General features: G+C 63.1%; 100 protein-coding genes and 1 other RNA gene (2 of these 101 cut by a window edge). 40 read left to right on the top strand and 61 right to left on the bottom strand.

Annotated features, from left to right (window positions below):
• The 9 genes from I6L36_RS06240 to I6L36_RS06190 form a co-directional block, all read left to right on the top strand.
• A protein-coding gene (locus tag I6L36_RS06240; RefSeq protein ID WP_216987054.1) for a DUF1983 domain-containing protein crosses the window boundary here: on the top strand, positions 1–3113 show its 3' portion. Its footprint begins 2272 nt before the window's first position; the window shows 3113 of its 5385 coding nt (coding positions 2273–5385); the start codon falls outside the window, past its left edge; it ends in the stop codon at positions 3111–3113.
• Positions 3114–3193: 80 nt separating this feature from the next.
• Positions 3194–3469 carry a hypothetical protein gene (locus I6L36_RS06235; protein ID WP_235680066.1) on the top strand — a complete coding sequence of 92 codons (276 nt, stop codon included), beginning with the start codon at positions 3194–3196 and terminating at the stop codon, positions 3467–3469.
• 10 nt (positions 3470–3479) lie between these two features.
• Positions 3480–4112 (top strand): hypothetical protein, encoded by a 633-nt coding sequence (locus tag I6L36_RS06230; RefSeq protein WP_216987053.1) that lies wholly within the window; start codon positions 3480–3482, stop codon positions 4110–4112.
• A 9-nt stretch (positions 4113–4121) separates the two neighbouring features.
• Complete coding sequence (locus I6L36_RS06225; RefSeq protein ID WP_180911615.1) at positions 4122–4502, top strand: hypothetical protein; 381 nt, start codon at positions 4122–4124, stop codon at positions 4500–4502.
• Positions 4502–4759 carry a bacteriocin gene (locus I6L36_RS06220; protein WP_203762482.1) on the top strand — a complete coding sequence of 86 codons (258 nt, stop codon included), beginning with the start codon at positions 4502–4504 and terminating at the stop codon, positions 4757–4759. Before I6L36_RS06225 ends, I6L36_RS06220 begins: the two co-directional genes overlap by 1 nt.
• 9 nt (positions 4760–4768) lie before the next feature.
• Positions 4769–6169, top strand: a complete 1401-nt coding sequence (locus I6L36_RS06215; protein ID WP_216987052.1) for a hypothetical protein — start codon at positions 4769–4771, stop codon at positions 6167–6169.
• A gap of 130 nt (positions 6170–6299) precedes the next feature.
• Entirely contained in the window at positions 6300–17930 is an 11631-nt protein-coding gene (locus I6L36_RS21925; protein ID WP_254203468.1) for an LPD38 domain-containing protein, read from the top strand.
• Positions 17931–17992: 62 nt separating this feature from the next.
• On the top strand, positions 17993–18196 hold the full coding sequence (locus tag I6L36_RS06195; protein ID WP_113736157.1) for a hypothetical protein: 204 nt from the start codon (positions 17993–17995) through the stop codon (positions 18194–18196).
• A 529-nt stretch (positions 18197–18725) separates the two neighbouring features.
• Positions 18726–19001: a hypothetical protein gene (locus tag I6L36_RS06190; protein WP_216987051.1), complete on the top strand. Its 276-nt coding sequence runs from the start codon at positions 18726–18728 to the stop codon at positions 18999–19001.
• A 26-nt stretch (positions 19002–19027) separates the two neighbouring features.
• Here I6L36_RS06190 and I6L36_RS06185 read toward each other — a convergent pair whose 3' ends face one another.
• Entirely contained in the window at positions 19028–19357 is a 330-nt protein-coding gene (locus tag I6L36_RS06185; protein WP_235656256.1) for a helix-turn-helix transcriptional regulator, read from the bottom strand.
• 105 nt (positions 19358–19462) lie between these two features.
• Here I6L36_RS06185 and I6L36_RS22150 point away from each other — a divergent pair, with 105 nt between their 5' ends.
• A complete protein-coding gene (locus tag I6L36_RS22150) occupies positions 19463–19585 on the top strand; it encodes a hypothetical protein (protein WP_265182620.1) in 123 nt (40 codons plus the stop codon).
• A gap of 208 nt (positions 19586–19793) precedes the next feature.
• Here the strand turns inward: I6L36_RS22150 and ssrA are convergent.
• Both ssrA and smpB read right to left on the bottom strand, forming a co-directional pair.
• Positions 19794–20153: a transfer-messenger RNA gene (gene ssrA, locus I6L36_RS06180) on the bottom strand.
• Positions 20154–20275: 122 nt separating this feature from the next.
• The gene (gene smpB, locus I6L36_RS06175) at positions 20276–20764 is read right to left on the bottom strand and encodes an SsrA-binding protein SmpB (RefSeq protein WP_010673973.1); all 489 of its coding nucleotides are present in this window, start codon (positions 20762–20764) and stop codon (positions 20276–20278) included.
• A 248-nt stretch (positions 20765–21012) separates the two neighbouring features.
• Between smpB and I6L36_RS06170 the strand changes: the two genes are divergently transcribed.
• Positions 21013–21447, top strand: coding sequence for an SRPBCC family protein (locus I6L36_RS06170; RefSeq protein WP_010673974.1), 435 nt, complete (start codon positions 21013–21015; stop codon positions 21445–21447).
• Entirely contained in the window at positions 21440–21796 is a 357-nt protein-coding gene (locus I6L36_RS06165; RefSeq protein WP_109112424.1) for an RnfH family protein, read from the top strand. Before I6L36_RS06170 ends, I6L36_RS06165 begins: the two co-directional genes overlap by 8 nt.
• 67 nt (positions 21797–21863) lie before the next feature.
• On the opposite strand, the gene I6L36_RS06160 is transcribed toward I6L36_RS06165, so the two are convergent.
• The 3 genes from I6L36_RS06160 to yiaY all read right to left on the bottom strand — a co-directional run bounded on the left by I6L36_RS06160 (position 21864) and on the right by yiaY (position 24222).
• Positions 21864–22499, bottom strand: coding sequence for an NAD-dependent epimerase/dehydratase family protein (locus I6L36_RS06160; RefSeq protein WP_109112423.1), 636 nt, complete (start codon positions 22497–22499; stop codon positions 21864–21866).
• Positions 22500–22599: 100 nt separating this feature from the next.
• Positions 22600–22938 (bottom strand): outer membrane protein assembly factor BamE, encoded by a 339-nt coding sequence (locus I6L36_RS06155; protein WP_029314185.1) that lies wholly within the window; start codon positions 22936–22938, stop codon positions 22600–22602.
• A gap of 132 nt (positions 22939–23070) precedes the next feature.
• Complete coding sequence (gene yiaY / locus I6L36_RS06150) at positions 23071–24222, bottom strand: L-threonine dehydrogenase (protein ID WP_109112422.1); 1152 nt, start codon at positions 24220–24222, stop codon at positions 23071–23073.
• A 392-nt stretch (positions 24223–24614) separates the two neighbouring features.
• Between yiaY and udp the strand changes: the two genes are divergently transcribed.
• Entirely contained in the window at positions 24615–25370 is a 756-nt protein-coding gene (udp, locus tag I6L36_RS06145) for a uridine phosphorylase (RefSeq protein WP_010674037.1), read from the top strand.
• A gap of 107 nt (positions 25371–25477) precedes the next feature.
• On the opposite strand, the gene I6L36_RS06140 is transcribed toward udp, so the two are convergent.
• Positions 25478–26242: an RluA family pseudouridine synthase gene (locus I6L36_RS06140; protein WP_162540570.1), complete on the bottom strand. Its 765-nt coding sequence runs from the start codon at positions 26240–26242 to the stop codon at positions 25478–25480.
• Positions 26243–26403: 161 nt separating this feature from the next.
• Here I6L36_RS06140 and rihA point away from each other — a divergent pair, with 161 nt between their 5' ends.
• Both rihA and I6L36_RS06130 read left to right on the top strand, forming a co-directional pair.
• Positions 26404–27339: a pyrimidine-specific ribonucleoside hydrolase RihA gene (rihA, locus tag I6L36_RS06135; protein ID WP_109112420.1), complete on the top strand. Its 936-nt coding sequence runs from the start codon at positions 26404–26406 to the stop codon at positions 27337–27339.
• Between the two features lie 29 nt (positions 27340–27368).
• Positions 27369–27845: a hypothetical protein gene (locus I6L36_RS06130; protein ID WP_045525252.1), complete on the top strand. Its 477-nt coding sequence runs from the start codon at positions 27369–27371 to the stop codon at positions 27843–27845.
• Positions 27846–27941: 96 nt separating this feature from the next.
• Here I6L36_RS06130 and I6L36_RS06125 read toward each other — a convergent pair whose 3' ends face one another.
• From I6L36_RS06125 to I6L36_RS06115, 3 genes are all read right to left on the bottom strand, one after another.
• Positions 27942–28238: a helix-turn-helix domain-containing protein gene (locus I6L36_RS06125; protein WP_039039881.1), complete on the bottom strand. Its 297-nt coding sequence runs from the start codon at positions 28236–28238 to the stop codon at positions 27942–27944.
• Positions 28235–28765 (bottom strand): DUF1523 family protein, encoded by a 531-nt coding sequence (locus I6L36_RS06120; RefSeq protein ID WP_010674042.1) that lies wholly within the window; start codon positions 28763–28765, stop codon positions 28235–28237. Before I6L36_RS06120 ends, I6L36_RS06125 begins: the two co-directional genes overlap by 4 nt.
• A 178-nt stretch (positions 28766–28943) precedes the next feature.
• Positions 28944–30566: a methyl-accepting chemotaxis protein gene (locus I6L36_RS06115; protein ID WP_109112419.1), complete on the bottom strand. Its 1623-nt coding sequence runs from the start codon at positions 30564–30566 to the stop codon at positions 28944–28946.
• A 164-nt stretch (positions 30567–30730) separates the two neighbouring features.
• On the opposite strand from I6L36_RS06115, the gene I6L36_RS06110 reads away from it, so the two are divergent.
• Positions 30731–31363, top strand: a complete 633-nt coding sequence (locus tag I6L36_RS06110) for a LysE family translocator (protein WP_029314220.1) — start codon at positions 30731–30733, stop codon at positions 31361–31363.
• Positions 31364–31505: 142 nt separating this feature from the next.
• Here the strand turns inward: I6L36_RS06110 and I6L36_RS06105 are convergent, their stop codons facing one another.
• From I6L36_RS06105 to I6L36_RS06075, 7 genes are all read right to left on the bottom strand, one after another.
• Positions 31506–32609 (bottom strand): beta-N-acetylglucosaminidase domain-containing protein, encoded by a 1104-nt coding sequence (locus I6L36_RS06105; RefSeq protein ID WP_109112418.1) that lies wholly within the window; start codon positions 32607–32609, stop codon positions 31506–31508.
• Positions 32610–32654: 45 nt separating this feature from the next.
• Positions 32655–34382, bottom strand: a complete 1728-nt coding sequence (locus tag I6L36_RS06100) for a potassium/proton antiporter (RefSeq protein ID WP_010674047.1) — start codon at positions 34380–34382, stop codon at positions 32655–32657.
• 268 nt (positions 34383–34650) lie between these two features.
• A complete protein-coding gene (locus I6L36_RS06095) occupies positions 34651–34797 on the bottom strand; it encodes a hypothetical protein (protein WP_010674048.1) in 147 nt (48 codons plus the stop codon).
• The gene (locus I6L36_RS06090) at positions 34797–35483 is read right to left on the bottom strand and encodes a M15 family metallopeptidase (protein WP_029314223.1); all 687 of its coding nucleotides are present in this window, start codon (positions 35481–35483) and stop codon (positions 34797–34799) included. The genes I6L36_RS06095 and I6L36_RS06090 overlap by 1 nt, the downstream gene beginning before the upstream one ends.
• A gap of 29 nt (positions 35484–35512) precedes the next feature.
• The gene (gene dapE, locus I6L36_RS06085) at positions 35513–36640 is read right to left on the bottom strand and encodes a succinyl-diaminopimelate desuccinylase (RefSeq protein ID WP_010674050.1); all 1128 of its coding nucleotides are present in this window, start codon (positions 36638–36640) and stop codon (positions 35513–35515) included.
• 22 nt (positions 36641–36662) lie between these two features.
• Entirely contained in the window at positions 36663–37013 is a 351-nt protein-coding gene (locus I6L36_RS06080; protein WP_069652812.1) for an ArsC family reductase, read from the bottom strand.
• Positions 37014–37387: 374 nt separating this feature from the next.
• Positions 37388–37702, bottom strand: coding sequence for a hypothetical protein (locus I6L36_RS06075; RefSeq protein ID WP_010674057.1), 315 nt, complete (start codon positions 37700–37702; stop codon positions 37388–37390).
• 285 nt (positions 37703–37987) lie between these two features.
• Here I6L36_RS06075 and dcuC point away from each other — a divergent pair, with 285 nt between their 5' ends.
• Together dcuC and I6L36_RS06065 are read left to right on the top strand one after the other, a co-directional pair.
• A complete protein-coding gene (dcuC, locus tag I6L36_RS06070; protein WP_042882488.1) occupies positions 37988–39364 on the top strand; it encodes a C4-dicarboxylate transporter DcuC in 1377 nt (458 codons plus the stop codon).
• 137 nt (positions 39365–39501) lie between these two features.
• Positions 39502–40641: a M20 family metallopeptidase gene (locus I6L36_RS06065; protein ID WP_109112941.1), complete on the top strand. Its 1140-nt coding sequence runs from the start codon at positions 39502–39504 to the stop codon at positions 40639–40641.
• A 70-nt stretch (positions 40642–40711) separates the two neighbouring features.
• On the opposite strand, the gene I6L36_RS06060 is transcribed toward I6L36_RS06065, so the two are convergent.
• The 3 genes from I6L36_RS06060 to asnS all read right to left on the bottom strand — a co-directional run bounded on the left by I6L36_RS06060 (position 40712) and on the right by asnS (position 44591).
• Complete coding sequence (locus tag I6L36_RS06060) at positions 40712–41368, bottom strand: hypothetical protein (RefSeq protein WP_109112942.1); 657 nt, start codon at positions 41366–41368, stop codon at positions 40712–40714.
• A 126-nt stretch (positions 41369–41494) separates the two neighbouring features.
• Positions 41495–42838, bottom strand: a complete 1344-nt coding sequence (locus tag I6L36_RS06055; RefSeq protein ID WP_039039870.1) for an anaerobic C4-dicarboxylate transporter — start codon at positions 42836–42838, stop codon at positions 41495–41497.
• 352 nt (positions 42839–43190) lie between these two features.
• A complete protein-coding gene (asnS, locus tag I6L36_RS06050; RefSeq protein WP_039039869.1) occupies positions 43191–44591 on the bottom strand; it encodes an asparagine--tRNA ligase in 1401 nt (466 codons plus the stop codon).
• 228 nt (positions 44592–44819) lie between these two features.
• Between asnS and I6L36_RS06045 the strand changes: the two genes are divergently transcribed.
• Together I6L36_RS06045 and I6L36_RS06040 are read left to right on the top strand one after the other, a co-directional pair.
• Positions 44820–46157, top strand: a complete 1338-nt coding sequence (locus tag I6L36_RS06045; RefSeq protein ID WP_041205620.1) for an IS4-like element ISAeme15 family transposase — start codon at positions 44820–44822, stop codon at positions 46155–46157.
• Positions 46158–46200: 43 nt separating this feature from the next.
• Positions 46201–46575: a hypothetical protein gene (locus tag I6L36_RS06040; protein ID WP_223302528.1), complete on the top strand. Its 375-nt coding sequence runs from the start codon at positions 46201–46203 to the stop codon at positions 46573–46575.
• On the opposite strand, the gene I6L36_RS06035 is transcribed toward I6L36_RS06040, so the two are convergent.
• On the bottom strand, positions 46563–47384 hold the full coding sequence (locus I6L36_RS06035; RefSeq protein ID WP_039039868.1) for a HAMP domain-containing protein: 822 nt from the start codon (positions 47382–47384) through the stop codon (positions 46563–46565). The genes I6L36_RS06040 and I6L36_RS06035 overlap by 13 nt on opposite strands.
• 135 nt (positions 47385–47519) lie before the next feature.
• The gene (gene bioA / locus I6L36_RS06030; protein WP_109113068.1) at positions 47520–48794 is read right to left on the bottom strand and encodes an adenosylmethionine--8-amino-7-oxononanoate transaminase; all 1275 of its coding nucleotides are present in this window, start codon (positions 48792–48794) and stop codon (positions 47520–47522) included.
• Positions 48795–48987: 193 nt separating this feature from the next.
• On the opposite strand from bioA, the gene bioB reads away from it, so the two are divergent.
• The 5 genes from bioB to htpX all read left to right on the top strand — a co-directional run bounded on the left by bioB (position 48988) and on the right by htpX (position 53837).
• On the top strand, positions 48988–50076 hold the full coding sequence (bioB, locus tag I6L36_RS06025; RefSeq protein ID WP_109113067.1) for a biotin synthase BioB: 1089 nt from the start codon (positions 48988–48990) through the stop codon (positions 50074–50076).
• The gene (bioF, locus tag I6L36_RS06020) at positions 50073–51269 is read left to right on the top strand and encodes an 8-amino-7-oxononanoate synthase (protein WP_201920378.1); all 1197 of its coding nucleotides are present in this window, start codon (positions 50073–50075) and stop codon (positions 51267–51269) included. Before bioB ends, bioF begins: the two co-directional genes overlap by 4 nt.
• On the top strand, positions 51259–52062 hold the full coding sequence (gene bioC / locus I6L36_RS06015) for a malonyl-ACP O-methyltransferase BioC (protein WP_109112477.1): 804 nt from the start codon (positions 51259–51261) through the stop codon (positions 52060–52062). Before bioF ends, bioC begins: the two co-directional genes overlap by 11 nt.
• Positions 52063–52170: 108 nt before the next feature.
• Positions 52171–52851, top strand: a complete 681-nt coding sequence (gene bioD, locus I6L36_RS06010) for a dethiobiotin synthase (protein ID WP_039039863.1) — start codon at positions 52171–52173, stop codon at positions 52849–52851.
• A gap of 113 nt (positions 52852–52964) precedes the next feature.
• On the top strand, positions 52965–53837 hold the full coding sequence (gene htpX, locus I6L36_RS06005; protein WP_109112478.1) for a protease HtpX: 873 nt from the start codon (positions 52965–52967) through the stop codon (positions 53835–53837).
• Positions 53838–53917: 80 nt separating this feature from the next.
• Here htpX and I6L36_RS06000 read toward each other — a convergent pair whose 3' ends face one another.
• Positions 53918–55720, bottom strand: a complete 1803-nt coding sequence (locus tag I6L36_RS06000) for an MOSC N-terminal beta barrel domain-containing protein (protein ID WP_109112479.1) — start codon at positions 55718–55720, stop codon at positions 53918–53920.
• A 350-nt stretch (positions 55721–56070) separates the two neighbouring features.
• Here I6L36_RS06000 and I6L36_RS05995 point away from each other — a divergent pair, with 350 nt between their 5' ends.
• The gene (locus tag I6L36_RS05995; RefSeq protein ID WP_109112480.1) at positions 56071–57717 is read left to right on the top strand and encodes an NAD(P)-binding protein; all 1647 of its coding nucleotides are present in this window, start codon (positions 56071–56073) and stop codon (positions 57715–57717) included.
• Positions 57714–61289, top strand: coding sequence for a pyruvate:ferredoxin (flavodoxin) oxidoreductase (gene nifJ / locus I6L36_RS05990; RefSeq protein ID WP_216987050.1), 3576 nt, complete (start codon positions 57714–57716; stop codon positions 61287–61289). The genes I6L36_RS05995 and nifJ overlap by 4 nt, the downstream gene beginning before the upstream one ends.
• Before the next feature lie 161 nt (positions 61290–61450).
• On the opposite strand, the gene I6L36_RS05985 is transcribed toward nifJ, so the two are convergent.
• The 6 genes from I6L36_RS05985 to I6L36_RS05960 form a co-directional block, all read right to left on the bottom strand.
• A complete protein-coding gene (locus I6L36_RS05985) occupies positions 61451–61666 on the bottom strand; it encodes a YdcH family protein (RefSeq protein ID WP_109112482.1) in 216 nt (71 codons plus the stop codon).
• 276 nt (positions 61667–61942) lie between these two features.
• Entirely contained in the window at positions 61943–62533 is a 591-nt protein-coding gene (locus tag I6L36_RS05980) for a hypothetical protein (RefSeq protein ID WP_039039859.1), read from the bottom strand.
• A gap of 11 nt (positions 62534–62544) precedes the next feature.
• Positions 62545–63891 (bottom strand): MATE family efflux transporter, encoded by a 1347-nt coding sequence (locus tag I6L36_RS05975; RefSeq protein ID WP_010674075.1) that lies wholly within the window; start codon positions 63889–63891, stop codon positions 62545–62547.
• A 122-nt stretch (positions 63892–64013) separates the two neighbouring features.
• The gene (locus I6L36_RS05970; protein WP_109112483.1) at positions 64014–65837 is read right to left on the bottom strand and encodes a SulP family inorganic anion transporter; all 1824 of its coding nucleotides are present in this window, start codon (positions 65835–65837) and stop codon (positions 64014–64016) included.
• 70 nt (positions 65838–65907) lie between these two features.
• Entirely contained in the window at positions 65908–66492 is a 585-nt protein-coding gene (locus I6L36_RS05965; RefSeq protein ID WP_109112484.1) for a nucleotidyltransferase family protein, read from the bottom strand.
• Positions 66482–66739: a GNAT family N-acetyltransferase gene (locus tag I6L36_RS05960; RefSeq protein ID WP_041212700.1), complete on the bottom strand. Its 258-nt coding sequence runs from the start codon at positions 66737–66739 to the stop codon at positions 66482–66484. The genes I6L36_RS05965 and I6L36_RS05960 overlap by 11 nt, the downstream gene beginning before the upstream one ends.
• A gap of 154 nt (positions 66740–66893) precedes the next feature.
• Between I6L36_RS05960 and cysM the strand changes: the two genes are divergently transcribed.
• Complete coding sequence (cysM, locus tag I6L36_RS05955; protein WP_042017359.1) at positions 66894–67784, top strand: cysteine synthase CysM; 891 nt, start codon at positions 66894–66896, stop codon at positions 67782–67784.
• A gap of 15 nt (positions 67785–67799) precedes the next feature.
• On the opposite strand, the gene I6L36_RS05950 is transcribed toward cysM, so the two are convergent.
• The 4 genes from I6L36_RS05950 to I6L36_RS05935 are packed head-to-tail and all read right to left on the bottom strand — an operon-like array spanning position 67800 to position 71547.
• On the bottom strand, positions 67800–68984 hold the full coding sequence (locus tag I6L36_RS05950) for an iron-containing alcohol dehydrogenase (RefSeq protein WP_109112485.1): 1185 nt from the start codon (positions 68982–68984) through the stop codon (positions 67800–67802).
• Between the two features lie 16 nt (positions 68985–69000).
• Positions 69001–69528, bottom strand: coding sequence for a hypothetical protein (locus I6L36_RS05945; protein ID WP_109112486.1), 528 nt, complete (start codon positions 69526–69528; stop codon positions 69001–69003).
• Positions 69518–70108: a TetR/AcrR family transcriptional regulator gene (locus I6L36_RS05940; RefSeq protein ID WP_109112487.1), complete on the bottom strand. Its 591-nt coding sequence runs from the start codon at positions 70106–70108 to the stop codon at positions 69518–69520. The genes I6L36_RS05945 and I6L36_RS05940 overlap by 11 nt, the downstream gene beginning before the upstream one ends.
• A gap of 8 nt (positions 70109–70116) precedes the next feature.
• Entirely contained in the window at positions 70117–71547 is a 1431-nt protein-coding gene (locus tag I6L36_RS05935) for a coniferyl aldehyde dehydrogenase (RefSeq protein WP_180911549.1), read from the bottom strand.
• Between the two features lie 212 nt (positions 71548–71759).
• Here I6L36_RS05935 and I6L36_RS05930 point away from each other — a divergent pair, with 212 nt between their 5' ends.
• The gene (locus I6L36_RS05930) at positions 71760–72053 is read left to right on the top strand and encodes a hypothetical protein (RefSeq protein WP_010674084.1); all 294 of its coding nucleotides are present in this window, start codon (positions 71760–71762) and stop codon (positions 72051–72053) included.
• 54 nt (positions 72054–72107) lie between these two features.
• Here the strand turns inward: I6L36_RS05930 and I6L36_RS05925 are convergent, their stop codons facing one another.
• The 8 genes from I6L36_RS05925 to I6L36_RS05890 all read right to left on the bottom strand — a co-directional run bounded on the left by I6L36_RS05925 (position 72108) and on the right by I6L36_RS05890 (position 80127).
• Positions 72108–72557 carry a C40 family peptidase gene (locus tag I6L36_RS05925; protein ID WP_029314241.1) on the bottom strand — a complete coding sequence of 150 codons (450 nt, stop codon included), beginning with the start codon at positions 72555–72557 and terminating at the stop codon, positions 72108–72110.
• A 105-nt stretch (positions 72558–72662) separates the two neighbouring features.
• Positions 72663–73577, bottom strand: a complete 915-nt coding sequence (locus I6L36_RS05920; RefSeq protein WP_010674086.1) for a hydrogen peroxide-inducible genes activator — start codon at positions 73575–73577, stop codon at positions 72663–72665.
• Between the two features lie 297 nt (positions 73578–73874).
• A complete protein-coding gene (locus tag I6L36_RS05915) occupies positions 73875–74840 on the bottom strand; it encodes an alpha-L-glutamate ligase-like protein (protein ID WP_039039849.1) in 966 nt (321 codons plus the stop codon).
• Positions 74841–74843: 3 nt separating this feature from the next.
• Positions 74844–76382, bottom strand: a complete 1539-nt coding sequence (locus I6L36_RS05910; protein WP_041215543.1) for an inactive transglutaminase family protein — start codon at positions 76380–76382, stop codon at positions 74844–74846.
• Between the two features lie 3 nt (positions 76383–76385).
• Positions 76386–77144, bottom strand: a complete 759-nt coding sequence (locus tag I6L36_RS05905) for an ATP-dependent zinc protease (protein ID WP_010674089.1) — start codon at positions 77142–77144, stop codon at positions 76386–76388.
• Between the two features lie 82 nt (positions 77145–77226).
• On the bottom strand, positions 77227–78204 hold the full coding sequence (gene cmoB / locus I6L36_RS05900; protein ID WP_109112020.1) for a tRNA 5-methoxyuridine(34)/uridine 5-oxyacetic acid(34) synthase CmoB: 978 nt from the start codon (positions 78202–78204) through the stop codon (positions 77227–77229).
• A 3-nt stretch (positions 78205–78207) separates the two neighbouring features.
• The gene (cmoA, locus tag I6L36_RS05895; RefSeq protein WP_039039846.1) at positions 78208–78945 is read right to left on the bottom strand and encodes a carboxy-S-adenosyl-L-methionine synthase CmoA; all 738 of its coding nucleotides are present in this window, start codon (positions 78943–78945) and stop codon (positions 78208–78210) included.
• 333 nt (positions 78946–79278) lie between these two features.
• Positions 79279–80127 carry a DUF72 domain-containing protein gene (locus tag I6L36_RS05890; RefSeq protein ID WP_109112019.1) on the bottom strand — a complete coding sequence of 283 codons (849 nt, stop codon included), beginning with the start codon at positions 80125–80127 and terminating at the stop codon, positions 79279–79281.
• A 428-nt stretch (positions 80128–80555) separates the two neighbouring features.
• On the opposite strand from I6L36_RS05890, the gene aspS reads away from it, so the two are divergent.
• The 3 genes from aspS to I6L36_RS05875 all read left to right on the top strand — a co-directional run bounded on the left by aspS (position 80556) and on the right by I6L36_RS05875 (position 85246).
• Positions 80556–82322, top strand: a complete 1767-nt coding sequence (gene aspS, locus I6L36_RS05885) for an aspartate--tRNA ligase (RefSeq protein WP_045525291.1) — start codon at positions 80556–80558, stop codon at positions 82320–82322.
• Between the two features lie 100 nt (positions 82323–82422).
• Positions 82423–83163 (top strand): YebC/PmpR family DNA-binding transcriptional regulator, encoded by a 741-nt coding sequence (locus I6L36_RS05880; RefSeq protein WP_104455637.1) that lies wholly within the window; start codon positions 82423–82425, stop codon positions 83161–83163.
• Positions 83164–83620: 457 nt separating this feature from the next.
• On the top strand, positions 83621–85246 hold the full coding sequence (locus tag I6L36_RS05875) for a phosphoethanolamine transferase (protein WP_041212708.1): 1626 nt from the start codon (positions 83621–83623) through the stop codon (positions 85244–85246).
• 69 nt (positions 85247–85315) lie between these two features.
• Here the strand turns inward: I6L36_RS05875 and I6L36_RS05870 are convergent, their stop codons facing one another.
• The 3 genes from I6L36_RS05870 to nagB are packed head-to-tail and all read right to left on the bottom strand — an operon-like array spanning position 85316 to position 88490.
• Positions 85316–86530: an ROK family protein gene (locus tag I6L36_RS05870; protein ID WP_010674096.1), complete on the bottom strand. Its 1215-nt coding sequence runs from the start codon at positions 86528–86530 to the stop codon at positions 85316–85318.
• Positions 86531–86534: 4 nt separating this feature from the next.
• Positions 86535–87680, bottom strand: a complete 1146-nt coding sequence (nagA, locus tag I6L36_RS05865; protein WP_039039842.1) for an N-acetylglucosamine-6-phosphate deacetylase — start codon at positions 87678–87680, stop codon at positions 86535–86537.
• Between the two features lie 9 nt (positions 87681–87689).
• The gene (nagB, locus tag I6L36_RS05860; protein WP_010674098.1) at positions 87690–88490 is read right to left on the bottom strand and encodes a glucosamine-6-phosphate deaminase; all 801 of its coding nucleotides are present in this window, start codon (positions 88488–88490) and stop codon (positions 87690–87692) included.
• Between the two features lie 272 nt (positions 88491–88762).
• Between nagB and nagE the strand changes: the two genes are divergently transcribed.
• Together nagE and I6L36_RS05850 are read left to right on the top strand one after the other, a co-directional pair.
• Positions 88763–90217 (top strand): N-acetylglucosamine-specific PTS transporter subunit IIBC, encoded by a 1455-nt coding sequence (nagE, locus tag I6L36_RS05855; RefSeq protein WP_104455638.1) that lies wholly within the window; start codon positions 88763–88765, stop codon positions 90215–90217.
• Between the two features lie 122 nt (positions 90218–90339).
• Entirely contained in the window at positions 90340–93003 is a 2664-nt protein-coding gene (locus I6L36_RS05850) for a beta-N-acetylhexosaminidase (protein ID WP_109112018.1), read from the top strand.
• Between the two features lie 3 nt (positions 93004–93006).
• On the opposite strand, the gene I6L36_RS05845 is transcribed toward I6L36_RS05850, so the two are convergent.
• Entirely contained in the window at positions 93007–93429 is a 423-nt protein-coding gene (locus I6L36_RS05845; protein WP_216987158.1) for a hypothetical protein, read from the bottom strand.
• On the opposite strand from I6L36_RS05845, the gene glnS reads away from it, so the two are divergent.
• The gene (gene glnS / locus I6L36_RS05840; RefSeq protein WP_109112017.1) at positions 93346–95007 is read left to right on the top strand and encodes a glutamine--tRNA ligase; all 1662 of its coding nucleotides are present in this window, start codon (positions 93346–93348) and stop codon (positions 95005–95007) included. The two genes, I6L36_RS05845 and glnS, sit on opposite strands and share 84 nt — an antisense overlap.
• A gap of 99 nt (positions 95008–95106) precedes the next feature.
• On the opposite strand, the gene fur is transcribed toward glnS, so the two are convergent.
• Complete coding sequence (fur, locus tag I6L36_RS05835) at positions 95107–95535, bottom strand: ferric iron uptake transcriptional regulator (RefSeq protein WP_010674102.1); 429 nt, start codon at positions 95533–95535, stop codon at positions 95107–95109.
• A gap of 231 nt (positions 95536–95766) precedes the next feature.
• Here fur and I6L36_RS05830 point away from each other — a divergent pair, with 231 nt between their 5' ends.
• Complete coding sequence (locus I6L36_RS05830; RefSeq protein ID WP_010674103.1) at positions 95767–96240, top strand: DUF4442 domain-containing protein; 474 nt, start codon at positions 95767–95769, stop codon at positions 96238–96240.
• A gap of 68 nt (positions 96241–96308) precedes the next feature.
• On the opposite strand, the gene fldA is transcribed toward I6L36_RS05830, so the two are convergent.
• Genes fldA through I6L36_RS05810 form a run of 4 tightly spaced genes read right to left on the bottom strand, consistent with a single transcriptional unit; the run spans position 96309 to position 98232 of the window.
• Positions 96309–96833 (bottom strand): flavodoxin FldA, encoded by a 525-nt coding sequence (gene fldA, locus I6L36_RS05825; protein WP_010674104.1) that lies wholly within the window; start codon positions 96831–96833, stop codon positions 96309–96311.
• Positions 96834–96873: 40 nt separating this feature from the next.
• On the bottom strand, positions 96874–97170 hold the full coding sequence (gene ybfE / locus I6L36_RS05820) for a LexA regulated protein (RefSeq protein WP_005325670.1): 297 nt from the start codon (positions 97168–97170) through the stop codon (positions 96874–96876).
• Between the two features lie 20 nt (positions 97171–97190).
• Complete coding sequence (locus I6L36_RS05815) at positions 97191–97412, bottom strand: DUF2788 domain-containing protein (protein WP_010674106.1); 222 nt, start codon at positions 97410–97412, stop codon at positions 97191–97193.
• Between the two features lie 55 nt (positions 97413–97467).
• Positions 97468–98232, bottom strand: a complete 765-nt coding sequence (locus tag I6L36_RS05810; protein WP_109112016.1) for an alpha/beta fold hydrolase — start codon at positions 98230–98232, stop codon at positions 97468–97470.
• 290 nt (positions 98233–98522) lie between these two features.
• Between I6L36_RS05810 and seqA the strand changes: the two genes are divergently transcribed.
• Together seqA and pgm are read left to right on the top strand one after the other, a co-directional pair.
• Complete coding sequence (gene seqA / locus I6L36_RS05805; protein WP_010674108.1) at positions 98523–99032, top strand: replication initiation negative regulator SeqA; 510 nt, start codon at positions 98523–98525, stop codon at positions 99030–99032.
• A 53-nt stretch (positions 99033–99085) separates the two neighbouring features.
• Positions 99086–100735, top strand: a complete 1650-nt coding sequence (pgm, locus tag I6L36_RS05800) for a phosphoglucomutase (alpha-D-glucose-1,6-bisphosphate-dependent) (protein ID WP_109112015.1) — start codon at positions 99086–99088, stop codon at positions 100733–100735.
• Positions 100736–100808: 73 nt separating this feature from the next.
• On the opposite strand, the gene I6L36_RS05795 is transcribed toward pgm, so the two are convergent.
• Positions 100809–101690 (bottom strand): DMT family transporter, encoded by an 882-nt coding sequence (locus I6L36_RS05795; protein ID WP_109112014.1) that lies wholly within the window; start codon positions 101688–101690, stop codon positions 100809–100811.
• A 94-nt stretch (positions 101691–101784) separates the two neighbouring features.
• Here I6L36_RS05795 and I6L36_RS05790 point away from each other — a divergent pair, with 94 nt between their 5' ends.
• Positions 101785–102267, top strand: a complete 483-nt coding sequence (locus I6L36_RS05790) for a MarR family winged helix-turn-helix transcriptional regulator (protein ID WP_010674111.1) — start codon at positions 101785–101787, stop codon at positions 102265–102267.
• Positions 102268–102312: 45 nt separating this feature from the next.
• Here the strand turns inward: I6L36_RS05790 and mltB are convergent, their stop codons facing one another.
• The 10 genes from mltB to I6L36_RS05740 form a co-directional block, all read right to left on the bottom strand.
• Complete coding sequence (gene mltB / locus I6L36_RS05785; RefSeq protein WP_216987049.1) at positions 102313–103410, bottom strand: lytic murein transglycosylase B; 1098 nt, start codon at positions 103408–103410, stop codon at positions 102313–102315.
• Positions 103411–103504: 94 nt separating this feature from the next.
• Positions 103505–104107 (bottom strand): CDP-alcohol phosphatidyltransferase family protein, encoded by a 603-nt coding sequence (locus I6L36_RS05780; RefSeq protein WP_109112012.1) that lies wholly within the window; start codon positions 104105–104107, stop codon positions 103505–103507.
• Entirely contained in the window at positions 104100–104762 is a 663-nt protein-coding gene (locus I6L36_RS05775; protein WP_201920357.1) for an ATP-binding cassette domain-containing protein, read from the bottom strand. Before I6L36_RS05775 ends, I6L36_RS05780 begins: the two co-directional genes overlap by 8 nt.
• 4 nt (positions 104763–104766) lie before the next feature.
• Positions 104767–106419, bottom strand: a complete 1653-nt coding sequence (locus I6L36_RS05770) for an ABC transporter permease (RefSeq protein ID WP_234916991.1) — start codon at positions 106417–106419, stop codon at positions 104767–104769.
• A gap of 6 nt (positions 106420–106425) precedes the next feature.
• The gene (locus I6L36_RS05765; RefSeq protein ID WP_109112844.1) at positions 106426–107595 is read right to left on the bottom strand and encodes an ABC transporter substrate-binding protein; all 1170 of its coding nucleotides are present in this window, start codon (positions 107593–107595) and stop codon (positions 106426–106428) included.
• A gap of 19 nt (positions 107596–107614) precedes the next feature.
• Complete coding sequence (locus I6L36_RS05760) at positions 107615–109771, bottom strand: FAD-dependent oxidoreductase (protein WP_109112841.1); 2157 nt, start codon at positions 109769–109771, stop codon at positions 107615–107617.
• A complete protein-coding gene (locus I6L36_RS05755; protein ID WP_039039829.1) occupies positions 109768–110343 on the bottom strand; it encodes a carboxymuconolactone decarboxylase family protein in 576 nt (191 codons plus the stop codon). The genes I6L36_RS05760 and I6L36_RS05755 overlap by 4 nt, the downstream gene beginning before the upstream one ends.
• Complete coding sequence (locus I6L36_RS05750) at positions 110333–111043, bottom strand: DUF1499 domain-containing protein (protein WP_201920352.1); 711 nt, start codon at positions 111041–111043, stop codon at positions 110333–110335. Before I6L36_RS05750 ends, I6L36_RS05755 begins: the two co-directional genes overlap by 11 nt.
• 127 nt (positions 111044–111170) lie before the next feature.
• Positions 111171–111449, bottom strand: coding sequence for a peptidylprolyl isomerase (locus tag I6L36_RS05745; RefSeq protein WP_039039827.1), 279 nt, complete (start codon positions 111447–111449; stop codon positions 111171–111173).
• A 59-nt stretch (positions 111450–111508) separates the two neighbouring features.
• On the bottom strand, positions 111509–111904 hold the full coding sequence (locus tag I6L36_RS05740; RefSeq protein WP_010674121.1) for a hypothetical protein: 396 nt from the start codon (positions 111902–111904) through the stop codon (positions 111509–111511).
• 536 nt (positions 111905–112440) lie between these two features.
• Here I6L36_RS05740 and I6L36_RS05735 point away from each other — a divergent pair.
• Positions 112441–114128: the 5' portion of an autotransporter assembly complex family protein gene (locus I6L36_RS05735; protein ID WP_042017328.1), read on the top strand. Its footprint extends 88 nt past the window's final position; the window shows 1688 of its 1776 coding nt (coding positions 1–1688); its start codon is at positions 112441–112443; its stop codon lies off the right edge, out of view.

Genomic DNA, 114128 nt, shown 5'->3' with positions numbered 1-114128 from the left:
CGCTCGCCCAGCAGATCAGCACTGTAGATGCTGCTTTCAAGGCTGCGGATACAGAGCTGTCTGCCTCCCTCGCTGAGTCGAGCAAGGCCCTGGCAGATGCCGACCGAGCACTGGGGGAGCGTATCAGCACCATCGATGTGACGGTCGAGGAGAACGCGGCCAGCATCACCGAGCTGCAGCGAGTCGTGGTGAGCAATGAGGAGTCGCTGAGCCAACGCCAGGACAAACTGGAGTCAGAGGTAGATATCGGCGCCGCCAGCCTGGTCGAAGGCGCCCTAGCCGGAGATGAGCGTGACCGGGAGAACCGGAAAGCTCGCGGCACCATCCTCCAGCAGCAGAGCACGCTGGCGAATCAGCAGGAGGCGCAGGCCAGGACCATCGAGCAGCTGACGGCAGAGGTTGATGCCGAAACGGCAGATCTGAAGGCGCAGATTACCAATGAGCAGTTGACCAGGGCGACGGCTGATGAGGCGTTGTCACAGCGGATCAGTGTTGTGGATGCCGAGTTCAAGGCGGCCAATGCGGATACCAATGCCGTTATCAGCGCTCTTGAACAATCGAACGCATCGGCAAACGAAGCGCTGTCTCTTCGCCAGAATCAACTGGCTGCCGCACTTTCAGATGCTACTGCCGAGCTTGTCGCAAACATCACCAGCGAGGAGTCGGCCCGGGTCACCGCTGATGAGGCCATTTCGAGGCGAGTTGCCGAAGTGGAGGCGCAGTTCAGTAGCGACCTCGCGGATACGAATGCGAGGGTTGCGGCCGAGGAGCTGGCTCGGGCAACAAAAGATGAGGCGCTTGCCCAGCAGATCAGCACTGTAGATGCTGCGTTCAAGGCCGCCGATACGGCGCTGTCTGCCTCCCTCTCCGAGTCGAGCAAAGCCCTGGCAGATGCCAAGCAGGCACTGGGGGAGCGTATCAGCACCATCGATGTGACGGTCGGAGAGAACTCAGCCAGCATCACAGAACTCCAGCAGGCCGTGGTGAGCAATGAGGCCTCGCTCAGCCAACGCCAGGACAAGATGGAGTCGGAGATCGTTGTCGGTGCCGTCAGCCAGGTTGAAGGTGCCTTGGCCGGGGATGAACGTGACCGAGAGAACCGAAAGGCTCGCGGCGTCATTCTCCAACAGCAGAGCACGCTGGCGAATCAACAGGAGGCGCAAGCCAGGACTGTTGAGCAACTGACCGCTGAGTTTGATGCTGAGAATGGGGAGATCAGGGCGCAGATCACCAATGAGCAGTTGACCAGGGCGACGGCTGATGAGGCGCTGTCACAGCGGATCAGTGTTGTTGATAGCGAGTTTAAAGCGGCGGACGCCGCGACGAATGCTGCTGTTGCGGCTGAAGTACGGGCGCGGAGCGATGCTGATAGCGCGCTGGCTGAACAGTTGTCCACCTTGGATGCAGAGTTCAAGGGGGCGGAGCAGGCCCTGGCGGCCAGCATCGATGAAGTGTCCCGTGTTAGTGCTGAAGCAAACCAGTCCCTTTCTGAGCAATTGAGTCAGGTGAAGGCCACAGCAGAATCGGCGGGCACCGCTGCGGCAGGAGCCCAGATTAGTGCAAACCAGGCAAAAGAGGATGCAGCGGCTGCTGCGGGGATAGCCAATGGAAAGGGCAAGGTGCTCATTCAGTCAGCAGCTCCAGCAGTAGCAGATCGGCTTGCTCAGAATCTCTGGATTGATACGACCAGCGGCACCAACACTCCGAAGCGGTGGAGTGGGTCAGCCTGGGTTGCAGTAACAGACAAGGTCGCGATCGATGCAGCTCAAGCCGCCGCCGCGGCTCAGGCAAGCGCTGATCAAGTCGCACAGGGTGTTGCGAGAAATACTGCTGCCATCAATGACGAAGTGAAGGCGCGGGCTGATGCAGATTCGGCCATGGCACAGCAGATCCTGCAGGTAACGGCAAACTATCAGCAGGGAGATCAGCAACTCCAAGGCCAGATCACGGCAGAGTCAGCCGCCCGTGCAGATGCCGTGCAGTCGCTTGGTAGCCAGATCAACACGGTTTCGGCGGTCGCTGGCAGCAAGAATAAAACGTTCTTCCAAGCCACTGCCCCAGGGTCAGCGATGGGCACCGGTGATCTGTGGTTTGACACAGCCAACAACAACAGGCCGTATCGTTACAGTGGTACTGCTTGGGTTGCCACTGACGACCCGAGGATTGCAGCCAATGCCGCCGCCGTTCAACTCCAGAGCCAAGCTATTGCCGACTTGCAAAATGGTGCCCAGGCCATGTGGACAGCGAAAGCCAGCGCGGGCCAGATCACTGCCGGGATAGGGTTGATTGCAAACTCTGACGGCACGAGTCAGGTGGCTATCTCTGCCTCTCAGGTGTTCGTATTCAACCCGAATAGCTCAACGCCCATGGCGCCGCTGTTTGCCATCGACAACGGGCAGGCCGTGATTGCCGAGGCCATCATCCGAAAGGCCACCATCCAGATCATCCAGTCAGAGAAGATCACCGCCGACTACATCAAGGCCGGGGCGAGCATCACAACCCCGTTGATTAACGGTGGCCAGATCGATATGGGCAACGCCTTTATGGCTCACGGTGCAGCTGGATTCGGTAAGGGTGGCCCTTATGGCGGCTGGGGATTCGGCTGGTACACGATGATCTATGCGGACGGCAGCATCTATACCAATCGACTTCGTGCAGAAGGCGGTTATGTGAAGAACATGACCATGAACAACTGCACGATTGCTGCCGATTGCGTGGTCCTGGGGACGTTGGAAGCGGATCGGATTGTGGGTGATATCACAAGGATGATCAGGGCGTCAGGTAACTTCTCTTTGGCAGGTTACAAGCGAGCCAGAAACATGGTCTGCATCAAACCACTCACAGGTCTAGCAGAGGTTTCCGGAGCCGGCACGATAGGGCTCATATTGTTGTGCAAGCTCAACGGCACTGAAGTAGCAAGGGCTACGTCCACAGCCTCGTTCCCCTTGGGTACGAATAGAGCGCCAATGAGTGTGACCTTCCAAGATGCTTTCGTGATCCCCGCTGGGACTGAGACCGTCAACATCACCTTCGAAGTGGTGGCCTATCCTGGGTCATCTATCCAGAACCAGCGCCTTATCGGGGAGAGCCTATGGCTGATGGGTCTATGGTGAGGGCTGCTTTGAACCGCATAGTCAGGGATACCGGGAATCCTAATCTCCCTCTCAAACTGCAAGACGCCATCCGAAACCGGATGGCGTTTTTATTTGTGCGTGGCGATGACGGGTTTGTGCTCAAGCCACAGGCAGAAGATGGCGTGATCGGTGTCCTGGTCTGGGTGGGGTGGGGGGATGGTGGGGCACCTGAGCGGCACCTGCCGGAAGTGAAGCGCCTGGCACGCCTGATTGGGGCACGCTGGCTGCGCTTCCACTCGGCGCGTAAGGGGTGGCTCAAGGTTGCGCCAAGAATGGGATGGGTCCGTCAGCCGGATGATGCTGATGGGCTCTATGTGTTTCAGATCAACCTATGAGGTGTAGGTGATGGGTAAGGGTGGCTCGAACGAAATTCAGGAGACGGAAGCCCAGAAAGCTGCGGCCAGTGTGGCCATGGAGCAGTGGGATCTCTACAAGAACGACCTGCAGAAATACGAGGACATCTTCATCGAGAAGGTGGATGACCTCAACAGCGAGGGGGAGTTCGACAAACTGGCGGGCACGGCAGCGCTTGGCACTGCTCAATCCTTTGGTGAGGCGCGCGCCGGGCTGGCTGACTCCATGGCGGCCAGTGGAGTAGATCCAACCAGCGGCAGGTACCAGGAGGCTATGGAAGGTCTTGCAACCGACCAGGCATTGAGCCAGACCGATACCGCCAACCGAGCGCAGTCCAGCCAGCAGGACAAGCATGTGGCTGGGCTCAAGGATGTTGTGAGTATTGGCGCGGGGCAGAAGGCTGAATCTATGGCTGGTATGGGGGATGTGGCCACAACCAGCTTGCGCAAGGCAACCAGTGATGCACAGAGCTCTTACCAAAGCCAGCAGGCGACGGCTGGTTTGGTGGGGACCCTGGCAGGGGCTGCCACCTCGTATGGGCTGGCCAGCCTGAAAGCGCCGGCTGCAACGGAGATCAAGAAAATCAGCCCGACAGCATCCGTGCTGCAGGGCAAGGGTTACTAAGGGGGTTCCATGGGTTACGCCGCAGACACTTACGCCAAAATCACCCGAGAGCAGTACCAGGACTGGAAGACGCGCTTCTACCCCAAGCAGCAGGAACTGATGGAACTGGCCACCAACGGCCAGTTGCTGCGGGAGCAACTGGGGCGGGTGGATGAGAACAACGCCAACGCGCTCCGCTCAGCTCAGCAGGCTACGGCCAACCGCAATGCGCGAATGGGGCTGAGCACCAGTAGCAATGCCAACGATAACAGCCAGGGGCTGCGCATGGCGCTGATGACGGCAGGCACCGAGAACGGCCTGCGTGAACAGGAGCAGACCCGGCAAATGGGGATCCTGACCGGCGCGGATGCGGGGCTGCGTGAGGCAATTAAAACCGGAGGGGGTGTGTGATGGGGTACGGCATTTTGGATATCGGCGGTCAGACTCGCCAGCAAGGTCTGGCGGGCTTGCGCGATGCTGCCAACCGAGAGTCGGAGATGGAGGCTGCCAACAAGAGTCTCAAGACCGCTCGCAAGGGGCAAACCCTGAGCACAATCGGTACCGGCGCATCGATGGGCGCCGTGTTGGGCATGGCAGGTTCACTCGGTGGCCCTCTGGGCGCACTGGCAGGTGCTGGGGTTGGGTTTCTGGCAGACAGCTTGTTTTAAGGGGGCATGATGAGCGTATCGGGATTGGCGGAAGGTTTTCTGGCTGGCTTCAACACCATGGACCGCTACCAGCGGGGCCAGAAAGAAGATGAGCGGATGGAGAGGTCCATGGGCCTGCGAGATGCCATGTGGCAGAACGAACAGGACCGGCAGAAAGTGGCAGATGAGCGCTACCAGAGCGAGCTGGCGTACCGCGAGGGGCGCGATAAGCTGGCGGATGCCAAGTATGACAAGCAGTTCGCCCTCACCGAGCGGCAGATGAAGGCGTCAGAGGCGCGAGCCGGTGCTGCTGAGCGGCGAGCGGCGGCACAGGAAGCTCGGCAGCAGCAGGAGTATGAGTGGCAAAAGACACTGCGGGACAAGCAGCTTTTCCAGCAGGAGAACCTGCCGATTATCCAGTCTGGCTGGCAGGCTGTGACCGAAGGCAAAGACCCGGGCCAGCAATTCTGGAGCGTGGTGCGCGACCCGCGCGCAGGCTCATTCAATCCGGAGCGCTATCTGCAGCAGGACTACGCCGAGGCTGGCAAGACTTTTGTCACCCATGCGGGCAACCTGGTGCGCCAGGCGCAGGAAGGAAAACTGGATCCAACTACGCCCGAGGGGCACGCTGCCGTCAATAACCCTGACTTCATCAAGGCGGCCGGCACCCTCTATCAGGATGAGGTCAGCAAAGGCGTGGGCGACATCGATCCGGAAAGCGGCAAGACCATCACCGGCAAGCAGTTGAACAACATCATGATCACCCCGGACGGGCGTGGCGTGGTATTGGGAGTGGAAGTCACCTATGACGACGGCAGCAAGGCCGTGCGTCCGGTCACCAACAACCGCACTTCTTCGCCCGATGATCACCCCAAGGTTATCCCCATCAACGACTTCTTGAAGCCAGCCTACCAGCGGGCGGCACTGGCCAAGCACATGATTGGCAATGCCGAGCAACTGCGGGTTTCCCTGGGGTTGTCGGCTGGGCCGGATGACGCTGGATTCAAGAAGGCGGTCACCGAGCTGGAGAAGCAGCACGGCCAGAACAAGGCGCGCATATCTGCCAGCAATGCAGAGGATAAGGACCTACAACAGGAGGCTCTGGACGCCCAGTTTGAGCGAAGCAAGGCCTCACTGGCGGACACCTACGGCAAGACCCGCATTGCCGAAGCGCCCAGGCAGGAGGCCCCCATCAAGGAGTGGACTGGCGGCGATCCCGAGCGACTGCAGTTCGTGAAGGAGGCCAACCAACATGGCAAACTGAGCAGTCTGCTGGATTCCCCGGCCAAGATGAACACGGCCTTTGAGCTTTGGCGCCAGCAGGCGGCCAAACAGCGGCAGACTGAGCAGGCTACCGTCACGGCCAATCGACTCCGTGACACGGAGACCAACGCCTATCAGGCAATGAGCCTGGCCCAGGCTCGCCGATAGTTGCCTTTCACCTACCCCAGCGTTAGCATCTCTCCATCGTCGATCAGTCTGCATGCTGATCGCCCCATCTCAAAAGCCCCGAACGGTTCGCCGCTCGGGGCTTTTCTTTTGCTCGAAATCCGAGGACACCATGGACAAACCTGGACTGCGTGACGCCCTGCCACAACCGCGACAATCTGACACTCGTAATGACCCCTTCTGGAGCTCGCTCGATAGCAGCCTGTCTGCCGCAGCGGCTGCAACACCCCAACCAGCCGAGCCTGTAGCCAAACGTGATCTTGATGTCGGCCTGGGCGATGTCGCCCGTGGGGTGGGCGCTGGCGCACTGGATCTCGTGGGCGGCATTGGTGAGCTGGCACGGCAGGCAAGCAACTTCGGCAAAGAGAATGCCGGGAAGCAGGGGGGCGACTACCTGGAACAGGCTCGTGCCAATATGGCCAATAAGCTGAGCCCGTTGCTGGATGTGGTCGCAGGTGCAGGCGATCTGGCCGCATCTGGGGCAGAGTCTCTGAATGATGGGATGAGTGCTGACGCCAAGGAGGCACTGGGGCGCCGACTGGTCGATGAAACGCCAGAAGGCCGGTTGACCCTGGGGGATGGCGCAGGGGATATCGATGTCTGGGCGATGAAAATGGCGCAGGGCGTTGGCTCTTTGCTACCGACACTCGCCGCTGGCGGGGTGACTGGGGTGGCTGCCAAAGCCTCTATCGGCCGGGCTGTCACTGCATCCATGGTCAAGCGTGGCGCGACCCAGGAGGTAGCCGAAGCGGTCGCCGCCAAGGCAGTATCCAAAATTGCCACCGGTGCCGCTGTGACCACCGGGGCGACCGGATCGGTGGGCAGTGCCGGGGTGAACACCCGCGACACTGTGCTGGGAATGAGCTTTGACGAGCTGGCGGGCAGCGATACCTTCCGCCAGTCGTTTACTCGTATCGACCAGGATCAACAGACCGCCCATCTCTCTGATGAGGAAAAGCTGGGGCTGGCCCGGGAGGAAACGGCCAACTTGGCCAGCCGCGCCACCATGAGTGATGCCAAGGTGTGGGGAGCTGCCGCCATGGGCTCCATGATGGGCGACGCCATGCTGTTCAAGATGCTGGCTGGCAAGGCAGCCACCGGTGGAGTGCTGAAAGGTGCTGCCAAGGGGGCGGCAGGTGAGGGTATCAGCGAAACCCTGGAGGAGGGGGTGCAGCAATACGCCGTCAACGAATCCCTCAACGAGGTGGCCGCCGCTGATATCGACCCGATGAAGGGGGTCATGTCGAGCGCGATCGAGGGCGGCTTGATAGGGATGGGGACAGGTGGTGCGGTAGGTGCTGTCGGTGGGGCGCGAGGCGGTAAGCATGCCAGCCAGGAAGATGGCGTTGGGACCGAGCCGGTTGCAGAGCCTTCCGCGCCGGTGACGGAGGGCGCTGCTGGTCCGGCAGTGGATCCGAACTTTGCTTCTGTTCCACTGGAAGACGGCGAGCAGGCGCCCTCCGCCTCGCAGGCCGAGGGGGAGCTGAATCCGCTCGGCCCCAGCGCCAGCCAGTTTGACGAGCTGCGTGATGTGCCGGCCTACCTGCGCCGCGACGATACCGCAGCGCGGTTCAAGGGCATGGCTGCCGATAGCAAGGTGCAGCGCGCCCTGGCTGGTGAGTTTGGCCAGTCAGTGCAGGAGCTGGTTGCTTCCCAGATGCAGGCTGGCGATCAGGGCAAGAGTCTTTATGAGCGAGCTCAGGCTGGTGAGCTTGGGCTTGACCCGTTCGCAGGCAACAAGAGCGCCCAGCAGGTAGCCATGGAGAACCAGCGCCTAGCCCTGCCGCTCAAGGATGTGATCTTCGCCGGCGATGCGAATGCCAAACCCGTGGGGGAGGCTGTGGCAGCCCCAGGGGATCATGATGACCAACAGGCAGGCCCTGGCCCGCAGTTTCGAGGTGGTGAGCGCACCCGTTGGCAGAACGGGCAGGAGGGGGATCTGCTCCCGCCTGAGGCTGCCACCGCCCACCCCGCTGGCGAGCTGCCGGGCGCGGTGATTGAGGGTGAGGCCAGCGAGGTGGGTAACGAGTTGCCGCACCGCAATGTGGTCTATGGCAATGACTTGCGCGCCGAGCAGCAACGGGCCGCCGATCTGGCCCGCCGTGAGCGCGAGCTGAACAACCAGCCCCCACAGATCGGTCAGTCAGAGACCCTCTTTGCCGGGGGCACACCGGGCGCTGACCCGCGCAATAGCGCCTATACCCCGCCCAGGCTGTCACGGGATCAGGTCGATACCAGCATGGGCGAGCAGTCCACCCGCGATCCGCGCAGCCCGGTGGCGCAGTCCATCGAGCAGGCAGGCAGCGCCACCGATTCGGTATTTGGCCCGCTCAAGTCGTTGCGCATCACCCGCAAGGGCAAGCCCTTTGCCACCGAGAAAGAGGCAGTCATGGCCAGTCGTCGCGGGCAGGAGATGCCAGTCCCGCTCAATGGCGGCGGCTTCGGGGTGGCCGAGATCGCCGAAGTCGAACAGGTGAAGGCTGCTGAAACCACGCAACCCAGCGTTCAGCAACTCGACGACATCAGTGTCACCGACCCGAATCAACCATCTGATCAGTCAGTTGCAAGCGTAAGCGCTGAAACAGTTCCGGCACCGTCTGCCACAGCGGGCGAGGCCAGCCAATTAGTACCAGCTATCGATACCGGATACCGCGAGGTGATCCCCGGCAACCAACCCCAAGCAGAGGTGAGCAATGAGCCAGTTACCCCGATACCTGCAATCAGCAGTGAGCGATCAGGTGATCAGCCTGGCGCAGGCGATCCGGTTGAAACAAGTGTTGGACCAACCCCTGCCGAACTCGCGGAACGAGCTGGACCCGGAGATCCGGCAGATGGCACTTCTCTTGCACCTGTACCTGTTACCCAACCAGGAGAGGAAAATTCACTGACAGCCCAGGCACCTGCCGGGGTTGCTGTATCTGAAGAGGCGCAAGCTGAACAGGCTCGCACGACTGCCGGGCCAGCGGCGGCGCCGACACCCTGGTCGGAGATGATTGATAACCCTGATGGCACCATCACCCTGAAAGGCGAAGTGCCGATCATCAAGCAGTGGGCTAAGGATAACGGCGTGAAGGCGATCCCGGGTAAGGGTGGCCTGGTAGTAGCCAAGTCGTTCACTGCCAAGGTGCGAGGCCTTACTGCTCCGGCCGCCAATGAGCCTTCGGCACTGGTCGAGGCTGCTCGAGGTGGGGTAGTTCCGGAGCCAACCGAGGTAGATCTTATTGATCGCGACTTGCTGAAGGAGCATGCCGGACGCTGGAAGTACCGATCTGCTGTTGGGGCTGGCTGGTTTACCTCCAACACCAAAGAGGGCGCTATTGACAGGGCGCGGGAGGCCTACCGGAGGGCTTTCGAGAAGGGGGACCCCGTGCCGACTCGCGAGGAGCGCTGGGAACAGTCTGAGCGCGAGTTTGCTGGGCGCATGGACAACCGCTTTGGCGGGATGACCATAATTGAGTTGGAAAAACGCCACCAGAACCTCGGCGGTACCATTGCGGATTTGCAGTTGGCTGGCCGGCACGAGATGAATGGCAATGGCGGGCGTCGCACCGGTGCCGCAGTAGCCAATGAGGGGGCTCGTCAGGCAGGCCAAGAGAAGATGGATCTCGAGCGTTATATCCAGTTGCGCCGTGATCGAGAAGAGATGGCAGGCAGTGCGCCGGCTCGGATGATAGAGGCGGCTCGCTCCGAGGTTGCGCCGGAACCCACCGAGGCGCAGAAGGAGGCGGGGAACTACAAGAAGGGCCACCTCACGCTGCAGGGGTTGGATATTGCGCTCGAAAACCCCAAGGGATCCACCCGTTCAGGTATTGACCCGGATGGCAAGGAGTGGCAATCCACCATGGCCCACGACTATGGCTATATCAAGCGTACCCTGGGGGCGGACGGCGATCATGTCGATGTGTTCATCGGCGATAAGCCGGATAGTGAGACGGTCTATGTGGTGGACCAGGTGGACCCCAAAACCGGGAAGTTTGACGAGCACAAGGTGATGATGGGCTTTGCCGACGAGCAGGCCGCCCTGGAAGGCTACCTTGGCAATTACGAGGAGGGCTGGCAAGGCCTGGGTGCCATCAAGGCCATGACAGTGGTGGACTTCAAGCGCTGGGTGAAGGAGGGGGATACCACTAAGGCAGTCAGTGACTTGCCCGCCAGTGAACCAACCATCAAGCAATGGGTTGACTCCGCCCCAGACGACCTGCTGGGTGGTATGAGCAGGCTGTTCAAGGGTGACATGAGCTATGGGGAGTTCCGCGACTTCGCCGAGCGGACCATCATCAGCGGTGAGGGCATCAAGGCCATGTTCGGCGGCTGGACCGTGCCCAGGCTGAAGGAGTACCTGACCGCCAACAATGCCTATGTGTTCAGTGGCACCAAGAAGGCTGAGCTGGTCGAGCGTGCCACCCGCATCATGCAGGGCGAGGTGCGCTGGCCGTCTGCCGGTGGAGCCGGCGTGCTGACCACCACCAACAACCCCTTCGCCAAGAGCAATGCCAGCCCGGCCGATGCGCTGCGCGCCGAGGTGCAGGGCATCACCGAGGCCCGCTATGGCGAGTTCGTTGCTCGCCGCAAGGAGCTGAACGCCGCACACGAGGCTCGCAAGCAGGCCATCGCCAAGGCTATCGAGAACCCGCAGACCCTGGACGACTATCGCACCCTGGCCCGCATGAAGGGGCGCGAGGGCATGACCGCCGAGCAGGTGGGCGAGTATGAGCGCCTGCTGACCGAGGCTCAGCTTGATAAGCAGGACGCCGACAAGGCCGCCGAGCAGGCCGCCAAGCTGACCGCCACCCCCAGCGGGGACATCATCAAGACCAAGCACACCAAGCACGGCTACGACCTGTTTGTGGTGCAGATGGCCAACCGCGTGGAGAAGGACGAATACACCCGGATCAACGCTAAGGCGAAAGAAACGGGCGGCTGGTACTCCTCCTTCAAGGGATCCGGTGCCGTGCCCGGCTTCCAGTTCAAAGAGGAGGCCCAGGCTACCGACTTCCGGGCATGGTTGACCGGTCAGGGGCAGGCAGAGAGCAAGCCCAGCGTGACCGCCGAGGCGCCGACTGTGAACATGGAGGAGCCCGCCAGCAGCCCAGACGATAACGTGGCCAAGCAGATCGCCGGCCTGCGCCAACGCGCCGAGACGATCCGCACCAAGGCCAACGCTGCCCTGGCAGTGGACCGCAAGGCCAACACCCTGCGCCGTGCTGGCATGGCAGCCCGCGCCACTGCCGCTGCCGAGGAAGAGCTGAAAACCGCCGATCTGCTGGACGCCATTGCTGACGGCGTGACCACGGGCAAGGCCAACATCCTGCGCAACCTGACCACCAAGGCCCAGCTTGCCACCCTGCGCAGCCGACTGGCCCGCGCCATGTATGATCTGCCGAACGCCGAGTACGAGCGCCTGAAGGGTGAGGGGCTGATCCGCATGGGTAGCCAGGGTCGCCACGAGTGGACCGATAAGGCTGGCCCGCTGGTGCGCGTCGAGGGCGCCAAAATGCCAGGTCTGGACTACTGGACTCGCCAACTGGACGATCTCGCCAGCGAAATGCAGGCCAGCAGCAACCGCAGCCACAAGGCGGCCGGGGTCAAACTGAAGAATCTGGCCAAGGCGGCTGAAGCGAACCAGTTGCGGCAGGTGGCCGTGACGGATCGCGACCTGATCGACAAGCTGACCGCGTTCGTTCGTGGCAGCCAGGAGGGCACCCAGGCGTTCCGCGTAGCCGAGCAACTGACGGATGCTGACCGCCTCAACAAGATGGGGATCTTCTCCCGCGCCAACCTGAGAGCGGCACTGGTGGAGCTGCAAGCCATCGAGGCAGGGCTGGGCAAGCGGGCCGAGGTGAGCCCGCTGCGCACCAAGGAGCAGGCGCTCAAGCTGAAGCTGCTGGGCAACCGCAATGCCTTCATCGACTTCTTCCCCACCACTGAAGACGACGCCGCCGATCTGGCCGGTCGCCTCGGGATTGAGCCTGGCATGACCGTGCTCGAGCCTTCGGCCGGTCACGGGATGCTGGCCGATGCCGCCCGCGATGCCGGGGCCAAGGTGGATGCCGTCGAGATTGCCGGCGACCTGCGCGACATTCTGACCGAGAAGGGGCACACCCTGATCGGCAACGACTTCATGGCGCTGACCCCGACCGCCAGCTATGACGCGGTGATCATGAACCCGCCATTCTCCAACGGCATGGACATGGACCATGTGCGCCATGCTTATGACTTCCTCAAGCCGGGCGGGCGACTGGCGGCCATCGTGTCGGCCGGCGCAGGCCAGCAATCCACCCGCAAGGGGCAGGAGTTTGCGGCGTGGCTGGATGCCCTGGGCGCCGAGGTGGAGCTGATGCGCGAGGGAGCATTCAAGGACTCGCTGAACCCGACCAGCGTCAGAACCAAGATCATCGTGCTGGAGAAGCCGGTCGGAGAAACCGCTCCGTCGCCGTCTCCCGAGGGCAAGCGCGTGACCGTGGCCACGCCGAAGGGGAATGCGGTCGAGGTGCAATACCGCGTCGTGGAAGCGGCGGATCTGGTGACGTCCCACGACTTCGAGGGGAACATCAATCACAACTACCCGCAGCAACTCCAGCCCCGGGATCGCTCCAAGCAGACCTACCGGGTGCAGGTGGGCCAACTGGCCGCCGCGCCGGACGGAGCGCGACTGGCGGCCAGCCCGGAGACAGATCGCGGCGCCCCCATTGTCAGTGGGCTTGTCGTGGAAAGCGGAAACGGTCGCTCTATCGGGCTGAGGCAGGCTTACCAGCGCGGTGACGCCGACGCTTACCGCCGCTACATCGAGGCCAATGCGGCCGACTTCGGGATCGACCCGGCCGTGATCGGCGCCATGAAGCAGCCCGTACTGGTGCGCGAGCGGATCACCACCATGACCGACGACCAACTGCGTGACTTCGTGGTGGACTCCAACACCGACGCCAAGATGGCGAACAGTGCCGCCGAGGATGCCGGCGCCGACGCGGGCAAGCTGACCGACGACATGCTGGATCTGCTCAACATCCCTGAGGGGGGCGACGTACTGGCGAGCCAGAACAACCGATTCCTCCAGGCGTTCCTGTCTGCCATCGGCGAGAACCAGAGCAACAGCTATGTGAGCCGGGACGGGCAGTGGAATGATGCCTACCGCAAGCGGGTGACGGCGGCCATCTTCGCCTACGGCTACGACAACCAGCGGCTGCTGGATGCGGCCACCGGCGAAGTGGACGCGGACGGCCGTAACATCACTACCGCCCTGATCAACAACGCCGTGGGCATGGCCAAGTTGCGCCAGCACTCGCCGGAGCGGGCCAAGGTTATCTCCAACTACCTCGCCGAGGCAGTGGAGAGCATCGCCCGCGCCAAGCGCAGCGGGCAGTCCCTGCAAGAAATGGCCGCTCAGTCTGATATGCTGGGAGGCGACACCAGCCCAGAGGGCAGCCTGCTGGCCCAGGCCATCGCGGCCAGCGCCCGCAGTGCCAAGGCGATCACCGGCATGGTTGGCGACATCCTGACTATGCTCAACAAGACCACTTCCGCCGACATGTTCGGCGCGGCGGTGGACCCTGCAACCCCGGAGACAGCGATCAATGAAACCCTCAAGGCCATCAGCGCCTACAACCAGCAAAAAGCCAGCCAACCCAAGCCCGGCGGCGATCTTTTTGGCCTCGCCGGAGCACGGAATAACCACGGCGCAGCGCCAAGCGTTCCGCGATCTGGTGACGCAAGCGCAGCAAAAGGCGCAGGAGGAGTAACCGAGGGGCGCCTCGAGCTGGACGGGGTAAGTATCCGTATTCCGGCCATCGACGAGGAGCAGCAACGCCTCTACAACCAAGCCACCCACCGGGGCCAGGGCGTGAACTTTGCCAGCGGCATCAGCACCGGCGTGGGGCGGATCCTCAATGACCTGAAGGATGCCGGCCTACTGGACACGGCAGAGCAGAGGGCGGCCGCCGAGGCTGAGGTGCAAGCCTGGGCCAATGAGGAGGCCATCAACGCCCGCAAGCTGATGCGCGACGGCATCAAAAACCCGAGCTGGGCGATCACCGGCCGTTCTGGTCGCAAGGCCCAGAGCAGCGCCGCCCAGGACGCCGAGAACCGCCGCCAAGCCGCCCACCACAAAGACCAGTCAGACCGCATCACGGCCCTGCGCGGAGAGCTGAAGAAGCTGCGCCCGAAGGAGGTGATCGGGAAAGAGTCGTTCAACTACGCATGGGGCAAGGCCAAAGGCATGATCGCCGACTACGCCAGCGCCCAGAGCAATGGGCAGCCAAATCTGCTGGCCAGTCTGCGCAAGAGCATGAATGCCGAGCTGGCCCGCTACCTGCAATCCATGGGCAAGATCGACGCACCCAACTTCATCAAGACCCTGAAGGAGCAGGATCAGCGCCTGAAGGCCGCCGGCCATGACGGCTTGGTGGCCATCGTGGGTGCGCGCTCCAACCCGGGCAAGATCATCTCCAACGCCATCGATGGTCGGATCCGCTTCTCCAAGCAAGCCATGTCACAAGGGATGCGACCTGCTAAACACCTGACTCGCAAGGAGGCTGAGCTGGTAACCAAGGGGTGGTTCAAGCAGTACCGCGGCGCTTCCGGCATAGATGTGCAGATCCACGCAACCCAGGCTGAACTGGAGGAATCCCTCGGGCTGGATGCCAAGGAGGGATTGATCCGCCGCGCCGCGTTTGACGACGATGCCGGCACCCTGCACGTTGCTGCGGACACCATTTCCGACCCCAAGCGGATGCGCGAGATCCTGCGCCATGAGGTGCTGGCACACTATGGCCTGGCCAACGTCCTGGGTGACGGGGAATATACCAAGCTGATGAGCCGCCTCATCGGGTCCCAGAAGGACCCCAGCATGAAGCCGGTGTGGGACTGGGTAAACACCCATTACGCCGACGAGGACATCGGCACCAAAGCCGAGGAAGTGGTGGCTCATCTGGCGGAATTGGAGCAGGGGGCCTGGGGCCGTGGCTGGGATCGGGTCGTGGCCTGGGTCACCCGGGCGCTGCGTGCGGTCGGCTTTGTACCTGATGGCATTACCGCCGCGGAGACGCGTTCCCTGATCGAGGGGCTGGGCAAGAAGTTGCAGCGTAGCGGCCCAGACGACAGCGGGCCGGATGGCGGGAAGAAGTTCAGCCAGGAAGCCGAGCGGCCAACCCAGAAAGGCGGTATCAAGATGAGCCAGGCCAGTACTGCAGCTGATGCGGCCATGGAGAAGCTCAACCTGGGCCCCAAGCCCGACATCATCGACAAGACCAAGGCCAGCCTGAACAAGCTCCGTCAAGTTGACCGAGGCGTGGTCAGCTCATGGATCGATCGCGTCATCAAGAAAGCCAACACCGAGGTGCTCGACGCGCTGGCCCCCATCAAATACGCCGAGGAGGCTGCCGGCATTACTGATGCCGCAGACTCCGGTTATGTGGCGGCACGGATGGCGACGGGGGCCGCCTCCACCATGCAGGCGACCATGCTCTATGGTCTGCCGGAGTGGAATGACGGGGTGATCCAGCGCAAGGCGGGTACCGGCGAGAAAGACGCGCTGCTGGGCATCTTTGCCGACCTGGGAGCTGATCTGCACAACTGGCTTGGCTGGATGGCTGGTCACCGGGCGGAACTGCTGATGGCGCAGGGCAGAGAGAACCTGCTCGATGCCAATGACATTGCGGCGCTCAAGGGGCAAGGCAAGGGCAAGGAGGCCAAATTCCTTGATGCCAAAGCCCGCTGGAACCGCCTCAATGCCGCAACCCTGGACCTGGCACAAGAAGCTGGGCTCTTCACCAAAGAGGCGCGGGCCGAGTTTGAAAGCGAATGGTACATCCCGTTCTTCCGTGAATCAGATGACGGCGACGTGATCGCCCCCTTCAAGACGAAGGGCATTGCCAACCAGAACTCCGGCATCAAGAAGCTCAAGGGCGGGGAGGCCAACACCAACGACCTGCTCGAGAACATCTTCACCTCCACCTCCAAGCTGATCGACGCGTCCATGAAGAACATGGCGGCCCAGAAGACGGTTTGGAACCTGGCGGATACCGGCATCATCGAGGTCATTCCGAAGCCAAACAAGATGGATTACCAGGCCCTTGCCAATGGCAAAGACAGGATCATGGTCAAGCTGGAGGGGGAGGACTACATGATCCGGGTTGAGGATCCGGACCTCTATCGCGCTATGACCTTCTTCGACCGCAAGCCGTTCAGCGCCATGGTCAATGTGGCGGCCAAGGCCAAGCGCCTGCTTACTGCTGGGGTCACTGCATCTCCCGAATTCATGCTGCGCAACTTCCTGCGCGACTCACTCTCCAGCTGGGCGATCAGCAAAGACGGCTTCAGGCCGGTGATCGACTCCATCAAGGGGGTGAAAAAGACCCTGGCGATGGACGGCAGTACCATTGATGTGATGTTCAGCGGAGCCTCCTTCCTGGGCGGCTACGTGAATGGCAATGACCCAGAGGCGATGGCCGATACCGTGCGTAAGTCGCTGCGACGCAAGGGGATGACGCCCGAGCAAATCGCCCGCTACGAAAAGAGCATTATCCGCAACGCCGCTCAGGCAAAGGGCGTGGTTGCCAATGTGTGGGAGAAGTACAACCGCTATGGCGAGGCTTTCGAGAATGCCAACCGCGAGGCGGTCTATGCCGCAGCCATCAAGGCTGGCAAGAGCCACGCCCAGGCGGCGTTCGAGTCGAAGGACCTGATGGATTTCTCCATGCTGGGTGCCTCACGCACCATGCAGGTCATGACCCAACTGTTGCCGTTCTTCAATGCCCGGGTCCAGGGTCTCGGCAAGCTGAGCCGTGAGCTGCGCGACAACCCGCGCGAGATCGCCAAGCGTGCCGGCATGATCACGGCTGCGAGCCTGGCTCTGCTGGCCGCCAACTGGGACGATGAGCGATACGAAGAGCTGCCGGATTGGGACAAGGATGCCAACTGGCACTTCTTTGTCGGCGATCAGCACTTCCGGATCCCCAAGCCGTTCGAGATTGGCGTGTTGTTCGGCACCATCCCCGAGCGCATGGTCCGAGCCCTGGGTGACAAGGACACCGGGGCCCAGTTCGGTAAGGCGGTGGCCAGGGCGGTCGGTGAAACGTTCGCGCTCAACCCCACGCCGCAGATCGTCAAGCCGTTGGTGGAATCCTACTTCAACTACGATGCCTTCCGTGGCATCCCCATCGAGAACGCGCAGGATCTGGCCGTGAAGGTGGAGGCGCGCTACAACGAGCAGACCAGCCTGATGATGCGGGAGCTGGGTGAGGCGACAGGAATGTCGCCCAAGAAGCTGGAGCACCTGCTGATCGGCTATACCGGCACGATAGGTGGTTATGTCATGGCCACTGCTGATGGACTAATCCGGGCGGCGCAACCAGGGGAGTCGGCCAGCTGGCGTGCAGATGAGATCCCGCTGGTAAAGGCGGTATACCGCGGCACCGGGCCGGCGAAGTCCACCCAGCACATGGAAGAGTTCTACCGGATGCTGAACGAGGTGAATCAGCTCAAACGCACCGTTGACCAGTACCGCAGCGAAGGGCTTACCGACAAGGCAAACGAGCTGCTGGAAGAGCAGGGCGGGATCCTGAAATCGCGCCGCAGCCTGAGCCGCACCCAGCAGCAGGTGCGGGTGGTGCGCAACAAGATAGAGCTGATCCAGCGGGATCGGATTCTGAGTGCCGACGAGAAGCGTCGCCGCATCGATGAGCTGATGGCCCGCAGGAACGATCTGGTTTATCAGGCGGTTAATCACAACCGGCAGAACTGGGAATAGTGGCCCTGGATAGGCCTTGGCGATGGGGATAAGCTGAGGTCTTTCTCAGGGAGGATACGCCTATGTGGTTGTTGCTTGCGATTGGATGTATGGTGCTGGCGCTGAAAGCGATGAGCGTCAGCCTGATACTCGGGTTGATCCCGGCCGCTGCCGGATACTGGTGTTTCAGCAATTCGACCAACGCGAGCCTTGAGACCTTTATGGCGTTCGCGTTCGCCCTGGTGGTTATCGGGGCTGTGCTGAATGCTGTTGTGGCTAACTGGTGACGGGCCTTCGTTTTACTTTCCCTCCTTTCTCCCCTAATCCGCTCAAGGCCTCCCATTCATTCCCCTCACAGAATCCCCCAGATGGATTTTTAAAAAAAAGATCGTGGTTTTTTCAGTTTTTTCATTGGAGGGGGAGGCATTTTCTTAAAATCGGCATGGCGAATTTTAATTAATCCTACAGAGGTGGTTCGCGGTCTTTTGGAAAATGCCTTTAACTATCCTGTGAGGATAGTGGCTTGTATTTATTAATATTTTTTGTCTTGGTCTCGTCGTGTTTTTCATCTTTTGCGTTGACTGGTATTGGGGTTTTGCATATCGTGTGATGCAACCAAGCGAGCGCAATCTGGAGAGAAATGACAGTTAGTCAATTTTTCTAAAATTTAATTGGTGCTTAATAAATGGCGAAGGAAAGGAGGGGAGCAAAGATAGGGGCTTATATACACACAGCTATCATAAATGGTTCGGCCCAAGCTGTTGGAGCAGCTTGGACCGAGAATGTAATCCGCACCGTTAAGTCAGGATTTACTGAATGACTATACAACATCCTAAGTTGTTTTTGGAAGTTAAGGTTAGTGTATCAAGTTCTCCCATGTTCACTAAGGTTGAGATCGGAACCGGAGGGACTGGCTGTTCTGTTCTCGAAGTTCCCGACGATCAGAGTTTCAGGTTTGCCATGGGCGCGGCACAATTGCGCACTGAACTCGAAGAGCTGCTTGAGGAGATGGGAGGGATCGACCTTTCTGCATATGAGCGCAAGCTGCTTACCGACCGGGTCTGGCGGATGATGCCCGTCCAAGCTGCTTAACATTCAGGGGCTTTGGCCCCTTTTTCTTACCCCATTCTTACCCCCACTATTTCCGCATAGCAGTTCAGCATCGAAGCCAGGTGCGGCTTTGGCAGCATCGCCGCCCGGTTAATCAACCCCCTGTGTTCGTCATCGGTCATGCACCAGTCTGGCTCAGCCAGAATGGTCTGAACGGAGACGCCGAGTGCGGACGAGATCACGACGGCCTCTGCTAATCCCATGAAGTCGTCGTGATGGGGTGATAGCCAGCGGGAGAGGTTCGATCTCGGAATCTCGGTCAATCTGCTGATGTGGGTTTGCGTCAGCTTCCGTTCCGCCAGCAGAAGGCGGACTTTATGATAGGAGTAGGATGGCAAAATTGTACTCCCGTGAGCCCGCAAAAAGTGGTAAATTTATGCGGTAACTGTATAGGCATACAGTGTTTCACAGTCGAGAGACTGGGAGAGCAAGGGGGAAATCGGATGGAATCACTACTAAGCGAACTGGAAGAGTTTGTTGAGACGCTGGACCTGGCGCCTGAGGAGGAGAGCAAGATCGCGCGCATTCTGGAAAAACTACGCGATGAAGCCACCGCGTCAGCGTGACGCGGAAGGATTCGGATTGGCCCGCCACTGTGCGGGCTTTTCTATGCCTGGATGGCAGAAAAGAAAAAAGCCTGCATTTCTGCAGGCTTTCTTGCTCTTGGATCACCAGTGGATCATTTCGATTCCAGTTTTGGTCCAGTCACTGTCGCTATGTTTTTGTTAAGTGGCTGTTTTTTCTGGGTTTGTCCTGTCGGTGTCCTAGTTAAATTGGTGGAGCTGGGGGGATTTGAACCCCCGTCCAAAATTACTACATCCTCGGTACTACATGCTTAGTCACTCTTTACATTCGCCAACACGCTGCGGAGAGACACGCCACGCATTGACTAGCTCGATTGGTTTTAATGCTTCCGCCCCGAGCAGGACTTCCACACGATCCTGTGAAGGATGACCTTCCATTTCCCTAGGACACAGGCAAGCTAGGGGAGAAGGGCTCAGCGCAGGTTATTAAGCTGCGAGTGCGTAGTTTTCGTCGTTTGCGACTATTTTTTTGCGGTTTATTAACGAGGCCTACCGCACCTCGGCATGCACCTTGGGTTTCGTGAATCTTGTCGAATCCAGAATCAGCCCCAAGTTGTCAAAAGGGATTGTACGCAAAAATCCTGTCATGGCAAGGCGTTGATGGCAATCGACCGGCCTTGGCCGGTCGATTGCTGGTTTATTGGTCGCCGCATGGGGGCCGGCGGCGCACAATCAACCGCGGTGCTTGTTCTTCATGATGCGGGCCTTCTCACGGTCCCATTCCCGGGCCTTGGTGTCTTCCCGCTTGTCGTGCTCCTTCTTGCCTTTCACCAGGCCGATCTCGACCTTGACCCAGCACGCTTTCCAGTAGAGGGCCAGCGGCACTATGGTGTAGCCCTGACGAGCGGTCAGGCTCTCGAGCTTGTCGAGTTCACGGCGACTGAGCAGCAATTTGCGGGTACGGGTCGGATCGCACACCACGTGGCTGGAGGCGGCGTTCAGCGGCAGGAAGCTGGAGCCGAACAGGAAGGCTTCTCCCTGCATGAAGATGACATAGGCTTCGCTGATGTTGGCCTTGCCCGCCCGCAGGGACTTCACTTCCCACCCTTGCAGGGACAGGCCGGCTTCCACGCGCTCTTCGATGAAGTACTCGTGACGGGCGGTTCTGTTGAGTGCAATGGTGCTGGACCCGGCTTTGTTTTTACTGTTCTTTTTGCTCATGACGGGGGCCTTAGGCAATGTTTAGGAAGGCGCATTATACGTGGGTGGCGGCGGCTGTAAAACGCACAGCGCTCCGAGTGGCGGCTTTGTGAGCAGTTCGATGACGATTTTGAGGGAAGGGCGGGGCGAGAGCAGGCCACACTGGCCGGAAAGTGTGCAATTGCCCTGCTTGGTGACCCGCGAACAGTTTCGGCGGTGATTTTGGCTGACAAGGTGATAAAATCGGGCCGATTGGATGAGGAAAACCCATGCCCCGTATTACTCGCAGTGCCCTGGTGATGTTCAGCGCGGAACAGATGTTCCGGCTGGTCAATGATGTTGATGCCTATCCTGAGTTCCTGCCCGGCTGTGTCGGCAGCCGTGTTCATGAGTCAGGTGAAGACTACATGATGGCCTCGGTCGATGTGGCCAAGGCAGGTATCGCCAAGACCTTTACCACGCGCAACCAGCTTGATGCCAATCGCACCATCAAGATGGAGCTGGTGGAGGGGCCTTTCAGCAAGCTGGCGGGTTGGTGGACCTTCACGCCCCTGGACGTGGATGCTTGCAAGGTGGAGTTCGATCTCGACTTCGAGTTCACCTCCAAGCTCATTGAGCTGGCATTTGGCCAGATCTTCCGCGAGCTGGTGAGCTCCATGGTGCTCGCCTTCTCCAATCGTGCCAAGGTGGTTTACGGTGTCTGAGCTCCTCAATATCGAAGTGGCCTATGCCCTGCCCGAGCGGCAGACGGTGCTGTGCATCCGGGTCGCGCCCGAGACCAGCGTGCTGGCGGCCATCGAACAGTCCGGCATCCTGCAAAAGCACCCGGAGATCGACCTGTCGGTCAACAAGTTCGGTATCTACAGCCGTCCGGTGAAGGGCACAGAGCCGGTGCAGGAGGGGGATCGCATCGAGATCTACCGCCCTCTCATCGCCGATCCCAAGGAGATGCGCAAGAAGCGTGCGGAAAAAGCCAAGGAAGAGGGGCGTGCCGATGTGGTCACCGGCGGGCGGCCCGATGTGCACCGCAAGCGAGACGATGCCGGCACCTGACGGGTGATGGGTTGTGACAAGGGGCGCCGTGGCGCCCCTTTGTGATCGTCTCGCCCGGCACGGGGCATCACAGGGTGAGCAGGCGCTCGTTTTCCACCGTCTCTATCCCGCTCTCCTGGATGGCAAGGCGCGCCATGGCGTGCGCCACCTGACTGGCCTCGATGGCACGCCAGCGGCGCAGCGACCCGCGCAGCAGGGGCTTGACCAGCGGATAGATGGCCTGGATGACCTGCTCCGAACGGCGCGCAGGTTCTCGATGGCCGAGCAGCATGGCCGGGCGCAGGATGACGAGCCGCTGCCACTCCTGGGCCAGCAGGGCCTGCTCCATCTCGCCTTTGGTGCGGGGATAGAGGGCAGGGGAACCCGGGTTGGCGCCCAGACTGGAGACCACCAGCAGGCGGCGGCAGCCGTGGCGACGGGCGAGCGCGGCAAAGGCCAGCACATAGTCGAGATCGACCCGGCGAAAGGCCTCGGCCGAGCCGGCATCCTTGCGGGTGGTGCCAAGGCAGCAGAAGGCAATGTCCACAGGGGAGGGCAGCGTCAATCTGTCCAGCGCGTCGAACGAGGTGGGCAGCCAGGTGCGTCCCGGAGCGGGATCGCCCGGTTTGCGGCAGAGCAGGAGGAGGTCGTGCTCCGTCCCCAGCTCGCGCAGCAAGGCTTTGCCAATCAGACCGGTGGCGCCGGCAATCAGGAATCGACTCATGATGATCTCCTCGGGGCAATGAGGCATCCAGAGTGTGGCCCGGCGACATCACCGGGGCCAGAGAGAACAAAACCGGCAGAAGCCGGTTTTGTAATGTCATCTAGAGCGGTGTGGTGAAGGCGGCAGGGAGAGGGAAATCACCGGTCACGGTGGCCAGTCTGTCACCCACGAAGTTGAGGGTCAGCTCCTTGCGCTCCTTGTCGCCCCGACCGGGCTGGAACTCATAGAGGTAGTACCAGGTGTTGGGGTCAAAGCTGTCGCGCAACATGGGAGAACCCAGCACGAACTCGACCTGTTCGCGGGTCATGCCCTGGCGCAGCTTGTCGACCTGCTTTTGTTCCACATAGTTGCCCTGGGGAATATCGATGCGATAGACCAGGCTGCAACCGGACAGGGTGAGGGCGGTCAGGGCCGCGGCAATCAGGTGTTTCATCCGCATATCGGGTTCAGATCATCCATACAGTCTTTTTAGCTCGGCAAATCATACCCACTCCCCGTGCGGAAGTAAAAAGCCATTGATCCATCAGCCAATAAAAAGGGCCGCGTGGCGGCCCTGGCAGATCTTGCCCCCTTACATGGCGGCGCGGAAGATGGCGACGATCTCCGCGTGAGTCGCCTGCCTGGGGTTGGTGAGACCACAGGCATCCTTGAGCGCATTGTTGGCCAGCACGTCGAGGTCGTCGGCCCTGACCCCGAGCTGCTCCAGACCGGCGGGGATCTTGACGTCGCGAGCCAGTTGCCGGATGGCGTCAATGGCTGCCGCCGCACCCTGCTCATCGCTCATGGCGCTCACATCCACCCCCATATGACGGGCCACATCCTTGAGCCGGCCGGCGCACACCCGGGCGTTGTAGGCCTGGACATGGGGCAGCAGCACCGCATTGCACACCCCGTGGGGCAGGTCGTAGAAGCCCCCGAGCTGGTGAGCCATGGCGTGCACATAGCCCAGGCTTGCGTTGTTGAAGGCCATGCCGGCCAGGAACTGGGCATAGGCCATCTGCTCACGGGCATGGAGATCCTCCCCCTGATGCACGGCGGTGCGAAGGTGTTCGGCAATCAGTGCGATGGCCATCACGGCGCTGGCATCGGTGACCGGGGTGGCGGCGGTGGAGACATAGGCCTCGATGGCGTGGGTCAGGGCATCCATGCCGGTGGCGGCGGTGAGGCCGGCGGGCTTGGCCAGCATCAGTTCCGGGTCGTTGACCGACATCAGCGGCGTGACGTGCTTGTCGATGATGGCCATTTTCACCTGACGGGATTCGTCGGTAATGATGCAAAAACGGGTCATCTCGGAGGCGGTGCCGGCGGTGGTATTGATGGCGATGAGCGGCAACTGCGGCTTGGCGGAGCGATCCACCCCCTCGTAATCCTTGATGCTGCCCCCATTGGCGGCCACCAGGGCGATGCCCTTGGCGCAGTCGTGGGGTGAGCCGCCGCCGAGCGAAATGACGCAGTCGCAGCCGTGGGCCCGGATCATCGCAAGACCCGCCTCGACGTTGGCCACGGTGGGATTGGGTCTGGTCTCGTCGAACACCACGGCGTCGATGCCGTGCTCGGCCAGGAGGGCGGCGAGCCGGCCCACCACGCCAATCTGGCCCAGGATCTTGTCGGTGACGATGAGCGCCTTGCGATAGCCATGTCCTTGGATATCCGCTGCCGCTTCCTGCAGGCAGCCCGCCCCCATCAGGTTGATTGCGGGAATGTATAACTTGAATGTCGCCATGATGGACTCCGTATGATTAGCCATTAAGTGGTATGCGGGCGCCAACATAACAGCGTCGGAGGGGATGAGAAGGGGTCAATGGTATCTCGTTTGCAACTTTGTGGACTCGATCGCGCTCTTTAAATGGACGGTCGCTCAAGGCTTGACAAGGGATGGGAGTGCAAAAGGAACGTAAAAACGTTTTTCAAGAAATTCATCATCTTAGCAAACGTTTCGCGCCATTTTTGTCAGCTTTGAAGCGCAGAAGTGTGAGGCGCATCAAGGAATTGGAAAGCGCTTTCGACCATAGTTGGCGCCTCCCCGGATGAGGGGACACCGGCTTGAAAGTACCGTAAAGAATCACCTTAACTGCACTCGGCTGCCATGCGGCGGGGCGCAACCAGGAGTCCACTATGTCTGATGTATTTCACTTGGGTTTGAAAAAAGCGGATCTGCAAGGCGCCACCCTGGCGATCGTCCCCGGTGACCCCGAGCGCGTGAAGCGCATCGCAGAACTGTTGGACAACCCGGTGCACCTGGCCAGCCATCGTGAATTCACCACCTGGCGCGGCGAGATGGACGGCAAGGCCGTGATCATCTGCTCCACCGGTATCGGTGGCCCGTCCACCTCCATCGCGGTGGAAGAGCTGGCCCAGCTGGGTATCCGTACCTTCCTGCGCATCGGCACCACCGGCGCCATCCAGCCGCACCTGAACGTGGGCGACGTGATCGTCACCACCGGCTCCGTGCGCCTCGACGGTGCCAGCCTGCACTTCGCGCCGATGGAGTTCCCGGCCGTGGCCGACTTCGACTGCACCACCGCCCTGGTGAACACCGCCAAGGAGCTGGGCTCCAAGCTGCATGTGGGCGTCACTGCTTCTTCTGATACCTTCTACCCGGGTCAGGAGCGTTACGACACCGTATCCGGCCGCGTGGTACAACGTTTCCAGGGTTCCATGAAAGAGTGGCAAGCCATGGGCGTGCTCAACTACGAGATGGAGTCCGCCACTCTGCTGACCATGTGTACCAGCCAGGGCCTGCGTGCGGGCATGGTGGCCGGTGTCATCGTGAACCGTACCCAGCAGGAAATCCCGAACGCCGAAACCATGGCGAAAACCGAATCTGATGCCATCAAGATCGTGCTGGGCGCCGCCCGCAAGCTGATCTGATAGCACCACACCGAGTGGGGGGTGGGGGCCGTTGCGAAAGCGCGGCCCCTATCTTTATCCGCCGTTTGCCCCTTTTGCCTTCCTGGCCCTGCTTTCCCCCTTCTTCGTTACCCCTGTTGCACCGTCATGGCCGCCAGTGCCTGCGCAAAGGGTGCCTCACAGCGGATCTGTACCGCTTCGCCGCTCACCGGGTGCACAAAACCGAGTTCACTGGCGTGCAGCATCAGTCTGGGGGCCCGTTCGCAGCCGGGCGGGAGCAGGCCGCCATAGAGATCGCATCCCAGGATGGGATGGCCCAGCCACTGACTGTGGATGCGCAGTTGGTGGGTGCGCCCGGTTTCCGGTACCAGCCTGACCCGGGTCAATGGCACCGGCTGGCCTGCCCCCTCCAGGGTGAGCCACTCCATCACCCGATAGCGTGAGCGGGCGGGTTTGCCGCTGGCGGCGCAGATGCTCATCAGCGGGAACAGCGCCGGATCCTTGGCGATGGATGCGTCGATGACGCCCTCATCCGCCGCCAGATGGCCGCAGAGCAGTGCCTCGTAAGCCTTGCTCACGGTGCGCTGGCTGAACTGGTGGCAGAGCAGGGCGTTGATGCTCTTGTTTCTGGCCACCACCATGACGCCCGAGGTGCCAAAGTCGAGGCGGTGCACCAGGGTACAGCCGGGGTAATCCTGTACCAGCCGGTAATGGACCGAATCGAGGTTCTGCGGGTTCTTGCCCGAGAGGCTCAGCAGGCCGCTCGGCTTGTTGATAAGCAGCAGATGCGCATCCTCAAACAGGATCTCGATGGTGGCGGCGCAGGGCGGGGCGATGAAGATGTCGACGATGACGGACATGGGGCAGCCGGACGATGAAGGGGGAGGGATCATACCCGAACGATGGCGGCGCGGCGAATCTGGGTGTCCGCTCCCAAGGCATATCGCCAAGTACTTGATCTCGTTGGTTGAGGCGTTTTGTGACTCCCTCCTGAGTTCATCTGGCCATCTCTTGCTAAGGTATGGCTCCCTGTCATGTTGTAAGGAGTCTGTCCATGGCGTTGCCCGTTATTCTCGATTGCGATCCCGGCCACGATGATGCCATCGCCCTCATTCTGGCGCTGGCGAGCCCCGAGCTGAAGGTGCTGGCGGTCACCACCAGCGCGGGCAACCAGACCCCGGACAAGACCCTCAACAATGCCCTGCGCATCCTGACCCTGCTCGGCCGCGACGACATCCCGGTGGCGGCGGGGGCTGCCAAGCCCCTGGCCCGTGAGCTCATCATCGCCGACAACGTCCACGGCGAATCGGGGCTGGACGGCCCAGAACTGCCGGAGCCCGCCTTTGCTCCCCGGGCGATGAGCGCCCTTGAACTGATGGCAAGATGTCTGCGCGAGAGCCCGGAGCCGGTCACCCTGGTGCCGACCGGGCCGCTCACCAACATTGCCCTCTTGCTGGCGGCCCACCCCGAGCTCAAGCAGAAGATCGCCCGCATCGTGCTGATGGGGGGCGCCGCCGGTGCGGGCAACTGGACCCCCGCGGCGGAATTCAATATTTATGTGGATCCCGAAGCGGCCGATATGGTCTTCAAGTCGGGGCTGCCCATCACCATGTGCGGGCTGGACGTGACCCACGAGGCCCAGGTGATGGACGAGGATATCGAGCGGGTACGCGCCATCCCCAACCCGGTGGCGCAGTGCGTGGCACAGCTGCTCGACTTTTTCATGATCTATCATCGGGATCCCAAGTGGGGATTTGCTGGCGCGCCGCTCCATGACCCCTGTACCATCGCCTGGCTGCTGGCGCCCTCCCTGTTTCACGGGGTGGAGTGCCGGGTCGATATCGAAACCGGCGGGACCCATACCCTGGGGATGACGGTGGTGGATCGCTACGACCTGACCGGCAAACCGGCCAATGCCCTGGTGCTGCTGGGGCTCGACAGGGTAGGTTTCATCGAGTTGCTGGTGCAGCGACTGCGCTCATTTGGTTGACATCCTGGACATCGGATAAGGGGTTGGGAATGTGGAAAGGGACGTTGGCGCTGCTGACATGCATGCAACTGACGGGTTGCGCGACCCCGTTCGAGAAGATGTGGCAGGGGCTGGCGACCTGCGAGCTGGACACCCTTCATCTCGACATCGAGACCGGGCGCCCGGCCAATCCGCAGCTCGCCATGTATACCCCTGACAAGGTGAGCGAGGGCTTTGCCTGGTACAAGGTCCATCAGGAGTTGCACGGCCTGCCCATCGTCGGCTTCCTGGTGCCAGCCTCCACCTTCGAGGTACATGCCCTCTTCGTGGATACCCCCATCGCCAATGCCCGCAGGCTGACCCACAACGCCTATGGCAGCGAATTTTCCGACGAGAGGCTGCATGACGAGGGGATGGCCCCCCTGTTGCTGCGCGACCCCAACAATCCCAAGCGCTCCATCATCGACTGCACCCGGGGTGAGTCGGCGGAGCCGCTGCCGGAAGCGTCTTTCGGCGAAGGGGAGTGAGTCCGGGGGAGGGCAACGGGATATCAGGCCAGACAAGAAAGGGGCCAGCCGCAAGGCTGGCCCCTTCTCTATGGGAGCAGACCCGGGTCCGGGGTGTCAGGGATACCCCAGGGTCTGCCTGATGACGGGAAGCTGCGCAGCAATCCAGGCCGGATTGATGGGCCCCCAGTCGCTGATGCGGTAGTGCCCCTGCAGATGGCGAGCCCCCTCGGTCTGCTCGAAGGCGCACTGGATGTCGAGCTCAGCCAGGGCGCTGAGGGTGTCCTGGGCGGTGCGGCGCGGCATGCCGGTCGCCTCCATGATGGCGGGCACGGTGTCCGTGCCCTGACTGATGAGGTGAGCCACGTAGAGCCGGCGATAGAAGCTGGTGCGGGTCTTGCTCGGCTCGCTCATATCTCGTCCTCGAGGCGATCGAAGTAGCGCCAGGTGGCGATGGCCGCCTTGCCCATCACCAGGGCCCAGACACCGAACCAGAACCAGCGGAAGAAGCTCCAGGTGGAGGCATCGGGCTCGGTGCTCGCGATCTTGGTGACGTTGGGGAACATGGAGAACATGTTCACGCGCCAGCCGTAGGAGGTGATGATGGCCAGGCGTTTTTCGAACTCCATGGACTTGGCCTTGGCCTGGACGTCGGCGGCGTTGAACTTGAAGTAGAAGGGCCAGCCCCATTCGGTGTCTTCATTGCGAAACACCCGGATCTTCTCGCCGGGGCGTTCGGTGTAGATGTAATAGACGTCGGTGGTGGGGCCGTCAGCCGGGTTCTTCTGGCTGATGGGGCCATCCTTGTCGGTGCGCTTCACCTCCACCCCGGTGATGGTGGCGATGGTGTGCTCCGGCAGATAGAAATCGAGCCAGAGTGCGGAGAGCAGGGCGATGAGGCCGAGCATGATAAAAGCGGGTTTCTTGAACTTCAGGCTCATGATGATCTCTCGATGAGGGGGAGTGACGTGCCTCTACCATACCCACATTTGCGAATGCAGCCCAGCCCCCAATGACACCTTGATGGCAAAAACCCGTTTTAAACAGGAGGCGTGAAGGGGGAGGGGCAAGTGCGGGGCCAGCGCCGGGCCCCGCGGTATCGAAGAGATCCTCGCAGTATCAGAGCTGGAACTGGGCGAGCTGCCTGCGCTGCTGCTCGGCGAGCTGTGACAGTTCGTGACTGGCGGCGGCACTTTGGCTGATGCCGGCGGCGTTCTGGTTCACGATCTCGTGGATGTTGGTGAGGTTGCGGCTGATGTCGGCGGTGACGCAGGATTGTTGTTCTGCCGCGGTCGCCACCTGGGCGTTGGCACCGTTGATCTGGTTGACCGCGTCCGTGATGCCCCCCAGCAAGGCCTGTACCTCGGCGGAGAGCTGCCGGTTGTGGCCGAGGATCTCCAGGGTCTGCTGCACGCCGCTGTTGGCGGAGAGGGACTGGCTCTGCAACTGCTCGATGATGGCCTGGATCTCCTTGGTGGAGTCCTGGGTACGGGCAGCCAGCAGGCGCACTTCGTCGGCCACCACCGCAAAGCCGCGGCCGCTTTCACCGGCGCGGGCCGCCTCGATGGCGGCGTTGAGGGCCAGCAGGTTGGTCTGCTCCGAAATGCTCTGAATGACTTCGATCACCTTGCCGATCTGCTCGGACTGGGACTTGAGCCTGGCCACCACAGTCGCGGCGTTCTCCAGACTGCCCGCCATGCGGCCGTTGGCCTCGATGCTTTCGGCAAACAGGGCCAGCCCCTGCTCGACCCGACTGTTGGCATCCCGGGCCAGCTCGTCGGCCAGGGCGGCGTTGTGGTTGACGTTGTCGGCGGTGCTGGCCAGCTCGGTGACGGCGGAGGCCACCTGTTCGGTCTCACCCCGCTGCTGCTGGGCGTTGACCTCTGCCTGGGTCATCACAGCGGCAAGCTCGGTGGCGGCGGAGGCCACATTGCCGCTGATGCCGGTCAGGGTCTGGATGGTGTTGGCAAGCTGGCTCAGGGTCCGGTTGATATCCCTGGCGAGCTGGCCCAGCTCGTTGTTGCCTTCGGCATTGGCACGCACGTTGAAGCGGCCGAGGGCGACGGCGTGCATCACCTCCTGCAACTGGCCGATGGGCTGCACGATGCGCCCGGAGATCCACCAGCCACCCAGCAGGGCCGCGATCAGGGTGCCCCCCATCAGCAGCAGGGTGCGCAGCAGGGTCGCGCGGTCGTGGGCCTGCTCCTCGGCAATCTCAGTCTGGGTCAGCTGATTGATGTGGACGGACATGGCATCGATCTGCTTGATGAGCGCCTCCCCCAGATCGCGAAAGTGCAGGCGGGCCTGCTCATAGGCGGCGGGATCGCCACTGCCTTGGTACTTGGCGGTCAGCAGGGGCAGCATGCTGCTGCGGGTATGGCCGAGGTAGGCCTGCAGGGCGGCCGCGACCTGACGGTTGTCCTGCTCGGCACCGGTGACAACCAGTCTGGTCAGGATGGCGCCAATCTCCTGTTCGGCGGCGGAGAGCTGGGCCGGCAACTGGGCGAAGAGGGCCTCATCGTAGAGGCCGTAGATGGCGTTGGTGCGCAGCCGGTAGGTGGCGTGGATCAGGGCCGCAATGTCGTCCTTGTGGCGGGTGACGCTGGCGGTGGTTTCATTCATGTCCTGAATGGCACCGTCGATTTCCTGTTTGCTGATCACGGCCATCAGCAGCATCAACAGGCTGGCGAGCAGGAGAGGGATAAGCACTTGAAGACGAATGGACAGATTATTCAATGACATGAAAGATCCTAACCCGAAAGAGGAGTGAGGCGGTATCTTACACAGACGCGACAATCCTTGTCACAGGGTTTTTAATGCTGAATTCTTGCTGAATGAAAAGGTTTTTCTTGTGTTAAAAGAGTGTGATAGGCAAGATCGTCTGCTTGTTACCCTGGAGGTGTAGTGTGTCCGACTGGATTGATCCCGCCATCTTGGCGCTCTTTATTCCCACGTTCTTTTTTGTCTCAGTAACCCCCGGTATGTGCATGACCCTGGCGATGACCCTGGGCATGAGTCTGGGGGTGCGCCGTACCCTGCACATGATGTGGGGGGAGCTTGTCGGCGTCGGCCTGGTCTCCGTGCTGTCGGTGGTTGGGGTGGCGGCAGTCATGCTCAACTACCCGGCCCTGTTCTCTGCATTCAAATATGTAGGTGGCGCCTACCTGGTCTGGCTTGGCATCCAGATGTGGCAGGCCAAGGGCAAGATGGCCATCCCGGCGGATCTCTCGGCGGGCCAGCAGACCAGCTCCATGGGACTGGCCGTGCAGGGGTTCGTGACCGCCATCGCCAACCCCAAGGGGTGGGCCTTCATGGTCTCCCTGCTGCCCCCCTTCATCAATGCGGCCAAGCCGATGGCACCCCAGATAGGGGCCCTGGTCGCGCTCATCCTGGTCATCGAGTTCTCCTGCCTGATGCTCTATGCCAGCGGTGGCCGCACCTTGCGCCATTTCCTCGCCAAGAGCGGCAATGTCACTCTGATGAACCGGATCGCGGGCTCTCTCATGCTGTTTGTCGGGGTCTGGCTGGCCTTCGGTTAAACACCCGCTCAATCTGCCGCCCTATGTGACGCCATGGGGCACCTGAAGAGAGATGATGCAAAAAGGCCACCTCCCTGCCCGGGAGGTGGCCTTTTACATGGGCCCGTTTATTCATGACCCCACTTTTCATGGACTCATGAGGTCAGTCGGTCAGGCAGTCCGGATCGAACACGTATTCCCCGGCCAGCCAGCGCAGGATCTCGTTCACGCAGGCCTGATCCTGGAACGGCAGGTAGCGGCTCTTGAGGTGGATGACCTGCTCGGGGGTGAGCTGGGCCAGACCGATGTCCTGGAAGAGCGGCAGGTCTGCCTGGATCATGGCGGAGATCTGCGGCCCGCAGGTGGCGTTGAGGGAGGCGTGCAGCGCCTTGTCAGGATCGTACTGCTTGCCGAGCTTGTAGCTCATGGGCAGGGTGGCGAGCGGCAGGGCCGAGAGGGCCGCCTGCTTCATGGGATTGACCGCATGGCCGCTCACGAGATCCGCCAGCTCTGCCGGACGGTTTTCGAAGGCGCGCAGGTGCAGGAAGCTGCTCGCCTTGCTGCCGTCATTGACCGGATAGTTGTCCCACAGGAAGGGCTTGCGATGGAGCCAGTCGGCGGCCTGTTTGAGGTGGGCAGCCGGATACTCGGTGGAGCAGACTTTGGGGCCGGTCCAGAAGACATCGATGCGCCTGTCGAGCCCCTGACCCAGATCCTGCAGATAGTGGGGGGGCATGGTACCGAACACCTTCTCCAGCACCGGATCCGTGCTGTAGTAGCTGGGGCAGAACAGCAGGCGGCCTGCGTCGGTGTGGGCCGCGATGTCGTGGGCGATGGTGAGCTGCCAGTGGGCGAGATCCGGGGTGTCCCCCTTCATGTCGTCAAACAGGATCGCCAGGATATCGGGCTTGAGCGCCTCCTCGATGAGCCTCACCTTCTCCAGCAGGGCGGGTCGCTGGCGGGCATAGTCGTGATGGGCCCCCATGGGGCTCAGGCCCACCCCGAAGGCCAGACCGTTCTCCCGGCACTGGCGGGCGAGCTGGCACAGGGCTTCAAGCTGGTCGGCGGGCCAGGGTGTGGCCCAGTGCTTGCGCAGGTAGCCGTCTTCCTTGGGGGCGTAGAGGTAGAAGCCATAGCCGTGGCGGGGCAGCCACTGGGCGTAGCGGACACGGGCTTCCCAGCTCCAGCCCTTGCCAAAGAAACCCTCGATGAGGCCCAGCTTGGGCGAGGGAGGATACAGACCGGACAACAGGGTTTGATAAGGCATGGTTCACTCCCTTCTCACACAAATGCGGGCTACGATGGCCGGCGCCTAGACGGGGTCTTCTTCCAGGAAGCGTACCCCTATCTTGCGGGGTTCACCCTCTTCCATTTCCGCCACCGTCCAGAGCAGTCCCTGCCAGGCGACATGGTCACCGACCACCAGATTATCGCCCAACTGGTGGGCAATAAAATCGCCGAGGCTCTGATCCGCCACCTCGCTCACATCCAGCCCGTAGAGCGGGGCGAGATCCACCAGCCTGGCGTTGGCCTCCAGCAGGAAGTCACCGAAGAAGCGCGGGCCCAGATCCTGCTCCGGCGCCTGGCTGAAGAGCTGACCGAGGGCGGGCAGGTCGTGCTCGTGGCCGATGACGCAGAGGATGTCATCGGATTGCAGGCAGGTACTGCCTGAGGGGTGGAGCAGCTCCTGGCCGCGGAACAGGGCGCAGATGCGGGTGCCCTGGGGCATGCGCAGCTCCCGCAAGGGCGAACCGATGCACCACTTCTCGGCGCTCAGGCGATAGACGAAGGTTTCCCACTGGCTGTCGAGATCGATTTCCAGCCCAGAGCGGTTGATGGGAGAGGGCGGTGCGGGCACCTCCACTCGCGCCAGCTTTGATGCCAGCGGCAGCGAGCTGCCCTGCAGGATCAGCGAAACCAGCACCACGAAGAAGGCGACATTGAAGTAGAGCTGGGCATTGGGCAGCCCTGCCATCATGGGGAAGACCGCCAGGATGATGGGCACGGCGCCGCGCAGCCCCACCCAGGAGATGAACCAGCGCTCGCGCGGCGCGAAGTTCTTGAACGGCAGCAGTCCAATCCAGACCGACACCGGACGGGCAAACAGGATCATCCACATGGCCAGGGCCAGCGCCGGCAGGGCGATGGGCAGCAGCTTGTGGGGCGAGGCGAGCAGCCCCAGCACCAGGAACATGCCGATCTGGCTGAGCCAGGTCAGGCCGTCCAGCACGGAGAGGGTGGTACTGCGGCTGCGCAGGGAGAGGTTGCCGAGCAGCAGGCCGGTGAGGTAGATGGCGAGGATGCCGCTGCCCCCCACCGCCGTGGTGAGGGCGAAGATGAGCAGGCCGCCGCTCACGGTGAGCAGGGGATAGAGACCGGGGGCGAGTTTGGCACTGTTGATGAGCTTCCACAGCAGCCAGCCCCCCGCAAGGCCGATGCCAGCGCCCAGACCAAACTGCTTGACGAGTTGCAGCAGCAGGAAGCCGGCATCCAGCCCCTGCTGGGCGGTGGCCAGTACCTCGATCAGGGTGACGGTGAGAAAGACCGCCATGGGATCGTTGCTGCCCGATTCTATCTCCAGGGTGGCGCTGACCCGCTCGTTGAGGCTGCGCCCGCCGAGCAGGGAGAAGACCGCCGCCGCATCGGTGGAGCCGACGATGGCACCGATGAGCATCCCCTGCATCAGGTTGAGGTCGAACAGCCAGGCGGCGGCGAGGCCCGTGAGGCCGGTGGTGATGGCCACCCCGACCGTGGCCAGCGAGAGCGCGGGCCAGAGCGCGACCCGAAAGGAGGAGACCCGGGTGCGCATGCCGCCGTCCAGCAGAATGATGGCCAGTGCCAGGTTGCCCACCAGGTAGGCGACCGAGTAGTCGGCGAAGTGGATGCCGCCGGGACCATCCTCACCCGCCAGCATGCCGACGGCGAGGAAGATGACCAGAATGGGGATGCCGACTCTGGAGGAGAGTGCGCTCAACAGGACACTGGCACCCACCAACAGGGCACCGATGAAGAAGAAACTGTTGACGGTGGTGGCATCCAATGGCGAACTCCTTATGGCGGGCTGCAAAACAGGCACATTATATGCAGATTGACCCCCTTTGTGTGGCTTAATTGTGCATTGTTTTGCAGTTTTTTACGTTTGTTGCGCAGTTTTCAAGCAGGGTGAGGGCGGAGTGCCCGCGCGGGAAAGCGCAGGGAAAGGGGGCAATGGATGGGGCTTTCAGTGCAGGCAGAGGGGGGCGGCAGAGGGCGAAAAAATGCCGTGGACGGGAAGGGGGCAGGAGCGCCGACGGGCTCCTGCGAGGGGGTCAGTCGTCCTCGTCGTCCTTGACTTCCCGGATCTTGTCCTTGTACTTGGGCAGCTGTTTCTCGAGCTGCTTCATGTCCTTGATGGCGTTGAGAAACAGGCCGAGCAGAAACAGCAGCGGCAAGCCTATCCATAACCACAAGCTCATCAGAATCTCCTTTCGTGGTGTGCCGGGGTTACATAGCGGGCCAGGATCTCGTCGAGATGAGCCAGGATGCACTCCTTGCCTTCAATATCCGCCCGTTCCAGACAAAGCGCCAGCGCCGCCGGATCCAGGGCCAGCCCGTCGGATTCGGGCGCGAAGCTCAGGTGCCAGGGCTCGTAGGCCACCCCCTGATCCGGTTGCTCCCCTTTTGCATAGGGCAGGAAGAAGCCGAAGTCGTTCATGTGATCGTCCAGCCATTCGCGCAAATCGGCAAACCAGCCGCCCGCCTCGTACTCCCAGGGTTCCAGCGCGAGCCGGGTGCCGGCGGGCAGGCAGTCCGGATCGTAGATGTCGAGATCCGTGCCCCAGTGATGGCGGCTGGTGCCGGGCAGGGCGCTCCAGTGCAGGATGGCGTGCAGTCGCTCGGTCTCGCCCAGTTGCAGGGCATCGAGGGGCTGGTTGTGCGCATCCAGCAGAGGGCGCTCCCCGCGCCATTTGCCGTTCCAGATGGCGAGCTGGCGCTCGAAGCCGCGCCAGCTGGAGGCCGCCTGCAGGTTGAAACCGGCATGGGCGGCAGCCACCTGCATGTCGTTGAAGGCCGCCGCGGTGGCGGCGGTCAGACGATGGGGGCCGCGCCCCACCAGGATGAGGTGGCTCTCATCCAGCCCAAGCAGTTGATCCTGATTCATGGTCTGGTCTCTCTTGTCCGGAGCACTGCTCATGCCAGCAGTCGTGCCAGCACCCCTTGGTACATGTCCGCCAGCAGATCCAGATCGTCCGCCTTCACGCACTCGTTCACCTTGTGGATGGTGGCGTTGACCGGGCCGAGCTCGATGACTTCCGCCCCGGTGGGAGCGATGAAGCGCCCATCGGACGTGCCCCCCGTGGTGAGCAGGGCCGGCTGCTGGCCGTTCACTGCCGCCACGGCGGCGACGGTGGCGTCCAGCAGGGCGCCGGTGTCCGTCAGGAAGGGCTGGCCGGAGAGGGTCCACTTCAGCTCGAAGTCCAGGCCGTGACGGGTCAGCAGCGCCTCGACCCGCTCGCGGATAGCCGCATCGGTGAGCTCGGTGCTGAAGCGGAAGTTGAACTGGACCTGCAACTCCCCCGGAATGACGTTGGAGGCGCCGGTGCCGCCCTGGATGTTGGCGATCTGGAAGCTGGTGGGGGGGAAGTAGGCGTTGCCCTTGTCCCACTCGATGGCGGCGAGCTCCGCCAGCGCCGGTGCCGCCTTGTGGATAGGGTTGTCCGCCAGATGGGGGTAGGCGACGTGGCCCTGCACCCCGCGCACCAGCAGATCGCCGGTGATGGAGCCGCGACGGCCGTTCTTCACCACGTCCCCGACCTGGGCGGTGGAGGAGGGTTCGCCGACGATGCACCAGCGGATCTTCTCGTTGCGTGCCTCCAGGGTGTCGATGACGCGCACCGTGCCGTTGATGAAGGGCCCCTCTTCATCCGAGGTGATGAGAAACGCGATGGAGCCCTTGTGGTCCGGGTGCTCGGCCACAAAGCGCTCGGTCGCCACCACCATGGCGGCCAGGGACCCCTTCATGTCGGCGGCGCCCCGGCCATGGAGCATGCCGTCCTTGATGGTCGGCTCGAATGGCGGGGTGTCCCACTTCTCCAGGGGGCCGGCGGGTACCACGTCGGTGTGGCCGGCGAAGCAGAAGAGGGGACCCTCGCTGCCACGGCGTGCCCAGAGGTTGGTGGTGTCCTCAAAGACCATGGGTTCGATGACGAACCCCAGGCGTGCGAGGCGCTCCGCCATCAGGGTCTGGCACCCTTCATCCAGGGGGGTCACGGAGGGGCGGCTGATCAGATCCTTGGCCAGTGTGATGACGTCCGACATCGGTGTTCCTTAACAGAAAAAGTTAACGGGAGAAGAGGGATTGATAGAGGTCTGCCTTGAAGCCCAGGGTCAGGGTGCCGTCCTGGTCCAGCAGCGGGCGCTTGATCATGGCCGGGTGGGCCAGCAGCAGGTCACGGACCTTGGCGGTGTCGAGCCCCTGTTTTTCTGCTTCTGGCAGGGCGCGGAAGGTGGTGCCACGGGTGTTGAGCAGGGCTTCCCAGCCCAGCTTGGCGAGCCAGAGATCGAGTTGCTCCGGGCTCAGGCCGTCGGCGCGGTGATCGTGAAAGCGGTAATCGATACCCGCCTCCTCCAGCCACTTGCGGGCCTTCTTGATGGTGTCGCAGTTCTTGATGCCATAGAGGGTGGTGGCCATGGGGGATCCTTTGTCTGCGGGCCGGCGGCCCTGAAATCGTGCAAGGGCCCGATTCTGGCATTGTGGCCCCCCCATGGCAACGCTCATGGCCGGATGGGCTGGTTTTACCAGTCAGGCTGAGTGGAGAAGGGAGGGGGCCGCGCGCCAGAACACGCTGGTCTGTGACGGGATGCGCTGCGGTATCAAAGGGGGAGACCGAGGGAGGAGGCCCTTATGCTGCACACCTGGCCGGATAGGACGACAGGGGGCAGGGAGCCTCACAGGGAAGCACACCTGGCCGGATGGGGCCGCTGGGGCCGGGGAAGAAACGGCGGGGGCCAAAAACCAGAACGCGCCTGCTGGTCTGGGCGCGTTCCGGATTCAGGGGGCGGCACTCAGTGCAGGGTGGTCCACTCGTGATCGAAGACCCGTGCCCGTTCCCAGGGGGCATCCGGCAGGCTGGAGGAGAGGCCGGCGTACTTGCCCACGTCATCCATCACGATGGCGGAGAGAATGGGCAGGTGATTTTCGGTGCAATACATGCGGATGCGTTGCAGCAGGGTGCGCAGTTCATCCTGGCACTGCTCCAGTCCGGCCTGCCTGGCCAGTTTGGAGTAACGAATGGTGGTGCGTTCCTTTGCAGACTCGACGAGGATGTCCCACAGCTTGCAGTCGCAGGTCGGGGTGCCTGCGGTGGCTTGGTTTGTCATAACTCTCTCCGGTGCGAAATGGTCGCTCTGTGTCGACGGGCATCTTGGCCAGTTCACCCCGGCGGGATGTTGATCCAACGCAAACAAAGTGGCGGTTGTCGGTCAGGGATACCCTGGAGAGCATTCTAGATCCAGTTTCGTGATGTTAAATGTTGTTTTTAGTTTTATTTTCGGAATAAAAATCTACAAACGTTTGCTTTTTCCATCTTTATTGATGGTGATTAAGAGGAAAGGGGAGATCCCCCACTAGATTGCGCTTCTCGATAATCTTGTCAGGAGTGCACCTTGGAACTCGTCTTCGTCTTGCTCGTGCTGATCGCCGTGGTTTACGGCATCATCAAGGATTACAACCCGCAGGCGGTGTTGGCGCTGGCGGGCATGGCCCTCTTTGCGGTGGCCTACTGGCTGGGATTGCACCCCATTCTGCCCGCTGACAAGAGCACCGGCTTCGCCCTGTTCGACCTGTTCGAGGTGTTCAAGGGGATCTTCTCCTACCGGGCGGCGGGCCTTGGCCTCACCATCATGGCGGTGGCGGGCTTTGCCACCTACATGTCCCATATCGGCGCCTCCCAGGCCCTGGTGCGGGTGGCGGTCAAACCGGTGGCGGGCATCCAGTCCAGCTACCTGATGCTGGCCATCTGCTACCTGGTGGCGGTCTTCGTCTCCCTGTTCGTCACCTCCGCCACCGGCCTTGGCCTGCTGTTGATGGTCACCATGTACCCTGTGATGCGCAACCTCGGCATCAGCCCGGCTTCCGCCTGCGGCGTCATCGCCACCTCCCAGGCGTTCGAAATCGGCCCGACCCAGACCAACGCCATCTTCTCCGCCGGTCAGTCCGGCATGGATCCCACCAGCTACTTCGTCGATTACCAGATCTGGCTGGTGGTCCCCATGCTGCTGGTGACCATGGTGCTGCACTTCTTCTGGCAGCGGCACTGTGACCGCCAGGAGGGCTGGGATCCGGCCCTGCATCGCGGCGAACACGCCGAGCTTGACGAAAAAGGGGCGGACGAGGTGGCCGCGCCGACCTGGTACGGCCTGCTGCCCATCATCCCCTTCGTACTGATGATGACCTTCTCCAAGCTCCTGGTGACCAGCATCAGCGTCAGCGTGGAGGTGGCCATGCTGCTGTCGGTCTTTATCGGCATGCTGTGCGAGCTGCTGCGCACCCGCTCGGTGCGCACCGCCTTCGCGGGGCTCTCCAGCTTCCTCGACGGCATGGGCAAGGTGTTCGGCCCCGTGGTGGCGCTCATCGTCTGTGCCGAGCTCTTCGCCGAATCCCTCAAGGCCATCGGCGCCATCGACACCCTGCTCCATTCGGCCAGCAATGCCGGCATCGGCAGCGGCCTGATGACCCTGGTGATGGTGGGGCTCATCATGGTGGCGGCGGTCATCATGGGCTCGGGCAACGCGGCCTTCCTCAGTTTCTCCTCCCTGGCCCCCGCGGTGGCGGCCAAGTTTGGCGTGCCGGCGGTGACCATGCTGCTGCCGATGCAGCTTGCCTCCAGTATCGGCCGCACCGTCTCCCCCATCGCGGCGGTGCTCATCGCCTGTGCGGGCATCGCCAAGGTCTCTCCCTTCGTGGTGGTCAAGCGCACCAGCGTGCCCATGGCGGGGGCCCTGGTGACGGCGCTGCTCCTCAACTATCTGCTGTTCATGTAAAGGCTCTGGTGTAGAGGCGGCGGCCAGTTGATCCACGCTGGCCGACCGCCGTTGACGAGGCGGCGCCGAGTGCCCGCCCACTCTTATCGTTGCAAAAACAGTCTGTCTTTTAAGCAGATTGTTCCATGGAAAAGACAATGAACGATCTCAAGCGCCCGTTCTCCCTCGATACCTATCTGGCGGATCTCGCCCCGCTCATCAACCTCGACTGCGGCACCCGCACCCCGGCCGGGCTGGCCCGGGTCGCCGATATCATGACCGAGAAATATGAGGCCATCGGCTGGCAGGTGACCCGCCACCAGTTCGCCGCCGAGTGCGGCCCCTGCCTCGAGGCAACCAATGCCCCGGGGGCGGATCACTACGACGTCATGCTGGTGGGCCACATGGACACCGTCTTCCCCGAGGGGACGGCGGCCAAGCGACCGCTGAAAATCGAAGGCAATCAGGCCTTTGGCCCCGGCGTCTCGGACATGAAGAGCGGCCTGCTTTCTACCTGGTATGCCTTGAAAGAGCTGGACCCGGCCGTGCTGGCCAGGCTCAAGGTGCTGGTTTGCTGCAACTGCGACGAGGAGATTGGTTCCCCCTGGTCCAAAGAATGGCTGGTGAAAAAAGCCAAACAGAGCGGCTGCGTGCTGGTGGCCGAGGCGGCCCGCCCGAGCGGGGATCTCATCAGCGCCCGCAAGGGCAATGCCAAGTACCGCATCACCTTCCACGGCAAAGCCTCCTATGCAGGCTCGGCCCTAGCACAAGGGATCTCCGCCATCACGGAGCTGGCCCACTGGGTGCTCACCATCAACCAGCAGGTCAACATGGAAACCGGCACCACCATGAACGTGGGGGTGGTGCAGGGGGGGACCGGCGTCAACGTGGTGCCCGACTTTACCGAGGCGATCGTGGATCTGCGCTTCTGGTGCAACGAAGAGGCACAGGCGGTGCACGACCGGCTCACCTTCATGGCCAACAACCCCTTCCTCGCCGGTTGCCGGGTCGAGGTGGCGCGCCAGAGCTTCAAGCCCGCGATGCGCCCGAGCGGCGACACCGAGGCCCTGATGGCGCTGGTGGAGGCGGCAGGCAGGGAGGAGGGCGTCCCCTTCACCTGGCTGGAGGCCGGTGGCGGCTCGGATGCCAACTTCACCGCCGCCGCAGGCGTGCCGTCCCTCGATGGCTTCGGCCCCATGGGGGGTGGCTTTCACTCGGAGGCGGAATTCCTGCTGCTGGAGAGCATCGAGCCGCGCATCCGCCTGCTTAAGCGGGTGCTGGGCAAGCTGGCCAAATAGGTCAACGTTAAGGACAAGCAAAACGGGAGGCCAGCGCCTCCCGTTTTTTATGTGTCGCCCTCGTGAGAGGTCATTCCTCGTCCTCCAGCAGATAGGCAAGGTGCTCCTGGCGCGCCACCTGCCAGTGGCCGAGCGTCAGCGGCGCCGCAAACCCGGGGCCGTCGGTCACCATGGTGTGGTACTCCCCCTGCTCGCCGCAGGCATCGAAGCCCCGGGTTGTCGCCAGTTGCTGCAATTCGGCCAGGGTGGCCGCATCGAGCCTGCGCCCCACCCACTCGGGGGCCAGTACCCGGGTATCGACGCAGGAGAGGTGGGCGACGATGCCGCGGGCCAGCATGTCCGCCAGCAACGCCTCGCGGGGTTGTTGCCAGAGCGGGGTGTGAACGGTGAGCCCCAGGGAGCGACAGCGCTCGCGGATCCAGTTCGGCGCGCCCCCCACGCTGTCGATGTCGCCGGTGACGACCCCATCGAGTTGCCACTCCTCTTTCAATGCCGCCAGGGCCCGCTCATAACCGAGATCGAAGGGCGCTTCGATGGTGACCAGCTGATGAGACAGTGCGAGGGCCGCCGCCTGACGGCGAACCTGTGACAGGGGATGGGCGAGAAAGCGGGGTGCTGGCGGGGCAAAGGTGATCAGGGCCACCACCTGATGGCCCGCTTCCCGGGCGTGGCAGAGGGCCTGCATGGCATCTTTGCCGCCGCTCCAGAGCAGGATGACGCGAGACATGGGGGATTTCCGCAAAGAAAAGAGGGGCCATGCTACCCAGAGTGGGGGGCGATGGCAAAGCGCGGGTCGGAGATGCGGGGATAAAAAAGCGGCTCCCACGGGGGAGCCGCTCGCACTGGATGCCTGTTACAGCAGGATGCTGGTCAGGATGAAGCCCAGGGTACAGGAGGTCACCACCCCGATGAGGCCCGGAATGATGAAGCTGTGGTTGATGATGAACTTGCCAATGCGGGTGGTGCCGGAGCGGTCGAAGCCGATGCAGGCGAGATCGCTCGGGTAGGTCGGCAGCACGAAGTAGCCGTAGCTTGCCGGCAGGAAGGCGATGAGCAGTTTGGGTTCGACCCCCAGCGCCAGCCCCATGGGGGCGATGGCGGTGAGCGCCGCGGCCTGGCTGTTCACCAGCTTGGAGATGAGGAAGAGCACCAGGGCGTAGGTCCAGGGCTGGGCCTGTACCACGTGGGCCAGGGTCTCCTTGAGCAACGGCATGTGGGCCTGGAAGAAGGTTTCACTCATCCAGGCGACCCCGAACACGGAGAAGATGGCGACCATGCCCGCCTTGAAGACGGCGCCGTTGGCGATCTCCCCCGGCTTGACCTTGCAGCGCATCAGGATGATGGCGCCGGCGATCAGCATCATCATCTGGATCACCAGGTTCATGGAGAGGGGGCCCGTCTTCTCCTTGATGGTGAAGACGGGGCGCAGCGCCTCATCGGCCCCCAGCAGCACCACGGCAGCGATGGCGGCGAAGAAGATCCAGGTGGACCAGTAGGCCTCTTTCGGGAACTTGGTGTTGAGCAGGGTTTCACCACCGCCGTAGATGAAGTCGCGCTGGGCAGGGTCCTTGATCTTGGCCTGGAACTCCTCGTCCTTGTCCAGATCCTTGCCGCGGCGCAGGCTCCACAGGGCCGCCATCATGACACCCGTAAGCGAGGAGGGGATGGCGACCATCAGGATGTCGAGCAGACCGTAAGCCTGACCCACGCCGTGAGCCGCCGCCAGGATGGAGACCATGGAGACCACGGCCACCGAGACCGGCGAGGCGCAGATGGCCATCTGGGAGGCAACGGACGCCACTGCCATGGGGCGCTCCGGGCGGATGTTCTTCTGCAGCGCGATGTCGGCGATGATGGGGAACATGGTGTAGACCACGTGGCCGGTGCCGCACAGGAAGGTGAGGGTCCAGGTAGTGAGCGGCGCCAGCAGGGTGATGTACTGGGGGTGGCGGCGCAGCAGACGCTCGGCCACCTGCATCATCAGGTTGAGACCGCCGGCGGTCTGCAGGGTGGCGGCGCAGCCAATGACCGCCAGTATGGTCAGCATCACTTGCACCGGCGGCTCGCCCGGCACCAGGCCGAAGACGAAGGTCAGCAGGAACAGACCGATACCGCTGATAAGACCCAGCCCCATGCCCCCGAAGCGGGTACCCAGCAGCAAGCAGCCGAGTACCACCAAAAATTCCATCAAGATCATTCCATTACCTCGTGTGTTTTATCCATGTCCCCATCGGCCAGCTGCCCGGGATCCGCTGTCATTAATTACCCCTGAAGGGTTAATGGATATTTTGTCACCCCTAAAGGGGTAAAAAATTGCGTTGCTTCAACAACCGGCTTTTTTCCGATTTAAGTGCATAAAAACTACGGTTCAGCCCTTGAACAGGGGGCCGCTTCCTGGCGCACACCAGATAAATGACGGGAAAGGTGGGGGAGCGCACAGGGTTGGGAATGCAAAAGGCGGGAATAACGGGGGCGGGAAGAGCGAGGCAGGCATAAAAAAGCCGACCCCAGGGGGTCGGCTTTTGCACGGTGCGAGTGGGCGGGTCGCCTTAGAACTCGGCGGTGCGGGGAGTACGGGGGAAGGGGATCACGTCGCGCACGTTGCCCATGCCGGTCACGTAGACCACCAGGCGCTCGAAGCCCAGACCGAAGCCGGAGTGGGGCACGGTGCCGTAGCGACGCAGATCGCGGTACCACCAGTAGTCTTCCTTGTTCAGACCCATCTCGGCCAGACGGGCATCCAGCACCTCGAGACGCTCTTCACGCTGGGAGCCGCCGATGATCTCGCCGATCCCCGGGGCCAGTACGTCCATGGCGGCAACGGTCTTGCCGTCGTCGTTGAGGCGCATGTAGAAGGCCTTGATGTCCTTCGGGTAGTTCTTCACCACCACCGGGGATTTGAAGTGCTCCTCGGCCAGGTAGCGCTCGTGTTCGGAGGAGAGATCGATGCCCCAGGAGACCGGGAACTCGAAGCTCTTGCCGCAGTTTTGCAGCACGTCGATGGCGTCGGTGTAGTCAATCTGGGCGAAGTCGGAGGCGACGAAGCGCTCCAGACGGCCGATGGCGTCCTTGTCCACGTGCTGGGCGAAGAACTCCAGATCGTCGCGGCGCTCGGTCAGCACGGCGTTGAAGACGTACTTCAGCATGGCTTCGGCCAGGGCGGCGTTGTCTTCCAGATCGGCGAAGGCCACTTCCGGCTCCACCATCCAGAACTCGGCCAGGTGGCGGCTGGTGTTGGAGTTTTCGGCGCGGAAGGTCGGGCCGAAGGTGTAGACCTTGGACAGGGCGCAGGCGTAGGTTTCGACGTTCAGCTGGCCGGACACGGTCAGGAAGGTCTCCTTGCCGAAGAAGTCCTTGTCGTAGTCCACCTTGCCTTCGGGGGTGCGCGGCAGGTTTTCCATGTCCAGGGTGGAGACGCGGAACATCTCGCCGGCCCCTTCGGTGTCGGAGGCGGTGATGAGGGGCGCCGCGATCCAGAGGTAGCCCTGTTCGTGGAAGAAGCGGTGAATGGCCTGGGAGAGGCAGTTGCGCACCCGGGTCACGGCACCGACGATGTTGGTGCGGGCACGCAGGTGGCCCTGCTCGCGCAGGTACTCGATGCTGTGGCGCTTGGCAGACATGGGGTAGGTGTCCGGATCTTCGACCCAGCCCACCACCTTGACCTCGGTGGCCTGCAGTTCGAACGCCTGGCCGCTGCCCTGGGACTCGACCACGGTGCCGGTCACTTCGACGGAGCAAGCTGTGGTCAGACGTTGCACTTCATTCTCGTAATTGGCCAGGGTATTGGGGGCGACGGCCTGCACCGGATGGAAGCAGGAGCCATCGGAAACGGCCAAAAATGAGATCCCCGCCTTGGAATCGCGGCGGGTCCGGATCCACCCTTTCACAGTCAGGGTGGTGCCGACCGAATACTTACCGGCCAGCACATCAACTACGGATGCGTGCGTCATCGAAATATTGTCTCCAGCTTGTTCTTGCAGCGCTATTTGCAACACTAGGGGTCTGGCCCGGGCGCAGTTGGCCCACCATGGCAGACTAAGCCGTTCATCTTACCCGCGCAGGTTTGATAAACAAGCAAAAATGTCGGACCCTTGCGCAATGCTGATCAGTTAAGGATCCATTGACCGATCCTTCTGCTGTAGGACAATCCGGAACCAATCACTAGTTCCGGATTTTTTATGTCTATTGCAAACGATCTGAACGATGTTGTTGAGGCATCTGGCGACATGCTGGCTCGGCTGGCCATTTTTGCCGACCATATTCCCGACGAATGGATTACTGCCGCTGCCGCCTTGTCTGAAAAGGCCACTATCCGCCGACGCCGCTTACCTTCTGATATGGTCTTGTGGCTCGTCGTGGGGATGGCCTTTTTCCGCAATGAGCCCATCTCCGAGGTCGCTCGGCGCCTCAACATCTGTGCAGAAGGGTTGGCCAATGATGCCTTGCTCGCGGACAGTGCCCTGTCTCAGGCCCGTCAGCGACTCGGCAAACAGCCGCTCGAGTGGCTGTTCAAACAGTGCGCCGATGTGTGGGGGCGGGAACGTTATCCTGAAGACCATTGGCACGGTTTACAGGTCTTTGCCATCGATGGGGCCCTGTTCCGAACCCAGGATATGCCTGAACTCAGAGCACATTTCGGCTCGGGTAACACCTCAACCAACCGGCAGACACCCTACCCGATGCTGCGGTTGGTCACGCTCATGAATGTCCGCTCGCATGTCATTGCCAACGCGGCCATCAGCCCGTACCGCAAAGGGGAAATCCCCCTGGCCAGCGAGTTCATTCACTCATTGCCGGACAAGTCAGTGACCCTGCTGGATAAAGGCTTCTTCGGTGCCGACCTGTTGCTGCGTATTCAGGCCGAAGACACCGACCGTCACTGGCTCATCCCGGAACGCAAGGGGCTGGTATACACGGAACTTGAGCGCTATGGCGACGGTGACCGTCTGTTGCAAATGACGGTCTCGCCTCAGGCTAGCAAGAAAAACCCGGCGTTGCCGACACACTGGCAAGTTCGCGCAGTGACCTATGAGGTGGCAGGCAAGGAGAAAACGGTCTTTACCTCCCTGCCCGTGGCGCGATTCAGTGCAGCTCAGGTGGCGACCCTGTACCACGAGCGCTGGGAAATCGAGCTGGGATACCGGGATATCAAAAGCGCGATGCAGCACAACGCCATCACGCTGAGAAGCAAGAAAGTGGACTTGGTCTATCAGGAGCTGTGGGGATTGCTGCTTGGATACAATCTGGTCAGGCGGGAGGCCAGCCAGGCCGCCGTAGCCCATCAGCGAGCGCCCAATGAGGTGAGCTTTAAGTTTGCCTGTCAGTTCATCGCGAACCAGATGGCAGTGATGGCGGGCGCGTTATCGCCAGCCCATACGCCACGGAGGTTGGCGGAGTTGCGGGGCTGCATAGGCGTCATGTTCATAGAAAAACGCCCCAGGCCATCGAGACCCAGGGCGGTGAAGATATCAAAGACCCGTTTTCCGGTAAATCGCAATGCGGCTCCGCTTAAGTGAACAGCATTGCGGACCCTTGCGGGGATTTCCCCATGCATCGTGCATGGATCATGGCGGCTGGACGGGGGTGAGGGTGAAGGAGCGCAGGCGGGGGCCGGATGGCTGGATACGGGTGTTGCAGGGGCTGGTGATCCTCTGCTGGGGCGGCTTTGTCGCCCTGCTCTCCCTCTATCACTTCGCCCGGCCAGAGGTGGCTTACGGCTTTCTGGTCTATGGGGGCGTCAAGGTGCGCCAGAGCTGGGACCCCCTGCTCACCCCCTGGCTGGAGCGTGGGCTCTGGGGTTGCTGCCTGCTGACCCTGGTGGTGCTGGTGCTGGCCCGTGGCCGCAGCCGTCGGCAGGAAGATGCCCGCCACGTCAATCTCTTCATCCTGCTGCTGATCCTGGTGGCCTGCCTGCTGCTTTACTACCGGGGCTGAGGGCCGTCGCCGTCATCCTTCCCCTGAGAGGCGGGGCGCTTGCCTATCTGGCGCTCCACGCTGTCGAGCATCTGGTTGTAGGCGAGCGCCACCCGGCCAATCTCGTCCCCTTCATCCCCCTCTAGCCTGTGGCCGAAGTCGTTGCGATCGGTGGCCTCCTCCATGGAGCGGGTCAGCTGGTTGAGGGGGCGGACTATCCAGGTGCGGATGACCCAGAGGGTGAGAAGGAGTCCCAGCCCGAAGATGAGGGTGAGGCTCAGGGCCGAGGTGAGGATGTTCTGCTCCACCCGGGTAAACAGGGTGTCGAGGGAGTAGTCAAAACGCACCGCCCCCAGCACGGTGTTTTCCGGCACCTGGTGGCAACTGGTGCAGTCGGTACCGCGAAAATCCTTTCTGGCCAGCAGCGGGCGGGTCACCACCAGCCGGCTGTGCATGCCGTCATGCTCTACCTCCAGGCTCCCCTTGCCCGCCAGCGCCAGGGCATCAAACCTGTCCTTCGGGGCCTCGTCGTCACGGCCCGGCCCGTACTGCTTGTTGACCGCCGCCCCGCGCACGATGCGAGCATCTTCCACGTGGGCGTGATCGAGAAACTTGGCGCGCAGGGTGTCGCGGGCGTCCATCTTGCCGGTCAGCATCAGCATGTTGAGGCCGTCGAAGTAGGCCTCGGTCTGCTCGCGGCTCTGCTCCTTGATGAGGGTCAGGATGAGGTCACGCTCGCGCACCGCCTGATAGGCCGCAGAAAACACCAACACCATGGAGAAGATGAAGAGCAGGAAGAAGTTGATCTTGGCAGCAATGGAGAGGCGCATGGGACTGGTACATCTGTTGGGTAAAACCCGCGCAGTCTACTCTCCTCGCCGGACGGGTTTTGGTGTCTTGCTCACATTCTGATGAAAAAGCGTCAAAAGACCCTGCGTTCTCATGCAGGGCCCGTTCATCCGGACTCAATATTCGCCGATGGTGATGGCCTCGTGGATGGCGCCGGTCAATACCCGCAGCTCTTCAGGGGTGATGACGAAGGGAGGCATCAGGTAGATGAGCTTGCCAAAGGGACGGATCCAGGCGCCCAGCTCCACGAACTTGCGCTGGATGCGCGCCACGTCCACCCGCTCCTTCATCTCCACCACCCCGATGGCGCCGAGCACCCGCACATCCGCCACCGCCGGGTGCAGGGTCAGCTCCACCAGTTCGGTTTTGAGTTGGTGTTCGATGGCTTGCACCCGCGCCTGCCACGGGGAGGCGAGCAGCAACTCGATGGAGGCGTTGGCCACCGCGCAGGCGAGCGGGTTGCCCATGAAGGTAGGGCCGTGCATGAAGACGCCCGCCTTGCCGTCACACACGGTACGAGCCACATGCTCGGTCGTGAGCGTGGCCGACAGCGTCAGATAGCCACCGGTGAGCGCCTTGCCCAGACACATGATGTCGGGGCTGATCCCCGCCCAGTCGCAGGCAAAGAGCTGGCCGGTGCGGCCAAAGCCGGTGGCTATCTCGTCGGCAATCAGCAGCACGCCAAACTCGTCGCACAGGGCGCGCACCCACTGCAGGTAGCGGGGGTGGTAGAAGCGCATGCCGCCCGCCCCCTGGACGATGGGTTCGAGCACGATGGCGGCAATTTCCTCGTGATGATCCGCCACCAGGGTGGCCAGCTCCACCACGCTCTGCTCGTCCCACTGGGCGTGGAAGCGGCAGCTTGGCGCTTCGACGAAATGGTGTTCGGGCAGGAAGCCCTGGTAGAGCTCGTGCATGCCGCCATCCGGGTCGCACACGCTCATGGCGCCGAAGGTGTCGCCGTGATAGCCGCCCCGAAGGGCAACGAATTTGGCGCGGGGCGTCCCTTTGGCATGCCAGTACTGCTGGGCCATCTTGAGGGCCACCTCCACCGCCACCGAGCCGGAATCCGCCAGAAAGACCCGATCCAGCCCCTTCGGGGTGATTTCCACCAGTTTGCGGCAGAGCTCGACCGCCGGGGCATGGGTCAGGCCGCCAAACATCACGTGGGACATCTTGCCGAGCTGGGCGGTGGCGGCCGCGTCGAGCTCAGGCACCTGGTAGCCGTGCACGCAGGCCCACCAGGAGCTCATGCCATCCACCAGATCGCGCCCGTCCGTCAGGGTGAGGGTTACCCCTTTGGCGCTGGCCACTTCATAGCAGGGCAGGGGATGGGTGAGGGAGGTATAGGGGTGCCAGACGTGGTGCAGGTCGAATTCTTGGTTGGTCATTTTGTGTTCTGTTGTCAATTGATTTGATCTGGTCGGTGTTGACAGTCTACGCGTGCTCTCTACACTAGCCAACAATTTCAGCCACTTGGCTTCGCGAACGCCCTGGCATCGCGCTGTCCAGCTGGCGGGTCTTGCGGCGAACGCTCTCTTGAGCGCGGCGCAGGATCCCACCAATAACAACCGGAAGCCATGTATGAATGCTCTCACCGCGGGTGCCCACACCCTTCGTCACGACTGGACCCTGTCCGAGGTCCAAGATCTCTTTGCCCTGCCATTCAACGATCTGCTGTTCCAGGCCCAGACGGTGCACCGCGCCCATTTCGACCCGAACGAGGTGCAGGTAAGCACCCTGCTCTCCATCAAGACCGGGGCCTGCCCGGAAGATTGCAAATATTGTCCCCAGAGCGCTCGCTACCACACCGGGCTCGAGACCGAGCGGCTGATGGAGGTGGAAAAAGTGCTGGAGCGGGCCCGGGAGGCCAAGGCCAACGGCTCATCACGCTTCTGCATGGGGGCGGCCTGGCGCAACCCGAAAGAGAAGGACATGCCCTACATCCTGCGCATGATTGAAGAGGTGCGCGGGCTCGGCATGGAGACCTGCATGACGCTCGGGATGCTGACCGCCGATCAGGCGGCGCGTCTCGGGGCCGCGGGCCTGGATTACTACAACCACAACCTCGACACCTCGCCGGAGTTCTACGGCGACATCATCACCACCCGCACCTATCAGGACAGGCTCGACACCCTGGAGCATGTGCGCGGCGCCGGCATGAAGGTCTGCTCCGGCGGCATCGTCGGCATGGGGGAGCAGGCGAAAGACCGTGCGGGCCTCCTGATGGCGCTCGCCAACTTGCCGCGCCACCCGGAGAGCGTGCCCATCAACATGCTGGTCAAGGTGAAGGGGACGCCCCTGGAGAACCAGGAGAACCTGGACCCGTTCGAATTTATCCGCACCATCGCCGTGGCGCGCATCATGATGCCGGCCTCCCACGTGCGCCTCTCCGCCGGGCGGGAGAAGATGAACGAGCAGATGCAGGCCATGTGCTTTATGGCCGGGGCCAACTCCATCTTCTACGGCTGCAAGCTGCTGACCACCCCCAATCCGGACGAGAACAGCGACATGCAGCTCTTCAAGCGCCTTGGCATTCGCCCCGCCCAGCGGGCCCAGAAGCCGGATCAGGTTCAAGAGGAGGAGCTGCTGGCCGAGGTGAGTCGCCAGAGCGAGCCCAGCGAGCTCTTCTACGACGCCACTCGTCCCCGCGCAGAAGCCGTCCGTACATGATGACCCCCGTTGTCACCGGCCCCTTTGCACTGGGGCAGGCGCTGGCCGAGCGTGAACAGGCCACCCTGCTGCGCCGACGCACCCCGGTGGAGGCCGCGAGCGGCGGGCGGATCCGGGTCGGGGGGCGCGATTACCTCAACGTCTCTGGCAACGACTACCTGAGCCTCGCCGGTCATCCCGCCATCAAGGCCGCCTTCACGGCGGGGGTGGCGCAATATGGCGCGGGGGCAGGTGCCTCGCCCCTGGTGACCGGTTACAGCCGCGCTCACCAGCAGCTGGAAGAGACGCTTGCCGACTGGCTCGGGGTGGAGGCGGTGCTGCTGTTCAACTGCGGCTTCTCCGCCAATCAGGCGGTGCTCAAGGCCCTGCTCGGCAAGGATCACCTGCTGTGGCAGGACAGGCTCAACCACGCCTCCCTGCAGGAGATGGGGAGCCAGCTCCCCTGCAAGATGAAGCGCTTTTGCCACAACGACATGGCGGCCCTTGAGCGGCTGCTTGAGCCAAACCGGGGCCTGATCGTCTCGGAAGGGGTCTTCAGCATGGACGGGGATCAGGCCCCCTGGGCTGAGCTGGCCACACTCGCATCCCGAAGCGGCAACTGGCTGATGATTGACGATGCCCACGGCCTCGGCGTGCTGGGTGCCGAGGGGCGCGGCACCCTGGCGGCCCAGGGGGTTGCTCCTGCCAGCGTGCACATCCAGATGGGGACCTTCGGCAAGGCGCTCGGGGTGGCCGGCGCCTTTGTGGGTGGCAGTCGCGAGCTGGTGGAGTACCTGGTCAATTTTGCCCGCCACTATGTCTACAGCACCCATATGCCCCCCGCCCAGGCGTGCGCCGTGCGCCAGAGCATCGAGCTGGTACGCGTAGCCGACGAGGCCCGTGCCCACCTGGCTCGCCTTGTCGCCCGGTTCCGGCAGGGGGCGCAGGCGCTAGGCTGGCGGCTTGGGGCAAGCGATACCCCCATCCAGCCGCTGCTGGTGGGGGAGAGCGTCGCTGCCCTGCAACTGGCCGAGCGGCTGCGGGAGTGCGGTGTCTGGGCCGGCGCCATCCGCCCGCCCACGGTGCAGGTCGGTACGGCGCGCCTTCGCATCACCCTGTGCGCCGCCCATGGCGAAGATGACGTGGATCGCCTGCTCGAGGCCCTGGGGCCCCGCCCATCCACCGACGAGAGAGGGGGCGCCCATGGTGCATGAGCGTTTCCAGTCGGTGGACAAGGCGCAGCTCGCCCGCCGCTTCGGGGCGGCGGCCCGCCACTACGACGCCCACGCCCGCTTCCAGCAGGAGGTGGGGCAGTCGCTGCTGGCGCGCATGGACGAGGGGGGCGTGAAAGAGGTGCGCTCAGGGGCCGGGCTGGATCTGGGCTGCGGCACCGGTTTCTTCTTGCCTGCCCTGGCGCCGCGCTGCGAGACGCTGACCGGGCTGGATCTCGCTCCCGGCATGCTGGCCCAGGCGGCCCTTCGCGGGAGCGGAGCCCGCCTGGTGTGCGGCGACGCGGAGGGGCTGCCCTTTGCCGACCAGAGCCTGGACTGGGTCTTCTCCAGCCTGGCCCTGCAGTGGTGCGAGCGGCCGGCCCAGGCCTTTGCCGAGCTCAACCGGGTGCTCAAACCCGGTGGCCAGGTCTTCTTCTCGACCCTGCTTTCGGGGTCACTGTGGCAACTGCGGGAGGCCTGGCGGGCCGTGGATGGTCGTGACCATGTCAATCGCTTCCTGACGTTGCCCCAGTTGCAGCAGGCGGCCCGTGACGGGGGCTTCGAGGCCCCGGCACTCTGCCCGCTGACCTGGTCCCTCGCCTACCCGGCGCTCAGCGGACTGCTGCGCGACCTCAAGGGGATAGGTGCGAGCCAGGTCAACGACGAGCGGTCTGCGGGCCTGGGTCATCGCCAGCGCCTGGTGCGACTGGGGGAGGCCTACGAGCGCCACCGTCAACCGGACGGCCTGCTGTCCGCCAGCTACGAGGTCTGCCTCGGGCGCCTGGTGCGGCGCTGACACAAAAAGACCCGGCGCACCCACCCCTTCAGCGGCAGGACGCGCGCCTGCCTTTCACCATGGATATCGGGGCGCCTCTGCGCCCCTGCACTGCATCGAGGAATCATCATGGGGACATCCTATTTCATCACGGGCACGGACACCGACGTGGGCAAAACCCTGGTGGCCCGCACCCTGTTGCTGGCGCTTGCCGCCAGAGGCATTCGCTGCGCCGGGTACAAACCGGTGTCGGCGGGCTGCACCCGCACCCCGGAGGGGCTTCGCAATCTGGATGCCTTGCTGTTGCAGCGGGCGGCCACGGTTGCGCTGCCCTACGAGCAGGTCAATCCCTATGCCTTCGAGCCGCCCATCGCCCCCCATATCGCCGCCCGTGAGCGGGGGGCGAGCATCCCCTTCGAGGGGCTGTCCGCCGGCTTGCGGGAGATTGAGGGAGCTGGGGCCGATCTCGTCATTGTCGAAGGGGCGGGGGGCTGGTTCCTGCCGCTGGATCATCAGCGTCTGCTCTCGGAGTGGGTCGCCCAGGAGCGGCTGCCGGTGATCCTGGTGGTGGGGGCCAGGCTGGGCTGCCTCAACCATGCCCTGCTCACCGTCAGCGCCATTCGCCAGCAGGGGTTGACCCTGGCGGGCTGGGTCATCAACCGGGTGGATCCGCACATGAGCCGCTACGAGGAGAACCTGGACACCTTGAAAGCCATGTTGCCGGCCCCATTTCTGGGGGAGCTCCCCTTCGTGGACGCGGTGAATGAGGTGGATTTGCACCACTGTCTCGATGTGTCGCCCTTGCTCTGAGGCCAGACATTCAGCAAACATTCATCGAGTCTGTCTATTATCTGGGGCAAGTGTGGCATCGGTCGCCCCTGGGGCGCCCCGAACCATGCATCCATATCTCACAAGGAGTCAATATGAAGCGAATTATGCTATTCCTGGTGACCAACCTGGCCGTCATGCTGGTGCTGGGGGTGGTACTCAATATCCTGTTCTCGGTTCTGGGGATCAACAAGTCCAGCATTTCCGGTCTGTTGGTGTTCTGCGCCGTGTTCGGTTTTGGGGGTTCCTTTATCTCCTTGCTGATGTCCAAGTGGATGGCCAAGCGCAGCTATGGCGTCCAGGTCATCGAGCAGCCCCGCAACGAGACCGAGCACTGGCTGGTGAGCACTGTTGCCCGTCAGGCCCGTGAGGCTGGCATCAAGATGCCGGAAGTGGGGATCTACGACTCCCCCGAGATGAACGCCTTTGCCACCGGCGCCCGCCGTGACGACTCCCTCGTCGCCGTCTCCTCCGGTCTGCTCTACAGCATGAGCCGCGACGAGGCGGAAGCCGTGCTGGCCCACGAGGTGAGCCACGTGGCCAACGGCGACATGGTGACCCTGACCCTGATCCAGGGGGTGGTGAACACCTTCGTGATGTTCTTCGCCCGCATCGTGGCCGGCGTCATCAGCAACTTCTTCAGCTCCAACAACGAGGAAGAGAGCAGCAGCACCGGCGGTTTCGCCTACATGATCACCGTGTTCGTGCTGGAGATGGTGTTCGGCGTGCTCGCCTCCATCATCGTCATGTGGTTCAGCCGTCAGCGCGAGTTCCGTGCCGACGCCGGTGCCGCCAAGCTGGCCGGCCGCGACAAGATGATCGCCGCGCTGCAGCGTCTCGCCCGCGGTGCCGAGCCGCAGATGGAGGGTTCCATGATGGCGTTCGGCATCAACGGCAAGCGCTCCATGAACGAGCTGTTCATGAGCCACCCGCCCATCGAGCAGCGCATCGCCGCCCTGCGTGGCTGATAGCCAGTCATCTAAAGAAAACGGCTGCCCTCGGGCAGCCGTTTTGCATTCCGGGGACGGGGTTTTGCCCCCCGATCACCCTATTTGATCACCAGATCCGTCAGGGGCACGGCGCAGCAGGTGAGGATCTTGCCCTCGGCACGCTCGGCGGCGCTGATGGCGGGGGCATCGGGGTGATCCACCTCGCCCGAGACCAGGGTCTGCTTGCAACTGCCGCAGATGCCGGCACGGCAGCTCCAGGGCAGCTCTACCCCCTGCTTGTTGGCCTGATCCAGCACGGTGCCCTGGTTGTTGCCCGCAAACTCCCGCTCGCCGATACGCAGTTGCACCGCCTGATGGGGGCGGGCCACCGAGAGCAGGGCCCCGCCAAAGCTCTCCTGGCGGATGCGCCCGGCCGGTACGCCGAGGGCGCTCAACCGGTTGGCTGCATCGGCCATGAAGCCGTGGGGTCCGCAGATGAACACCTCCCGCTCCTGCAAACCCCGGATCCGGCCCAGATGATCGTCATTCAGACGGCCGCTGAGCCCCTGCCAGTGTTTGTCAGGCTGGCTCAGGATCAGGGTGAGGGTCATCCCCTGCTGCGCCATGGCGTGCAGCTCGCTGGCGGCAGGAATGTCTGCCTCGCTGCGACACAGGTGCATGAAGTGGACGTCACCGAGCTCCCCCCGTAGTGCCAGAGTGCGGGCAATGGAGAGCATGGGGGTGACACCGGATCCGGCCGAGAGCAGCAGCAGCCTGCGCTCGGACCCTAAGTGAAACTCGCCGGCCGGGGGGGCGGCCAGCAGGTGATCGCCCACGCGCAGCTCATGGTGCAGCCAGGGGGAGAGGCGGCCATCGGCCAGCTTCTTGACGCTGATGCTGTAACGCTCGGGCCGCTCCGGCGTGGAGCTCAGGGTGTAGCGGCGTTGAACCCGTGTGTTTTTGATATCGAGGCTGATGGGCAGGTGCTGGCCAGGCAGGTAGTCGGGCAGGGGCTCGCCGTCGGTGGCCTCGAACCAGAAGGTTTCCAGATCCCGGGCCAGGGGTTCCCGGGCGACGCACACCAGCTCCCGCTTTTTCGGGGCCGCGTTGGGGTAGACCGGTGCCCGGGCCCGCTCCAGCACCTCGATCTCGCAGCCCGCCTCAATCCACCCCTCGTTCAGGGCCACCAGATTCTGGCCGAAATAGACCTCACCATCTTCGCCACGGCGGTAGCGGGTGAGGGTGGCCAGCGGCTCTTTCAGGGCATTGAAGCGCTCCGTGCCTGCCTCCACCGTGGTCATGATGCAGCGGCTGCACGGCTTGTCCACCCGAAACTCCACCTCGCCGATGCGGATCCGCTTCCAGCCATCCTCTTCGAAGGGGCGGGTGCCGCTCGCCACCAGATTGGTACGAAACTGGCTCATCTGGTGCAAGGCATCGGATCTCAGGTTGAGATCCTCAAGGGAAGCCTGGCTGATGAGCAGCAAGGGGTAGCCGTCCGCAAAGCTCACCCGGGTGCCGGTCTTCTCCCGAAAACGATCGGATGCCTCCCCGAGCCAGAGCAGGCGCACCGGCTCCCTCGCCACCCGGCTCAGCCACTCATCGGCGTCGGGCCCGGTGTGCAGGGCGGTAAAGCGATCCCCCCAGACACCGGTGTGCTGAGGGGCGCGACTGAACGCCGCCTCCATGAGGGCAAGGGGGGGAAGACCTGGATAGCGCAGTTGCAGCCCCCCCTCGACGGGGGTGGCCACCACCTGCTGCAACTGGGGATGGGTGCGGGCGGTGATAAAGGTGCCATCCGGTTTGACCACCATGTAGCGGCGATCCCCGGCAAGCCCCTCCTGGGTCACCCGGGCGCGCTCCAGCGGCATGCCTGCCGTCGATTTGATGGGGTAGAGATGTATGCTGGCGAGGGTCGGCATGTCCTGGTCCTTGTGCTGTGGCGATTCCTGTGAAGAGGGGAAGATAACGATTCCTGTCCCGGGCGGCAATCTTCTCCTGCTGCCCACGTCGAGGGCGGCGAGGGGGCTCGGGCGACAGGCCCGAATGGCTGCGGGGTGTGACGGGGATCCGGTTGTGAAGGGGGCGACCCATAAAGCGCAACATTTATTGATCCTGATCCACCATGTCGTACAAAAAACGGCCCATCATCGGGCCAGCTTCCAGTTTCTGACGCTTTCGCTTCTTCCCTCTCCGGCCACCGTCTGCCCAGGCAACACGGTATCAAGCGCATTCGGATGGGGCCTGTCACACAAAAAGAAGAAAGCAATGTATGAGCAAACAACTGGATATGACCCCACAGCCGGATCTCTCCCAGAAAACGGGAACAGGCCCGGTCCGCACCCGGCTGCCCGTCTGGCGGCCGGCCCTGCCACCTTGCAACCATGCCTGCCCGGCTGGCGAGAACATCCAGGCCTGGCTTGCCCTGGCCGAAGCGGGCCGCTTTGAGGCGGCCTGGCAACGACTGATCGAAGAAAATCCCCTGCCTGCAGTCCACGGGCGGGTCTGTTATCACCCCTGCGAAACGGCCTGCAACCGTGCCCAGGTGGATGATGCCGTCTCCATCCACGCCATCGAGCGCTTCCTCGGCGACGAGGCGCTGGCCCGTGGCTGGCAGCCTGCGCCGCCTGCCCCCGCTAGCGGCAAGAAGGTGCTGGTCATTGGCGCTGGTCCCTCCGGCCTCTCCTGCGCCTGGCACCTCAACCGGCTCGGCCATCAGGTGGAGATCCGCGAAGCGGGGCCGCTGGCGGGCGGCATGCTGCGCTTCGGCATTCCCGCCTACCGCCTGCCTCGCGATGTGCTGGATCGGGAGGTGGCCCGCATCGTGGCGGCCGGGGTGACCCTGACCCTCAACCACAAGGTGGAGGATGTGCTGTGCGAGCGCGACGAGGGGGGCTTTGACGCCGTCTTTATGGCCATCGGCGCCCATCTGGCCAAGCGGGTCGACATTCCGGCCCGGGAGGCGGGCAAGATCCTCGATGCGGTGAGCTTCCTAGAACAGGCGAGTCTGGCCGAAGAGAAAGGACTGCCACCGCCAAAACTGGGACGGCGGGTGGCCATCTACGGCGGCGGCAACACTGCCATGGATGCGGCCCGTACCGCTCGTCGCCTCGGGGTCGAGGAGGCGATGATCATCTACCGCCGCGACCGGGACCATATGCCAGCCCACGCCTTCGAAGCCCTTGAGGCCGAGGAGGAGGGGATCAAGATCAACTGGCTGCGCACTATCCGCCAGCTCGACAGTACCAACATCGAGGTGGAGGTGATGGCGCTGGATGCTGAGGGCAAGCCGGTGCCCACCGGCCAGTTTGAAACCCTCGAAGCGGACTCCCTTATTCTGGCGCTGGGTCAGGAGGTCGACCTCTCGGTGCTTGAGAGCATCCCCGGCGTGCGGGTCAACAAGGAGGGAGTAGTACAGGTTGGCGAGAACCTGATGACGGATGTGCCGGGCCTCTTTGCCGGTGGCGACATGGTGCCCTCCGAGCGCACTGTCACCATCGCCACCGGCCACGGCAAGAAGGCGGCGCGCCATATGGATGCCTGGCTGCGCGGTCGCCTCTACCACAAGCCGCTTTCCTATTCATTGGTGGGGCCGGAGCAGTTGCAGCTCTGGTTCCAGACCCATGCGCCGGCCAGCAGCCAGCCGGTCAAACCGCCCTCGGCGCGGGACGACTTTGGCGAGATCATCGGCGGGCTGGACGAGACGGCAGCCCGCTACGAGGCGGCGCGCTGCTACTCCTGCGGCAACTGCTTCGAGTGTGACGGTTGCTATGGCAGCTGCCCCGAGCAGGCCATCGCCAAGCTGGGGCCGGGTCTGGGGTATCAGGTGGATGCCGAGCGCTGCACCGGCTGCGGTGCCTGCCATGACCAGTGTCCCTGCCACGCCATCGAGCTTCGCCAACCGGAGGAGTCCCAATGAAACATGAATTGATCATGGTCGACGGCAACGAAGCCGCGGCCCGGGTGGCGTATCAGCTGAGCGAAGTGTGTGCCATCTATCCCATCACCCCGAGCTCGACCATGGCCGAACTGGCCGATGCCTGGGCGGCACAGGGGCAGACCAACCTGTGGGGCAACATCCCCACCGTGGTGGAGATGCAGAGTGAAGGGGGGGCGGCTGGCACGGTACACGGCGCCCTGCAGGCGGGGGCGCTCGCCACCACCTTCACCGCCAGTCAGGGACTGATGCTGATGCTGCCCAACATGTACAAGATCGCCGGTGAACTGACTTCGGCGGTGTTCCATGTGGCGGCCCGATCCTTGGCGGCGCAGGGGCTGTCGATCTTTGGCGACCATCAGGACGTGATGGCGGCGCGCAGCACCGGCTTTGCCATGCTCGCCTCCGGCTCGGTGCAGGAGGCGCAGGACCTGGCCTTGGTCGCCCACAGTGTCACCTTGCAGTGCCGGGTGCCCTTTATCCACTTCTTCGACGGGTTCCGTACCTCCCACGAGGTGAACAAGATCACCGCGCTGCACAAAGATGAGATCCGGGCGCTGATCGACAACGACTGGGTGCGGGCCCACCGTGCCCGAGCGCTCAACCCGGATCATCCGGTGATGCGCGGCACTGCCCAGAACCCGGACACCTATTTCCAGTCCCGCGAGAGCGTCAACCCCTTCTACGAGGCGGTACCGGCACGGGTGCAGCAGTGCATGGAGAGCCTCGGCGAGCTGACCGGCCGCCACTACCGGCTGGTGGAGTACCACGGTGCGCCCGATGCCACCGATGTCATCGTGCTGATGGGCTCGGGGGCGGCCACCGCCCGCACGACCGTGGATTGGCTCAACCAGCAGGATCGCAAGACCGGGGTCTTGGTTGTGCGCCTCTATCGCCCCTTCCCGGTACAGGCGCTGCTCGATGCGCTGCCAGCGAGCGTGCGGCGCATGGCGGTGCTGGATCGCACCAAGGAGCCGGGCGCCGGTGGCGAGCCGCTGCTGCTGGATGTGCAGAGCGCCCTCATCGACGGTTTGCAGCGCGGCCTTATCAAGCGGCTGCCCTGGCTCAGTGGCGGCCGCTATGGCCTCTCTTCCAAGGAGTTCACCCCCGCCATGTGCGCGGCGGTGTTCGAGGAACTGGCATCCGATGCGCCGCGCCCCCGCTTTACCGTGGGAATCGTCGATGATGTGTCGGGCCTCAGTCTGGCCTGGCACCCCATCGGCGATCTGGAGCCCGCCAGTCGGGTGCGGGCGCTCTTCTTCGGCCTTGGTGCCGACGGCACCGTGGGCGCCAACAAGAACAGCATCAAGATCATCGGCGAGCTGGAGGGCTTCCACGCTCAGGGCTACTTCGTCTACGACTCCAAGAAGTCGGGCTCGCGCACCGTCTCCCACCTGCGCTTTGGCCCCGAGCCCATCGACGCCCCCTGGCTTATCGAGCAGGCGAGCTTTATCGGCTGCCACCAGTGGGGCTTTGCCGAATCGGTCGATCTGCTGGAGCACGCCGCCGAAGGGGCGACCCTGCTGCTCAATGCTCCCTATGAGCCTGACCGGGTCTGGGCCGAGCTGCCCGAGCGGCTGCGCGCCCGCATCCGCGCCCTCAATATCCAGCTCTACTGCATCGATGGGGATCGGGTGGCCGAGCGCAACGGCATGGGCAATCGCATCAACACCATCATGCAGACCTGCTTCTTCGCGCTGGCTGGCATCTTGCCGCGGGACGAAGCGATTGCGCTGATCAAAGAGAGCATCGAGAAGAGCTATGCCCGCAAGGGGCCCGAGGTGGTCGAGCGCAACTTCGCGGCGGTGGATGACACCCTGGCTCATCTCCATCAGGTGGCCATCCCGGCCGGTGACGAGCAGATCAGCGACTATCCGCTGCCGCTGGCACCGGGTGGCAGCGAATTTGTCCAGCGGGTCACCGGCGAGATGCTGGCGGGGCGCGGCGATCTGATCCCTGTCTCCATGCTGCCGGTGGACGGCACTTACCCCACCGCCACCAGCCGCTTCGAGAAGCGGGATATCGCCCGCGAGATCCCGATCTGGCACTCCGATATCTGCATCCAGTGTGGCAACTGTGTCTTTGTCTGCCCCCATGGGGCGCTGCGGGCCAAGTTCTACCATCAGGACTGGCTGGCAAATGCCCCCGAGGCCGCTCAGTCGGTGCCCGTCACCGCCAAGGGTTTCCCCGACAGCCGCTACACCTTGCAACTCTATCCGGAGGATTGCACCGGCTGCGGCCAGTGCGTGCAGGCCTGTCCGGTGCGGGCTGGGGCTGATGAGGAACACGAGGGCGAGCGCGCCATCGCCATGATGGACAAGGCCCCCCATCTGGCTGGCCAGAAACAGGCGCTGCGCTGGTTCGAAAGTCTGCCATGGCCGGCCCGCGAGCGGGTGGACTTCTCCACGGTGCGCGGCACCCAGTTCCTCGAACCTCTGTTCGAGTTCTCCGGTGCCTGCGCCGGCTGTGGCGAGACCCCCTATCTCAAGCTGCTGACCCAGCTGTTTGGGGATCGCATGCTGGTAGCCAACGCCACCGGTTGCTCCTCCATCTACGGCGGCAACCTGCCGACCACGCCGTGGGCCAAGAACGGCGAAGGGAAGGGGCCGGCCTGGTCGAACTCACTGTTCGAGGACAACGCCGAGTTTGGCTTTGGCTTCCGTCTCACCGCCGATCAGCATCACGGTCAGGCGGTGGCGACCCTTGAAGCGATGAAGGGGGAGCTGGGCGCCGAGCTGGTCGATACCCTGATTAGCGCCCCCCAGCGGCTGGAGTCGGAGATCCGTGCCCAGCGCACCCGGGTGGCGCAAGTGCGGGAGCGGCTGGAAGAGGTGAAATCCGGCAAGGCTCGCGAACTGCTCTCCTTGATTGATCAGCTGGTGCGCCGCTCGGTCTGGATAGTGGGCGGCGATGGCTGGGCCTATGACATCGGCTCGGCGGGGCTCGACCATGTGCTCGCCTCCGGCCGCGATGTGAACGTGCTGGTGATGGATACCGAGGTCTACTCCAACACCGGCGGTCAGATGTCGAAATCGACCCCGCTCGGCGCTGTCGCCAAGTTCGCGGCGGGAGGCAAGACCCTGGCCAAGAAGGATGTGGCGTTGCAGGCCATCTCCTACGGCAACGTCTATGTTGCCCGCATCGCCTTTGGTGCCAACCCGCAGCAGGCGCTGCAGGCCTTGCGGGAGGCTGAGGCCTATCCGGGCCCGTCGCTGATCATCGCCTACAGCCACTGCATCGCCCACGGCATCGACATGGAGCAGGGATTGGCCCAACAGAAGCGTGCGGTCGATTCGGGCCACTGGCCGCTGATGCGCTACAACCCGGTACTGCGCAGCGCCGGGCAGAACCCCTTCAGCCTCGACAGCCTGCGCCCCTCCATTCCCCTTGCCGAATATCGGCAGGAGGAGACCCGTTATCGGGTGCTGGCCCAGAGCCACCCGGAAGAGGCACAGCGGCTGATGCAGGTGGCGCAACAAGTGGCGTGGCAGAAGTGGGCCACCTACGAGGAGATGGCCACCCGCGAGGCCAGCCATTTCCATCCGCCGGTGTGAGGATGGGGTGAAACAGGTATGACAAAGCGGGCCATTGGCCCGCTTCGTTTTCCGGTGCCAAGGGAAGTGACCGTTGCCGCGCCTTGGGGCGGCCAACAAAAAGCCCGGCGTCGGGCCGGGCTGGCAGGATAAGTTGCTTATCCAGGTATTCGTCGAGGCGTCTAGTGTGGATGTTGTTTGAGGATGTCGTATATCTCCTCTTTCAGTTTAAGTTTCTGTTTTTTCAGATCCTTCACCTCGGAGCTGTAGTCGCTGGCGTGGTGTTTCTCCAGCTTTCTGATCTCCGCATCCAGGGCGTTGTGCAAGTCAAACTTCTTCTGGAAATGGACATCACTGCTCTTCAGTTTCGAGATGAGATCTCTGTACTCCGGAAACATGTAATGAAGCCTCCTTGTTGTCGTTTGATTGTGCCTGCAAGACCAAAGTACCCCTTACTGCCGGGGAGAAACGTGATCCCGATCCAATTCGGGGCCACGGATTTGCTGCATGGGAAGGGCGATTTTTAACTGTTTGAATTACAAGATGATTGCCTGCTGACCCTGGGGCAGCAGAGGAAAGAAGCGGGATCCGCTTCACATTCGGGAGAGGGGGTCTGCAACGGGGCGGGCAACAGAAAGGGGCGCGAGGCCCCTGACTGGAAACGGGTGAGCCGTTTACTCTTTTTTCTTTTTCTTCTCGGGCAGGGGCTTGCCGTCTCTGGCAATCACCTTGCCTGCCTCGAAACCGATCTGCGCCGCCAGCTCTTCCAGATCCGGCGCCTTGGCTTCGTTGCCGATGGCGTACTGGTAGTTGGCGATGGAGATCTTCTCCGCCACCGGTGTGCCCGGGACGATGGGTTCACGCCAGCCCTGACCGATGTGGGCCACCAGGGTGCCGTTCATGATGAGCTCGCCGACGATCTCCTGGGTGGGGATGCCCTTGCCGTAGGTGAGGCCCTGCGGGTGCTTCTTGCCGACCAGAGGCTCTTGGCTTGCGGGCATCAGCTTGGTGCGGATCAGCCACTTGGGCGATTTGGTCTTGCCCACCGCCTTGCCGGTCTGGTACTCGTTGATCTTGATGGTCTTGATCATCTGGGCCGTGAACTCCTTGGTCAGGGCCTTCTGGGCTTCGCTGGTCTCGTCGATGACGATGGGGGCCACATACCAGGTCTGGGGAGCCTGCGCCTTGGGGGTCGCCGGGGCGGTTTGCGCCATGGCGAGCGGGCTGAGCAGGATGGCCGTCAACAAGAGTCCGATTTTCTTCATGGTGATTCCGCTTATGTTTCGACAAGAATTTTGTTTTGCCAGCGACGACTGCGCCAGCGCCAGAACATGGCCAGACCGCGCACCCACTCGTCGCAGGCGAGGGCCAGCCAGATGCCTACCAGGCCATAGCCCTGCATGATACCAAGGAAATAGGCCAGGGGAACGGCAATGCCCCACATGGAGACGAGCGCCATGTAGAGCGGGAAACGGGCATCCCCGGTGGCGCGCAGGGCGTTGATCACCACCAGATTGAAGGTGCGACCGGGTTCGAGGATGAGGCTGATGAGGAAGAGCTGCGCCACCTGGGTGATGATGTCGGCGTCGTCGGTGAACAGGCTGATGATGGCGCGGCCGTTCAGGGCGGCGGCGATGGCGATGGCGGCGGTGACGATGAGGCCGAGTTTCAGGCTCTTCATCAGTTGGCGATAGGCTTGATCGAAGCGTCTGGCCCCCGCCAGGTGGCCGATGATGATCTCGTTGCCAAGGCCGATGGAGAGGCCGAACAGCAGGATGAACAGGCAGATCTGGAAGAAGTAGGACTGGGTCGCCAGCGCCTTGTCGCCGAGCAGGCCGACGAAGGCGGTCACCACCATGAACTGCAGCATCCAGGAGAGGTTCTCCCCCGCCGCCGGCAGACCGATGTGCAGCACCTTGTCCAGCATGGCGCGGCTTGGGCGGACGATCTCGGGCAGACGCAGCCGGATGCCGGTCTTGCGTGCCACCAGCCACACCAGCAGCACCACCCCGACGATACGCCCGGCCACCGTGCTGATGGCGACCCCGGCGACCCCGAGCTGGGGCAGGCCGAACCAGCCATAGAGCAGCAGCAGGTTGCCGACGAAGGTGATGAGGTTGACGATGAGGGTCACGTACATGGCCTGGCGGGTGTGGCCGTGGGCACGCAGGGTGGCGGCCAGGCAGAGGGCCGCCGCCTCCGGCAGCAGGCAAAGCCCGATGATCTGCAGGTAGAGGCTGCCGTCGCTCATCAGGTGGGCAGGCAGGTTCATCAGCGCCAGCATGGTGCCGGCCCCCGCCATGACGCCGACCGCGGCCACCAGTCCCACCAGCAGGTTGAAACCGATGGCGGTGTGGATGACGACGCGGGCTTTTTCCTTGTCTCCCGCCCCCAGATACTGGGTGATCACCACGCTGGTGCCGATGCTGACGAAGCTGAACAGGGTGATGGCGAGATCGAAGACCTGGTTGCCCACCGCGAGGGCCGCCACCCCCTGATAGGAGACGTGGCCCACCATGAAGGTGTTGAGGGCCCCGGTCAGAAAGTGAAGGGCCAGATCGATGAACAGTGGCCAGGTCAGGGCGAAGAGGGAGCCCGGGCCCGCGTGGGATTGAGTCTGCATGGGATATCCAGGTGCTGGCGATGGCCCTCGTCAGGGCCAACTGGAGGGGCATTTAACACCAAGCGGGGGCGGGGTGCAATCCTGGTCGCAGGAGGAGGGGGCCTGTGACCAGAGGATGTGTCTCAGACCGGCGTGGCGCCGGCCTCCTGCTCGCTGGGGCGGGTGAGGCGCGCCGAGTCGGGCAGGTCGTCATCGTGCGGCCAGCGGGTGAGCAGGGCATCCGTGGTGCTCTCCACCCCCTCGTCGTCCCGGAACACCGGCTCCCGGTAGCAGCGGGTCATGCGCAGGGCCTGATACATGTCGGGGCAGAGGATGATGCCATCCTCGCCGACCCGGATCCCCGCCTGTTTGAACCACTGGCTCATCTGGCCGTGCCGACCGGCCATCACCATGTGGATGCCGCGCCGCTTGAGCTCCTTGTGCAGCTCTCCCACCATGCTCATGACGCTGATGTCCTGATGGGTGAAGCAGGCCACCGCATCCACCACCAGGCACCTGGGATTGTGGGGATCCTGCACCAGCAGTGCCAGCACCCGCCGCTTGAAGTAGGGGGCGTTGAAGTAGGTGAGCGGGGAGTTGAAGCGGTAGACTAGGATGCCGGGAATCGCCTTGGCCTGCTCGTTGTCCCCCAGGGTACGCACCACGCCCTCGTCGTCCATGCCGAGCAGCTGGTCGGTGGGGCGCATCACGTTGCGCAGGAACTGGAACAGCCCCAGCAGGACCGCGAGGGTGATGCCCGGAATGACCCCCATGGTCAGCACGCTGACAAAGGTCACCAGGGCGATCCAGAAGGCGGCGCGGTCCGAGTGGCGCAGCGCCCAGAGGCCGCGAAAATCCGTCAGCGACAGGGAGGCCATCACCAGCACCACCCCGAGGGCGGCGGTGGGGATGTATTGCAGCGGCGCCGTCAGGTAGAAGGTGACCAGGGCGATGACGGCGGCGGCGATGATGGAGACCAACTGGCTCTTGCCGCCGTTGGCGTCGTTGACCGCGGTACGCGAATCCGCCCCGCTGATGGCAAACCCCTGGGAGGCGGCGGCGGCCAGGTTCGCCATGCCCAGCGCCCTAAACTCCTTGTCCGCATCAATCTCGTAGCCATTCTTGGCGGCAAAGCTGCGGGCGGTGAGCATCATGGAGACGAAGCTCACCATGGCGAGGTTGAGGGCGGGCAGCACCAGCTCACGGATAAGCCCAGGGGGAAAGTCCGGCATCTGGAAGGCGGGCAGCCCCGAGCCGATGGTCCCCAGGGTGGCGATGTCGAACTGGCCGAGATCGAGCGCCCACACCAGGGCCGCCGTCACCACCATGGCTACCATGGAGGAAGGCCAGGCCGGTCTGTAGCGCTTGGCCAGCAGCAGGGTGAGCAGAGCGGTCAGGCTCATGGCCAGGGTGGGCAGATGGGTCTGGGTAATGTAGCTGGTGCCGTTCAGGATCCGCTCTATCAGGTAGCGCTCGCTGAAGGTGAAGCCGAAGATCTTGGAGAGCTGGCCCACCATGATGGTGATGGCCACCCCGTTGAGCAGCCCCATCAGGATGGGGCGGGAGAGAAAGTCTGCCAGCACCCCCAGCTTGAAGCGGCTGGCGATGAGGCACCAGAAGCCGGTCATGGCGGTCATGGTCATCACCAGTTGCCAGTGACGGGTGGGATCCCCGGCGGCGAGCGGCGTTACCACGGCGGCGATCACCGCGCAGGTGGCGGCATCCGGACCGACGATGAGCTGACGGGAGGTGCCAAAGAGGGCATACACCACCATGGGCAGGATGCAGGAGTAGAGGCCGACGATGGCGCCTACCCCGGCGAGCTCCGAATAGGCGATGGCCACGGGCAGGGCCACGGCCGCGACCGAGAGGCCAGCGCGAAGATCCGGCATCAGCCAGGCCCGCTGGTATTGCAGCAAGGCGGCGAGCCCCGGCAGCCAGCGCTCGAGAGAGAAGAAGTCGCGCATTATTTAACCCATTGAGTTACAAACATCTTTTTCTTAGTGTGCCCAAGGTTGTCGACCCTTTGCAATTCGCTCATGGCCAGTTCACCACAAGGTCAGGCCAGATGCGTTGCCACTCCTTGGCCCTGACCCGTTCGCTAAAGATACGGCTCTCCTGGCGACAGCGCGGATTGGGGCTCACCACCAGGGACCAGTTGGGGGCAAAGCCGTAGGGGGCCAGCCACTCGAACGCATCATCTGCCAGCAGGCGGACCCCGATGCAGGTGGGTATCTCCACCCAGTGGCTGAGGGCCGAGAGCGAGCTGGCAAAAGGAGGCACCTGCTGGCGCAGATGCATGCGGGCCTGGTTGCGCACCTCCCACAACTGGCCCGGCATCCTGGCGGCGAGCCAGGCTTCGTGATCGGCCTCCTTCAATCCAGTCGGATCAGCGCTGTCCAGATAGATAAGATCGATGTCGTTGAGCGGGGTGGGCTCGGCCTTGTGATGGAGGTGATCCCAGATGAGGTTGCGCACAAACCCCGCCCCCAGGGCCCAGTCGGGCAGGGCCAGCTCCCGCGCAGCCCGGAGGCAATCCATGCGCGGGTGATCGGCCCGCAGCAGGGCCTCGGTGCAGGCCCGCAGGTGCGTCTCCCGCAGCGCCCCGGCGTCAACCGGCATTGCGGCGCAACCAGACGTCGATGTAGCTGCAGCTCGGCACTATGGTGAGCCCCTCAGAGAGGGTCCAGTCGTAGAAGCGGCGGGCCAGCTTGTCGGCAATCCCCTGTCCGCGCAGCTCGGGGGGAACCTGGGTGCTGTAGGCGTCCACCGTGGTGGCGTCCAGCCGGCGATAGGCAAGGCGGGAGAGCTTGCCGTCCACGGTGCAGACAAACTGCTGCTGATCGGCCTGGTGAAGGATGTCGCTCATCGGGAGTCCTCTCTGGGTGAATGGGAAGATCAGAACATGGCGGACAGGGTTTGCCAACGCCATTCTTTGCGCCCATGGCGGGCTCGCTTACACTGGCCGGCCTGCGAATGGTCGCAAGGCAAGGTATAGAACATTGAGAGAGGATGGATCCGTCATGGCCTTCGCCACCCTGGACGATCTGATAGGAAACACCCCGCTGCTGGCGCTGCGCCGCATCAATCCGCACCCCGGCGTCACCCTGCTGGTGAAGCTGGAGGGCAACAACCCCGCCGGCTCCGTCAAGGACAGGGCGGCGCTGAACCTCATCAGGCAGGCAGAGGCGAGTGGTCACTTAGCGCCAGGTGCCCGGCTCATCGAGGCCACCTCCGGCAATACCGGCATCGCGCTGGCCATGGTGGCGGCGTCCCGGGGTTACCGGATGCGACTCATCATGCCGAGCAACATGAGCCAGGAGCGGCGCGACGCCATGCAGGCCTACGGCGCCGAGCTGGTGCTGGTGGAAGAGGGAATGGAAGCGGCGCGAGACCTCGCCCTGGCCATGCAGGCGCGGGGGGAGGGGCTGGTGCTCGATCAGTTCAACAACCCCGCCAACCCGGATGCCCACTACCGCTCCACCGGCCCCGAGATCTGGCGCCAGAGCGGCGGGGCGGTCACTCACTTCGTCTCGGCCATGGGCACAACGGGCACCATCATGGGGGTCTCCCGCTACCTCAAGGAGCAGAACCCGGCGGTGGCGGTGATCGGCCTGCAACCGGCCGAGGGGAGCCAGATCCCCGGCATTCGCCGCTGGCCCGAGGCCTACCGGCCCGCCATCTTCGAGCCTGCGCGGGTCGATGGGGTGCTGGATGTGACGCTCGACGAGTCCCTCGTCATGATGCGCCGCCTGGCGCGGGAGGAGGGGATCTGCTGCGGTGTCAGCTCGGGTGGCGCCGTGGCCGGGGCCTTGCGGGTGGCGGCAGAGATCGGGCAGGGGGTGGTGGTGGCGATCATCTGCGATCGGGGGGATCGCTACCTCTCCACCGGGGTCTTCACCCCCGATGCCTGACGGGCAAGGGGCCCGCTACTCCCAGGCCCGCTCCAGCAGGGCCAGCAACTGGTCCCTGTCCGCATCCTTGCGGTTGTAGAGTAGGGCGCCGTCGTTGATGGCGAGATCCCGGATCCCGGGCAGCAGCGTCTTGTCGGTGAGGCCCGCCTCCCGCAGGGTGCGGGGCAGCTTGACCGTCTGCCACAGGGTATCGCGCAGTGCCTGCAACGCCTCGATGGTGGCCTGGGGTCGCCCCTCGGCCGGGGTCGCGGCAAAGCGCTCCGGCCCCACCAGGGGCAGCAGCAGGCGGGCCAGCTCGGGGTCGATGCCGGGCCGGTTGTAGTCGAGCACGGTGGGCAGGAAGAGGTTCATGCAGAGGCCATGGGGCAGGTGGCAGCGCGCCCCCAGACTGTGGCCGAGGGCGTGCACCAGCCCCACCATGGAGTTGGAAAACGCCATGCCCGCCAGGGTGGAGCCCTCCGCCAGTTGCAGCCGCAGCCGCTTGTCCGTCGGGTGGGCCAGCACCCTGGGCAGGGCGGTGGCAATCTTCTCCACCGCCATCAGGGCCAGGGCGTCACTGACCGGGTTCTTGCCGTTGCCGATGAAGGCCTCGATGGCGTGGGTCATGGCATCCATGGCGGTGGCGGCGGTGATGGGCAGCGGCAGCCCCAGGGTGAGGCGGGGATCCAGCACCGCCAGCCGGGGCAGCAGGAAGGGGGAGGTGAAGGGCACCTTGCGCCCGCTCCCTTCATCCTTGATCACCGCCACCAGGGTCACTTCGGAGCCGGTCCCCGCCGTGGTGGGGACCACCGCCAGGGGGTTGAGGGGACGGGTCAGGCAATCCGCTCCGGCATAGTCGAGCAGCCGCTCGCCCCCCAGAGTCGCCAGTATGTTCACCGCCTTGGCGGTGTCGATGACGGAGCCGCCGCCAAGGGCGAGCAGGCTGTCACAGCCCAGCTCCCGGTAGTGGCGGGCGATCCGCTCCACCACGGCGGTGGAGGAGTCTGCCGGGATCTCGTCCCAGATGGCGGCGACCGGCAAGGCCCCTTCGGCCATCACATCGGCCAGCAGGGTGGCGAGCCCGCTGCCGCTGACCCCCTTGTCGGTGAGAAGCAAGGGGCGGCCAGCTCCCAACCCCCTCAAGGCATCCGGCAACTGTTCCAGTGCCTGCTCCCCCGCCATCAGCTTGACCGGGCAGAAAAAATCGTAATAACGGCTCATCCCGTTCTCCTCGTGTTCAACCGGTCAGCAGACCCAGATAGATGTGGCAGGCCCGCGCGAGCTTGCGATGCGGGTCCGGGTAGTGGCGAAGCAGGGGCCGCGCGATGAAGGCGGGCAGGATGAGGCTCTGCAACTGCTCAAGCGCTCGCACCAGGTGCATGGCCGCGTCGAGATCCCCCTCCACCAGCAGCCGGTTTTCGCAAAAGGCCTGGTTGATGCCGAGGCGAAAGCTGAGGGCGCGAAAGGCGACGGCGGGGTGCTTGAAGCGCACCCGCAGGAGGTGGTGGCTGTCATGGGCACAGGTCGAGTGCGTCCTGCCAGCCTCCTCACCGCAGTGCCAGCGCCCCGCGAACTTGTAGAGACTCAGCCCCCGGGTCATGCCGTTTACCTCCAGCCTGATGGTGAGGCCGTCCGGCAGGGGGGCAAGCTCGCGGCGCACCGCCTCGTCGACCCGGGCGGCGCGGCACAGAGTGCGGCCGATGATCCAGAGCAGGCTGCCAATCCAGAGGCGTCTGCCGGTGGCAAGCAGGGCGTCAGGGCGCATGGGAACCTCCGCTGATGGCGGACCAGAAGAGGGTGAAGGCGTTCTCCTGCCAGTGGGGGTCTTCTCCCAGTTCAGGCTGATCGACAAAGAGGGAGGCGCAGGCCAGAAACTGGCCCTGGCACACCTCCAGCATCAAGGCAGGCGGGGCCGACATCAGCTCGCCGCTGGCCTGGCCCCGGGCGAGCAGGCTCGGCAGAAAATGCAGGGTCTCAGCCAGGATCTGGCTGCGCAGGGGGCGGGCCAGCAGGGGGGAGTGGAAAAAGCCCAGCACGAACCTGAGCTCACGGGGGTGGGCCTGCATCCAGCCCATGGCCTGGTGCCAGTAGTGGCGGGCCTGCTCCTGGAGCGGCAGGGCGGCATCGGCCTCGGTGATGGCGGCGCCAAGGCGCAGCTTGATGTCCTGGTAGAGGCTCTGGATCAGCACCTCCTTGCTGGGAAAGTGATGAAACAGGGTGCCATTGGCCACCCCGGCCGCCTTGGCGATGCGGGCGGTGGCGGCGCCCTGCAGGCCATCCTCCGCGCACAGGGCCAGGGCGGCATCCAGGATCTGGCGGCGTTTGTCGGTCATGGTTTCTCGCATCTCGCCTCCTAGCGCAGGAACAGGGCCATCATCAGCCGCTGGTACCAGCGCCGATAGGGGGGGTGAATGAGGGAGCCTGTGCTGAAGCGCCCGCGGCGCAGCACGGTTTTCGCTTTGGAGAAGGTGAGAAACCCCTCGCGGCCGTGATAGTGGCCCATGCCGGAGGGACCGATGCCGCCGAAGGGGGCATCGTCCGCCGCCACCTGGAACAGGCTCTCGTTGATGGCCATGCCCCCGGCGTGGGTCTCCCGAATGAGGCGGCGCTGCAGCGTCTCGTCCAGGCTCATGAGATAGAGCGCCAGGGGGCGGGGCCGGGCCGCCACATAGGCCAGGGCCTCCTCGATGTCGTCATAGGGCACCAGGGGCAGCAGGGGGCCGAAGATCTCCTGCTGCATCACCTGGCAGTGGCCGGGTACCTCGGTCAGCAGGTGGGGCACCAGTCTGCGGGTGGAGTCATCCCGGGCGGGCGTGACGCAGGGGTGGATCTGGGCGCCGGCCTGCCTCGCCTCCTCCAGCCAGGCGGTGAGCCGCTCGTACTGGGGAGCGTTGATGATGGCGCCATAATCCGGGCTCTCGAGCCCTTTGGGGTAGAGGCGGCGAAAATGGGCCTGATAGGCCTCGATGAAGGTCTGCTCCTGCCCCCTCGGCAGCAGCACGTAGTCGGGGGCCACGCAGATCTGGCCGGCGTTGAGGCTCTTGCCGAAGATCATCCGCTCCACCGCCAGGGCCAGGGGCATGTCGGGGGCGATGAGACAGGGGCTCTTGCCGCCGAGCTCCAGGGTGAGGGGGGTGAGCTGGGGGGCGGCCGCGGCCATCACCAGCCGACCCACCGCCGTGGAGCCGGTGAAGATGAGATGGTCGAAGGGGAGGGCGCTGAAGGCGGCCGCGATCTCCGCATCCCCCTCGATGACCACCACCTCGTCACCGCCGAGGGCCTCATCGAGCAGGGAGCGCAGCACGGCGTTGGTGTGAGGGGTGAACTCGGAGAGCTTGATCATGGCGCGGTTGCCGGCGGCGAGGGCGCCGATGAGGGGCCCGAGGCTCAGCATCACCGGGAAATTCCAGGGCACCATGATGCCGACCACGCCGAGGGGCTGATAGTGCACCTCGACCCTGGCGGGGGCCAGCAGCAGGCCGGAATGACGGCGCTCCGGTTTCATCCACCCCTTGAGCCGTTTCTGGGTGTAGTTGATCTGCATGACGCAAGGGAGCACATCGGCGATCAGGCTGTCGTAATCGCTGCGCTGGCCGTAGTCCCGGGCCAGGGCCTGACACAGTGCCTGCTTGTGGCGCAGCAGCCCCTGCTTGAGGGCATCAAGTCTGGCACGGCGGGACGCCAGATCCGGCATGGGGGTGGCCTGGCAGGCCTGCCTGAGCCGATGCAGTTGCTCGGGGAGGGAGAACTTGTCCGGTGAGGCGGGGGTGACGGTGGTGTCCATGGCATGCTCCGCACGAAAAGTGACCGACTGATTAGTCGGTCCAAATCTAGCGATTCGTTGCCGACTTGTAAACCGGGCGAGGGCAGAGGGTGGCTGCCAGTGGGCAGCGTTGCCCGGAACTGTGTCCGGGCTCCCATTTTTGAGGCATCCGGATTGGTCTTCTATCTAATAAGGGGTAATTGTGGGTCACCAACTCGGAGGGAGAACCGCACATGACCAGGGAATTGCATAGCCTGCTGGCCCGGCTGGATGACGTGATCGCGCGCATGCCGGACAGTTTCAATACCTATGAGTTTGCCCAGAAGCTGGCGCTGCAACATCAGCAGGAGTATTTCGCCGCGGGCCACTCCCTGGCGGGCCAGGAGAAGAACCTGCTGCGCCTGCTCCACGAGAAGATTGCCCTGGCGCTGGCGAGCCATGAGGGCGTCATCGAGGGGGCCCTGCTGCCCTGCATGACCCCCTGGGGGGAGCGCGCCACCTCGCCCCGCTGGCACCGCAAGCACTGACCCTGCAACAACATGAAAAGGCCCCTCGGGGCCTTTTCATGTTTGGGGTCGCACCTACTGGACCAGCCTGCGGGCCTGCCAGTAGCGGCTGTTCCAGTAGACGTTGTCGAGGCGCGAGCGGATCACGCCCTTGCTGGTGGAGGCGTGGATGAACTCACCTGCCCCGGTGTAGACCCCGACGTGGTACTGCTGCCAGCCGGTCTTGAAGAAGACCAGGTCCCCGTGCTGAAGACGGTATCTGTCCACCGGGCGGCCGAGGCTCGCCTGGGATTCCGTGGTGCGGGGCAGGGTGAAGCCCAGCACCTGGCTGTAGGCGAGCTGTGTGAAGGCGGAGCAGTCGAGACCGGCGCGGCTGGTACCGCCCATGCGATAGGGCACGCCGCGCCACTGCTGATAGAAGTTGTCGAATGCGCCGCTCTGGCGCACGGGAGGGGGAGGCTCCGGCGTGCTGGAGCAGGCGGCGAGAAGCAGGGCCAGCAGGGGCAGCAGCAAGGTGCGAAACATCTCAACTCCTTGATAGGGCACGGGGTTCATCATAGACGATGATCCTGCCTGGAACCTGAATGACAACGGCATTGAGGAGTGGCCGCCTGTGGGGCAGCCACCGGATCACCCCGCCGGTTTGGGGGTAATGAGCGGCGTCAGCAGCTCGGCAATCTTGTAGAAGGTCTGCACCCGGGTGGTGCTGGGGCGCCACACCAGGCCTATCTCCCGATAGGGTTTCTCCCCGGGCAGGGGGATGGCCACCAGGTCCGTGTTGTCGAGGATGCCCGCATCTATGGCCATCTGGGGCAGGAAGGTGGTGCCAAGACCGGCCCCCACCATCTGCACCAGGGTGTGCAGGCTGGTGGCGGCGAAGGGGTTGATCTTGCTCTTGTCCCGCAGCCGGCAGGCGCTCACCGCGTGCTCCGTCAGGCAGTGCTCCCGCTCCAGCAGGAAGATGCTCTGGTTGGGCAGCTCCTTGTAGTCGAACGGCATGTGCAGGCCCGCCGCCATGTGGGAGGGCATCACCATGTGGAAGGGATCCTGGCCGACGGTCTTGCTGTGGAAGCCGCCGATCTCCACCGGCAGCGCCAGGATCAGCAGATCGAGCTGCCCCTGCTCCAGCTGCTTGAGCAGATTGGTGGTGGTGTCTTCCCGCAGCAGCAGCTCCAGATCCGGATAGGCCTTGCCGCACACCTGCAGCAGCTTGCTCAGCAGGAAGGGGGCGATGGTGGGGATGCAGCCCAGGCGCACCGTGCCGTGCATGACGCCCCCCTGCTGCTGTCCCAGCTCCATCAGATCCCGGGCGTCGGAGAGCAGGTTGCGCGCCCGCGCCACGATTTCCATGCCGACCGGCGTCATGATGAAGCTCTTGTGATCCCGTTCTACCAGTTGCAGGTTCATCATGTCCTCCAGGGTCTGGATCCCGGTACTCAGGGTCGACTGGCTGACATGGCAGGCCTTGGCGGCGCGGTTGAAATTCTTGTGCTCGTCCAGAGCGACCAGATACTGGAGCTGCTTCAGGCTGGGCCAACGTTGCATAGGAGAAACCCGATCGATGCTATCTATTTGATTTGATTAATCTACCATCGAGAAGCCCCGTTGTCGCCGACAAATCGGTGCCCCCTGGCAGGCGCACTGCCTCACGCACATGGGGTGGCCTGCACCGATGGGCTGGTCACCCCTCATTGGTCAGGAGCTTATCCCCTTGTGCCGCGTCATTGAAGGGGGGCCGCCATGGGATGTGACGGGGATCGGTCTTCGGGCGGAGCGCCCTGCGCGCAGGAGCGGCCATAAAAAAACGCGCCGGTGGGCGCGTTTTTGCAGAAGGGGGGTGAACTATTCGTCGAAGATACCGAAGTGATCCTTGGCGAAGTTGACCCGCTGCTCCACGTTCATCTTGACCTGACCCAGCTTCTCGATGGTCTTGAGGTTGGGCACCAGGCCGCGACCGTTGGCGATCTGGATGGCAAGGCCCGGACGGGCGTTGAGCTCCAGCAGCATGGGGCCGCGGAACTTGTCCAGCACCATGTCGGTCCCGATGTAGCCAAGACCGGACATCTCGTAGCAGGAGGCCGCCAGGTTGAGCAGGGTGTCCCAGTGGGGCACCTTCAGATCATAGAGATCCAGGCCGGTGTCCGGGTGGTGGCGCAGCGGGTTGCCAAACTGCACCGCCCGCAGGGCGCGGCCGGTGCGCAGGCACAGGCCCACCCCCACGGCGCCCTGGTGCAGGTTCGCCTTGCCATCGGAAGCCGAGGTGGAGAGGCGCATCATGGCCATCACCGGGAACCCCTTGAAGATGATCACCCGGGCATCGGGGACCCCTTCGAAGGAGTAGCCGTCGAACACGTCGTCGAAGTTGATGAGCCCTTCCACCAGCGCCACGTCGGGCTTGCCGCCGAGGGAATAGAGCCCCGCCAGGATGTTGGAGACATGGCGCTCCAGATCCTGGCCGTTGGCGGCGCTGCCGTTGGGCTTGTAGAAGAGGCCGTCCTCCTGGCGCAGGATCACCAGGATCCCCTTGCCGCCGGAGCCGCGGGCCGGCTTGATGCAGAAGCCCGGCCAGTCCTTCACCAGCTCGGTGATGCGAGTCACGTCGTGCTGCTCGCGGATGGTGCCGATGAGTTCAGGCACCGTCACCCCCGCATCCAGCGCGATGCGCTTGGTCTTGAGCTTGTCATCCACCAGCGGATAGAGGCGGCGCGGGTTGTAGCGGCTGATGTAGGAGTGGTTGCGCTTGTTCATGCCGAGGATGCCTGCCTGGGACAGACTCCACGGACTGGTGTATTTCTGCCAGAACCACATCTGTTACTTGTCCTTACCCGGGGTGGCACCAGACTTCATCTCGTCCACCAGCGGCTTGAAGCGCTTGAGTTCGCTCAGCTTGTAGCCGGTGTAGTTACCCATCAACAGCACGGTCGCCATCAGCACCAGCTGCAGGCCGAGGAAGTTGAAGGTGAGGTGACGAATGAGCTCGTTGTCCATGGCCAGGTAGGCGATGACCGCCACCAGCAGGGAGCCGCCGCCCTGGCGGAACACCTCTTTGGGACCCTCTTCTTCCCACAGGATGGACATGCGTTCGATGGTCCAGGAGAGGATGATCATCGGGAAGAAGGTGATCTTCATGCCGTCGGTCAGCCCCAGCTTGAAGGCGAACGCCGAGAAGATGCCGATCATCGAGATCACCATGATGATGATCGCCGATATTCGGGCGACCAGCAGCAGGTTGAGCCTGGAGAGGTAGGAACGGATCACCAGGCCGGTGCCGACGATCAGCAGGAAGCCGATGAGGCCGGTGACCAGCGAGGTCTGGATGAAGGCGACCGCGATCAGCACCGGCATGAAGGTTCCGGAGGTCTTGATCCCCACGATGACCCGCAGGAACACCACCATCAGCACGCCGATGGGGATGAGCAGCAGACCCTTGAACAGGGCTTGCTCTTCCAGGGGCAGGCTGTGGATGGAGAAGTTCATCATCTCGGATTTTTCGAACTTCTGGGCCAGGGCCACGTTGACCGGTTGCTCCTGCTCGATCATCGAGAAGGTGACGCGGGAGTTGTGACCGCCGGTGACGTCCAGGAGGGCGCCGGAGTTGTACTCCCACAGCAGCAGGTTGGCCGGTTGACCCTGTTCACCGCTTTGCGGGTTGAACAGCTTGTAGTCGGTCGGGCTGTTGAAGACCTGCAGGTAATCCACCAGCTCCTGACGGCGACGGCCATCTTCCAGGCTGAGGGCGTGAACCACCCGGGCCGGGACGTCCGCGTTGTTGAGCAGCTCGGCAATCAGATTGGCGCGGCTCTTGTGGGACTTGAGCAGCTCGGCATTCTGTTCCTGCTTCTCGATCTCCTTGATGATCTCGCGGGTCAGGGTGTAGCCGTCGGCGGAGCGCTCCTGGGCGCGCTCCAGGATCTGCTTCATGGCCGTGGCGTAGGGCTCGCTCTCGATCTGCTTCTCGATGGCGGGCGGCTGCGGGTTGGCGGCGGGCTTGGCATGAGCATCGGCCATCATGTCGACCCGGTAGTAGAGCTCCTGACGGCCGGAGGCGGCGCGGATGGACCACTCGGCGCGGGCATCCCCGTCTTTTTCCACGAACGACAGACCATAGCCCGGGCTCGCGGCGTTCTCGTTCATCAGGGTGAAGCCGGGCTGGGTGCCCGGAATGGCCAGGGAGGCGATCACCGGCTCGCCGGTGGCCTCGAACTCGAGCTTGGCTTCGATGGACCAGATCTGGCGCTTTTCACCCGGCGTGAGCGGGACGTCCAGCGCGATGTGATGATAGAAGGTCATCCCCAGGCCGACGATGTAGAGCAGGGCGACCAGCAGATAGAACGGCTTACGGGAAACCATGGATTATTTCACATCCTTGAGCTTGGGTTTGGGTTGGATATATTCGCGGGCCACGTCGACCACGGCGATGTCTTTGAGGAATTCACGGCCCAGCAGCACGGGGAAGGTCATGTCGCTGCGGTCCTTCAGGGTAAATTCGGCCTTCTCGGTCATGTCGCCGATGCGCACGGCGAGGCGGACCACGGGGCGACGGTCGAGATCGTCGGCGGAAGCCTGACGGACCCGCACGTGACGCACCAGGGGCGCTTCAATCTGGATCTTGTCGTCCATCTCCTGGTGGCTCAGGAAGAAGCGCACCCAGTTCTTGCCGTTGCGCTCGAAGATGGTGATCTCCTGAGCGCTGATGGAGGAGGTGGTGGCGCCGGTGTCGACCCGGGCCTGGAAGGCGTCGTTGGCGGCGTCAACCCAGATCCACTCCGCTTCACCCACCAGCAGCTTGCCATCGACGGTGTGGCCCTGGCTCGGCGCCGGGCACTTCTCGGTGGGAATGGGCATGGCCTTGGGCGGCTCGGGAGGCAGGGTAGCCAGCTTGCTGTCGACTTTCTTCACGGACTCTTTCATGTTGGTGACATCGGTGTTGAGCTGAACCAGCAGGTGCTGTTGCTGCACATACTGCTTCTGTTGCTGTTCCATGGATGTTTGCAGACGTTGCTCGCTCAACGAGATCTCGTTGCGCAGCTCGGCCAGCGTCAGGGTCGGGGCCGGGGGGGCTTTTTCCATACTGACACACCCGCCGAGACTGAGCAGGGAGAGCAGGGTCATTCCTTTTAATTTGCTTTTCATGTCATTCATTTAACTGTGCTTCCTGGAATTGGGTCAGTGTAACTTCCACAGCCGCCATCGGCTAGTCTTTGGCCTTTCTGGCGATCAGTACGGCACGTTTGGGTGCCGGGTATCCTTCGACCGTGAGTGCAGGATTGTGTGGATCCAGATAGTCACTCAGGGACTCGTTAATCATCCAGTCGGTACGACGCTGTTCGTCGGTGCTGGTCATATTCTCGTCGACGATGCGCACATCGGTGAACCCGCAGCGCTCGACCCAGCGTGTGAGGGCCGCGCTCGAGGGGAGGAACCAGACGTTGCGCATCTTGCCGTAGCGATCGGAGGGCATCAGCACCTGGTTTTCGTCGCCGTCCACCACCAGGGTCTCGAGCACCAGCTCCCCATCGTCTTTGAGCTGGTTGCGCAACTGCTCGATGTGCTCGATGGGGGACTTGCGATGATAGAGCACCCCCATGGAGAAGACGGTGTCAAAGGCCCGCAGATCCGGCAGATCCTGGATACCGAGCGGCAGCAGGTGGGCGCGCTGGTCGTTGTCCATGAAGTGGCGAATGGCTTCGAACTGGCAGAGGAACAGCGGGCTCGGGTCGATGCCGACCGCCAGTTTCGCCCCTTCCCCCACCATGCGCCAGAGGTGGTAGCCGCTGCCGCAGCCCACGTCCAGCACGTAGCGGCCCTGGAGCGGGCTGATGTGGGGCAGCACCCGATCCCACTTCCAGTCGGAGCGCCACTCGGTGTCGATGTGGATGCCGTGCACATGGAAGGGGCCCTTGCGCCAGGGCATGAGCTGGCGCAACAGGCTCTCGGTCTTCTTGCGCTCACCCTCTCCCAGGCTATCGCGGCCGCCGATGGCGACCCGCTCTTTGAGCTCGATCCGGCCGGGGGCCACGACGGGCAGCTTGGCGAGGGCGCGGTTCCAGCGCGGCAGATCCCCGTGCAGGTTGTCGTGCTGCCAGGCGTGCAGCTGGGCGGGCAGGGTGTGCAGCCAGTGGCTCAACCGGTTCTTGGCGATCAGTTGATAAAAATGGGCGAAATCGATCATGGCTTAGTTGGTGTCGCTGGCTTTGATGGCAATCATGGAGCCGAAGTTGAAGCACTGGAACCAGAGGTCCAGGTGGGTGAAGCCGGCGTCCCGCAGGCGCGCCTGATGGACCGCCAGGGTGTCGGTGCGCATCACGTTCTCAAGGGCGGTGCGCTTCTGGCTGATTTCCAGCTCGCTGTAGCCGTTGGCCCGCTTGAAGTCGAGGTGCAAGTCGATGAGCAGCTCGTTGACCTGCTCGTCATCGAAGCGGAACTTCTCGCTCAGGATGAGGATGCCGCCGGGGCGCAGGCCGTCAAAGATGCGCGCGATGAGGGCGGCCCGCTTCTCGGGGGCGACGAACTGCAGGGTGAAGTTGAGCACCACCACGGAGGCGTTCTCGATGGGGATGTCGCAGATGTCCGCCTCGATGAGTTCCACCGGTACCTCGGACTTGAAGCCCGAGAGGTGGGCGCGGGCCCGCTCGATCATGGGGTGGGAGAGATCCACCGCCGTGATGTGGCAACCGGGCTGGGTGACGTGGCGGCGCATGGCCTGGGTCGCGGCGCCGAGGGAGCAGCCGAGATCGTAGAGGCGGCTCTGGGGCTGGGCGTAGCGGGCGGCCATCATGCCGATGGCGGAGATGATGTTGCTGTAACCGGGCACCGAGCGCTGGATCATGTCGGGGAAGACGTCGACGACCTGCTCGTCAAAGCAGAAGTCTCCCAGACGGGCGATAGGGGCGGCAAAAATCTGATCGTGCATGCTGACGCAACCTGACAGCCGGTGTGGTGGGCGGCTGTTTTATTCAATTGAATCTTGGGTGGACGGGCATCGAAATGGCGTCGTCACCGGTTGACGAACGGGGTGGCTTGCTCCGGGATCCTTCGGGCTGCCCCTGTTCGCAACGGGCCATGGTCCGGGCCCTCAGGGTGCCGGGCTGGGGTGGGCAACGCATTGCCATGCACCCAGGCCCGGGACCTTACTTGGGACGCTAGTGTAGAGGAAAGGCGGGCGTTTGTCTTGACGCCAACCCCGGTGGGACCACAAAAAAAGCGGCTTTTTTTGGGGATGGAGAAGGGGCGGGGAGGGGGTCGCTCAAAAGGGCAGCACCCCCTGGCGGGCGCGATCGTTTTCTCCCGGCCAGGGGGCCATCTCCTGGCCGAGCAGGCGGCTGATCTGCCGTGCGAGTTCGGGGGCCCGGGCATTGTCGGCGGTGTGAACAAAGAGGTAGAGATCCTTGCCCTCCTGGAGCCATTGTTTCCAATGTGGCAACCATGGTGGCAAAAAAGGGTGATTGTCCTCGATTTGAGGCAAACCAATCAGGCGCACCACCGGGGCCCCCCCCGTGGCCAGCAGATGGACCGGCAACCTGGGTTTCTTGCCCTGGGCATCGATCATGGCGGCCGTGGTGGCGGGCACCGAGAAGAGCGGGCGGCTGTCGAGCATGATGCGATTGATGCCCCGCGCCATCAGCATCCGGTTGAGGGCCCGTTCCGCCTCCCCCTTGGCGAAGAAATCGGGGTGGCGCACCTCGAGGGCATAGGTGAAATCCTGGGGCAGCCGCGCGAAGAAGGCATCCAGACGGGCCAGCCCCTCTGGCCCGAAGCGGGCGGGCAGTTGCAGCTTGAGCAGCCCCAGCTTGTCATGCAAGGGGGCCAGCAGGCGGATGAAGGCCGTCACCTGTTTGTCCACGCTCACCAGATCGCTCTGGTGGCTGATCTCCTTGGGAAACTTGAAGCTGAAGCGAAAGTGGTCGGGGACCGCATCGGCCCAGCGCTGCACCGTCTCCGGGGTCGGCGAGGCGTAGAAGGTGGTGTTGCCCTCCACGGAGTTGAACACCCTGGCATAGTCGGCGAGGTGCTCGGCGGGCCTGGCATTCATCCCCAGCAACTGGCCGGGCCAGGCCGGGTGTGACCACTGGGGCAGGCCCAAATAGAGGCTCATGATGGTTCCTGTCGGCAGGTTGGCGCACTTTTGCCCTCCTTTTTGCGCCAGAACAACAAAAAACAGGGTAAAGGGGGCTGCGGGCCATTTTACCCAAATGGAGGTTTTCCTCTATAATGCCAACCCTTTTGTTTGCCACATTGTCGTAATGCGCGCGACCGAGCCCCCGGGTGACGATGATCGCGGCCCGGCAGTGGCCAGACAACGACGCCAGCCGATACCCCGGCGCCCACTCGTCATCCCGGTCGGGAGCGGGGGCATGCCTGGGACGGCGGCAAGAATCCGGCTCGGGGAGCCGGATGACCCGAGACAGATTTCAAACCGGGCAAGAAGCAGGATCTGGCCAGCTGTGAGACAGACGGTGCTTGCCAGTCGTGCCCGGCGACCCAGGATGAACCGTCTCTCTACCATTTCGAAGGAAGAAGTCCATGCGCTCTATCTATTGCGGACAGGTCAATGAGGCCCATGCCGGGCAGACCATTACATTGTGCGGTTGGGTCCATCGTCGTCGTGATCTCGGCGGCCTCATCTTTATCGACATGCGCGACCGCGAGGGCATCGTGCAGGTGTTCTTCGATCCGGACAAGCCGGACGCCTTTGCCCTGGCCTCCGAGCTGCGCGGCGAGTTCTGCATCCAGGTGACCGGTGTGGTGCGTACCCGCCCCGACTCCCAGCGCAACAGCGACATGGCCACCGGTGCCATCGAGGTGTTCGCCCACGAGCTGACCATCATCAACCGTGCCGAGCCGCTGCCCCTTGACTTCAACCAGGTCAACAGCGAAGAGGTGAGCCTCAAGTACCGCTACCTGGACCTGCGTCGTCCCGAGATGGCCAAGTACCTGAAGACCCGTGCCAAGGCCAGTGCCTTCGTGCGCCGCTTCATGGACGAGCACGGCTTCCTCGACATCGAGACCCCGATGCTGACCAAGGCGACCCCGGAAGGGGCCCGTGACTACCTGGTGCCGAGCCGCGTGCACAAGGGCAAGTTCTACGCCCTGCCGCAGTCCCCCCAGCTGTTCAAGCAGCTGCTGATGATGTCCGGCTTCGACCGCTACTACCAGATCGTCAAGTGCTTCCGCGACGAAGACCTGCGTGCCGACCGCCAGCCGGAATTCACCCAGATCGACGTTGAGACCTCCTTCATGACCGCACCCCAGGTGCGTGAAATCATGGAAGAGATGATCCGCAAGCTCTGGCTGCACATCCTGAACGTGGACCTGGGTGACTTCCCCATCATGACCTTCGACGAAGCCATGCGCCGCTTCGGCTCCGACAAGCCGGACCTGCGCCTGCCGATGGAGCTGGTGGACGTGGCAGATCTCTTGACCGAGGTGGAGTTCGCCGTGTTCGCCGGCCCCGCCAAGGATCCGAAAGGCCGTGTGGCGGCCCTGAAGGTACCGGGCGGCGCGGAGCTGTCTCGCAAGCAGATCGACGAGTACACCAAGTTCGTCGGCATCTACGGTGCCAAGGGCCTGGCCTGGATGAAGGTCAACGAAGCCGGGAGCGGCCTCGAAGGGGTGCAGTCCCCGGTGGCCAAGTTCCTCTCTGACGCCATCGTGCGCGAGATCCTGGCCCGCACCGGCGCGATGGATGGCGACATCATCTTCTTCGGCGCCGACTCCAAGAAAGTGGTGTGCGATGCCATGGGCGCCCTGCGCCTGAAGGTGGGCCGCGATCTGGGCCTGGTGGAGAACGTCTGGAAGCCCCTGTGGGTCATCGACTTCCCCATGTTCGAAGAAGATGGCGAAGGCGGCCTGGCGGCCATGCACCACCCCTTCACCGCCCCGAGCAACCTGGGCCCGGCCGAGCTGAAAGCGAACCCGGTGGGCGCTTACGCCAACGCCTACGACATGGTGATCAACGGTTACGAAGTGGGTGGCGGCTCTGTGCGTATCCACAACAGCGAGATGCAGTCCACCGTGTTCGACATCCTGGGGATCACCCCGGACGAGCAGCGCCTGAAGTTCGGCTTCCTGCTGGATGCCCTGAAATACGGCACCCCGCCCCACGCCGGCCTGGCCTTCGGTCTGGACCGCCTCAGCATGCTGCTGACCGGCACCGACAACATCCGGGATGTCATCGCCTTCCCGAAAACCACGGCGGCCGCCTGTCTGATGACAGACGCCCCGAGCTTTGCCAACCCGGCCCAACTGGGCGAGCTGGCGATTGCGACCACCGTCAAGGGTGACGAATAAGCCGTTATCGGCAACAAAGGCCGCAGCGATGCGGCCTTTCCCGTTTCCCCCTGGGCGCAACCAGTGTTACTGAAATTTCCAACTATAACGGAGAGTCCCTATGGCAGGTCACAGTAAATGGGCCAACATCAAACACCGCAAGGCGGCGCAAGACGCCAAGCGCGGCAAGATCTTCACCAAGCTGATCCGCGAAATCACCACCTCCGCGCGTCTGGGTGATGCCGATCCTGCCAACAACCCCCGCCTGCGTGCGGCGGTGGCGGCAGCCCTGACCAGCAACATGACCCGCGACACCATCAACCGCGCCATCGCCCGTGGGGCCGGCGGCGGTGACGGCGAGCAGCTCGAGACCATCGTGTACGAAGGGTACGGCCCGGCCGGTTCCGCCGTCATGGTGGAGTGCCTGACCGACAACCGCAACCGTACCGTGGCCGAAGTGCGTCACGCCTTCAGCAAGTGCGGCGGCAACCTGGGGACCGACGGCTCCGTGGCCTATCTGTTCACCAAGAAGGGGGTGCTGACCTTCGTGGGCGCCGATGAAGACGCCCTGATGGACGCCGCGCTGGAAGCCGGTGCCGACGACGTGGTGACCGAAGAGGACGGCTCCATCGAGGTGTATACCACCCCGAACGATTTCGGCACCGTGCTGGACGGTCTGGAAGCTGCCGGCTTCAAGCCCGAGAGCGCCGAAGTGACCATGATCCCCTCCACCGAGGCGGAACTGGATGCCGAGACCGCGCCCAAGCTGATGCGCCTCATCGACATGCTGGAAGATCTGGACGATGTGCAGGAGGTGTACCACAACGGCTCCATCTCCGACGAGATCGCCGCGACCCTGTGATTGCCTCTCGGGAACGCTGTGATCCCCAAGGGCAAGGGGAGGGCGACCACAACGGTCCTCTTCCCCTGCTCCGACGAGATTGCCGCGACCCTGTAATTGCCTCTCGGGAACGCTGTGAGACCCAGGGCAGGGGGGAGGGCGACCACAACGGTCCTCTCACCCGGCTCCGACGAGATTGCCGCGACCCTGTTCAGGTTCGCGAACACACAGGTGCCACACCTTGTTTACCTTCGCAAGAACGGCAGCTCGGGCTGCCGTTTTTTTATGTGCCAGACCGCGCACCTCCCCTTGTGGTTCGATTTCCTCTCTTAATGTTCGCTTAAGTTTGCCGTCCTAGGATGACCCCGTATCTGGACCTCCCTGGCTCTTGTCCTGTTTTTCAGGGCTGAGTGTCGGGATGGTCACCACGAAGCCTGCTGGCAGGTTGTTAGTTCCACTGGTTTGTCGGAGTCTCTCTATGCGTCTCACTCTGGGAGTGATGAAGGTCAATCTGTTGCTGGTGCTGCTGTTTGCACTGGTCTTCAACTGGCCCATTTTCCTGCACTTTTATCGCATTCTCAGCGCCCTTGAACACGTCAAGGCGGGGTTTGTCCTCTCCATTCCCCTGGTACTGGTGGCGGCCCTCAACGCGGTGTTCCTGCCCTTTACCTTCCGTTATCTGCTCAAGCCCTTTTTCGCCTTGCTCATCCTGACCGGCTCCCTGGTCAGTTACGCCATGCTCAAGTACGGGGTGATCTTCGACATGGGCATGATGCAGAACATCATCGAGACCAACAGCGGGGAGGCGGGCTCCTACCTCAACGGCTCCGTGGTGCTCTGGTTCCTGCTGACCGGCCTGCTGCCGGTGCTGGTCCTGCTGTGGGTGAAGATTGAGTACCCCCGTCCCTGGTACAAGGGACTGGGTCTACGCCTCGGTTCCATCGCCCTCTCCTTGCTGTTTCTGATGGGGGCTGCCGCCCTCTATTACCAGGATTACGCCTCGGTCGGGCGCAACAACAAGTCCCTCGGCAAGGAGATAGTGCCCGCCAACTATGTGCACGGGCTCTACAAGTACGCCCGGGATGTGGTCTTCGCCACTCCCATTCCCTACCAGCAGATCGGCACCGATGCCAGGGTGATCGGCCAGCATGAGAAGCCGACCCTGATGTTCCTGGTGGTGGGGGAGACGGCCCGCAGCCAGAACTACTCCCTCAACGGCTACAAGAAGGAGACCAACGGCTTCACCGAGAAGGAGGCCAATGTGGTCTCGTTCAGGAACGTGCGCTCCTGCGGCACCGCCACGGCGCTCTCCGTGCCCTGCATGTTCTCGAACATGACCCGGCGCGGCTATGACGAGGCCAGGGCCCAGTCCCAGGATGGCTTGCTGGACGTGCTGCAACATGCCGGGATCTCGGTGCTCTGGAAGGAGAACGACGGCGGCTGCAAGGGGGTGTGCAAAAACGTTCCCACCATCGAGATTGAGCCCAAGGCATTCCCCGCATACTGCTCCGGCAATGCCTGTCATGACGAGGTGCTGTTGCAGGGGCTGGATCAGCAGATCGCCGACATGCAGGGCAAGCAGGGCAGCAAGCTGGTAGCCTTCCACCTGATGGGCAGCCACGGTCCGACCTACTATCGCCGCTACCCGGCCGCCGATCGCGTCTTCCTGCCGGACTGCCCGCGCAGCGACATCGAGAACTGCAGCAACGAAGAGCTGGTGAACACCTATGACAACACCATCCGCTACACCGACAAGGTGCTGGCCCAGCTCATCGACAAGCTCAAGAGCCTGGAGAGCCAGTACAACGTGGGGCTGGTCTATCTGTCGGATCACGGTGAATCCCTCGGCGCCATGGGGCTCTATCTGCACGGCACCCCCTACAAATTCGCACCGGACGATCAGACCCGGGTGCCGCTCCTGACCTGGTTCTCTCCCCAGTTGCAGGCAGACCGTCAGCTCAATCTGGATTGCCTGCAACAGGAGGCAGCCAGCAAGCGCTTCTCCCACGACAACCTGTTCCACTCCATGCTTGGCATCATGGACGTGCAGACCCAGGTCTATGACGGCAAGCTGGATCTGTTCAAGCCGTGCCGGGCGGGGTAAACCTGCGAAAACAGACCATAAAAAAACGGCAGCCACCGGCTGCCGTTTTCGTGTCCGAAGGGGTAGGCCTTACTTTTGCTCCATGATGATCTGCAGCAGATCCCCTTCCAGCAGGGAGCGCTTGACCAGGGCGAAGCCGCCGATGGTGGGCTGGTTCTGGAAGCGCGCCTTCACGATGGGCAGGCCGCGATGGAAACTTGGCAGAGACTGGTGCTCGACACAGCGGCGGATGGCCGGGATCAGGATCTCTTCGGCGGCGGTGATTTCACCGGCGATGAGCACCTTCTGGGGGTTGAACAGGTTGACCGTGATGGCGATGGCGCGCCCCAGGTGCTCCCCTACGTTCTCGATCACGCTGCGGGCCAGCTCGTCACCGGCCACCGCCGCCTTGCACACCTCCTGGATGGTGATGTGCTTCTCTTGCAACGAACTCAGGTGACCGCGGCTGATGAGTTCCTTCACCTTGTCGACGATGGCCTCGTTGGAGGCGATGGTCTCGAGGCAGCCGAAGTTGCCGCAGTGGCAGCGCTTGCCGAGCGGTTCGACCTGGATGTGGCCTATTTCACCGACGTTGCGGTTCTGGCCGAGAAACACCTTGCCCTTGGTGATGATGCCAGATCCCGTCCCTTGGTGGACACTCACCAAGATGGAGTCCATGCAGTCGCGGGACTCGCCGAAGAAGTGTTCGGCCAGCGCCAGCGAACGGGTGTCGTTGCCCACGTAGCAGGGGAGGTTGAAGTGGTGCTCCAGGAGCTTGGCGAGCCCCAGGTTGCGGATCTGGTAGGTGGGGGTGTAGATGACCATGCCGGATTCCGGGTTGACCAGACCCGGCATGGTCAGCGCGATGCTGATGAGGTTGCGGCTGCGATCCTGATTGGCGTCGATGAAGGCGCCAATCTCCCGCAGCAGCATGTCCACCACGGGTTGCTGCTCGATCTCGGTCACCTGGGTGATGTGTTGATCGAGCTCCTTGCCGTCGAGGTCATACAGGGAGAGCTGCAGGTAGCCGCGACCCAGCTTGGCGGACACAAACTGGAAGCGATGCTTGATGGTGGTCAGGGAGATGGCGCGGCGCCCGCCAGTGGAGGCTTGCGGCGAGGTTTCCCTGATGAGACCGTGCTCGATCAGTTGCCGGGTTATCTTGGTCACGCTGGCCGGGGCCAGCTGACTCAACTCGGCAATTTTGACCCGCGAGATGGGCCCCTGCAGGTCAATGAGGCGATAGACGACCGCACTGTTTACCTGCTTGATAAGATCTACGTTTGCTATTTGTCCGCCAGTCATAGTGTCACTGTGTTGTGTAGTGTCCGTTAACCACGGTCCCGCAGACCGCGAAGGCCTGATCAAAGACGGTGAGGTTGGCAATTTTTCCGACCTGGATACTACCGAGACGCGAGTCCCATCCAATGGCGCGAGCGGGGTAAAGGGTGGCCATTCTCAGTGCTTCGTCGAGCGGCAATCCGACCTGTTTGACCAGATTTTCCACCCCTTCGATCATGGTGAGGGCGGAGCCGCCGAGTGTACCATTCTCATCGACGCACTGACCATCGCGGAAATAGACGGTTGCGCCGCAAAAATCAAATTTCTCAAAGCCTTCCGGTGCACCTGCCGCCGCGGTGGCATCGGTGACCAGCACCAGCCGCTCCCCCAGCATCCTGTGCGCCAGGCGCACGTTGGCCCAGTGTACGTGGTGGCCGTCGACGATGATGCCCGCATAGACATCCTTGCGATCGTAGATGGCACCGACCACGCCGGGCTCGCGACCGTTCAGGGTCGGAGTCATGGCGTTGTAGAGGTGGGTGGCAAAGCGCATGCCGTTGTCAAAGCCCGCCATGGCCTGGTCGTAGTTGGCGGCGGTGTGGCCGGCGGAGACCAGGATGCCGGCTTCCACCAGACGGCGGATGTGCTCGGGCTTGTTGCGCTCCGGCGCCAGGGTGATCTTGGCGATGGCGTCCGCGTTGTCGCAGAAGAAGTCGATCATCTCGTCGGCGGGCTGGCGGATCTGTTCGGCCGGGTGGATCCCCTTGCGCTTGAGGTTGGTATAGGGCCCTTCCAGATGGACGCCAAGCACCTCGTTGGGGTGGGCGGCCATGTAGTCGCGGGTGACGGCGACGGCCTGCTTCATGTCCGCATCCGGGCTGGTGATCAGGGTCGGCAGGAAGCTGGTGGTCCCGGATTTCAGGTTGGCCGCCTGCATGGTGGCCAGGGTGTCCGTGGTGATGTGACCGTTGAACATGACGCCACCGCAGCCGTTGAGCTGCACGTCGATGAAGCCGGCGCTGAGGTTGGCGCCCTGGAGGTCAATCTGCTCGATGCCGGCGGGCAGTTCTGCCTGGCGGGAGATGGCGACAATCTTGTCGCCATCGATGACCACGCCATAACCGGTCAGCACGCAGCTGCCGGTGTAGAGAGTGCAATTAGTCAGAGCGTACATGGGGGCTCCTCAGAGGTGTTTGATGTTGTCGGCTTCCAGTTGCTGGAAGTAGCGCACCGTCTTGACCTTCAACTCCATGGTGGAAGGTTCGTCGCACACCACAATCCCTTTCGGATGCAGTTGCAGGGTGGAGATGGTCCACATGTGGTTGACGCTACCCTCCACGGTGGCCTGCAGGGCCTGGGCCTTGGCGTGACCGACCACCAGGATCAGGATCTCTTCGGCGTCCATCAGGGTGCCGACACCCACGGTCAGGGCCAGCTTGGGCACCTGCTCCATGTCGCCGCCAAAGAAGCGGGAGTTGGCGATGCGGGTGTCTTCGGTCAGGGTCTTGACCCGGGTACGGGAAGCCAGGGAAGAGGCCGGTTCGTTGAAGGCGATGTGGCCGTCATTGCCGACGCCGCCCATGAACAGGTGGATTTTGCCGTAGGACTTGATCTTGTCTTCGTAGCGCTGGCACTCGGCCACCAGATCCTCGGCGTTGCCATTGAGGATGTTGATGTTTTCCGGGCGAATGTCCACGTGATTGAAGAAGTTGTTGTGCATGAAGCTGTGGTAGCTCTCCGGATGTTCCTTGGGCAGCCCCACGTACTCGTCCATGTTGAAGGTGACCACGTTCTGGAAGCTCACCTCGCCGGCTTTATGCAGCTCAATCAGGCGCTTGTAGGTGTTGAGCGGGGTGCCGCCAGTGGGCAGACCCAGCACGAAGGGGCGCTCGGCAGTGGGTTTGAACGCATTGATGCGGTCAACGATGTAACGGGCAGACCAGAGACCCACCTGGCTGGCAGACTTCAACGGGATCAGGCGCATTCTATATACCTCAGTACGGTTGCCGCACAGGGAATGACGGCAAGGGACCAGACACGGATTCAAGTTGTTTTATAGCGTAAATAAAGATTGCGAACTAAGCCACATCTATCGGCTACCTTTATCTCTGTTGAGTGATAATGATCACGAAAGCTGGTTTATTAATTTGCGCAGCGAAATAAAACACATAGACTGCCAATCAAGCCTTGATGGCTTATGCGTCGAACGTGATAAGCACTTAATTTCTAGAAAAACACCAACTAAGGAGAGGAACCGTGAACATTCTCGGTTATTTGCAAAAGATCGGCCGTGCCCTGATGGTGCCGGTAGCGGTATTGCCTGCCGCCGCGATCCTGATGGGGATTGGCTACTGGATTGACCCGAACGGTTGGGGTGGCGGAAGCCCTCTGGCTGCGTTTCTGATCAAGGCGGGCGCCGCCATCATCGACAGTATGCCCATTCTGTTCGCCGTCGGCGTCGCTTACGGCATGTCCAAGGATAAAGACGGTTCCGCCGCGCTGGCCGGTCTGGTCGGCTTCCTGGTGGTCACCACCCTGCTGAGCCCGGGCGCCGTGGCCCAGATCAAGGGTATCCCGGCCGACCAGGTGCCGGCAGCCTTTGCCAAGATCAGCAACCAGTTCGTCGGCATCCTGTGTGGTGTCATCGCTGCCGAGCTCTACAACCGCTTCAGCAGCGTGGAGCTGCACAAGGCGCTGGCTTTCTTCTCCGGTCGTCGTCTGGTGCCGATCGTGACCTCCGTGGTGATGATCGTCGTCTCCTTCATCCTGATGGCCGTCTGGCCGGTCATCTACGGTGGCCTGGTGAGCTTCGGTGAATCCATCGTCAGCATGGGCTCCACCGGTGCCGGCATCTATGCCTTCTTCAACCGTCTGCTGATCCCGGTCGGTCTGCACCACGCCCTGAACTCCGTGTTCTGGTTCGACGTGGCCGGCATCAACGACATCCCGAACTTCCTGGGTGGCCAGTCCTCCATCGACGCCGGCAAGGCTGTCGTGGGCGTGACCGGCATGTATCAGGCCGGCTTCTTCCCCATCATGATGTTCGGTCTGCCGGGTGCCGCACTGGCCATCTACCACAGCGCGAAGAAAGAGAACAAAGAGAAGGTTGCGTCCATCATGATCGCTGCCGCCTTTGCCGCCTTCTTCACCGGGGTGACCGAGCCACTCGAGTTCTCCTTCATGTTCGTGGCGCCGGTACTGTACGTCATCCACGCCCTGCTGACCGGTATCTCCGTGTTCATCGCAGCCTCCATGCAGTGGATTGCCGGTTTCGGCTTCAGCGCCGGTCTGGTGGATATGGTGCTCTCCAGCCGCAACCCGCTGGCGACCCAGTGGTACATGCTGCTGGTACAGGGTCTGGTCTTCTTCGGCCTCTACTACGTGGTCTTCCGCGCCGTGATCGCCAAGTTCAACCTGAAAACCCCGGGTCGTGAAGATGACGAAGCCGTGCCGGTACAGGCTCAAACCACCGACCGCACCGAGCTGGCCAAGCAGTATCTGGAAGTGCTGGGTGGTCAGGAGAACCTGGTGACCATCGATGCCTGCATCACCCGTCTGCGTCTGACCCTGAAAGACCGCAGCATCGTTGACGAGCGCAAGCTCAAAGCCCTGGGCGCGGCCGGTGTGGTCAAGCTCGGTGAGCAGAACCTGCAGGTGATTCTGGGCCCATTGGCCGAGATCATCGCCGGTGAGATGAAAGCCCTGCGTTAATCGAGCGACTCGCTCACCTCAAGTCTAAGTCCATTGTTGACATAACTAAGGGCCCCGCCTCGGGGCCCCATATAAAAAAAGCCAAGAAAATCCAACCTTTACTTCAAATGAGAGCAGCAGTTATGAACTTGAAACATTCTCTGTTAGCCATTGCCATGTCTACCGTTTTCGCCGCTCCCGCACTTGCAGCCGATGCTGCCAGGCAAGCGGTGGTCGACGCCCTCGCCAGCAACCTCGTCGTCAAGTACGAAGTCGTCACCAATGACGGTGCCGGCGCCGGTCTTGACTGCCAGGCGCTGGGCTCCGAGTGGGCGAGCTGCGGCGTTGCCAAGCTGCACCTGACCAATACCGGTGCCGACGTCACCTCCAAGGACTGGAGCATCTATGTCTCCTCCATCCGCCGCATCCAGCGGGTGGACAACGACCAGTTCACCATCACCCACCTGACCGGCGACCTCTATCGTTTGACGCCGACCGAGAAGTTCCAGGGCTTTGCCAAGGACGCCACGGTCGAGGTGCCCCTGGTGGTGGAATACTGGGTATTGTTCGAATCTGACATCATGCCGAACTGGTATGTCGCCAGTGAAGGGGCCGAGCCGAAAGTGCTGGCCAGCATGAGCAACATCGACGATGCCAGCACCTACGAGAAGCCGATGCCTGCCGATGGCTGGAAGCGCACCAAGGATGACAACAACATCCTGATGAACAGCGAGACCCGTTTCGCAGCGAACCAGACCAGCACCCTGCTGCCTGCCGGCAAGATTGACGACCGCATCCTGCCAAGCCCCATGAAGCAGGTGGTCAAGGCCGGCCCGCAAATCGACTTCTCCACCATCAAGCTCAATGCCCTTGACCTGCCAAGCGATCGCGCCGAGGCCCTGAAGGCGCAACTGACCAAGCTGGGTGTTACCCTCTCCGACACCGGCTACCCGGTCACCATCAAGCTCGGCAGCAAGCTCAAGCAGGCCGAAGGCTACGACATGACCATCGGCAAGAAGGGCACCGTCATTCAGGGGCACGACGTTGACGGCGCCTTCTGGGGCGCCCAGTCCCTGATCTCTCTGCTGGGGGTTGACGACAAGCTGGTGAGCCAGATGAGCGTCGAGGATGCGCCGCGCTTTGAATACCGTGGCATGCAGACCGACGTGGCCCGTCACTTCAGAAGCCCGGAGACCATGAAGAAGCTGGTTGACCAGATGTCCGCCATGAAGCTCAACGTGCTGCACCTGGGGCTGACCAACGATGAAGGCTGGCGTCTGGAGATCCCGGGCCTGCCGGAGCTGACCGACGTCGGCAGCCAGCGTTGCCACGACGAGTCCGAAACCAAGTGCCTGATGCCGCAGCTTGGCTCCGGTCCGACCAACGACAACCAGGGCTCCGGTTTCTACAGCAAGGCGGACTACATCGACCTGGTACGCTATGCCAAGGCGCGCGGTGTGACCGTGATCCCCGAGATCAACATGCCGGCCCACGCCCGTGCCGCCGTGGTCTCCATGGAGGCGCGCTACAAGCGTCTGATGAGCGAGGGCAAAGAGGCCGAGGCCAACCAGTTCCGTCTGACTGACCCGGCCGATACCTCCAACGTCACCTCGGTGCAGTTCTACGACAAGATGTCCTTCATCAACCCCTGCCAGCCGGGTGCCGCCACCTTCGTGGCCAAGGTGATGGACGAAGTGGCCCAGATGCACCAGGCCGCCGGCCAGCCGCTGACCGCCTGGCACTACGGTGGTGACGAGGCGAAGAACATCATGCAGGGCGGTGGTTACCAGGATCCGGCCGTCACCAAGAAAGAAGATCTGGTGGCCTGGAAGGGCAACGTCGACTCCAGCAAGCAGGACAAGCCGTTCGGCAAGTCCCCCATGTGCCAGAAGATGATCGACGATGGCAAGATCAAGGACGTGGCCGAGCTGCCGGTCTACTTTGCCAAGGAAGTGAGCGAGATGGTCAAGGGCCACGGCTTCTCCACCCTGCAGGCGTGGGAAGATGGCCTGAAGTACGCCACGGATGCCAGCGTATTCGCCACCGACAAGACCCGGGTCAACTTCTGGGAAACCCTCTACTGGGGTGGTTTCAACGAGGCGATGAAGTGGGCGCACAAGGGCTATGACGTGGTGCTCTCCAACCCGGATTACCTCTACTTCGACTTCCCGAACGAGGTACACCCGGCCGAGCGCGGCTACTACTGGGCAACCCGCTTCAACGACACCCGCAAGGTGTTCGCCTTCGCCCCGGAAAACCTGCCGCAGAACGCCGAGACCTCGGTTGACCGCGACGGCAACGCCTTCGTGGCCAAGGGTGACCAGGATCCGGTCAAGTTCAAGGGGATCTCCGGTCAGCAGTGGAGTGAAACCGTGCGCACCGATGCCCAGTACGAATACATGGTCTATCCGCGCATCTTCTCCGTGGCCGAGCGTGCCTGGCACAAGGGCGGCTTCGAGCTCGATTACGTGAAGGGTCGCGAGTTCTCCGGCACCACCAAGCATGTCAACAAGGCCACCCTGAACAAGGAGTGGAACCAGTTTGCCAACGTGCTGGGCCAGCGCGTGCTGCCCAAACTGGACCAGGCCGGGGTGGAATATCGCCTCTCCGTACCGGGTGCCAAGGTGGTGAACGGTGTGCTGGAAGCGAACGTGGATCTGCCGGGTCTGCCCATCCAGTACAGCCTGGATGGCAAGAGCTGGAGCGCCTACGACGCTGCCGCCAAGCCGACCGTGGATGGCAAGGTCTACCTGCGTACCACCAGCTTCGATGGCAAGCGCACCAGCCGCGTCACCGAGCTGAACTGATAGCTAGCCTTCAATCCATAACGCAAGGTGGGTCGCAAGACCCGCCTTTCCCAAGGTCGATGGCCATCGGGTTTGGGAAAGGTTGACTCTGCGTGTGAACCTTTGTTGTGTGTTTTTTGTCTGTTTTTCATCACTTGAGACCCCGCCCCGTGCGGGGCTTTTTTTGACCAGGATCTCTGCAATTTCTCCCGTTTCGCCGTTTTTGGTGCGCCAATGACCCGAATTGGCCAAATTCAGGTTGAGGCAGGGCGCGTAATGAGGGATCATACCCGGCTTGACGGCGGGGGTATGAGGGTGCCAGCCGGCACAACGTCCGCCAGTGACGCATTTTTGAGGTGAGCCATGAGTCAGGCGAACAGCCCAACTAACTTTATTCGTCAGATCATTGATGAAGATCTGGCCAGCGGTAAGCACAGCAGCGTGCATACCCGTTTCCCGCCGGAGCCGAACGGTTATCTCCATATCGGCCACGCCAAATCCATCTGCCTGAACTTCGGCATCGCCCGCGACTATCAGGGTCAGTGCAACCTGCGTTTCGATGACACCAACCCGGCGAAGGAAGACATCGAGTTCGTGGAGTCCATCAAGCAGGACGTCCAGTGGCTGGGCTTCCAGTGGAGCGGCGAGATCTGCTACTCCTCCGACTATTTCCACAAGCTGCACGGCTACGCCATCGAGCTCATCGAGAAGGGACTGGCCTATGTGGACGAGCTCTCCCCGGACCAGATGCGCGAATACCGCGGCACCCTGACCGCCCCTGGCAAGAACAGCCCGTTCCGCGATCGCAGCGTGGAAGAGAACCTGGCCCTGTTCGCCAAGATGAAAAACGGTGAGATGGCCGAAGGCTCCGCCTGCCTGCGCGCCAAGATCGACATGGCATCCCCCTTCATGGTGATGCGCGATCCCGTCATCTATCGCATCAAGTTTGCCCACCACCACCAGACCGGTGACGAGTGGTGCATCTACCCGATGTATGACTTCACCCACTGCATCTCGGACGCCCTGGAGGGGATCACCCACTCCCTGTGTACCCTGGAGTTCCAGGACAACCGTCGCCTGTATGACTGGGTGCTGGACAACATCAGCATCGACTGTCACCCCCGTCAGTACGAGTTTTCCCGTCTGAACCTCGAATACACCGTCATGTCCAAGCGCAAGCTGAACCTGCTGGTGACCGAGGGGCACGTGAACGGCTGGGACGATCCGCGCATGCTGACCGTCTCCGGTCTGCGCCGCCGTGGTTACACCCCGGCCTCCATCCGCGAGTTCTGCAAGCGCATCGGTGTGACCAAGCAGGACAACATCGTTGAGATGAGCATGCTGGAAGCCTGCATCCGCGACGATCTCAACGAGAACGCCCCGCGCGCCATGGCCGTGCTGCACCCGGTGAAGGTGGTGATCGAGAACCTGGCGGCGGACGAGGTGCTGACGGCGCCAGCGCACCCGAACAAGCCGGAGATGGGGACCCGTGAGCTGCATTTCTCCCGCGAAATCTTCATCGATGAGGCGGACTTCAAAGAGGAAGCCAACAAGCAGTTCAAGCGGCTGGTGCTGGGCAAGGAAGTGCGCCTGCGCAACGCCTACGTCATCAAGGCCGAACGGGTCGAGAAGGATGCGGACGGCAAGATCACCTGCATCTACTGCTCTTACGACCCCGAGACCCTGGGCAAGGATCCGGCGGACGGCCGCAAGGTGAAAGGGGTGATCCACTGGGTCAGCGCCACTCACTCCCTGCCGGCCGAAGTGCGTCTCTACGACCGTCTGTTCAAGGTGCCGAACCCGGGCGCCGAGGATGACTTCGAAGCGGCTCTGAATCCGGAATCCCTGGTGATCATCGAAGGGGCCCGGGTGGAGGCTTCCCTGAAGGATGCCAAGCCGGAGTTTGCCTACCAGTTCGAGCGTGAAGGTTACTTCTGCGCCGACAACAAGCTCTCCAGCGCCGAGCGCCTGGTGTTCAACCGCACCGTGGCCCTGCGTGACGTCTGGGGCAAGGCCGAGGCCTGATAGAAGAGGGCAGGGGAGACCCTGCCGCTTCTGGTCCGGATTGCGGACACAAAAAAGCCAGCATCATGCTGGCTTTTTTATTGCGCCGACCCGGCCGAATCAATCGTCGTGCTTGCAGTCACCGTTGGCGCAGTGGCCATACAGGTAAAGGCTGTGGTTGGTCAGGCGGATGTTGTGCGCCTTGGCGATGTCGCGCTGGCGCTGTTCGATCACCTCGTCGGAGAACTCGATCACCTTGCCGCAGTCGAGGCAGACCAGGTGGTCGTGGTGCTCCTGGGTGGCGAGCTCGAACACCGACTTGCCCCCTTCGAAATGGTGACGGGTGACGATACCGGCATCATCAAACTGGTTGAGAACGCGATAAACGGTAGCGAGACCAATCTCCTCGCCCTGATCGATCAGCCGTTTGTACAGATCTTCCGCACTGGTGTGCTGGCAGTCCGGCTGTTGCAGGATTTCCAGGATCTTGACACGGGGCAAGGTGATCTTGAGCCCGGCCTTTTTTAACGCTTGGTTGTTGTCTGCCATTTCTATTTATTCGCATTCTCGAAGGTGTGGTTATTCTGATTGACTGCCGCTGTAATGGCAACCACGAACTCGCTTGGCCTGTCATTATAGGTCGTAGCCAAGTTAAAAATAAACCCAGCAATTCAAGGGCTTTAGCTCATCAAGCCCATCATGGGAATATTCAGGTCCGCTTGCTCGACCAGAGAATGTTGATACTATGTGACTTCTTTATAGTCTGGTCGGATGAGATCCATGGATTGGCTTTTCGGCAATGCCGCCTGGGTGCGCTGCGCCCTCAACGCCTGGCCCCCCTTCTGGGGCGCAGGCATCAAGATAGAAACCCTGAGCCCCGATTTCCGCTTCTGCCGGGTCACTCTCAAGTCCCGCTGGTGGAACAAGAATGCCAACCGGACCCAGTTCGGCGGCAGCATGTTCGCCATGACGGATCCCATCTACCCGTTGATGCTGATGGGCTATTTCAAGAACCGCTACTACGTGTGGGACAAGGCGGGCAGCATCAATTTCATCAAGCCGGGCAAGGGCAAACTGGTGGCGGAGTTCACCCTGAGCGACGCCAAGCTGGCATCGATCGTGGCGGCGACCGAGGGGGGGGAGAAGCACTTTCCCGAGTTCGAGGTGCAGGTGCAGGATGGCCAGGGCGAGCTGGTGGCCCAGGTGAAGCGCACCCTCTATGTCAGATCCAAGCCCCAGCACAGGGGGGGCTGAATGCCTGCTGCAGATGCAACAAGGGCCCCGTCGGGGCCCTTATTGCATGAAGAGGGAGGGAGATCAGATCACTCCAGCTCGCCCAGGCACATCTCTTCGTGCAGCTGTTTGCACCAGCCCTTGACGCGCTCTGCAGTCAGCTCGGGTTGGCGATCTTCGTCGATGCCCAGGCCCACGAAGTGCTTGTCATCCACGAGCGCCTTGGAGGCTTCGAACTCGTAGCTCGCGGTCGGCCAGTGGCCGATGATGATGGCGCCCTTGGCTTCGACGATGTCACGCAGGGTGCCCATGGCGTCGAGGAAGTACTCGGCATAGTCTTCCTGATCGCCGCATCCGAAGATGGCCACCAGCTTGTTGTTGAAGTCGATCTCTTCGAGTTCGGGGAAGAAGTCGTCCCAATCGGCCTGGGCTTCGCCGTAGTACCAAGTCGGGATGCCGAACATCAGCAGATCGAAGCTGTCGATGTCGGCCTTGCTGCTCTTGGCAATGTCACGGACTTCAATCAGTTGTTTGCCCAGTTCTTTCTGGATCATCTTGGCGACAGCTTCGGTATTACCGGTATCGCTGCCGAAAAACAGACCTACACTAGCCATAGTGTTTCGTTACCCGTATCTGGTGTTGATGCTTGACGGTTCAGATTGCGATGCCTGCTGCATGAGCAGACTCGATCTGTTGCTTCAGGATAGATTGGATCAGCTCGGCTCGGCTGACGTTCTGTTGCAGCGCAAGTTGGTTCAGGCGCTCCAGCAACTCGGCTTCCACCTTTAACTCGACCCGTTTCAGCCCGTTCTCACGATCGCGCTTGAGCTGGTTGCGCTTGTTGATCTTGAGCTGGGTCTCGCGGGGGAGTGGATTGGTCTTTGGCCTGCCGGGGCGCTTCTCAGTTGCGAACAGATCCAGTGTTGTTCGATCAGTTTGCTGTTTGGCCATACATCACAGATGAAAAGTAGTTAGCCGATCCCTGAGCCTTCCCAGCCCATTTCGATCAGCCCCTTGGCGACAAAACCCGCGCAACCCAGAAACAGCACCAGCCAGACGATGAAGCGGCCGAAGCGGGGCACATTGCCCCGTTTGAGCACGTCCTGAATGGCCAGACCAATCAGCAGGAAGATGGCCACGAAGAACAGTTTCAGGCCCAGACTCTCGATGAGATCGATGTGTTCACTCAGCATGGATTGCGCGCACTCCTTAAGACGGGCGCACTATATCACAAAGGATTTGAAACTGTTAACCGCCTGTCGACAGGAAATCCACAACCAGTTTGTTGAACAAAACCGGCTTTTCCGCGTGCAGCCAGTGACCCGTGCCGGCGATGACGCGGGCCTTGGCGGCCGGGAACTGGGCCATCGCGGCCCCGGTGTATTCGGGCAGCATATAGTCGGAGTCGCCCCCCTTGATGAAGAGTGTCGCGCCTTCGAAGCGGCGTTCATCGTCAGGCCAGCCCATGATGTTGGCGTAGTTGCGCTCAAGGGCCGGCACGTTGAAACGCCACCCCCATCCAGACTCCCCTTTGGCGAAGGATTTGAGCAGGAACTGGCGCACCCCGGCGATCTCGATGTACTCGGCCAGCATGGCTTCCGCCTCGCTGCGGCTCTGGGGGGGCGTGGCCAGCGTGGCATTGAGCCCGGCAAACACGTTCTTGTGGCGGGCGTGGGGATAGGCCACCGGGGCGATGTCCGCCACTACCAGCTTGCTGACCCTGTGAGGGGCCTGCTTGGCGACCTGCATGGCGACCTTGCCCCCCATGGAGTGACCCACCAGGGCCACCTGTTCAAGTCCAAGATGGTCCAGCAGGGCCAGGATGTCCTCAGCCTGGGACGGGTAGCTCATCTCGTCCGAGTGAAAGGAGGCGCCGTGATTGCGTAGATCGACGCTGATGACCCGGTATTGTTCGCTGAGGGGGCGTGCCAGCAGGCCGAGGTTGTCCAGGCTGCCAAAGAGGCCATGGATCAGTACGATAGTCGGGCCTTCGCCCTGTTCCTTGAAGTTCAATCGTGGGTATTGTTGCAAAATGACACCTTATCGGTCGTGGGCTCTATCGCCATAATTTTTAACACACTGAAAGAAAAGGATTTCATTCCTGGTGGGGGATTTTTTTGTGGTTTTTTTTCAAAAATATCTCCCCGGGATCGGCTATCAGTGCGGGGGATCACACACTTGGCCCGTCATTATGCCGTATTCTCAAGGAGATTCATGCACATCTGTCCGCCCCTTGCTTGGGCTGCCGGGTCTGCCTATGTATAATCGCCGCATCCGAATTTCGACGAGTCCAGCGCATCCCTATGAAAACCATCGAGCTTGATGACGATCTCTACTTCTTTATCGCGAGCCAGACCCGGCACATCGGCGAGAGTGCGTCCGATATCCTGCGTCGCCTGCTGGAGCAACCCGCCCAGGCCGGCACGGCAACCGTGGCGGCCGCGCCTGCGATGCAACCGCAACCCGTGGCCGATGCCATGGGGCTGGAGGCACTGCTGGATTCCGGCGAGCTGCAGAAAGAAGAGAAGTCCATCAACCGCTTCATGCTGGTATTGAGCACCCTCTATCGGGACAACCCGGAAGGCTTCACCCAGGCGACCGAGATAAAAGGGCGCAAGCGCGTCTACTTCTCCCGTGACCCGGAAGCGCTGCGTGCCAGTGGCAGCACCACCAAGCCCAAGCCGGTACCGGAGACCCCGTTCTGGGTGATCACCAATACCAATACCAGCCGCAAGCAGAACATGGTGGCCCAGCTCATGAACAGCATGGGTTATGACGAGGATCTGACGGCTCGGGTGTGCGGCGCCGTTTAACCCATCAACGACTTCAGGCCTTGCCGGGCAAGGCTCAGCTCAAGGAAAACGCCATGGCACAGCATTCCCACGCCGGTCAGCCGGCTCGTCTTTGCGATCTGACCAACATTCCCCGTCTGGTCAGCGCCTACTACCTCAACAAGCCGGACATGAGCCGCCCTGAGCAGCGGGTCGCCTTTGGCACCTCCGGTCACCGCGGCAGCGCCCTGCACAGCGCCTTCACCGAATCCCACATTCTGGCGGTGACCCAGGCGCTGGTGGAGTACCGCCAGCAGGCCGGTATCACGGGGCCGTTGTTCGTCGGCATGGATACCCATGCCCTGTCTGAATCCGCCTTTGCCAGCGCGGTGGAAGTGCTGGCGGCCAACGGTGTCGAGACCCGCATTCAGGCCGGCCTCGGCTTCACGCCGACCCCGGTCATCTCCCATGCCATCCTGCGCCACAACGCAGGCAAACCCGTGGCGCAGGCGGACGGCGTCGTGATCACCCCGTCCCACAACCCGCCGGAAGATGGTGGCTTCAAATACAACCCGCCCCACGGCGGTCCTGCCGAAGGCGAGATCACCAAGTGGGTGGAAGACCGCGCCAACGCGATTCTGGAAGCGGGTCTGGCCGGCGTGAAGCGGACGCCGTTTGCCGAGGCCCTCAAGAGCCCGTTCGTGGTGGAACACGACTATGTCACCCCTTATGTGGATGATCTCGAAAACGTGCTGGATCTGGCCGCCATCAAGCAGGCTGGCATCAAGATCGGCGTGGATCCGCTGGGTGGCTCCGGCGTCGCCTACTGGGACGTCATCGCCAGGCGCTACGGTCTGGACATCGAGGTGGTGAACTACAAGGTCGACCCGACCTTCTCATTCATGACCCTGGACAAAGACGGCAAGATCCGGATGGACTGTTCCAGCCCGTTCGCCATGGCGAGCCTGATTGCCCTGAAAGACAAGTTCGACATTGCCCTTGGCAATGACCCTGACTACGACCGTCACGGCATCGTCACCAAGGCGGGCCTGATGAACCCGAACCACTATCTGGCGGTGGCCATCCAGTATCTGTTCACCCACAGAACCGGCTGGCCCAAGGGGGCGGCCGTCGGCAAGACGCTGGTCTCCTCTTCCATGATCGACCGGGTGGCCGGCGAGATCGGTCGCACCCTCAAAGAGGTGCCGGTCGGCTTCAAGTGGTTCGTGGACGGTCTCTACAGCGGCGAGTTCGGCTTTGGCGGCGAGGAGAGCGCGGGTGCCTCCTTCCTGCGCAAGGACGGTACCGTCTGGACCACCGACAAGGATGGCTTCATTCTGGCGCTGCTGGCGGCCGAGATCCTGGCGGTGACCGGCAAGGATCCCCAGGCCCACTACGATGCGCTCGAAGCCAGATTCGGCCGCTCCAGCTACCGCCGCATCGATGCTCCGGCCAACAGCGCCCAGAAGGCGGTGCTCTCCAAGTTGGATCCGGCACTGGTGGAAGCCTCCACCTTGGCTGGCGAGCCCATCCTCGCCAAGCTGACCAAGGCACCGGGCAACGATGCCGCCATCGGCGGCCTGAAAGTGGTGACCGAGAACGGCTGGTTCGCGGCGCGCCCCTCCGGTACCGAGTCCATCTACAAGATCTACATGGAGAGCTTCAAGGGGGAGGCGCACCTGGACCTCATCCAGCAGGAAGCCCAGCAGATCGTCTCCGCCGCCCTGGCCAAAGCCGGGGTCTGACCCTCACGGCAACAACCCATGTGAAAGAGGAGCCCTGGTGGCTCCTCTTTTTTTGTGTCGGGTTGACTGCGGATCAGCCGTTGTCGACGCTGCCGGTGGCGGCCTTGCGGTTCTGCCAGCGCTTGAGGAAAGAGCGGGCCGGCAGCTTCATCAGGAAGAGAGAGAGCAGGATGATGCCGATGCCGAGCCACTGACGGCCATCCAGGGTTTCTCCCACCATCAGCACACCGCAGGAGACCGCCACCATGGGATTGGTGAGGGCCAGCATCCCCATCACCTCAGGGCCATGGCGTTTGAGTCCCCAGAGCCAGGCCCAGTAGGCCAGAGCCGTATTGAGGATCACCAGCCAGATAAGCCCGGGAGTGGCGTCAGCCCGGGGCAGGGGCATGGGGCCGGCCAGCCACCAGGCCAGCGGGATCAGCATCAGGCCGCCCAGCAGCAGCTGCCAGGCGGTCAGGGCCAGCAGATCGTCCACCGGCCAGCGTTGCATCCAGCGGCTCGACTGGCCGATGAGCAGGGTGGCGAGCAGGGCGCACGCCACGCCGACGGGATCCAGATTGGCAGAGGGATTGAGCAGCAAGAGCACCCCGACGAGCCCCATCACCCCCAGCAACAGCCACTTGAGCGTCGGTCTGACACCGTCTTGCAGCCAGGCCAGCCCCATCAGGATGAGGGGCAGCGTCGCTCCCAACGTACCCGCCACGGCGCCGGGCAGGCGAAACGCCGCCACGAAAAGCAGGGCGAAGAAGGCGGTGATGTTGCAAAACGCCAGCAGGAACTGCCTGCTCCAGACGAGAGGCGGTCTGCGGGGATGGAGCAACAGCAGCAGCACCCCGGCGGGGAGGGCGCGCCACACGGCAACCCAGTAGGGGGAGTAGTCGGTCAGGTAGAGACTGACGACGGCATAGGTGCTGCCCCAGAGCAGGGGGGCAAGCAGGGCGATCAGCAGTGGCATGGTTATCTCGTAATAAAGTATCTTTAAGTAAAGATACATTAGCCGCGAGTTGGTTTATTATCAAGAATCTTCATGTAAAGATAATGGAGCCCGAATGGAGAGTGATCATGTAGATCAGCTGCTGGCCCAGTGGGCCCGGCAGCGCCCGGACCTCGACTGCTCCCCTATGGGGGTGCTGGGGAGGGTGGCGCGCATGGCGGCGATCGCCGGGCGCGAAGTGAGCGAGACCCTCAAGGAGTGCGGTCTGCTGGGGTCTGATTTCGATATCCTGGCGACCCTGCGTCGGGCCGGCGAGCCGCTGACTCCGACCGCGCTCTACCAGTCCGCCATGCTGAGTTCAGGGGCCATGACGGCCCGGCTCGACAAACTGGAGCAGCGTGGCCTGATAAGACGTGAAGCCTCCCCCGATGACAGGCGCAGCCTGCTGGTCTGCCTGACGGAGCCGGGGCGGGAGCTGGTTGACCATGCGGTGGAACAGCACGTGGCGAACGAGCGCCGCCTGCTGGCCCCATTGAGCCTGGTCGAACAGGAGCAGCTGGCCGCCCTGCTCAAACGTTGGCTGCTGGAAAACGAATAAAAAAAACGGGCCTGCGGGCCCGTTTTCGTTGGCATTGAGGCTGACTCAGTAGCCGCCTCTGGCATCCCTGACGGCAAGGCCAAGCTGCCATACCGCCATGGCGTAGTGGGTGCTGTGGTTGTAGCGGGTGATGGCGTAGAAGTTCGGCAAGCCGTACCAGTACTGGTAACCGGTGCCGACATCCAGACGCAGCAGGCTCGCCTCCTTGTGATTGCCAAGGGAGCCGATTGGGGTCAACCCGGCTCCGCGCAGGGTGGCCACCGGGTAGCGGGTCTGGAAGCCGTGCTCATAGCCCGGCAGCTGTCCCTGGCCGCGCACCGCCACCGGCTGCCCTTTCTCCCAGCCGTGGGCCTTGAAGTAGTTGGCCACGCTGCCGATGGCATCCACCGGATCCCACAGGTTGGTGTGGCCGTTGCCGTTGAAGTCCACCGCGTAGTTGCGAAAACTCGACGGCATGAACTGGCCGTAGCCCATGGCCCCGGCATAGGAGCCCTTGGGTTCGGCGGGATCCATCCCTTCATCCCGGGTCATCACCAGGAAGGCTTCCAGCTCGCCGGTGAAGAAGTCGGCGCGGCGCGGGTAGTCAAATGCCAGGGTCGCCAGGGCGTCGAGAATGCGGGTCTTGCCCATCACCCGACCCCAGCGGGTCTCCACCCCGATGATGCCGACGATGATCTCGGGTGGCACCCCGTAGATCTGCTGCGCCCGGTTGAGTTCACTCTCGTATTCGCGCCAGAAGTTGACGCCGTTCTGTACGTTGTCCGGGGTGATGAACTTGGCGCGGTAGCGGTTCCAGGCGCCGGTCGGGCCGGTGGGCGGTCTGGTGGTGGGGGCCTGGGCGTCCATCAGCTTGATGATCCAGTCATAACGCTCGGCCTGGGCCAGTACCCGGTGCAGCTCGGCGCCGTCGAAGCCGTGCTTTTGCACCATCCGCTGCACGAAGTTGTCCACGTTGGAACGATTGGCGAAGCCCCCCTTGCTGACCCCGGGCTGGCTCACCTGTCCGTAGAAGGGTTTGCTCGGCGGCGTCTGGTTGATGAAGGCGCTGTTGGGTTGGGGTTTGACCACGGGCTTGGGCGCCGGCGTGCTGCTGCAGCCGTAGATCAGGGGAAACAGGGAGAGGACACAGACAAGGCGACGCATAGGGTTCTCGTGAGCCTGAAAAAGAGTGCCGTCATGGTAAAACATTGGCGTGCAGGCGCAAGTGCTCCGTGCCGGCGCGCCCCCCGGGATCCCGTCAGCGCAGGGTGTGGTAGCCGCTCCAGATCCGGGTCAGGGTCGTGATGGCACAGAGCAGGGCGAAACCGTAGGCCAGTGGCACGAAGGCGGCGGGCCAGAGGCACATGAGCACGAAGAGGGCGATGGTTTCGCTCCCCTCGGTGAGCCCGCCCAGATAGTAGAGGGATTTGTGGCGGTAGACGGGGCTCTCGATGCCCCGTTTGCCCGCCATGATGGCAAAGGCCAGAAAGCTCGATCCCGTGCCCATGAAGGCGAACAGCAGGGTGGCGGCGGCCAGGGCGTTGGCCGGGTCGGCGAGGGCAAAGCCCAGCACCACGGCGGCGTAGAAGATGAAATCCAGCGTGATGTCGAGAAACCCGCCGCAGTCGCTGATGCCCGTTTCCCGCGCCACGGCGCCATCCAGCCCGTCCAGCAGCCGGTTGAGCAGAATCGCCGCCAACGCCCACTGATAGCAGCCAAATGCCAGCAGCGGCAGCGCCAGCATGCCGATGAGAAAGCCGACGAGGCTCACCTGGTTGGCGCTCACCCCGGCCCGGCACAGGGGGCGGGCGAGCGCGGCGAGGGGGCGGCGGATAACCGGGATCAGGTGGCGATCAAACAAGGTGGTGCTCCTCTTCTGGGATGGCTGGGGGGATCAGCTGCAAGATGGTGCCCGGCGCATCCTCTTCGTCGTGGGTCACCAGCAGCGCGGGGATGGCCTGCGTGCGCAGGCGCTCGAACACCAGGGTTCTGAATGCCGCCCGCAGCGGCTTGTCGAGGCGGGAGAAGGGCTCGTCCAGCAGCAATGCCCTGGGCTCGGCCAGCAGGGCACGCAGCAAGCTGACGCGGGCTTTCTGGCCGCCGGAGAGCGCCCCGGGCAACTTGTCCGCCTGAGCCTCCAGCCCGACCTCGGCCAGCGCCTCGCGGGCCCGGGTCTGCCTTGCCGCCATCCCCTTGAGATGCGCCGGCATGCCGAACATCAGATTTTCGGCCACCGTCAGGTGGGCAAACAGCAGGTCATCCTGAAACAGGATGCCGACGCCCCTCTCCTGGGGGGGCAGCGGGGTGAGGCGATGTGCGCCGAGCAGGATGTCCCCGGCCAGCCGGATGGGCCCCCCGGGTGGCAGCACTCCCGCCAGGGCCGCCAGCAGGGAGCTCTTGCCACAGCCGCTCGGTCCCATCAGGGTGAGCACCTCGCCCGGGGCCACCCTGAGGGGGGGGAGCGTCAGCAGGGGGGCACCGTCGAGGAAGAGGGTGAGTGTGGAGGTGTGCAGCATCGGGTCAGGGCCTCAGGGCGGGGTTGATGCGCCGCGGCAGCCAGAGCGCCAGGGCATAGATGAAAAGGGGCAGCAGCAGTTGCAGCAGGCCGTAGAGCCCCGCCAGCCGCCGGTTGAGGCCGCTGCCGATGGCCACCGCCTCCGTGGTGATGGTGATGACCCGCCCGCCCCCGAACAGCAGGGTCGGCAGGTATTGGGCCAGGCTCACCGCCGCCCCGACACCGAAGGCGAACAACAGGGGACGGGCGAGCAGGGGGCCCTTGACTCGCCACCAGGCCCCCCAGGGGCTGGCCCCGAGCGTGAGGGCCACCCGGGTGAGGCGCTCGTCGAACTGGCGATAGGGGCCGTGCAGGCAGAGATAGACGTATGGCAAGACGAAGATCAACTGGCTCCAGAGTACCCAGCCAGGGCCTATGCCAGTGAATCCCAGCCCGTCGGTCTGAAGGCGCAATCCAAACAGCAGGCTGGCCTGGGGCAGCAGCAGAGGGAGGCAGACAAGCCAGAGGGTGCGTGTGGCGCGGCGTGCAGGCAACGCCTCGAGGCAGAGCACCGCCAGCAGCAGGGAGAGCGCGGCGCAGAGCAGGGCCAGCCACAGACTCTGCCACAGCAGCGGGCCCAGGCTCGGCAGCAGAGCCAGCCAGTGGTGGCTGCTCCATTCACTCGGCCAGAGGGCGGGAAAGGACCAGCGCCGGGTCAGGGACCAGAGTAGCAGGGCGGCGAGCACCAGCAGATTGGTCAGGAGCAGCCCCCACACGCCGATGCGGGCAATGAGTGCGGGCCAGGGCGAGGCGGGGGCGCGTCGCCCATCCAGCCAGCGTGCCTTGCCGAGGGTGAGGTGGGTCCGCTCCAGCAGCCTGAGGGCGCCAAGCAGCAGCAAGTTGAGGGCGAGCAGCAAGAGGGCGCCGCTGGCACTGGCGCCGCGCCAGGCGGGGTCGGCATCCTGATACCAGAGCCAGAGTCGCACCGCCAGGGGCGGCGGGGCATCCGGCCCCAGCAGCAGGGCGAGATCCACCACCGCCAGACCATAGGCGGCCACCGCGTAGAGGGGCAGTCGCAGGGCGGGCCAGAGGGCGGGCAGCAGCAGGCGCCACCAGATCCGGGGGGCACTGAAGCCGAGGCTGGCCCCCAGCCACTGCTGGCGCGCCACCTTGGCGGGATCCAGTGCCGCCAGCGCCATCAGCAGCAGGAAGGGGGTCTCCTTGAGCATGAGCACCACGATGAGGCCAAGGCCCCAGGGATCCTTGAGGGTTTGCCAGTCCGGGGGCTGATGGGTGAGGTCAAGCAGGGGGGCGACGAGGCGCAGCAGCCAGCCGGAGGGAGCGATCAGAAAGGCGATGCCAATGGCAAAGGCGACGTGGGGAAGCGCCAGCAGGGGGGAGAGCAGGCGGCGCAGCCAGCGCATCCAGGGACGCCCGTCCCCCTGGGCGAGCAGCAGGGCTGTGGCGCCGAGGGCCCCCAGGGTGGAGGCCCCCGCCACCCAGAGGCTCAACCCTGCGGAGTGCCAGAGTCCGGGCTGGGGGAGCAAGAGGGATAGATTGGCGGGGGAGAGCCCCTCGATGACCAGCAACAGCAGGCCCCCGGCGAGCGGGATCCCCAGCAGCAGGGCTCCCAGCATCAAAAAGGGCAGCAGGAGGAGAAGAGGGGCGCGCGCCTGCATGATGGATCAGTGGCCGTAGCGCTCGGCCCAGGCCGCTTCCAGCCGTGTCTGCCAGCTGGGGTGGGGCTCTGCCACTCCCTTGAAGCGCAATGCCGGACGGGTCTGGCCTGGCAGCGCCTCCTGGCGCAGCACGCTGGGATCCCCCCAGAAGGCGGGGTCGCTCTTGCGCGCCTGGGCGGCGGGGCTCAGCAGGAAGTTGACCACCACCTTGGCCCCGGCCCGGGCGGAGGCATTGAAGGGGATGGCGAGGAAATGGCTGTTGGTGAGCGCCCCTTTTTCCATGGCGATGGCCTGGACGGTGGGGGGCAGGGTGCCGTTTTGCACCGAACTCTGGGCTTCCCCCGGGTTGAAGCTGATGGCCATGGCCAGCTCGCCGTCATCGAGCAACTGCCTGGTTTCGGCGGCGCCGGTGGGGAAGAGCCTGCCCTTTCGCCAGAGCGCGGGGTGAAGCTGGTCGAGCCAGGCCCAGAGAGGGGCGGTGACGCGGAGGAAGTCGGCATCGGTCGCCTCCCGATAGAGGGACGCCTGATCCGGTGTCAGCTCCAGCAGGATCTGCTTGAGAAAGCTCGAGCCGTGAAACTGGGGAGGCTTGGGGTAGGTGAAGCGGCCGGGGTGAGCCTTGGTCCAGGCAAGCAGGGCAGCCGCCGAGGTGGGAGGTGCGTCTACCTGGTCGCCATCCACCATCAGATTGAGCTGGCCTATGCCCCAGGGGGCCTCCAGCCCCTCGACCGGCACGGTGAAGTCTTCACTCACCGGCAGGGCGGTGTCCACCAAGGCCATGTTGGGCAGCTCGTCGGTAAAGGGGTCCCCCAGCAGCCCCTGCTCCTTGAGCGCCTTGAAGTTCTCGCCGTTGACCCAGAGCAGGTCGATGGGGCCGTTCGACGTCTTGCCAGCCTGCTTGCCGGCCAGCAACTGGCTCACGCTCTGGGCGATGTCATCCACCTTCACCTGCACCAGCTCGACCTGGTACTGTCGAGCGATCTCCTGCCTGGCCCACACCAGGTAGGCGTTGATCTCGGGGCTGCCCCCCCAGGCGTTGAAGTAGACTGTCTGCCCCCTGGCGGCCAGCAGGGTCTGCTGCCACGATGCGTCATTGGCGTGGAGCGGGGAGGTCAGCAGCAGGGGGACAGCGGCCATCAGGGGACGGAGCAGGGCGCGAAGTCGGGTCGTGAACATGATGGTTGCCTCGTCAGAGTCAGGCGCCGCGGCGCCAGCGGTGATAACGGGCCAGCAGCGCCAGTAGGCGCCCGGGCTGGCGGGCACGGCGCCAGGCGCCAGCCACGTACTTGTTCCCCTCCATCAGGGTGGGGTAGGGGTGAACGGTGGCGAGGATCTTGCCAAGTCCCAGGCGGTGGCGCATGGCGAGAGCAAACTCGGCGATCCGCTCGCCGGCGTGAGCACCCACTATGGTGGCCCCGAGTATCCTGTCACGGCCCGGCACCGTCAGCACCTCGACAAAGCCCCCTGACTCGCCGTCGGTGATGGCTCTATCCAGCTCGGCCATCTCGAAGCGGGTCGACTCGAAGGGGATGCCTCGGGCCCGAGCCTCTTTCTGGTTGAGGCCGACCCTGGCTATCTCCGGACTGGTATAGGTGGCCGCCGGCATGACCCTGTAGTCTGCCCGAAAGCGCCTGAACTGGCCAAAGAGGGCGTTGATGGCGGCATACCAGGCCTGATGGGCGGCAAAATGGGTGAACTGGTAGGGGCCGGCAACGTCCCCCACCGCCAGGATGCTGGGGTAGTTGGTGGCGAGGAAGCCGTCGATGGCCAGGGTGCCGCCGGGGGCCAGTTCAACCCCCAGCGCCTCCAGCCCGAAACCGCTCACGTTGGCCTCCCGGCCAAGGGCCAGCAGCAGCTGGTCCCCCTCAACCACCAGCGTCTCGTCCCCCCGGCGCAGGTACAGCCGGATGGGCAGGTTGGCGCCTTTACCGTCCATATACCCGGCCGAGGTAGCCTGCCAGCCGAGGTGCAGGGTGACGCCGTCGTGCTCCAGCTGCGCGGCCAGGGCCCCGGCGACGTCCCTATCTTCCCGGGGCAGCAGCTGAGGGCCTTGCTCCACCAGGGTGACGGGGATACCGAGCAGGGCCAGGCTCTGGGCCAGCTCGCAGCCGATGGGGCCTCCTCCCAGCACCAGCAGATGGCGGGGGGGCTCGCGCAGTCGCTGCCAGAGGGTGTCGGAGGTGAGGTAGGGAACCCTGTCCAGCCCCGGCAGTGCGGGCACCCGGGGGCGGGCGCCGGTGGCGATCACGATATGACGGCTGGTCAGGCGCTTGCCGTTGACCTCCACCTCCCAGGGGGAGGTGACTCGCGCCCGCCCCTGGATGCACTCCACCCCGAGTCCTTCATAGCGCGCCACCGAGTCGTGGGGTTCGACCTCCTCGATGACCCGGGCGACCCGCGCCATCACGGCGGCGAAGTCGGCGCGGCTCTGGCTCGGGGTAAAACCAAGCTCCCCGGCCTTGCGCTGTTCAATGGCGAAGCGGGCGCTTCGGATCAGCGCCTTGGAGGGGACGCAGCCGGTATGGAGGCAATCCCCCCCCATCCTGTGCTGCTCGATGAGGGCCACTCTGGCTTTCACCGCGGCGGCGATGTAGCTGGTGACCAGGCCTCCGGCGCCGGCACCTATCACCAGCAGGTTGTAGTCAAAGTGCGCCGGCTTGCGGTAGGGGGCGTGCAACCGGTAGAGGGCGAGACGGCGCTGCAAGGCACGCATCAGCCAGGGCATCAGGCCGAGCAGGGTCAGGGCGGCCAGCAGGCCGGGGGAGAAGAGGTTGCCTGTGCTGGTGAGGGTAGCCAGCTCGCTCCCCGCCAGCACGTAGACGAGGGTGCCCGGCAGCATGCCGAGCTGGCTGACCCAGTAGTAGGTGCTGACTCTGATGGGGGTGAGCCCCATCACCAGGTTGACCAGAAAGAAGGGGAAGAGGGGGATGAGGCGCAGGCTCAGCAAATAGAAGGCCCCCTCCTTTTGCATGCCGGCCTGAACGCTCGCCAGCTTGTCGCCAAAGCGTGTCTCGACCCAGTCCCGCAGCAGGAAGCGGGCGCTGAGAAAGGCCAGGGTGGCGCCAAGGGAGCTGGCAAAGGAGACCAGCAAGAGCCCCCACAGGATGCCGAAGACGGCGCTGCCCGCCAGGGTGAGCAGGGCCGCCCCCGGCAGGGAGAGGGCGGTGGTGAGCACATAGAGCACCAGAAACAGCAGGCTGGCCGCGACAACATGGCGGTCGACCCAAAGGGCCAGGCGCTCCTGATGAGCCTGCAACTGGGTGAGGCTCAGATAGTGGTCAAGGTCGAGGGCAAAGAAGGTGCCGACCAGGGCCCCCATCGCCAGCAACAGCAGCAGGCGTGCCCGGTTCATCCCTGCCCCTTGTCGAGGGGGCGCTCGGGTTGCACCGGCAACTGGCAGAACCCCTGGGGAGCGATGTCGAGAGCGGCATTGAACTTGGCGGACATGTTCTGGAAGGCGATGAGGCCGGTGAGCTCCACCAGGGCGTCGTCATCGAACCAGGGCTTGAGGCGGGCGGCCTGCTCGTCGCTCACGCCATCCAGCCCGGTCATGGCCTCGGCATAGTCCAGCACGGCCCGCTCCCGCTCGTCGAACAAGGGGCTGTCGCGCCACCGGGCCAGCGCCTCCACCTTGTCGCTTGAGCCTGCCCGCTTGACGAGGGTCATGGCGTTGATGTCGACACAGAAACGACACCAGTTGAGCTGGGAGACCCGCACCGTCACCAGGGAGCGCAGCACGGGGTCGATGGGGGAGCGCTTGCGGTTGATGACGCCGTAGAGGGTGGCGACCGCGGCAAACAGCCTGGGGGAGCGCCCCCAGCACTTGCCCGGGATCAGCACCTGACCGTAGTTGCGTTTCTGCAGCCAGAAGAAGGGGCGGATGAACCAGGCGTAGGCCCGGTCCGGTTTGACCTCAATGCGCATCTTGTTCCTCTTTGAGCTTCTCCATCTTGGGCTTGTAGGCCCCCCCCAGGCGCTCGTTCAACCGATTCAGGAAATCGATGATCCGTGCCCGGTTGACCCCCAGATCGCTGCGCCCCTGGCGCGAGGCGGAGCGCATGTCGATACGGGTCTCTTTGGGCCCGGCAAAGACCCGCAGGGCCACGTCATCCTGAAACCCGAACCAGCCGGTGGTGACGACGGCATCGATACCCTCGCTGCCCGGGCGAACCTGCCAGCCCAGCTCCGTCATCAGTTCCTCGGCTTCCGCGAGTACTTCGACCGGGGATGCCCGGGTATAGAGAGGACCGGGGTTGCCTGGAAATACTTGCAGGGGCGGGGGGGAGATCGGGAGATCCTCCGGGCTTCTGAGCTGCTCGGCCCACTGGAGCCGTGGCGGATGGTAGGGATCCGTGCTGACGTCGTTGGTGAGGGGGGAGCGCAGCGCCTGGACGAGAAACAGCAGGGGCAACAGCAGGGGAGTTATGCCCCAGATATCCGGCCAGAGGTTGGTGGTGCGGTGATAACGCCAGGGCAGGCGCAGCAGCAGCACGAGGCTGAGGAGGGCGCTGGCGAGACAGAGGATGAAGCCGAGCCACCAGGGCCAGAGATGGGCGCGGCTGCCAAGGGCCCCGCAAAGGGGCAATAGCCAGGTCAGCAGCGGCCACCACAAAGAGCTGTGCATATGAGGGATCCACGGGTCAGGATGGAACTATGCCCAGAAGGATAAACTTAATTGCCTGATAACGTTAGTAAATGATCATCAATCCCAGGCGTGCGGCTCAGAGAGCCGATGACCTCGTCGCCCTGGATCAGTTGCGATAGAGCACCTTGATGAGGTGGAAGCCGAACTTGGTGCGCACCGGCCCCAGCACGGTCAGCAGCTCCCCCTTGAAGACGGCATCGTCGAAGGACTTGACCATGTCCCCCTTGGAGAACTCCCCCAGATCGCCGCCACGCTTGCCGGAAGGGCAGGTGGAGAAACGCTTGGCCATCTGGCTGAAATCGGCGCCCTTGGCGAGCTTCTCCTTGATTTCCAGACACTGTTTCTCGGTCTTGACCAGGATGTGCTGGGCACAGGCTTTTTTCATCGGAATGCTCCTCGGCGAGGGGAAAGGGGGCGCAAGATTACTGCAATTGCGCCTCCGCGTCAGCCCCTCGGGCGCGAGACCCGGCTCCGGGGGCCGGTGGCCAGGGGGACCCTGGCCCGGGATTGCCAGAGGATCTCCAGCCCCAGCAGGGCATAGAGGCTCCAGATGGCCAGGGGGTTGAGCCAGTTGCCCCCCATCTGCAGGGTGGCCAGAGCTGCGCTCACCAGCAGCAGGACTATGCCGGGCAGGCGCCAGTGGACAGGCAGGGGGGCGAGCAGGGCCATGCCCAGCAGCAGGGCCAGGCCAAAGGGCAGATTGAGCGCGGTGAAGGCGAGGGCCTGCTGACCGTTCATGCCGGTCAGCAGGGCCAGCAGGGCGCTGCAGCAGGCCAGGAAGGTGATGAACTCGAGTCGGTCGGCGATGTAGTCAGCCAGTTGTTCGCTACGTAGGTGCATGGGGTCTCTCCTGCGATGATTGGGATCAGTGTGGGACAGGCAGGAGCGCAGGGGCAGCGGGATAAATCGATTGAATTGAACGAAGCTTTAGTGCCATCTATTCAAGTGATTGATTTAAACTTATTTTCCTGTTCAATAGCAGGCAGGGCGGGGAAGAGGGCATTGAGCAAGTCGAGGGGGACGGGTTGACGAAACCCGCCGGATGCGGGGTGTCCGACAAGGGTTGTCGCGACGAGCCGGACCCTGCTGCCAGCCCAAGGGCGCCGGGGGAGATCCGGCGTGGCGGGGCAGGTGGTGGCGTTTTGTTCGCCCCTTGCCCGGATTGTGCGCAGTTTGGCTCCTCACACCCGGCTGGCTCCTTGCAGGGCCGAAGCGATCCCCGCACCGGGGGCGGCAGAGCGGCACGCAAAGGGGCCCCGAGCGTGGGATTTCGCCGTCGCGATTATGCTAGGATGAGCGGCACTCGCCCGGGATGAGTCTCGGTATCGTACTAAATAACACAATCTTTAAATCATGTTATTCGGGGAAAATGACGTTTGACAGGATGCTATCCTACTTTTCTCACCGGGAGCACTTCATCCGGGCGATCCCGTCGCCCCGGGCCCGGTCTCTTGCTGCTCGCCCTCGCTCTCTGGCTGATGGCGATGCCCGCCATGGCGGCCAAGTTGACCTACCAGATCAAGGGGGTCAGGGGAGAGCAGAAAGACAACGTCGAGGCCTACCTCAACGCCCTGCCCGTCTATCAGGAACGCCAGTACCGCCCCGCCCGCGCCAAGATCACCGAGAGCGTACAGAAGGCGCTGCAGGTCTATGGCTACTACCAGCCCAAGATCACCCTGAACCGCGACAAGAAGACGCCCGCCAAGGTGGTGATCGAGATTGAGCGGGGGGAACCCGTGATCATCTCGCGCCTCGACATCCTGCTGGAAGGGGATGCGGGGAGCGACGAGGTGTACAGCGAGCTGCTGGACAAGCTGCCCCTGAAGGAGGGAGATCCCCTCAACCACGGCAAATATGAATCCATCAAGGCGGATCTCGGCAGTCTGGGGCTGGCCCGCGGCTATTTTGACGCCAAGATCAGCAAGAGCCAGGTCAAGGTTTTCCCGGAACAGGGCAAGGCGGAGATCTACATCCTGTTTCGCTCTGGCCCGCGTTACCATTTCGGCGAGATCCGCTATGACGCGACGCCGGAGGCACTGCACCTGATCCGCCCGCTCATCAACATCAAGAGCGGCGACCCCTATCTGGCGATCCGTCTGGCGGAGATGTCCCAGGATGTCTCCTCCACCAAGCTGTTCAAGCAGGTGGACATCAAACCCCTGATCAGCCAGGCCGAGGGCAACCGGGTGCCGGTGCAGGTGACCCTCTCCAACCGGGTCGATCACGAGATTGAGACCGGTATCGGTTATGCCACGGACGTGGGGCCGCGCCTGAGTGCCACCTGGGAGAAACCCTGGGTGAACCGCTATGGTCACCGCCTCTCCAGCACCGCCAAGATCTCGGCGCCGGAAGCGGAGCTCAGCTTCGACTACCAGATCCCGGTGGGCAACCCGCTGCGGGATTACTACTCCCTGCAGGCGGGCTATCAATACACCGACAACAACGATACCCGCTCCGATCTGGCCACCTTCGGGGTGCACCGCTGGACACGCCGACCGGAGAGCTGGGACAGAGACGTCTTTGTGCGCCTGGAGAACGAGCGCTACGTCCAGGGTCAGGACGAGGGGAACAGCCTGCTGCTGATCCCCGGCGTCTCCTGGTCACGGCTGCGGGTGCGCGGCGGTCTGGTGCCGGATTGGGGGGATCGCCAGCAACTGACGATGGAGTTCTCGAGCCCCTATTGGGGGTCCGACATCAGCTTCATGCGGGTGTGGGGGCGCAGCAAGTGGCTGCGCACCCTGGGCGAAGATCACCGTTTCCTGATGCGGGCCGAACAGGGGGCCATCGTCGGGGATGATTTCTCCCTGGTCCCCCCCTCCCTGCGCTTCTTCACCGGCGGCGATCAGACGGTCCGGGGCTACGGTTACGAGACCATTTCGCCACGGGGGGACGATGGCAAGCTGACCGGCGGACGCTACGCCAGCGTCGGCAGCCTGGAGTACAACTACCGCTTCAGCGAGAAGTGGCTCGGTGCCCTGTTCGTGGACGCCGGGACCGCCACCGTCGACTACAGCGAGGCCTGGAAGATAGGCACCGGGGTCGGGGTGCGCTGGGTCACCCCCAT

The organism is Aeromonas sp. FDAARGOS 1406, from assembly GCF_019048565.1.
GTDB lineage: Bacteria > Pseudomonadota > Gammaproteobacteria > Enterobacterales > Aeromonadaceae > Aeromonas > Aeromonas caviae.
The sequence above is the reverse complement of the archived record's forward strand: the minus strand, read 5'-3'. Positions and strand labels throughout refer to the sequence as shown.

Bases quoted from the DNA above. Each gene is read 5' to 3' on its own strand.
- I6L36_RS06045 (WP_041205620.1), top strand. From the start codon at position 44,820: ATGTCTATTGCAAACGATCTGAACGATGTTGTTGAGGCATCTGGCGAC.
- I6L36_RS05775 (WP_201920357.1), bottom strand. From the start codon at position 104,762: ATGCTGCACACCTCCACACTCACCCTCTTCCTCGACGGTGCCCCCCTG.
- I6L36_RS05745 (WP_039039827.1), bottom strand. From the start codon at position 111,449: ATGAAAAAAGCCTGTGCCCAGCACATCCTGGTCAAGACCGAGAAACAG.
- yiaY (WP_109112422.1), bottom strand. From the start codon at position 24,222: ATGGCGACATTCAAGTTATACATTCCCGCAATCAACCTGATGGGGGCG.
- rihA (WP_109112420.1), top strand. From the start codon at position 26,404: ATGGCGTTGCCCGTTATTCTCGATTGCGATCCCGGCCACGATGATGCC.
- I6L36_RS05980 (WP_039039859.1), bottom strand. From the start codon at position 62,533: ATGAAGAAAATCGGACTCTTGTTGACGGCCATCCTGCTCAGCCCGCTC.
- nifJ (WP_216987050.1), top strand. From the start codon at position 57,714: ATGAAACATGAATTGATCATGGTCGACGGCAACGAAGCCGCGGCCCGG.
- I6L36_RS06120 (WP_010674042.1), bottom strand. From the start codon at position 28,765: ATGAGCCTGAAGTTCAAGAAACCCGCTTTTATCATGCTCGGCCTCATC.
- I6L36_RS05845 (WP_216987158.1), bottom strand. From the start codon at position 93,429: ATGCACGCTGCTGTGCTTACCGCTGGCCAGATCTTCATCAATGATCTG.
- I6L36_RS05765 (WP_109112844.1), bottom strand. From the start codon at position 107,595: ATGTTCACGACCCGACTTCGCGCCCTGCTCCGTCCCCTGATGGCCGCT.
- I6L36_RS05945 (WP_109112486.1), bottom strand. From the start codon at position 69,528: ATGCGCCCTGACGCCCTGCTTGCCACCGGCAGACGCCTCTGGATTGGC.
- dapE (WP_010674050.1), bottom strand. From the start codon at position 36,640: ATGTCGGACGTCATCACACTGGCCAAGGATCTGATCAGCCGCCCCTCC.
- I6L36_RS05985 (WP_109112482.1), bottom strand. From the start codon at position 61,666: ATGTTTCCGGAGTACAGAGATCTCATCTCGAAACTGAAGAGCAGTGAT.
- htpX (WP_109112478.1), top strand. From the start codon at position 52,965: ATGAAGCGAATTATGCTATTCCTGGTGACCAACCTGGCCGTCATGCTG.
- I6L36_RS06230 (WP_216987053.1), top strand. From the start codon at position 3,480: ATGGGTAAGGGTGGCTCGAACGAAATTCAGGAGACGGAAGCCCAGAAA.
- I6L36_RS05870 (WP_010674096.1), bottom strand. From the start codon at position 86,530: ATGACTGGCGGACAAATAGCAAACGTAGATCTTATCAAGCAGGTAAAC.
- seqA (WP_010674108.1), top strand. From the start codon at position 98,523: ATGAAAACCATCGAGCTTGATGACGATCTCTACTTCTTTATCGCGAGC.
- I6L36_RS05875 (WP_041212708.1), top strand. From the start codon at position 83,621: ATGCGTCTCACTCTGGGAGTGATGAAGGTCAATCTGTTGCTGGTGCTG.
- I6L36_RS05965 (WP_109112484.1), bottom strand. From the start codon at position 66,492: ATGCCGGTTGACGCCGGGGCGCTGCGGGAGACGCACCTGCGGGCCTGC.
- fldA (WP_010674104.1), bottom strand. From the start codon at position 96,833: ATGGCTAGTGTAGGTCTGTTTTTCGGCAGCGATACCGGTAATACCGAA.
- udp (WP_010674037.1), top strand. From the start codon at position 24,615: ATGTCTGATGTATTTCACTTGGGTTTGAAAAAAGCGGATCTGCAAGGC.
- I6L36_RS06035 (WP_039039868.1), bottom strand. From the start codon at position 47,384: ATGCGCCTCTCCATTGCTGCCAAGATCAACTTCTTCCTGCTCTTCATC.
- bioA (WP_109113068.1), bottom strand. From the start codon at position 48,794: ATGACCAACCAAGAATTCGACCTGCACCACGTCTGGCACCCCTATACC.
- I6L36_RS05960 (WP_041212700.1), bottom strand. From the start codon at position 66,739: ATGAGCGACATCCTTCACCAGGCCGATCAGCAGCAGTTTGTCTGCACC.
- I6L36_RS05970 (WP_109112483.1), bottom strand. From the start codon at position 65,837: ATGCGCGACTTCTTCTCTCTCGAGCGCTGGCTGCCGGGGCTCGCCGCC.
- bioC (WP_109112477.1), top strand. From the start codon at position 51,259: ATGGTGCATGAGCGTTTCCAGTCGGTGGACAAGGCGCAGCTCGCCCGC.
- I6L36_RS05770 (WP_234916991.1), bottom strand. From the start codon at position 106,419: ATGCAGGCGCGCGCCCCTCTTCTCCTCCTGCTGCCCTTTTTGATGCTG.
- cmoA (WP_039039846.1), bottom strand. From the start codon at position 78,945: ATGCACGATCAGATTTTTGCCGCCCCTATCGCCCGTCTGGGAGACTTC.
- glnS (WP_109112017.1), top strand. From the start codon at position 93,346: ATGAGTCAGGCGAACAGCCCAACTAACTTTATTCGTCAGATCATTGAT.
- cmoB (WP_109112020.1), bottom strand. From the start codon at position 78,204: ATGATCGATTTCGCCCATTTTTATCAACTGATCGCCAAGAACCGGTTG.
- nagB (WP_010674098.1), bottom strand. From the start codon at position 88,490: ATGCGCCTGATCCCGTTGAAGTCTGCCAGCCAGGTGGGTCTCTGGTCT.
- I6L36_RS05950 (WP_109112485.1), bottom strand. From the start codon at position 68,984: ATGAGCCGTTATTACGATTTTTTCTGCCCGGTCAAGCTGATGGCGGGG.
- I6L36_RS22150 (WP_265182620.1), top strand. From the start codon at position 19,463: ATGGAATCACTACTAAGCGAACTGGAAGAGTTTGTTGAGACGCTGGAC.
- I6L36_RS05930 (WP_010674084.1), top strand. From the start codon at position 71,760: ATGACCAGGGAATTGCATAGCCTGCTGGCCCGGCTGGATGACGTGATC.
- aspS (WP_045525291.1), top strand. From the start codon at position 80,556: ATGCGCTCTATCTATTGCGGACAGGTCAATGAGGCCCATGCCGGGCAG.
- I6L36_RS06140 (WP_162540570.1), bottom strand. From the start codon at position 26,242: ATGATCCCTCCCCCTTCATCGTCCGGCTGCCCCATGTCCGTCATCGTC.
- I6L36_RS05750 (WP_201920352.1), bottom strand. From the start codon at position 111,043: ATGCACAGCTCTTTGTGGTGGCCGCTGCTGACCTGGCTATTGCCCCTT.
- fur (WP_010674102.1), bottom strand. From the start codon at position 95,535: ATGGCAGACAACAACCAAGCGTTAAAAAAGGCCGGGCTCAAGATCACC.
- I6L36_RS06190 (WP_216987051.1), top strand. From the start codon at position 18,726: ATGACTATACAACATCCTAAGTTGTTTTTGGAAGTTAAGGTTAGTGTA.
- I6L36_RS06220 (WP_203762482.1), top strand. From the start codon at position 4,502: ATGGGGTACGGCATTTTGGATATCGGCGGTCAGACTCGCCAGCAAGGT.
- I6L36_RS05850 (WP_109112018.1), top strand. From the start codon at position 90,340: ATGAACTTGAAACATTCTCTGTTAGCCATTGCCATGTCTACCGTTTTC.
- I6L36_RS05880 (WP_104455637.1), top strand. From the start codon at position 82,423: ATGGCAGGTCACAGTAAATGGGCCAACATCAAACACCGCAAGGCGGCG.
- I6L36_RS05910 (WP_041215543.1), bottom strand. From the start codon at position 76,382: ATGGTTTCCCGTAAGCCGTTCTATCTGCTGGTCGCCCTGCTCTACATC.
- I6L36_RS05915 (WP_039039849.1), bottom strand. From the start codon at position 74,840: ATGTGGTTCTGGCAGAAATACACCAGTCCGTGGAGTCTGTCCCAGGCA.
- I6L36_RS06125 (WP_039039881.1), bottom strand. From the start codon at position 28,238: ATGAGCGAGCCGAGCAAGACCCGCACCAGCTTCTATCGCCGGCTCTAC.
- I6L36_RS05890 (WP_109112019.1), bottom strand. From the start codon at position 80,127: ATGAGCCTCTATTTGGGCCTGCCCCAGTGGTCACACCCGGCCTGGCCC.
- I6L36_RS06095 (WP_010674048.1), bottom strand. From the start codon at position 34,797: ATGAGCTTGTGGTTATGGATAGGCTTGCCGCTGCTGTTTCTGCTCGGC.
- I6L36_RS06170 (WP_010673974.1), top strand. From the start codon at position 21,013: ATGCCCCGTATTACTCGCAGTGCCCTGGTGATGTTCAGCGCGGAACAG.
- I6L36_RS06060 (WP_109112942.1), bottom strand. From the start codon at position 41,368: ATGTCTCGCGTCATCCTGCTCTGGAGCGGCGGCAAAGATGCCATGCAG.
- I6L36_RS06155 (WP_029314185.1), bottom strand. From the start codon at position 22,938: ATGCGGATGAAACACCTGATTGCCGCGGCCCTGACCGCCCTCACCCTG.
- I6L36_RS06160 (WP_109112423.1), bottom strand. From the start codon at position 22,499: ATGAGTCGATTCCTGATTGCCGGCGCCACCGGTCTGATTGGCAAAGCC.
- I6L36_RS05830 (WP_010674103.1), top strand. From the start codon at position 95,767: ATGGATTGGCTTTTCGGCAATGCCGCCTGGGTGCGCTGCGCCCTCAAC.
- I6L36_RS06040 (WP_223302528.1), top strand. From the start codon at position 46,201: ATGGATCATGGCGGCTGGACGGGGGTGAGGGTGAAGGAGCGCAGGCGG.
- I6L36_RS06115 (WP_109112419.1), bottom strand. From the start codon at position 30,566: ATGTCATTGAATAATCTGTCCATTCGTCTTCAAGTGCTTATCCCTCTC.
- bioD (WP_039039863.1), top strand. From the start codon at position 52,171: ATGGGGACATCCTATTTCATCACGGGCACGGACACCGACGTGGGCAAA.
- I6L36_RS06105 (WP_109112418.1), bottom strand. From the start codon at position 32,609: ATGCCTTATCAAACCCTGTTGTCCGGTCTGTATCCTCCCTCGCCCAAG.
- I6L36_RS05815 (WP_010674106.1), bottom strand. From the start codon at position 97,412: ATGCTGAGTGAACACATCGATCTCATCGAGAGTCTGGGCCTGAAACTG.
- I6L36_RS06130 (WP_045525252.1), top strand. From the start codon at position 27,369: ATGTGGAAAGGGACGTTGGCGCTGCTGACATGCATGCAACTGACGGGT.
- I6L36_RS05920 (WP_010674086.1), bottom strand. From the start codon at position 73,577: ATGCAACGTTGGCCCAGCCTGAAGCAGCTCCAGTATCTGGTCGCTCTG.
- I6L36_RS06215 (WP_216987052.1), top strand. From the start codon at position 4,769: ATGAGCGTATCGGGATTGGCGGAAGGTTTTCTGGCTGGCTTCAACACC.
- I6L36_RS06080 (WP_069652812.1), bottom strand. From the start codon at position 37,013: ATGGCCACCACCCTCTATGGCATCAAGAACTGCGACACCATCAAGAAG.
- I6L36_RS05935 (WP_180911549.1), bottom strand. From the start codon at position 71,547: ATGGACACCACCGTCACCCCCGCCTCACCGGACAAGTTCTCCCTCCCC.
- pgm (WP_109112015.1), top strand. From the start codon at position 99,086: ATGGCACAGCATTCCCACGCCGGTCAGCCGGCTCGTCTTTGCGATCTG.
- bioF (WP_201920378.1), top strand. From the start codon at position 50,073: ATGATGACCCCCGTTGTCACCGGCCCCTTTGCACTGGGGCAGGCGCTG.
- I6L36_RS06075 (WP_010674057.1), bottom strand. From the start codon at position 37,702: ATGACAAACCAAGCCACCGCAGGCACCCCGACCTGCGACTGCAAGCTG.
- asnS (WP_039039869.1), bottom strand. From the start codon at position 44,591: ATGACGCACGCATCCGTAGTTGATGTGCTGGCCGGTAAGTATTCGGTC.
- nagA (WP_039039842.1), bottom strand. From the start codon at position 87,680: ATGTACGCTCTGACTAATTGCACTCTCTACACCGGCAGCTGCGTGCTG.
- I6L36_RS06065 (WP_109112941.1), top strand. From the start codon at position 39,502: ATGAACGATCTCAAGCGCCCGTTCTCCCTCGATACCTATCTGGCGGAT.
- I6L36_RS05925 (WP_029314241.1), bottom strand. From the start codon at position 72,557: ATGTTTCGCACCTTGCTGCTGCCCCTGCTGGCCCTGCTTCTCGCCGCC.
- smpB (WP_010673973.1), bottom strand. From the start codon at position 20,764: ATGAGCAAAAAGAACAGTAAAAACAAAGCCGGGTCCAGCACCATTGCA.
- I6L36_RS05740 (WP_010674121.1), bottom strand. From the start codon at position 111,904: ATGCACCTACGTAGCGAACAACTGGCTGACTACATCGCCGACCGACTC.
- I6L36_RS06225 (WP_180911615.1), top strand. From the start codon at position 4,122: ATGGGTTACGCCGCAGACACTTACGCCAAAATCACCCGAGAGCAGTAC.
- I6L36_RS06195 (WP_113736157.1), top strand. From the start codon at position 17,993: ATGTGGTTGTTGCTTGCGATTGGATGTATGGTGCTGGCGCTGAAAGCG.
- I6L36_RS05795 (WP_109112014.1), bottom strand. From the start codon at position 101,690: ATGCCACTGCTGATCGCCCTGCTTGCCCCCCTGCTCTGGGGCAGCACC.
- I6L36_RS06235 (WP_235680066.1), top strand. From the start codon at position 3,194: ATGGCGTTTTTATTTGTGCGTGGCGATGACGGGTTTGTGCTCAAGCCA.
- I6L36_RS06090 (WP_029314223.1), bottom strand. From the start codon at position 35,483: ATGAATCAGGATCAACTGCTTGGGCTGGATGAGAGCCACCTCATCCTG.
- mltB (WP_216987049.1), bottom strand. From the start codon at position 103,410: ATGCGTCGCCTTGTCTGTGTCCTCTCCCTGTTTCCCCTGATCTACGGC.
- ybfE (WP_005325670.1), bottom strand. From the start codon at position 97,170: ATGGCCAAACAGCAAACTGATCGAACAACACTGGATCTGTTCGCAACT.
- I6L36_RS05905 (WP_010674089.1), bottom strand. From the start codon at position 77,144: ATGACCCTGCTCTCCCTGCTCAGTCTCGGCGGGTGTGTCAGTATGGAA.
- I6L36_RS06055 (WP_039039870.1), bottom strand. From the start codon at position 42,838: ATGATCTTGATGGAATTTTTGGTGGTACTCGGCTGCTTGCTGCTGGGT.
- I6L36_RS05755 (WP_039039829.1), bottom strand. From the start codon at position 110,343: ATGCGCATTGAGGTCAAACCGGACCGGGCCTACGCCTGGTTCATCCGC.
- I6L36_RS21925 (WP_254203468.1), top strand. From the start codon at position 6,300: ATGGACAAACCTGGACTGCGTGACGCCCTGCCACAACCGCGACAATCT.
- I6L36_RS05790 (WP_010674111.1), top strand. From the start codon at position 101,785: ATGGAGAGTGATCATGTAGATCAGCTGCTGGCCCAGTGGGCCCGGCAG.
- I6L36_RS05975 (WP_010674075.1), bottom strand. From the start codon at position 63,891: ATGCAGACTCAATCCCACGCGGGCCCGGGCTCCCTCTTCGCCCTGACC.
- I6L36_RS05760 (WP_109112841.1), bottom strand. From the start codon at position 109,771: ATGAACCGGGCACGCCTGCTGCTGTTGCTGGCGATGGGGGCCCTGGTC.
- cysM (WP_042017359.1), top strand. From the start codon at position 66,894: ATGGCCTTCGCCACCCTGGACGATCTGATAGGAAACACCCCGCTGCTG.
- bioB (WP_109113067.1), top strand. From the start codon at position 48,988: ATGAATGCTCTCACCGCGGGTGCCCACACCCTTCGTCACGACTGGACC.
- I6L36_RS05995 (WP_109112480.1), top strand. From the start codon at position 56,071: ATGAGCAAACAACTGGATATGACCCCACAGCCGGATCTCTCCCAGAAA.
- I6L36_RS05940 (WP_109112487.1), bottom strand. From the start codon at position 70,108: ATGCGAGAAACCATGACCGACAAACGCCGCCAGATCCTGGATGCCGCC.
- I6L36_RS06000 (WP_109112479.1), bottom strand. From the start codon at position 55,720: ATGCCGACCCTCGCCAGCATACATCTCTACCCCATCAAATCGACGGCA.